The 110,589-nt window shown below is 72.6% G+C and carries 99 protein-coding genes, 1 tRNA gene, 1 other RNA gene, 1 riboswitch and 1 other annotated feature (2 of these 103 running past the window's edge); of the genes, 49 read left to right on the forward strand and 52 right to left on the reverse strand.

What is annotated here, in order from left to right; genetic code table 11:
• The 4 genes from ACLBX8_RS14750 to ACLBX8_RS14765 all read right to left on the reverse strand — a co-directional run.
• Positions 1-104 carry the start of a YbaB/EbfC family nucleoid-associated protein gene (locus ACLBX8_RS14750; RefSeq protein ID WP_020092789.1) on the reverse strand. 220 nt of this gene lie to the left of the window's left edge, so only the first 104 of its 324 coding nucleotides appear in the window; it begins with the start codon at positions 102-104; its stop codon lies off the left edge, out of view.
• Between the two features lie 62 nt (positions 105-166).
• Entirely contained in the window at positions 167-2,092 is a 1,926-nt protein-coding gene (locus tag ACLBX8_RS14755) for a DNA polymerase III subunit gamma/tau (RefSeq protein ID WP_447715424.1), read from the reverse strand.
• A 37-nt stretch (positions 2,093-2,129) separates the two neighbouring features.
• An RNA gene (gene ffs, locus ACLBX8_RS14760) (signal recognition particle sRNA small type) lies at positions 2,130-2,228 on the reverse strand.
• Positions 2,229-2,303: 75 nt separating this feature from the next.
• A complete protein-coding gene (locus ACLBX8_RS14765) occupies positions 2,304-2,564 on the reverse strand; it encodes a PepSY domain-containing protein (protein WP_447715425.1) in 261 nt (86 codons plus the stop codon).
• A gap of 143 nt (positions 2,565-2,707) precedes the next feature.
• Here ACLBX8_RS14765 and ACLBX8_RS14770 point away from each other — a divergent pair, with 143 nt between their 5' ends.
• Positions 2,708-4,246, forward strand: coding sequence for a YifB family Mg chelatase-like AAA ATPase (locus tag ACLBX8_RS14770; RefSeq protein WP_205833805.1), 1,539 nt, complete (start codon positions 2,708-2,710; stop codon positions 4,244-4,246).
• On the forward strand, positions 4,243-6,000 hold the full coding sequence (locus tag ACLBX8_RS14775) for a protein kinase domain-containing protein (protein ID WP_447715426.1): 1,758 nt from the start codon (positions 4,243-4,245) through the stop codon (positions 5,998-6,000). Before ACLBX8_RS14770 ends, ACLBX8_RS14775 begins: the two co-directional genes overlap by 4 nt.
• 15 nt (positions 6,001-6,015) lie before the next feature.
• Here ACLBX8_RS14775 and ACLBX8_RS14780 read toward each other — a convergent pair whose 3' ends face one another.
• The 5 genes from ACLBX8_RS14780 to ACLBX8_RS14800 form a co-directional block, all read right to left on the reverse strand.
• Entirely contained in the window at positions 6,016-6,735 is a 720-nt protein-coding gene (locus tag ACLBX8_RS14780) for a glutathione S-transferase (RefSeq protein ID WP_020094656.1), read from the reverse strand.
• Positions 6,736-6,783: 48 nt separating this feature from the next.
• Positions 6,784-7,233 (reverse strand): hypothetical protein, encoded by a 450-nt coding sequence (locus ACLBX8_RS14785; RefSeq protein ID WP_091680812.1) that lies wholly within the window; start codon positions 7,231-7,233, stop codon positions 6,784-6,786.
• Between the two features lie 135 nt (positions 7,234-7,368).
• The gene (locus tag ACLBX8_RS14790; RefSeq protein WP_447682376.1) at positions 7,369-7,740 is read right to left on the reverse strand and encodes a hypothetical protein; all 372 of its coding nucleotides are present in this window, start codon (positions 7,738-7,740) and stop codon (positions 7,369-7,371) included.
• 43 nt (positions 7,741-7,783) lie between these two features.
• Positions 7,784-9,673 carry a methylmalonyl-CoA mutase family protein gene (locus tag ACLBX8_RS14795; protein WP_447715427.1) on the reverse strand — a complete coding sequence of 630 codons (1,890 nt, stop codon included), beginning with the start codon at positions 9,671-9,673 and terminating at the stop codon, positions 7,784-7,786.
• Between the two features lie 229 nt (positions 9,674-9,902).
• Positions 9,903-10,706: an undecaprenyl-diphosphate phosphatase gene (locus ACLBX8_RS14800; protein WP_020094652.1), complete on the reverse strand. Its 804-nt coding sequence runs from the start codon at positions 10,704-10,706 to the stop codon at positions 9,903-9,905.
• A 253-nt stretch (positions 10,707-10,959) separates the two neighbouring features.
• On the opposite strand from ACLBX8_RS14800, the gene ACLBX8_RS14805 reads away from it, so the two are divergent.
• Genes ACLBX8_RS14805 through ACLBX8_RS14815 form a run of 3 tightly spaced genes read left to right on the forward strand, consistent with a single transcriptional unit; the run spans position 10,960 to position 13,687 of the window.
• On the forward strand, positions 10,960-11,652 hold the full coding sequence (locus ACLBX8_RS14805; protein WP_020094651.1) for a glutathione S-transferase family protein: 693 nt from the start codon (positions 10,960-10,962) through the stop codon (positions 11,650-11,652).
• Between the two features lie 29 nt (positions 11,653-11,681).
• Positions 11,682-12,827 carry a tRNA epoxyqueuosine(34) reductase QueG gene (gene queG / locus ACLBX8_RS14810; protein ID WP_447715452.1) on the forward strand — a complete coding sequence of 382 codons (1,146 nt, stop codon included), beginning with the start codon at positions 11,682-11,684 and terminating at the stop codon, positions 12,825-12,827.
• Positions 12,824-13,687, forward strand: a complete 864-nt coding sequence (locus ACLBX8_RS14815) for an SDR family oxidoreductase (RefSeq protein WP_447715428.1) — start codon at positions 12,824-12,826, stop codon at positions 13,685-13,687. Before queG ends, ACLBX8_RS14815 begins: the two co-directional genes overlap by 4 nt.
• On the opposite strand, the gene ACLBX8_RS14820 is transcribed toward ACLBX8_RS14815, so the two are convergent.
• The 3 genes from ACLBX8_RS14820 to ACLBX8_RS14830 are packed head-to-tail and all read right to left on the reverse strand — an operon-like array spanning position 13,688 to position 15,488.
• Positions 13,688-14,512 carry a metal ABC transporter permease gene (locus ACLBX8_RS14820; protein ID WP_427509875.1) on the reverse strand — a complete coding sequence of 275 codons (825 nt, stop codon included), beginning with the start codon at positions 14,510-14,512 and terminating at the stop codon, positions 13,688-13,690.
• Positions 14,513-14,559: 47 nt separating this feature from the next.
• Positions 14,560-15,357 carry a metal ABC transporter ATP-binding protein gene (locus ACLBX8_RS14825; protein ID WP_447715429.1) on the reverse strand — a complete coding sequence of 266 codons (798 nt, stop codon included), beginning with the start codon at positions 15,355-15,357 and terminating at the stop codon, positions 14,560-14,562.
• Entirely contained in the window at positions 15,354-15,488 is a 135-nt protein-coding gene (locus ACLBX8_RS14830; RefSeq protein WP_020094646.1) for a hypothetical protein, read from the reverse strand. The genes ACLBX8_RS14825 and ACLBX8_RS14830 overlap by 4 nt, the downstream gene beginning before the upstream one ends.
• A 124-nt stretch (positions 15,489-15,612) precedes the next feature.
• Between ACLBX8_RS14830 and ACLBX8_RS14835 the strand changes: the two genes are divergently transcribed.
• Entirely contained in the window at positions 15,613-16,098 is a 486-nt protein-coding gene (locus ACLBX8_RS14835) for a transcriptional repressor (protein ID WP_020094645.1), read from the forward strand.
• Positions 16,099-16,133: 35 nt separating this feature from the next.
• Here the strand turns inward: ACLBX8_RS14835 and ACLBX8_RS14840 are convergent, their stop codons facing one another.
• Both ACLBX8_RS14840 and ACLBX8_RS14845 read right to left on the reverse strand, forming a co-directional pair.
• A complete protein-coding gene (locus ACLBX8_RS14840; RefSeq protein ID WP_447715430.1) occupies positions 16,134-17,639 on the reverse strand; it encodes an undecaprenyl-phosphate glucose phosphotransferase in 1,506 nt (501 codons plus the stop codon).
• A gap of 335 nt (positions 17,640-17,974) precedes the next feature.
• Positions 17,975-18,322, reverse strand: coding sequence for an antibiotic biosynthesis monooxygenase family protein (locus ACLBX8_RS14845; protein WP_042672224.1), 348 nt, complete (start codon positions 18,320-18,322; stop codon positions 17,975-17,977).
• Positions 18,323-18,677: 355 nt separating this feature from the next.
• Between ACLBX8_RS14845 and ACLBX8_RS14850 the strand changes: the two genes are divergently transcribed.
• Positions 18,678-19,115 carry a helix-turn-helix domain-containing protein gene (locus tag ACLBX8_RS14850; protein WP_020094642.1) on the forward strand — a complete coding sequence of 146 codons (438 nt, stop codon included), beginning with the start codon at positions 18,678-18,680 and terminating at the stop codon, positions 19,113-19,115.
• A 60-nt stretch (positions 19,116-19,175) separates the two neighbouring features.
• On the opposite strand, the gene ACLBX8_RS14855 is transcribed toward ACLBX8_RS14850, so the two are convergent.
• Genes ACLBX8_RS14855 through cbiE form a run of 4 tightly spaced genes read right to left on the reverse strand, consistent with a single transcriptional unit; the run spans position 19,176 to position 22,886 of the window.
• The gene (locus tag ACLBX8_RS14855) at positions 19,176-20,495 is read right to left on the reverse strand and encodes a cobyrinate a,c-diamide synthase (protein WP_447715431.1); all 1,320 of its coding nucleotides are present in this window, start codon (positions 20,493-20,495) and stop codon (positions 19,176-19,178) included.
• Positions 20,492-21,268 carry a precorrin-4 C(11)-methyltransferase gene (gene cobM, locus ACLBX8_RS14860; protein ID WP_447715432.1) on the reverse strand — a complete coding sequence of 259 codons (777 nt, stop codon included), beginning with the start codon at positions 21,266-21,268 and terminating at the stop codon, positions 20,492-20,494. Before cobM ends, ACLBX8_RS14855 begins: the two co-directional genes overlap by 4 nt.
• Complete coding sequence (locus tag ACLBX8_RS14865; protein ID WP_447715433.1) at positions 21,265-21,687, reverse strand: cobalamin biosynthesis protein; 423 nt, start codon at positions 21,685-21,687, stop codon at positions 21,265-21,267. Before ACLBX8_RS14865 ends, cobM begins: the two co-directional genes overlap by 4 nt.
• Complete coding sequence (cbiE, locus tag ACLBX8_RS14870) at positions 21,666-22,886, reverse strand: precorrin-6y C5,15-methyltransferase (decarboxylating) subunit CbiE (protein WP_447715434.1); 1,221 nt, start codon at positions 22,884-22,886, stop codon at positions 21,666-21,668. Before cbiE ends, ACLBX8_RS14865 begins: the two co-directional genes overlap by 22 nt.
• Between cbiE and ACLBX8_RS14875 the strand changes: the two genes are divergently transcribed.
• Positions 22,885-23,697, forward strand: a complete 813-nt coding sequence (locus ACLBX8_RS14875; RefSeq protein WP_447715435.1) for a cobalt-precorrin-6A reductase — start codon at positions 22,885-22,887, stop codon at positions 23,695-23,697. The two genes, cbiE and ACLBX8_RS14875, sit on opposite strands and share 2 nt — an antisense overlap.
• Here ACLBX8_RS14875 and cobJ read toward each other — a convergent pair.
• From cobJ to ACLBX8_RS14920, 9 genes are all read right to left on the reverse strand, one after another.
• On the reverse strand, positions 23,664-24,425 hold the full coding sequence (cobJ, locus tag ACLBX8_RS14880) for a precorrin-3B C(17)-methyltransferase (protein WP_020094636.1): 762 nt from the start codon (positions 24,423-24,425) through the stop codon (positions 23,664-23,666). The two genes, ACLBX8_RS14875 and cobJ, sit on opposite strands and share 34 nt — an antisense overlap.
• Positions 24,422-25,201, reverse strand: coding sequence for a precorrin-2 C(20)-methyltransferase (locus ACLBX8_RS14885; RefSeq protein ID WP_012320065.1), 780 nt, complete (start codon positions 25,199-25,201; stop codon positions 24,422-24,424). Before ACLBX8_RS14885 ends, cobJ begins: the two co-directional genes overlap by 4 nt.
• Positions 25,201-25,893, reverse strand: coding sequence for a precorrin-8X methylmutase (locus tag ACLBX8_RS14890; protein ID WP_447698877.1), 693 nt, complete (start codon positions 25,891-25,893; stop codon positions 25,201-25,203). The genes ACLBX8_RS14885 and ACLBX8_RS14890 overlap by 1 nt, the downstream gene beginning before the upstream one ends.
• A complete protein-coding gene (locus ACLBX8_RS14895) occupies positions 25,890-27,149 on the reverse strand; it encodes a precorrin-3B synthase (RefSeq protein WP_447698876.1) in 1,260 nt (419 codons plus the stop codon). Before ACLBX8_RS14895 ends, ACLBX8_RS14890 begins: the two co-directional genes overlap by 4 nt.
• Positions 27,150-27,223: 74 nt before the next feature.
• Positions 27,224-30,553, reverse strand: a complete 3,330-nt coding sequence (gene cobN / locus ACLBX8_RS14900) for a cobaltochelatase subunit CobN (protein ID WP_447715436.1) — start codon at positions 30,551-30,553, stop codon at positions 27,224-27,226.
• 46 nt (positions 30,554-30,599) lie between these two features.
• The gene (gene cobW, locus ACLBX8_RS14905) at positions 30,600-31,634 is read right to left on the reverse strand and encodes a cobalamin biosynthesis protein CobW (protein WP_012320061.1); all 1,035 of its coding nucleotides are present in this window, start codon (positions 31,632-31,634) and stop codon (positions 30,600-30,602) included.
• On the reverse strand, positions 31,631-32,032 hold the full coding sequence (locus ACLBX8_RS14910) for a DUF1636 domain-containing protein (RefSeq protein ID WP_020094630.1): 402 nt from the start codon (positions 32,030-32,032) through the stop codon (positions 31,631-31,633). The genes cobW and ACLBX8_RS14910 overlap by 4 nt, the downstream gene beginning before the upstream one ends.
• A complete protein-coding gene (locus ACLBX8_RS14915) occupies positions 32,025-32,777 on the reverse strand; it encodes a CbtA family protein (RefSeq protein ID WP_447682360.1) in 753 nt (250 codons plus the stop codon). The genes ACLBX8_RS14910 and ACLBX8_RS14915 overlap by 8 nt, the downstream gene beginning before the upstream one ends.
• Positions 32,778-32,793: 16 nt before the next feature.
• Positions 32,794-32,967 (reverse strand): CbtB domain-containing protein, encoded by a 174-nt coding sequence (locus ACLBX8_RS14920; RefSeq protein WP_447715437.1) that lies wholly within the window; start codon positions 32,965-32,967, stop codon positions 32,794-32,796.
• Between the two features lie 35 nt (positions 32,968-33,002).
• Positions 33,003-33,197: riboswitch (cobalamin riboswitch) on the reverse strand.
• A 161-nt stretch (positions 33,198-33,358) separates the two neighbouring features.
• On the opposite strand from ACLBX8_RS14920, the gene ACLBX8_RS14925 reads away from it, so the two are divergent.
• Positions 33,359-34,723, forward strand: a complete 1,365-nt coding sequence (locus tag ACLBX8_RS14925) for a discoidin domain-containing protein (protein WP_447715438.1) — start codon at positions 33,359-33,361, stop codon at positions 34,721-34,723.
• A gap of 22 nt (positions 34,724-34,745) precedes the next feature.
• On the opposite strand, the gene ACLBX8_RS14930 is transcribed toward ACLBX8_RS14925, so the two are convergent.
• From ACLBX8_RS14930 to secG, 4 genes are all read right to left on the reverse strand, one after another.
• Entirely contained in the window at positions 34,746-36,335 is a 1,590-nt protein-coding gene (locus tag ACLBX8_RS14930; protein ID WP_447715439.1) for a S10 family peptidase, read from the reverse strand.
• A 2-nt stretch (positions 36,336-36,337) separates the two neighbouring features.
• Positions 36,338-36,790 (reverse strand): DNA polymerase III subunit chi, encoded by a 453-nt coding sequence (locus ACLBX8_RS14935; protein ID WP_020094625.1) that lies wholly within the window; start codon positions 36,788-36,790, stop codon positions 36,338-36,340.
• Positions 36,791-36,848: 58 nt separating this feature from the next.
• Positions 36,849-38,477 carry a CTP synthase gene (locus ACLBX8_RS14940; RefSeq protein WP_020094624.1) on the reverse strand — a complete coding sequence of 543 codons (1,629 nt, stop codon included), beginning with the start codon at positions 38,475-38,477 and terminating at the stop codon, positions 36,849-36,851.
• Positions 38,478-38,633: 156 nt separating this feature from the next.
• Positions 38,634-39,068 carry a preprotein translocase subunit SecG gene (gene secG, locus ACLBX8_RS14945; RefSeq protein WP_042672232.1) on the reverse strand — a complete coding sequence of 145 codons (435 nt, stop codon included), beginning with the start codon at positions 39,066-39,068 and terminating at the stop codon, positions 38,634-38,636.
• A 305-nt stretch (positions 39,069-39,373) separates the two neighbouring features.
• On the opposite strand from secG, the gene ACLBX8_RS14950 reads away from it, so the two are divergent.
• Entirely contained in the window at positions 39,374-39,832 is a 459-nt protein-coding gene (locus tag ACLBX8_RS14950; protein WP_447698872.1) for a nuclear transport factor 2 family protein, read from the forward strand.
• Positions 39,833-39,887: 55 nt separating this feature from the next.
• On the opposite strand, the gene tpiA is transcribed toward ACLBX8_RS14950, so the two are convergent.
• Positions 39,888-40,649 (reverse strand): triose-phosphate isomerase, encoded by a 762-nt coding sequence (gene tpiA / locus ACLBX8_RS14955; RefSeq protein WP_020094621.1) that lies wholly within the window; start codon positions 40,647-40,649, stop codon positions 39,888-39,890.
• Positions 40,650-40,835: 186 nt separating this feature from the next.
• Here tpiA and ACLBX8_RS14960 point away from each other — a divergent pair, with 186 nt between their 5' ends.
• From ACLBX8_RS14960 to ACLBX8_RS14990, 7 genes are all read left to right on the forward strand, one after another.
• Positions 40,836-42,737 (forward strand): peptidyl-prolyl cis-trans isomerase, encoded by a 1,902-nt coding sequence (locus ACLBX8_RS14960; protein ID WP_447698871.1) that lies wholly within the window; start codon positions 40,836-40,838, stop codon positions 42,735-42,737.
• A gap of 3 nt (positions 42,738-42,740) precedes the next feature.
• Complete coding sequence (trpE, locus tag ACLBX8_RS14965; RefSeq protein ID WP_447698870.1) at positions 42,741-44,261, forward strand: anthranilate synthase component I; 1,521 nt, start codon at positions 42,741-42,743, stop codon at positions 44,259-44,261.
• 94 nt (positions 44,262-44,355) lie between these two features.
• Positions 44,356-44,970: an anthranilate synthase component II gene (locus ACLBX8_RS14970; protein ID WP_042672235.1), complete on the forward strand. Its 615-nt coding sequence runs from the start codon at positions 44,356-44,358 to the stop codon at positions 44,968-44,970.
• Positions 44,971-45,004: 34 nt separating this feature from the next.
• A complete protein-coding gene (gene trpD, locus ACLBX8_RS14975; RefSeq protein WP_447698869.1) occupies positions 45,005-46,042 on the forward strand; it encodes an anthranilate phosphoribosyltransferase in 1,038 nt (345 codons plus the stop codon).
• Positions 46,039-46,926, forward strand: a complete 888-nt coding sequence (trpC, locus tag ACLBX8_RS14980) for an indole-3-glycerol phosphate synthase TrpC (protein WP_447698868.1) — start codon at positions 46,039-46,041, stop codon at positions 46,924-46,926. Before trpD ends, trpC begins: the two co-directional genes overlap by 4 nt.
• 3 nt (positions 46,927-46,929) lie before the next feature.
• Positions 46,930-47,421 (forward strand): cyclic pyranopterin monophosphate synthase MoaC, encoded by a 492-nt coding sequence (moaC, locus tag ACLBX8_RS14985; protein WP_020094615.1) that lies wholly within the window; start codon positions 46,930-46,932, stop codon positions 47,419-47,421.
• Entirely contained in the window at positions 47,418-48,647 is a 1,230-nt protein-coding gene (locus ACLBX8_RS14990) for a molybdopterin molybdotransferase MoeA (protein ID WP_447698867.1), read from the forward strand. Before moaC ends, ACLBX8_RS14990 begins: the two co-directional genes overlap by 4 nt.
• A gap of 3 nt (positions 48,648-48,650) precedes the next feature.
• Here ACLBX8_RS14990 and ACLBX8_RS14995 read toward each other — a convergent pair whose 3' ends face one another.
• Complete coding sequence (locus tag ACLBX8_RS14995) at positions 48,651-50,435, reverse strand: hypothetical protein (protein ID WP_447698866.1); 1,785 nt, start codon at positions 50,433-50,435, stop codon at positions 48,651-48,653.
• A 208-nt stretch (positions 50,436-50,643) separates the two neighbouring features.
• Here ACLBX8_RS14995 and ACLBX8_RS15000 point away from each other — a divergent pair, with 208 nt between their 5' ends.
• The 3 genes from ACLBX8_RS15000 to ACLBX8_RS15010 all read left to right on the forward strand — a co-directional run bounded on the left by ACLBX8_RS15000 (position 50,644) and on the right by ACLBX8_RS15010 (position 54,166).
• Positions 50,644-52,146, forward strand: coding sequence for an NAD(P)/FAD-dependent oxidoreductase (locus ACLBX8_RS15000; protein ID WP_020094612.1), 1,503 nt, complete (start codon positions 50,644-50,646; stop codon positions 52,144-52,146).
• Positions 52,147-52,414: 268 nt separating this feature from the next.
• The gene (locus ACLBX8_RS15005; protein ID WP_447698865.1) at positions 52,415-53,698 is read left to right on the forward strand and encodes a PQQ-dependent sugar dehydrogenase; all 1,284 of its coding nucleotides are present in this window, start codon (positions 52,415-52,417) and stop codon (positions 53,696-53,698) included.
• A 150-nt stretch (positions 53,699-53,848) separates the two neighbouring features.
• Positions 53,849-54,166 (forward strand): c-type cytochrome, encoded by a 318-nt coding sequence (locus ACLBX8_RS15010; RefSeq protein ID WP_091680759.1) that lies wholly within the window; start codon positions 53,849-53,851, stop codon positions 54,164-54,166.
• Positions 54,167-54,273: 107 nt separating this feature from the next.
• Here ACLBX8_RS15010 and lepA read toward each other — a convergent pair whose 3' ends face one another.
• The 3 genes from lepA to ACLBX8_RS15025 all read right to left on the reverse strand — a co-directional run bounded on the left by lepA (position 54,274) and on the right by ACLBX8_RS15025 (position 57,349).
• Positions 54,274-56,076 (reverse strand): translation elongation factor 4, encoded by a 1,803-nt coding sequence (gene lepA, locus ACLBX8_RS15015; protein WP_042669970.1) that lies wholly within the window; start codon positions 56,074-56,076, stop codon positions 54,274-54,276.
• Positions 56,077-56,301: 225 nt separating this feature from the next.
• The gene (locus ACLBX8_RS15020) at positions 56,302-56,502 is read right to left on the reverse strand and encodes a hypothetical protein (RefSeq protein WP_010682254.1); all 201 of its coding nucleotides are present in this window, start codon (positions 56,500-56,502) and stop codon (positions 56,302-56,304) included.
• A gap of 61 nt (positions 56,503-56,563) precedes the next feature.
• On the reverse strand, positions 56,564-57,349 hold the full coding sequence (locus ACLBX8_RS15025; protein WP_447698864.1) for a HugZ family pyridoxamine 5'-phosphate oxidase: 786 nt from the start codon (positions 57,347-57,349) through the stop codon (positions 56,564-56,566).
• Positions 57,350-57,662: 313 nt separating this feature from the next.
• Between ACLBX8_RS15025 and ACLBX8_RS15030 the strand changes: the two genes are divergently transcribed.
• The 4 genes from ACLBX8_RS15030 (at position 57,663) to ACLBX8_RS15045 (ending at position 61,212) form a co-directional block, all read left to right on the forward strand.
• Complete coding sequence (locus tag ACLBX8_RS15030) at positions 57,663-58,373, forward strand: response regulator transcription factor (RefSeq protein ID WP_020094607.1); 711 nt, start codon at positions 57,663-57,665, stop codon at positions 58,371-58,373.
• Positions 58,374-58,441: 68 nt separating this feature from the next.
• The gene (locus tag ACLBX8_RS15035) at positions 58,442-60,196 is read left to right on the forward strand and encodes a stimulus-sensing domain-containing protein (RefSeq protein WP_419149864.1); all 1,755 of its coding nucleotides are present in this window, start codon (positions 58,442-58,444) and stop codon (positions 60,194-60,196) included.
• The gene (locus ACLBX8_RS15040; RefSeq protein WP_447715440.1) at positions 60,196-60,636 is read left to right on the forward strand and encodes an HPr kinase/phosphorylase; all 441 of its coding nucleotides are present in this window, start codon (positions 60,196-60,198) and stop codon (positions 60,634-60,636) included. The genes ACLBX8_RS15035 and ACLBX8_RS15040 overlap by 1 nt, the downstream gene beginning before the upstream one ends.
• A 174-nt stretch (positions 60,637-60,810) precedes the next feature.
• Positions 60,811-61,212 (forward strand): PTS sugar transporter subunit IIA, encoded by a 402-nt coding sequence (locus tag ACLBX8_RS15045; protein ID WP_010682249.1) that lies wholly within the window; start codon positions 60,811-60,813, stop codon positions 61,210-61,212.
• 10 nt (positions 61,213-61,222) lie between these two features.
• On the opposite strand, the gene ACLBX8_RS15050 is transcribed toward ACLBX8_RS15045, so the two are convergent.
• The 7 genes from ACLBX8_RS15050 to ACLBX8_RS15080 form a co-directional block, all read right to left on the reverse strand.
• Positions 61,223-62,110, reverse strand: a complete 888-nt coding sequence (locus tag ACLBX8_RS15050) for an EamA family transporter (RefSeq protein ID WP_020094603.1) — start codon at positions 62,108-62,110, stop codon at positions 61,223-61,225.
• Between the two features lie 161 nt (positions 62,111-62,271).
• The gene (gene hslU, locus ACLBX8_RS15055) at positions 62,272-63,585 is read right to left on the reverse strand and encodes an ATP-dependent protease ATPase subunit HslU (RefSeq protein ID WP_056528150.1); all 1,314 of its coding nucleotides are present in this window, start codon (positions 63,583-63,585) and stop codon (positions 62,272-62,274) included.
• A 100-nt stretch (positions 63,586-63,685) separates the two neighbouring features.
• A complete protein-coding gene (locus ACLBX8_RS15060; protein WP_447698862.1) occupies positions 63,686-65,182 on the reverse strand; it encodes a SulP family inorganic anion transporter in 1,497 nt (498 codons plus the stop codon).
• A 60-nt stretch (positions 65,183-65,242) separates the two neighbouring features.
• Positions 65,243-65,298, reverse strand: a sequence feature (sul1 is cis-regulatory element that is thought to sense ions involved in sulfur or methionine metabolism; They are found in Alphaproteobacteria).
• Between the two features lie 129 nt (positions 65,299-65,427).
• Positions 65,428-67,098, reverse strand: a complete 1,671-nt coding sequence (locus ACLBX8_RS15065) for a methyl-accepting chemotaxis protein (protein ID WP_447715441.1) — start codon at positions 67,096-67,098, stop codon at positions 65,428-65,430.
• A gap of 148 nt (positions 67,099-67,246) precedes the next feature.
• The gene (locus ACLBX8_RS15070) at positions 67,247-68,935 is read right to left on the reverse strand and encodes a methyl-accepting chemotaxis protein (RefSeq protein ID WP_447698860.1); all 1,689 of its coding nucleotides are present in this window, start codon (positions 68,933-68,935) and stop codon (positions 67,247-67,249) included.
• Positions 68,936-69,405: 470 nt separating this feature from the next.
• Positions 69,406-69,933 (reverse strand): ATP-dependent protease subunit HslV, encoded by a 528-nt coding sequence (hslV, locus tag ACLBX8_RS15075; RefSeq protein WP_020094598.1) that lies wholly within the window; start codon positions 69,931-69,933, stop codon positions 69,406-69,408.
• Positions 69,934-70,057: 124 nt separating this feature from the next.
• Positions 70,058-70,867, reverse strand: a complete 810-nt coding sequence (locus ACLBX8_RS15080) for an SGNH/GDSL hydrolase family protein (RefSeq protein WP_447698859.1) — start codon at positions 70,865-70,867, stop codon at positions 70,058-70,060.
• Positions 70,868-71,200: 333 nt separating this feature from the next.
• On the opposite strand from ACLBX8_RS15080, the gene ACLBX8_RS15085 reads away from it, so the two are divergent.
• The 3 genes from ACLBX8_RS15085 to ACLBX8_RS15095 all read left to right on the forward strand — a co-directional run bounded on the left by ACLBX8_RS15085 (position 71,201) and on the right by ACLBX8_RS15095 (position 73,096).
• On the forward strand, positions 71,201-72,427 hold the full coding sequence (locus tag ACLBX8_RS15085; protein ID WP_447698858.1) for an MSMEG_0565 family glycosyltransferase: 1,227 nt from the start codon (positions 71,201-71,203) through the stop codon (positions 72,425-72,427).
• Positions 72,420-72,698, forward strand: coding sequence for an MSMEG_0570 family nitrogen starvation response protein (locus ACLBX8_RS15090; RefSeq protein ID WP_100250829.1), 279 nt, complete (start codon positions 72,420-72,422; stop codon positions 72,696-72,698). Before ACLBX8_RS15085 ends, ACLBX8_RS15090 begins: the two co-directional genes overlap by 8 nt.
• A gap of 98 nt (positions 72,699-72,796) precedes the next feature.
• Positions 72,797-73,096 carry a hypothetical protein gene (locus ACLBX8_RS15095; RefSeq protein WP_447682340.1) on the forward strand — a complete coding sequence of 100 codons (300 nt, stop codon included), beginning with the start codon at positions 72,797-72,799 and terminating at the stop codon, positions 73,094-73,096.
• 85 nt (positions 73,097-73,181) lie between these two features.
• Here ACLBX8_RS15095 and selB read toward each other — a convergent pair whose 3' ends face one another.
• Positions 73,182-75,119 carry a selenocysteine-specific translation elongation factor gene (gene selB, locus ACLBX8_RS15100; protein WP_447698856.1) on the reverse strand — a complete coding sequence of 646 codons (1,938 nt, stop codon included), beginning with the start codon at positions 75,117-75,119 and terminating at the stop codon, positions 73,182-73,184.
• A gap of 375 nt (positions 75,120-75,494) precedes the next feature.
• Between selB and ACLBX8_RS15105 the strand changes: the two genes are divergently transcribed.
• The 10 genes from ACLBX8_RS15105 to ACLBX8_RS15150 all read left to right on the forward strand — a co-directional run bounded on the left by ACLBX8_RS15105 (position 75,495) and on the right by ACLBX8_RS15150 (position 85,776).
• Entirely contained in the window at positions 75,495-77,012 is a 1,518-nt protein-coding gene (locus tag ACLBX8_RS15105) for a CYTH and CHAD domain-containing protein (RefSeq protein ID WP_447698855.1), read from the forward strand.
• A 90-nt stretch (positions 77,013-77,102) separates the two neighbouring features.
• Positions 77,103-78,269, forward strand: a complete 1,167-nt coding sequence (locus tag ACLBX8_RS15110; protein WP_447715442.1) for a carboxylate-amine ligase — start codon at positions 77,103-77,105, stop codon at positions 78,267-78,269.
• Between the two features lie 230 nt (positions 78,270-78,499).
• On the forward strand, positions 78,500-78,961 hold the full coding sequence (locus ACLBX8_RS15115; RefSeq protein WP_447698853.1) for a tellurite resistance TerB family protein: 462 nt from the start codon (positions 78,500-78,502) through the stop codon (positions 78,959-78,961).
• Between the two features lie 117 nt (positions 78,962-79,078).
• A complete protein-coding gene (locus ACLBX8_RS15120; RefSeq protein WP_447698852.1) occupies positions 79,079-80,344 on the forward strand; it encodes an allantoate amidohydrolase in 1,266 nt (421 codons plus the stop codon).
• A gap of 99 nt (positions 80,345-80,443) precedes the next feature.
• On the forward strand, positions 80,444-81,727 hold the full coding sequence (locus ACLBX8_RS15125; protein ID WP_427509838.1) for a beta-ketoacyl-ACP synthase: 1,284 nt from the start codon (positions 80,444-80,446) through the stop codon (positions 81,725-81,727).
• The gene (locus ACLBX8_RS15130; RefSeq protein WP_447698851.1) at positions 81,724-82,491 is read left to right on the forward strand and encodes an SDR family oxidoreductase; all 768 of its coding nucleotides are present in this window, start codon (positions 81,724-81,726) and stop codon (positions 82,489-82,491) included. The genes ACLBX8_RS15125 and ACLBX8_RS15130 overlap by 4 nt, the downstream gene beginning before the upstream one ends.
• Positions 82,492-82,523: 32 nt before the next feature.
• Entirely contained in the window at positions 82,524-82,811 is a 288-nt protein-coding gene (locus tag ACLBX8_RS15135; protein ID WP_026605165.1) for an SH3 domain-containing protein, read from the forward strand.
• An 11-nt stretch (positions 82,812-82,822) separates the two neighbouring features.
• Positions 82,823-83,845 carry a zinc-binding dehydrogenase gene (locus ACLBX8_RS15140; protein ID WP_447698850.1) on the forward strand — a complete coding sequence of 341 codons (1,023 nt, stop codon included), beginning with the start codon at positions 82,823-82,825 and terminating at the stop codon, positions 83,843-83,845.
• Positions 83,846-83,984: 139 nt separating this feature from the next.
• Positions 83,985-85,001 carry a lipid A biosynthesis lauroyl acyltransferase gene (locus tag ACLBX8_RS15145; protein ID WP_447698849.1) on the forward strand — a complete coding sequence of 339 codons (1,017 nt, stop codon included), beginning with the start codon at positions 83,985-83,987 and terminating at the stop codon, positions 84,999-85,001.
• Between the two features lie 7 nt (positions 85,002-85,008).
• Positions 85,009-85,776: a DUF1223 domain-containing protein gene (locus tag ACLBX8_RS15150; protein ID WP_091680723.1), complete on the forward strand. Its 768-nt coding sequence runs from the start codon at positions 85,009-85,011 to the stop codon at positions 85,774-85,776.
• Positions 85,777-85,794: 18 nt separating this feature from the next.
• Here ACLBX8_RS15150 and ACLBX8_RS15155 read toward each other — a convergent pair whose 3' ends face one another.
• Positions 85,795-85,962: a hypothetical protein gene (locus ACLBX8_RS15155; protein ID WP_244526958.1), complete on the reverse strand. Its 168-nt coding sequence runs from the start codon at positions 85,960-85,962 to the stop codon at positions 85,795-85,797.
• A gap of 276 nt (positions 85,963-86,238) precedes the next feature.
• Between ACLBX8_RS15155 and ACLBX8_RS15160 the strand changes: the two genes are divergently transcribed.
• From ACLBX8_RS15160 to ACLBX8_RS15180, 5 genes are all read left to right on the forward strand, one after another.
• Positions 86,239-86,955 carry a DUF1194 domain-containing protein gene (locus ACLBX8_RS15160; protein ID WP_447698848.1) on the forward strand — a complete coding sequence of 239 codons (717 nt, stop codon included), beginning with the start codon at positions 86,239-86,241 and terminating at the stop codon, positions 86,953-86,955.
• Between the two features lie 32 nt (positions 86,956-86,987).
• Complete coding sequence (locus ACLBX8_RS15165; RefSeq protein ID WP_447698847.1) at positions 86,988-88,487, forward strand: M81 family metallopeptidase; 1,500 nt, start codon at positions 86,988-86,990, stop codon at positions 88,485-88,487.
• A gap of 120 nt (positions 88,488-88,607) precedes the next feature.
• Positions 88,608-89,678, forward strand: coding sequence for a malate/lactate/ureidoglycolate dehydrogenase (locus ACLBX8_RS15170; protein WP_447698846.1), 1,071 nt, complete (start codon positions 88,608-88,610; stop codon positions 89,676-89,678).
• Between the two features lie 107 nt (positions 89,679-89,785).
• A complete protein-coding gene (locus ACLBX8_RS15175) occupies positions 89,786-91,096 on the forward strand; it encodes an MFS transporter (RefSeq protein ID WP_447715443.1) in 1,311 nt (436 codons plus the stop codon).
• Positions 91,097-91,142: 46 nt separating this feature from the next.
• Complete coding sequence (locus ACLBX8_RS15180) at positions 91,143-92,666, forward strand: UxaA family hydrolase (protein ID WP_447698844.1); 1,524 nt, start codon at positions 91,143-91,145, stop codon at positions 92,664-92,666.
• Positions 92,667-92,809: 143 nt separating this feature from the next.
• Here the strand turns inward: ACLBX8_RS15180 and ACLBX8_RS15185 are convergent, their stop codons facing one another.
• Positions 92,810-93,856 carry a saccharopine dehydrogenase family protein gene (locus ACLBX8_RS15185; RefSeq protein WP_447715444.1) on the reverse strand — a complete coding sequence of 349 codons (1,047 nt, stop codon included), beginning with the start codon at positions 93,854-93,856 and terminating at the stop codon, positions 92,810-92,812.
• A 141-nt stretch (positions 93,857-93,997) separates the two neighbouring features.
• Between ACLBX8_RS15185 and ACLBX8_RS15190 the strand changes: the two genes are divergently transcribed.
• Together ACLBX8_RS15190 and putA are read left to right on the forward strand one after the other, a co-directional pair.
• Complete coding sequence (locus tag ACLBX8_RS15190) at positions 93,998-94,810, forward strand: hypothetical protein (RefSeq protein ID WP_447698842.1); 813 nt, start codon at positions 93,998-94,000, stop codon at positions 94,808-94,810.
• 101 nt (positions 94,811-94,911) lie between these two features.
• The gene (gene putA, locus ACLBX8_RS15195) at positions 94,912-98,598 is read left to right on the forward strand and encodes a trifunctional transcriptional regulator/proline dehydrogenase/L-glutamate gamma-semialdehyde dehydrogenase (RefSeq protein WP_447698841.1); all 3,687 of its coding nucleotides are present in this window, start codon (positions 94,912-94,914) and stop codon (positions 98,596-98,598) included.
• Positions 98,599-98,614: 16 nt separating this feature from the next.
• Here putA and ACLBX8_RS15200 read toward each other — a convergent pair whose 3' ends face one another.
• The 3 genes from ACLBX8_RS15200 to ACLBX8_RS15210 form a co-directional block, all read right to left on the reverse strand.
• A complete protein-coding gene (locus ACLBX8_RS15200) occupies positions 98,615-100,207 on the reverse strand; it encodes an ABC transporter substrate-binding protein (protein ID WP_447715445.1) in 1,593 nt (530 codons plus the stop codon).
• Positions 100,208-100,356: 149 nt separating this feature from the next.
• Complete coding sequence (locus ACLBX8_RS15205; RefSeq protein ID WP_012320003.1) at positions 100,357-100,650, reverse strand: DUF2218 domain-containing protein; 294 nt, start codon at positions 100,648-100,650, stop codon at positions 100,357-100,359.
• Positions 100,651-100,908: 258 nt separating this feature from the next.
• The gene (locus ACLBX8_RS15210; RefSeq protein ID WP_447715446.1) at positions 100,909-102,354 is read right to left on the reverse strand and encodes an FAD-binding oxidoreductase; all 1,446 of its coding nucleotides are present in this window, start codon (positions 102,352-102,354) and stop codon (positions 100,909-100,911) included.
• Between the two features lie 137 nt (positions 102,355-102,491).
• Here ACLBX8_RS15210 and ACLBX8_RS15215 point away from each other — a divergent pair, with 137 nt between their 5' ends.
• The 3 genes from ACLBX8_RS15215 to ACLBX8_RS15225 all read left to right on the forward strand — a co-directional run bounded on the left by ACLBX8_RS15215 (position 102,492) and on the right by ACLBX8_RS15225 (position 103,847).
• Positions 102,492-103,187 (forward strand): fumarylacetoacetate hydrolase family protein, encoded by a 696-nt coding sequence (locus ACLBX8_RS15215; RefSeq protein ID WP_042670673.1) that lies wholly within the window; start codon positions 102,492-102,494, stop codon positions 103,185-103,187.
• Between the two features lie 13 nt (positions 103,188-103,200).
• Positions 103,201-103,665: an NUDIX domain-containing protein gene (locus ACLBX8_RS15220; protein WP_042670671.1), complete on the forward strand. Its 465-nt coding sequence runs from the start codon at positions 103,201-103,203 to the stop codon at positions 103,663-103,665.
• Positions 103,666-103,772: 107 nt separating this feature from the next.
• Positions 103,773-103,847, forward strand: a tRNA-Gly gene (locus ACLBX8_RS15225).
• A gap of 142 nt (positions 103,848-103,989) precedes the next feature.
• Here ACLBX8_RS15225 and ACLBX8_RS15230 read toward each other — a convergent pair.
• Positions 103,990-104,589 (reverse strand): TetR/AcrR family transcriptional regulator, encoded by a 600-nt coding sequence (locus tag ACLBX8_RS15230; RefSeq protein WP_447715447.1) that lies wholly within the window; start codon positions 104,587-104,589, stop codon positions 103,990-103,992.
• A gap of 88 nt (positions 104,590-104,677) precedes the next feature.
• Here ACLBX8_RS15230 and ACLBX8_RS15235 point away from each other — a divergent pair, with 88 nt between their 5' ends.
• Together ACLBX8_RS15235 and ACLBX8_RS15240 are read left to right on the forward strand one after the other, a co-directional pair.
• Positions 104,678-105,937 carry an efflux RND transporter periplasmic adaptor subunit gene (locus tag ACLBX8_RS15235; RefSeq protein WP_447698836.1) on the forward strand — a complete coding sequence of 420 codons (1,260 nt, stop codon included), beginning with the start codon at positions 104,678-104,680 and terminating at the stop codon, positions 105,935-105,937.
• A 108-nt stretch (positions 105,938-106,045) separates the two neighbouring features.
• Entirely contained in the window at positions 106,046-109,285 is a 3,240-nt protein-coding gene (locus ACLBX8_RS15240; RefSeq protein ID WP_447698835.1) for an efflux RND transporter permease subunit, read from the forward strand.
• Here the strand turns inward: ACLBX8_RS15240 and ACLBX8_RS15245 are convergent.
• Entirely contained in the window at positions 109,259-110,251 is a 993-nt protein-coding gene (locus ACLBX8_RS15245) for a DUF808 domain-containing protein (protein ID WP_447698834.1), read from the reverse strand. The two genes, ACLBX8_RS15240 and ACLBX8_RS15245, sit on opposite strands and share 27 nt — an antisense overlap.
• Before the next feature lie 125 nt (positions 110,252-110,376).
• Positions 110,377-110,589: the final stretch of a response regulator transcription factor gene (locus tag ACLBX8_RS15250; RefSeq protein WP_447698833.1), read on the reverse strand. 456 nt of this gene lie beyond the right edge of the window; only the last 213 of its 669 coding nucleotides appear in the window; its start codon lies beyond the right edge, outside the window; its stop codon occupies positions 110,377-110,379.

Raw genomic sequence — 110,589 nt, forward strand, 5'->3', positions numbered from 1 at the left:
CCGGAGGCGCCGGTCACCTCGATCTCGTCCATCTCGGACTGCAGGTTGGCCATCTTCTCCTGCATGGCCTGAGCCTGCTTCATGATGCCCATCAGGTCGCGCATGCGGCTCTCTTTCCGTTTCCTCGTCTGATCTGGGTATGGCGCGGCCCGGGCGCCACCATGCGTCAGGCGTCGTCGTCCTCGACCTCGCCGACCCGCGCGGCATCGCCTTCCCCGAGGATCTCCTGCTCGGCGGAGGGGAGGGCCTCGGAGATTGTCTCGCGCACGTCGACGATCTCGGCCCCGGGAAAGCGCGTCAGGACCTCGCGCACGAACGGGTCGGCGGCGGCGTTCTCCCGGCGTGTCTCGGTCGCGGCGCGGGCGGCCGCGTCGAGGGTCGGGGCGCCCTCGTCCTTCGACAGGGCCACCACCCAGCGCCGCCCGGTCCAGCGCTCGATGGCGGCGGCGATGTCGTTGGCGAGGCTCGACCGGCCGCCGGCGGCGAGGCGGAACTCGATCCGGCCCTCCTCGAAGCGCACCAGGTGGACGTCGCGCTCCAGCGCGGTCCGCAGCAGGATGTCCCGGTTGGCGTCGGCCAGCGCGATCAGGTCCTCGAACCGCCCGAGACGCGGCGTCGGCGGTGCCGCGGGCGCCGGCCTCGGCGCCAGCGCACCGACGGGCGCGCTTGCGGGCGCGCTGATCGGGACGCTCGCCGGCGCGTTCACCGCGACGGGCGCGGCCAGGGGCGCCGCGACCGGGGCGGGCTCCGGCGCGACCGTGCGGGGTGCCGCGGCGAGCGCCGCGGAACCGCCGCCGCGCAGGTCGGGAATCGGCGGGAGGGGCGGCCGGGCCGACGCGGCCGGAGCCTCGTCCGCGGGCGCGGCGGCGGCCTCGGCCCTGAGCTGGCGCAGGGCCTCGTCGGGTGTGGGCAGGTCGGCCGCGTAGGCGAGGCGCACGATCGCCATCTCGGCGGCCGCGAGGGGCCGGGGCGCCGCCTGGACCTCGGGAATCGCCTTCAGCAGGATCTGCCACGCCCGCGACAGGGCGCGGATCGAGAGCTTCTCGGCGAACGCGGCGCCGCGGACGCGCTCGGTCTCGCTGAGCGTCGGGTCGGCGGCGGCTTCCGGCACCACCTTGAGCCGGGTGACGAGGTGCGTGAAGGCCGCGAGATCCGAGAGCACGACCGACGGGTCCGCGCCGGAATCGTACTGCGCCCGCAGCTCCGCGAAGGCGGCCGGCACCGCGCCGCGCATCACCGCCTCGAACAGGTCGAGGATCCGGGCGCGGTCGGCGAGGCCCAGCATGTCGCGCACGCTCTGCGCCGTGATCGTGCCGGCGCCGTGGGCGATCGCCTGGTCGAGCAGCGAGAGCGCGTCGCGCACCGACCCTTCCGCGGCGCGCACGATGGCGCCCAGAGCCTCGTCCTCGACCGATACGCCCTCGGCCGCGCAGACCTTCGCGAGATGCGCGTGCAAGGTCGGCGCCTCGACCCGGCGCAGGTCGAATCGCTGGCAGCGGGACAGGATCGTCACCGGGACCTTGCGGATCTCCGTGGTGGCGAACACGAATTTCACGTGCGGCGGCGGCTCCTCCAGCGTCTTCAGGAAGGCGTTGAACGCCTTCTCGGAGAGCATGTGGACCTCGTCCACGATGTAGACCTTGTAGCGCGCCGAGACCGGCCCGTAGCGGATGCCGTCGATGATCGCCCGGACGTCGTCGATGCCGGTATGCGAGGCGGCGTCCATCTCCAGCACGTCCATGTGCCGGGATTCCATGATCGCCGCGCAGTGGAGGCCGAGTTCCGGCATCGACACGGTCGGGCCGGTGTCGGGCTGTCCGGCGCGGGCGTAATTGAGGCCGCGCGCCAGGATGCGGGCCGTCGTGGTCTTGCCGACTCCGCGGACGCCGGTGAGCATCCAGGCCTGCGGGATGCGATTGGCCGCGAACCCGTTGGCGAGGGTCCGCACCATCGCGTCCTGGCCGATCAGGTCGCCGAAATTGGTGGGGCGGTACTTGCGCGCGAGCACCCGGTAGGGCGTCGCCGCGGCTGGGGGCGCTGGAAACCCGGGCAGGCCCGGCTCGTCGTCAGGCGTGCCGGTCGTAGCGTCCATGCCGTGTCTGGGTCCGGCTGCCGCGCGCCGTGGAATGAGGTGGGAGGCTGGACGAAGACCCGCTCGGTCTCGTTAGGGCTGCTTCCTTCCGGACCTGACCCGGTTGGCGAGTGAAACGTCCCTCGCCAACCCCCCGCCGGCTATATGGCCGGGCCTCGGCCCGAACGCAAGCGCTGCTGAAGCCGAGTCGAAGCGCAGCCGAAGCGCTGCCTCACTCGGCCTTGCGCTTCACGATGGCCAGGGTCTTCGGATCGAGCTTCAGGTCGAACTGCTTGCCGCTCCCGTCGATCGCGTCGTCGACCTCGATCATGCCGTCGTCGAGCTCGATCTCCTTCCACTTGGTGAAGCCCTCCTGCTTGAGCATGGCCTCGACCTTGGCCTGCTGATCGGGCGGAAGCTTCTCGTCGGCGCGGGCGGCGAGGCCGGTGCCTGCGATCAAGGTCAGGGCGAGAAGGGACGTGGTCAGGCGCATGGCTGTCTCCGATCCGGCAATTGTTTCCGGCTGTGAACAGGCGTGCCGCGGCGGAGTTCCATGGCGACGATCCCCTTGAGCCGCCACCGAATCTGCCGCACATCTTGGCCGTACCGGAACGCGGCGGCGAGGACACTGCACGAATGGTCACCCGCGTCGCCACCGTGGCCTTCGAGGGCATCGAGGCGCGGGCGGTGGACGTGCAGGTCCAGATCGTGCCGGGCTCGGTGGTGTTCACCGTCGTCGGTCTGCCCGACAAGGCGGTGGCGGAATCGCGCGAGCGGGTCCGTGGAGCGCTGATCGCCTCGGGGCTGGCGCTGCCGGCCAAGCGCATCACGGTGAACCTCGCCCCGGCGGATCTTCCCAAGGAAGGCTCGCATTTCGACCTGCCGATCGCGCTGGGCGTCATGGCGGCCATCGGCGCGATCCCGGCGGACGCGCTCGCCGGCTACTGCGTGCTGGGCGAGCTCGCCCTCGATGGCAGCATCACGGCGGTGAGCGGCGTGCTGCCGGCCGCGATGGCTGCGGCCGATCGGGGGCTCGGGCTCATCTGCCCGGCGCCCACCGGGCCGGAGGCGGCCTGGGCCGGGGGCGACCTCGACGTGCTCGCGCCGCGCTCGCTGATCCAGCTCGCCAACCACTTCAAGGGCAGCCAGGTGATGGCGCGGCCGGAGCCCGCCGTCGCCGCGCCGGCCGGGCCGCTGCCGGACCTCGCCGACATCAAGGGGCAGGAGGGCGCCAAGCGCGCCCTGGAGATCGCGGCCGCCGGGGGCCACAACCTGTTGATGAACGGGCCGCCCGGCTCGGGCAAGTCGATGCTGGCGGCGCGTCTTCCCTCGATCCTGCCGCCGCTCACGCCGCGCGAGCTGCTCGACATCTCCATGATCCAGTCGGTGGCGGGCGCGCTGAAGGACGGGGCGCTCTCGAACCGCCGGCCGTTCCGGCAGCCGCACCATTCCGCCTCGATGGCGGCCCTGGTGGGGGGCGGCCTCGGGGCGCGGCCCGGTGAGGTCTCCCTGGCCCATGGCGGCGTGCTGTTCCTGGACGAGCTCCCCGAATTTTCCCCGCAGGTGCTCGACAGCCTGCGCCAGCCGATGGAATCCGGGGCGGTGATGATCGCCCGGGCCAACCACCGAATCACCTACCCGGCGCGGTTCCAGCTGGTCGCGGCGATGAACCCGTGCCGCTGCGGCCACGGTCTCGAACCGGGCTACGCCTGCCGGCGCGGGCCGAACGCGCGCTGCATGGCGCAGTATCAGGCGCGGATCTCCGGCCCGATGCTCGACCGCATCGACCTGCGCGTCGAGGTGGCGGCGGTGACGGCCGCCGACCTGATCCTGCCCGCGCCGGCCGAGGGCTCCCGCGAGGCGGCCGCGCGGGTGTCGGCGGCCCGCGCGCTCCAGGGCGCGCGCTACGCCGCGCGCGGCCTGCCGGAATCCACCACCAACGCGACCTGTCCCGCGACGCTGATCTCGGACGTCGCGAGCCCCGACGCCGACGGGACGGCGCTGATCCGCCAGGCGGCCGAGAGCATGCGCCTCTCCGCCCGCGGCTTCCACCGGACGCTGCGCGTCGCCAGGACCCTGGCCGACCTCGACGGCGAGGCGCAGGTCCGCCGGCTCCACCTCGCCGAGGCGCTGTCGTACCGCGGCCGGGGCGACAGCGCGGCGGCCGCCGCTTGAGCGCCGGACCGCGCGGCCCGGCCGACCTGACGGTCACGATCGGCCAGCACAGCAGCGCCGGCCGCAAGGCCGCCAACCAGGATTTCAACGGCGCGCTGGTTCCCGTCCAGCCGGCGCTGGGCCTGAAGGGGATCGCGGTCGCCCTCGCCGACGGGATCAGCAGCAGCGCGGCGGGCGCGGCGGCGAGCGAGACCGCGGTCAAGAGCTTCCTCAGCGACTACTACGCCACGCCGGACACGTGGTCGGTGAAGACCTCGGCGCAGCGCGTGATCGCGGCCACGAATTCCTGGCTCTACGCCGAGACGCGGCGCGGCGCCGATCCGAACGATGCCGACCGGGGCCACGTCACGACCTTCGACGCCCTCGTGCTGAAATCCCGCGTGGCCCACCTCTTCCACGTGGGCGATGCCCGGATCTCGCGGGTGTCCGGCCGGTCGCTCGAGCAGCTCACCGAGGACCACCGGGTCGTCGTCTCCGCGGCGGAATCGTATCTCGGCCGCGCCCTCGGAGCGCAGGGCCGCGTCGAGATCGACTACCACGCCGTGGGCGTCGAGGCCGGCGACACCTTCGTGCTGACGACGGACGGCATCCACGAGCATGTCCGGCCCCGCGACATGGTCGCGGAGATCGCGCGGGCCGGGACCCTGGACGCGGCCGCGCGGGCGATCGTCGAGATGGCCCTGGCGGCCGGCAGCCCGGACAACCTGACGATCCAGATCGTGCGGGTCGAGACCGTGCCGGAGGGCGAGCCGGCCGACCTCCTCGGCGAGGCCGAGGGGCTGGACCCGGCGCCGCTCCTCGACCCACCCGCGGAGCTCGACGGCTTCCGCCTGCTGCGGATCCTCCACTCCGGTCCCCGGAGCCGCGTCTACCTGGCGGTCGAGGCGGAGACCGGCGCCCAGGTCGCCCTGAAGGTGCTGTCCCTGGACCTGCGGGACGATCCCGCCCAGCGGAAGCGCTTCGTCATGGAGGAGTGGATCGCGCGGCGGATCGACAATCCGCACGTGCTCAGGGCCCATCCCCAGGCTGGCCGCCGCAGCCACCTCTACACGGTGATGCGCTACGTCGAGGGCCAGACCCTGACCCAGTGGATGCGCGACCACGCGGCGCCCGAGCTGGAGGCGGTGCGGGGGCTCGTCGAGCAGCTCGCCCGGGGCGTGCAGGCCTTCCATCGGCGGGAGATGGTCCACCAGGACCTGCGGCCCGACAACGTCCTGATCGACGCGGCCGGCACCGTCCAGATCATCGATTTCGGCGCCACCCAGGTCGCCGGCGTCGTCGAGGGCGACCCGCGGATCGACCCGGCGGAGATCCTGGGCACGGTGCAGTACACGGCGCCGGAGTGCTTCCTCGGCGCCCCGGGGACCGCCCAGTCGGACGTCTTCGCGGTCGGCGTGATGACTTACAAGATGCTCACGGGGCGGCTGCCCTACGGCGACGCGGTGCCCCGGGCCCGGACGCGCGCGGCGCAGCGGCGGCTGCGCTACGCGTCGGCGCTGACCGTGCGCCCGCTGCTGCCGGTCTGGGTCGACGGCGCGCTGCGCAGGGCCGTCCATCCCGATCCGCAGCGGCGCTACGCGACCGTGTCGGCCTTCGTCCACGACCTGCGCCACCCCAACCCGGCTTTCACGGATGGCCGGCGGGCGTCGCTCCTGGAGCGCGACCCGCTGCTGTTCTGGCGCCTGCTGTCGCTGGTGCTCGGGCTCGTCGCGCTGGTGCTCGCGGCGATCCTGATCGCCGGCCCGCGTCGGTGAGCCCCGGCTCGCGCCTCAGGGATCCAGCTCCGGATAGCGGCGGAAGATGCCGTCCTCGTTGAACGGGATCCGGCGCGCGCTGGCGAGGTAGGCGGCGAGCCGCGGGCGCCGCGCCACGGTCTCGTGGAGCCGCGCCACCTGCGGGGTCCTCCGGAGGGCCGCAGCGGTCGCCTTGGGGAAGGCGTAGAGCAGGCCGTCGACGAGCTGGAACAGCGACAGGTCGGCGTAGCAGAGATCAGCGCCGACGAGGCGGCGGCCGCCGTTGGCCGCAAGCACGCGCTCGAAATAGCCGAGATATTTCGGGATGCGCTCGCCCCGGAATTCGGCCGCCCGGCGCAGCGCCTCGGCCTTCTGATCCGCGTAGTACAGGCCGACGCCGACGGGATGGTGGGTGTCGTGCGCCTCGTCGACCGCGTCGGCGACGGTGAGCTGGAGCTGATGGGTCCAGATCCGGTCGCGCTCCGACGGGCCCACGAGCCCGAGGCGCGGTCCGAGATAGAGCAGGATCGCGGCGCTCTGCCCGACGACGACGTCGCCGTCGCGCAGGAAGGGCGGTGCCAGGGGCGGTCGCGGATCGGCGGGGTCGGACAGTCGGTCGAGCATCGGTCCGATGCCGCCGGAATCGTCGTCCTGGCGGGCCACGTCGACGTAGTCGGCGCCGGCCTCCTCGAGGGCGAGGCGGACGAACTCGCCGCGCCCCTGGATCATCGGCCAGTAATGGAGCTCGTAGGGCATCGCCGCCTCCGGGTCGGGGAAGGCGCGGCGACCCCGGACGGTTCCCGCTCAGTTGTTCTCGGCCGGCTCCTCCGCCGAGGCCTTCTCGAGTGGCGGCTCGGCGCTGGCGACGGCCTTGCGGGCGAACATCGGCTGAAGGCGCTCGGCGAGCTGCTGGTCCAGATGCTTGACGTACGCGCCCTTGAAGTAGCGCTCACCGGTCTTCGCGCCGTAGAGGTTGTCGTGGGTCCGGATCATCGCGGCGACCTCCGGGCGGCACAGGAAGCCCGTGATGCCGACGGCCTCGTACCAGCGGCCGGCGCGCGCCTCTGCCGTCGCCTTCGGGTTCGACAGCACCGTCTCGGCGAAGCACGCGGTGGCGGCCTGCCGCAGCGGCGCCAACACCTTCTCGGCCTCCGCCGCGTTCACCTTCGGGGCGGCCGGGTGCCGGTGAGGCCGCGCCTCGGCGGCCGAGACGAGCGCGAGGACGGCGAAGGTGGCGAGGATCGAAGTCTTCATACGGGCGGCCTCGTCGGGTGTCCGAACCGTGTTCAGCTCTCGCTCATGATTGCGTCGGGATCGGGGCTGGCGGTTCGGTCCGGGTGCCCGATTCCGGGCAAGATCCGGGCTGTTTCGCGACGGCCACAGCCGCGCTCAGCCGCGCCGCTCCGCGTTCCAGTGTCCCTGGCAGGCGAGGGCCCCGGTCGAGACCCAGGTTCCGGCACCGAAGCCGTCCGAGCCCAGGCGTCCCCGCACGTCGGCGGTGGCGGCGCCGTTGGAGATCGAGCCGCGGATCGCCCCGTTCCGCGCGACGCCACCCTCGACCACGAAGGCAGTCCCGATGAAGCGCGCCCGCCCGCGCTCGATCCGCACCGGGTAGCGGTAGGCACGGTCGCAGTTCCCCGTCTCGGTGATGATCTCGACGCTCCAGGTGCCGTCGAACCGATCGGGCAGGGCGGCGCGGGGGGCGGACGCGGCGGGCAGCGTGCCGGCGAGGAGCAGGGCGACGGCGATGCGGGGCGTCATGCGGATCCGGAGTGCCGAGAGCTTCGGGGAGATCGGCGCCCCGTCAGCGCGGGGCCTGCGGCGCGGGCGTCCGCATGGCCGCACGGAGTGCCGCGTTGAGGAGGGCGAGAAGGTCGCAGCCGACATGCAGGAAGGCGGCCACGCCCGCCTGCTTCAGCGGCTCGGCCAGGTCCGTCGGCTTCCCGGCGAGGTAGACCGGTCCGGCGCCGGCCCCGGTCAGCGCCTCCGCGGTCGCGACCGCGCGCTCGGCGTAGATCCCGTCGGTGGAGCAGATGCAGGCGAGGCTCGCGCCGGATTCCCGGAACGCCGCCGCCGCCGCCTCGGCATCGGGGAAGCCCTCGTTCGACAGAGCCTCGAGCCCGCCGGCCGCGAAGGCGTTGGCCGCGAAGGTCGCCCGGGCGTTGAAGGCCGCCACCGGGCCGAGATTGGCCAGGAACACGACCGGCCTGCGACCGGTCTTGGCGAGGAAGGCGTCCGAGGCGTCCCGCAGGGCCTCGTAGGGCTCCGCGAGGCGCTGGGACGGCAGCGCGTCGCAGGCGACCGCCGAGCCCGCGCCGAAGTTGGATCCGCGCACCGCCGCCATGGGCGGCACGTCGAGAACCGTGACCGGCTTCTCGGGGAGGTTCGGAAACTCGCTCGCACCGGTGAGCGGTTCGCGGCGGGTCGCCACCGCCTTGGCGCGGGCCTCGCGGGTCAGCTCGATCCGCCGCTGGAGCTTGCCGACGCTGAGCGAGGCGACGATCCCGCCCTCGGCCTCGATCGCCTGGAACGCCGCCCAGCCCGCCTCGGCGAGCTCGGCCGTCAGGGCCTCGAAACCGCCGGCGCCGGCCGCGGGGTCGCTGACCCGCGCGAGGTGCGATTCCTCGATGAGCACGATCTGGCTGTTGCGCGCCACGCGCCGGGCGAAGGCGTCGGGCAGGCCGAGGGCCTGCGTGTACGGCAGGACCGCGACGCTGTCGGCGCCGCCCATGCCGGCCGAGGCCGCCGCCATGCCGGTCCGGAGGATGTTCACGAACGGGTCGCGCTTGGTCATCATCCGCCACGCGGTCTCGGCGTGGAGGCGCAGCGGCTTCGGCTCGAGGCCGCAGGCCTGCTCGACGCGCGCCCAGAGGCGCCGCATCGCGCGGAACTTCGCGACGGTGACGAACTCGTCGGCATCGGCCGCGAGCAGCACGGCGACGCGGTCGCGCGCGCTCGCGAGATCGTGACCGGCCGCTTCCAGGGCGCGCAGGTAGGCGACGGCGGTGGCGAGCACCGCGCCGAGTTCCGCCGCCTCGCCGGCGCCGGCCTCGTGGTAGGGCCGGCCGTCGGCCAGGAAGGCCCGGCCGCGGAAACCCGCAGCCTCCAGCTCGGCCACGACCTCGGCGAGGCGGGGCGCGATGTCGGTCCAGACGGCTCCGAGGCTGCCGGTGGCCGCCAGGACACCGACGGGATCGACCCCCAGATCGACGTCGTAGGTCGAGAGATCCTCGCCGCGGCGCTCCGCCAGCGCCTTGACCAGCTGGGCCACCTCCAGGCCGCGGCCGCCAGCATCGATCCGCAGGGCGATCAGCGGCAGCATCACGCCCTTCAGGGCGGCGTCGAGCTCCTCGACGCTCGCCGCGGTGAGACCGTAGCCGCGGGCGCCCGGCGCACCCGCGACGGCGAGCACGAGGGCATCGGCCCCGCCCTCGAGGTCGGTGAGCGCCTGCGTGTTCGCGGTTCCGAGGTCGGGATGGTCGACCCGCTGGGCGATCCGCCAGGGTCCCGGCTCGCGCACCGGCTGCGCCGCCGGCTCGGCCGGTCCGTAGAGGGGTTCGATCCGCAGTCCGTCGGCCGTCCGCGACACCAGCCGCTTCTCGAAATCGGCGCCCTTCAGGACGCCTTCGACGAGGCCGAGCCAGCGCGCCCGGTCTGCGGGCTCGAAGAGGTCGGCGAGCGGTCTGTCTTCCATCGGTACGTCCCAGGGCGCGGCGTCTTCTGCACCGCTTTCATGCGTTTGCCTCGCACGCCGCTCCGCCGCTGGCAATCGCCCGATGGTTGAGGAAAGCTCAAGCCGCGGATCACCGATTTTTGAGTGATGCGGCGCAGGTGCGGTCAGGGGCACCTGCCGATCCGGATCGCGAGTCCGAGCCGCTGCCGGCGAGCCCGGGCTGACCGAACGGGGCGCGATCCCGCCCGCGTCAGCCGAGGATGATCAGGCCGGCGAAGCCGAGGGCACCGACGATGATCCGCCACCACGCGAACAGCCAGAAACCGTGGCGGGAGACGTAGTCGAGGAGAAACCGCACCACGAACAGCGCCGAGACGAACGAGACGATGAAGCCGATCGCGATCAGCCCGACATCGTTGCTCGAAAGGTATTTGTAGTTGTCGAGCAGGTCCTTGGCGAAGGCGCCCGCCATGGTCGGCATCGCGAGGTAGAACGAGAACTCGGTGGCCGAGCGCTTGTCGGCGCCCATCAGCATGGCGCCCACGATCGTGGCGCCCGAGCGCGAGACGCCGGGTATCATCGCCAGGCACTGGAAGATGCCGATCTTCAGGTCCATCGGCAGCGAGAAGTCGTAGACGTCAGTCTTCTTCACCTCGAGGTCGGTGTCGTCGATGACGAGGAGCACGAGGCCGCCGGCCACCAGGGTCGCGCAGACGATCCACGGGTTGAACAGGTAGGCCTTGATCAGCTTCGAGAAGAGGCCGCCGATGATCGCCGCCGGCAGGAACGCCACCAGGATGCCGAGGACGAAGCGGCGCGCCTTCGGGTCGGACGGCAACGCGGTGGCGATCCCCAGGAGGCGGCGGAAATACACCAGCAGGATCGCCAGGATCGCGCCGAGCTGGATCAGCACCTCGAAGGTGTTGTTGGGCGAGTGGAAGCCGATGAAGTGCCCCACCAGCAGCTGGTGGCCGGTGGAGGAGACCGGGATGAACTCGGTCGCCCCCTCCACCAGGGCGAGCAGCACTGCCTTGCCGATGCTTGCCGGATCCATCGCGACGCCCTGTGCCGCGCGCGCGGAGGCCCCCGTCGGGCCACCGCCTGCCACGCGAAATGGTTGTACCCGAGGCTTCGCCGATCAGGGTTGACGGGCAGTTACCGGGCCGGGCCGCGCGTGTTAAGGGCTCGGCAACGGTCGAGCAATAACGCTCGGTCCGAAGTCCTCTGCGCCGAAGACCCGCGCTTCAGGACCCACGACGAGCGCGGGACCGGCCGCGCTGGCAGACCGAACGTCCCGCACGGCCTCGATGGCAACCCTCTACCATTTCCCCTTCTGCGCGAATTCCCGTTTCATCCGTCTCGTGCTCGCCGAGATGGGCATGGAGCCGACGCTGTTCGAAGAACGGCCCTGGGAGCGGCGCGACGACTTCCTGCTGATCAACCCGGCGGGCGTCACGCCCGTGCTGCTGGAGCAGAACGGCCTCGTGGTTCCCGGCGCCGGCGTCATCGCCGAGTACCTCGACGAGACCCGCGGCCTCGGGCTCTCGGGGCGGCGGATGCTGCCGGAGGACACCGTCGAGCGCGTGGAGGTGCGGCGCCTGCTGGACTGGTTCCTGGTGAAGTTCGAGTCCGAGGTGACCGCCTACCTCGTCAACGAGAAGATCTCGAAGCGCTTCATGTCGGCCAACGAGGGCGGCGGCCCGCCCGACATGAACGCGATCCGCGCGGCGCGGTCCAACGTGCGCTACCACCTCAAATACATCGGCTACCTCATCGCGCGGCGGCGCTGGATCGCCGGCGACAACCTGACCTATGCCGATCTCGCGGCGGCCGCCCATCTCTCCTGCGTCGACTACCTGGGCGACGTGCCCTGGGACGAGGACGAGATGGCGCGGAATTGGTACGCCCGCGTCAAGTCGCGGCCCTCGTTCCGCGCCCTGCTCGCCGACCGGGTGGCCGGGATGGCACCGGCCGCCCACTACGCGGATCTGGATTTCTGAACGCCCGACGGACCTACCACGGCGCCGACCTGCGACGCCTCGTCGAGACCCGGGCCCGGACGCTCGGGTTCTGCGGCTTGCGCGTGACCCGACCCGACCGGCTGCCCGACCTGCCCGGCCGCCTTTCCGCCTGGCTCGCCGAGGGCGCGCAGGGCACCATGGACTGGATGGCGGAGCGGGCCGACCAGCGCGCCAGCCCGGTCGCGCTGTGGCCCGGTCTGCGCAGCATCCTGGTCCTGGCGATGAGCTACCGGCCGGAGCACGATCCCCTCGACCTCGTGGCGCTTCGCGACCGCGGTGCCGTCGCCGCCTACGCGCAGCGGCGGGACTATCACGAGGTTTTGAAGGGCCGCCTGAAAGAATTGGGTGGGTATCTGTCGGCTAAGGGCGACGTGCGGGTGAAGGTCTTCTGCGACACCGCCCCCGTCATGGAGAAGACCCTGGCGGAGGCGGCCGGCCTCGGCTGGCAGGGCAAGCACACGGTGCTGATCTCCCGCGGGCACGGCAACTGGCTGCTCCTCGGCGCGATCTACACGAGCGCGGAATTCGAGCCCGACCCGCCGGAGCCCGACCGTTGCGGCTCGTGCCGCGCCTGCCTGGACGTCTGCCCCACCGACGCGTTCCCGGGGCCTTACCGGCTCGATGCCCGCCGCTGCATCTCGTACCTGACGATCGAGCATGCCGGGCCGATCCCGGCGGCGTTCCGGGCGGCAATCGGCAACCGGGTGTTCGGCTGCGACGATTGCCTGGCCGTCTGCCCCTGGAACAAGTTCGCCCGCACCGCGGCGGAGAGCCGCCTCGCCGCGCGGGCGGACCTGGCGGCCCCGGCGCTCTCGGATCTCGCGGGCCTCGACGACGCGGCGTTCCGCACCTTCTTCGCCGGCACGCCGGTGAAGCGCACCGGGCGCGACCGCTTCCTCCGCAACGTCATGATCGCGATCGGGAATTCCGATGACCCGTCGCTCGCGGAGGCGGCCGTTGCGCGCCTGCGCGACCCGTCTCCACTGGTGCGCGGCATGGCGGTCTGGGCCTGCGGCCGGCTGCTGGCGCCCGAGGCCGTGCGCGCGCTCGGGCGGCAGCACGGCGATTCCGAGACCGACGCCCACGTGCGGGACGAGTGGCGGACCGTCACCGGCTTGACGGAACCGCGGACGGACGAGACATCCGCGGCATGAACCTCTTCGTCTTCGGGCTCGGCTTCACGGGCCGTCACTTCGCTGAGCGGGCGCGGCCGCGTTTCGGGACCGTCCGCGCCACGGTGACCGACCCCGCGGCCGCCGACCGCGTCGCCGCGGAGACGGGCTTCGCCATGCGCGCTTTCGGGCCGGAGGCCGACGATCCCCGGATCGCGGCGGATCTCGCCGACACGGACGTGCTCCTCGTCTCGGCGCCCCCCGGCGAGGCCGGCGACCCGGTATTGGCCCGCTACGCCGACGCCGTCGCGGCGAGCCGGATCCGGTGGATCGGCTACCTGTCCACCATCGGCGTCTACGGCGACCAGGGCGGCGCCTGGATCGACGAGACCACGCCGGCGACCCCGCGCAGCGCCCGGTCCAAGGTGCGCGTCGACGCCGAGGCGGCGTGGCTGGCGCTCGGCGCCGCGACCGGCAAGGCCGTTCAGGTCTTCCGGCTCTCGGGCATCTACGGACCCGGGCGCAACCCGATCGTGAAGCTGCGGGAGGGCCGCTCGCAGCGCATCGTGAAGGCCGGGCAGGTCTTCAACCGCATCCACGTCGACGACATCGCCACGACGCTGCTCGCCTCGATCGACCGGCCGCGGCCGGGGGCGATCTACAACGTCACCGACGACGAGCCGATCGCGCCCCAGACCGTGACCGAGCACGCCGCGGCCCTCACAGGCCTGCCGCTGCCGCCCGAGATCGATTTCGAGACCGCCGACCTGTCGCCGATGGCGCGCAGCTTCTACGGCGAGAACAAGCGCGTCCGGAACCGGCTGATCCGCGACGAACTCGGCGTCGCGCTCGCCTATCCGACCTATCGCGAGGGGCTCGCGGCGCTCAAGGATCAGCCCTGATCAGGCCTCGAGGTGGCGCGGCCGGACGAGGCGGCGGAGCAGGCCGTCGCGCGGGCCGACCATCATCGAGGCGACGTAGAGGGCACCGGCCGCCAGCACGATGGCCGGCCCGCTCGGCACGTCGTACCGGTACGACAGGCTGAGCCCCGACACGCTCGCCAGGGCCGCGATCAGCATCGAGACCGGGATCAGGCCGGCCAGGTCGCGGGCCCAGAACCGGGCCGCCACCGCCGGCAGCAGCATCAGCCCCACCGCCAGCAGCGTGCCGAGGGCCTGGAACCCGCCGACGAGGTTCACCACCACCAGCGCCAGGAAGGCGAGGTGAACCGGGCCGCCGCTGCGGCTCACGCTCCGCAGGAACAGGGGATCGACGCATTCCATCACGAGCGGCCGGTAGATCAGGGCCAGGGCCAGCAGGGTCAGCGTGCTGATGCCGCCGAGCAGCCACAGCGCGTCGTCGTCGAGCGCCAGGACCGAGCCGAACAGGAAGTGCATGAGGTCGATCTGCGAGCCGCGCAGGGAGACCAGCAGCACGCCGGCCGCGAGCGAGATGAGATAGAAGGCGGCGAGGTTCGCGTCCTCCCGGACGACCGTCGCGCGGGTGACGGCGCCGGCCAGGAGGGCGACCGCGAGGCCGGCGACGAGGCCGCCCAGCGTCATCGCCGGCAGCGACAGGCCGGCGACCAGGAAGCCGACCGCGGCGCCGGGCAGGATCGCGTGGCTCATCGCGTCGCTCATCAGGCTCATGCGGCGCAGCGTCAGGAACACGCCGATGGGCGGCGCCGAGACCGACAGGGCGAGGCAGCCCGCCAGGGCCCGGCGCATGAAGCCGAACTCCACGAACGGCGCGAACAGGGATCCGAGCGGATCGGTCACGCGGCGTCCTCGTGGTGGTGATGGTCCGCGCCGCCGTGGTCGTGCGCCGCCGCGACGGCCCGCGGCCCGGCGCAGATCGCCGCGCCCTCGTCCCAGGCCTCGGACAGGTTGCGGGCGCGCGCGAGGTTCTCGGCCGTCAGGACGCGCGCGGTCGGTCCCCAGGCCACGGGCTCCCGGGCGAGCAGCAGCGTCGTCGGGAAATGCGCCCGGACCTGCTGGAGGTCGTGCAGGGCGGCGACGACGGTCCGCCCCTCGGCGTGCCACGTGCGGATGAGCGCCAGGAGATCGTCCACCGTCCGCGCGTCGATGCCGGTGAACGGCTCGTCGAGGAGCACGACCGGGCAGTCCTGCAGGATCAGACGGGCGAACAGGGCGCGCCGGAACTGTCCGCCCGACAGGGTGCCGATCGGCCGCGCGGCGAAACCGTCGAGGCCGACCGCGGCCAGCGCCGCCTCGATCGCCGGGCGCCGCCGGGTGAGGCTGCGCCACGCCCCCGCGCGCCGCCAGAGGCCCATGCCGGCGAGATCCATGACGGTGAGTGGGAAGCTCCGGTCGATCTCGTCGACCTGCGGCATGTAGGCGAGGGCGCCGGCGCGCTCGATGCGCCCGTCCAGGCAGCGGATCTCTCCGGCCATGCCCTTGAGGAGCGTCGACTTGCCGGCCCCGTTCGGGCCGACGAGGGCGAGCAAGTCGCCGGCCCGCACGGACCCGTCGAGGTGGTGGACCGCCGGATGCCGGTCGTAACCGAGGGTGAGACCGACGAGGCGGATCGGATCCGGGCGCGCGCCGCTCATGTCGCCAGCGCCCAGGCGATGGTCAGCCAGACCAGCGCCGAGAGCAGCGCGGCGAGCGCCAGCCGCAGGCCGATCCCGCTCTGGAACAGCGATCGCCGCGCCGCGTGTCTCGGGCTGGGAATGGTCGGCACGGGGTCCTCGTCGCGCGCTCACGCCGGCGCGGGCACCGCGCGGGGCTACTGGTGCGCTGCTGGGCGGCGGTGATACACTGTAACAAACCCGTGGGACAACCTGCGGATCACGTCTGGAGCGATCATGCACCGTCACGAGGGTCACGACGCGTGCCACGCCGGCACCGGTGACATGCTCGCGCGGGCCGAGGCCCTGTGTCGCGAGCGCGGTCTTCAGTTCACGCCCCTGCGCCGGGAGGTGCTCGAGGCCGTAGCCGAGTCCGCCAAGGCTCAGGGCGCCTACGACATCGCCGAGCGGCTGAGCGCGCCGGGCAAGCGCGTGGCCCCGGTCTCGGTCTACCGCGCCCTCGACTTCCTCATGGAGCAGGGTCTGGTCCACCGGATCGCGAGCCGCAACGCCTTCATCCCCTGCGCGCACGGCCACGCCCCAGGGGAGGGGGTCATCTTCCTGATCTGCCGCACCTGCGGCGGCGTCGACGAGGCCTCGTCGGAGGAAGTCGAGGGCAGCCTGGGGCGCACGCTGGAGCGGGCCGGCTTCACCCCGACCCACAGCATCCTGGAGGTCGAGGGCGATTGTGGCGCCTGCCGGGAGCGGAAGCAGGCCCCCTGAGGCGCCACTTCCAGCGGACGGGCGTCTGGTTCCGGTCAGAAGGCGTTCTGGTAGGCGCGGCGCGAGACGACCGTCTGGATCATGATCTGGATGTCGAACCAGATCGACCAGTTGTCGATGTAGTGCAGGTCGCAGGCGACGCGCCGCTCCATGGCGAGGTCGGTCTGCGTCTCGCCGCGGTAGCCGTTGACCTGGGCCCAGCCGGTGATCCCGGGCTTCACGTTGTGCCGGCGGGCGTAGAGGGCGATCCGGCGCTCGAAGCTCCGATCGTGCGCCAAAGCGTGCGGACGGGGGCCGACCAGCGACATCTCTCCGCGCAGGACGTTGATCAGCTGGGGCAGCTCGTCGAGGTTCGTCCGGCGCAGGATCGCGCCGATCCGGGTGATGCGGCTGTCGTTGCGGGTCGCCTGCCGGAAGGCGGCGTTCGGATCCGCCCGCATCGACCGGAACTTGAAGACGCCGAACGGCTGCTGGTTGAAGCCGTAGCGCTTCTGCCGGAAGAAGACCGGGCCGGGGCTGTCGAGCTTGATCGCCACCGCGATCGCGGCGAGCAGCGGCGACAGCGACACGAGGGCGACGGTCGCCACCGTCAGGTCGAGGGCGCGCTTCAGCATGACCTCGCCGACGTTGAGCGGACGGCGGCCGATGTTGATCCCCGAGACGCCGCCGACCCGGGCGACCTGCAGGTCCGGGAACCGGTCGAGGACCGCGCCGGGACGCAGGTGGAGGGCCGAGGGCACCCGCAGGAAGGCGTCGATGCAGCGCTCGACCTCCGCGGTGTCGGCCCAGGGCACCAGCACGAAGACGTCGTCCGGCCGCAGGAAGCGGACGACGGAGACGGCGAGGTCGAGATCCTCCTGCAACTGGTCGTGGCGCGTGGCCGCGTCGGCGCCGGGATCGACCCGCCGCAGGTAGCTCGTCCCAATGATCCGCGAGCCGAGCTGGTCGACCTCCTTGCCGGCGTAGAAGCGCGCAATGTCCTCCTCGTAGCCCACGAGGTGGATCCGGCTGGCGGTGGCCGATCCGGCGCTCAGCCGCTCGCGCACGAGCCGGCGCACCGCGGCCCGCGCCGCGATGAGCACCGGCAGGCCGGCGGCGAAGATCCCGAGCGAGACGAGCCGCGAGTAATCGTTGGTCGTCTTCGTCATGAAGCTGACGACGAGCACGGCGGCCCAGGCGATCAGCCAGAGCGAGGCCACCCGCTGGACGCCCGGCTTCTGCGCCATCACGTTCTCGAGGCTGTACTCCTCGCGCAGGACGTTCGTGGCGACGATCACCAGCGCCAGCAGCGCCGACAGCCGCGAGCCGCGGACGAGACCCGCCCACACCGTGCCGTCCTGCGCGAGGACTTGGTAGGCGCATTCGAGGCCCAGCGTCACCGCCACGATCGCCGCGATGTCGGTGGCGGCGAGAGTCATGGACAGGGCGATGCGTGCCAGCGCACGGCCGCGGCGTGGCAGCAGGGCCGACCACACATTGCGGCGGCGCTCCGCCGAGGTCGGCAGCGCCTGAAACGTCTCCGGAAGCCGATCGTGAAACATCTGACCCGCAACGTCCCGTCTTAGTCGGACTCTGTACCAGTCTGAGACACGAAAGGTTTCAGCGCCGCCTGGTGACGGTCACGGAGCAAGCCGCGGGCCCGGCGGGTTCACGATCGCAGTCGCGGATGAGCGCTGCGACTTAGGGCCTGCTTCCGGAGGAGGCAATACATAGTTAATGCTGAGTGACTGTTCGGCGCAGCCGGCCATCGCGAGGTTTGACGGGGGACCGTTTTCGCCGGAGCTATTTCAATTCACGCGGGTTTCTTTCATCGCGGTTTCAACCGGATCGGCGCCTCGAATGACCCCGGCCGAAGGGCGGCCGGGGTCCGCCGCGTTCAGACGGCGTCCGCGTCCTGGCGCGCATCGGCCGTCCCGCCGACCGTCTGGATCGTCTCGAAACCCTCGAATTGGGGGTGGCCGAGATACAGGGGCTTGGTCGAGGGCACGCGGCCATGCGCCTTGCGGAACTGCTCGGACCGGGTCCAGGCCTCGAAATCGGCACGCGATCGCCAGATCGTGTGCGAGGCGTAGAGCACGTGGTCCTCGTGCTCGGGGCCGCGCAGCAGGTGAAACTCGACGAAGCCCGGCATCTCGCCGAGGTGGCTGTCGCGCCCGAGCCAGACGGCCTCGAAATCCGCCGTCGCGTCCTTAACGACCTTGAAGCGATTCATCGCGATGAACATGCGTGCCTCCTGCGCGGTACCGAACCTACATGCCCCTGTGGTCCTAAGGGGTACCGCCGCGCGGCGACAAGGCGCACCTCGAAATCAGCCCTGACCTCCACGTCGACATTTGAGCAACAATGTTGCAAAGATGTGTGGGCTTAAACTAGAAGATGTAACCTTCGACTTGCGAAGCTTGACAACTTGGTGTCCTACTGCGCCGCGGTTCACCTGTGTCGGGATCAGGGCTATAGCCGGACATCGGCACGGAGTACCGGCAACCTGGCGTGCAGGACATGCGACTAAGGGGCGGACGGTGAAGCGGCGCGACAGCGAGGCGAAGACACCCCGTCCGCAGGAGGATGCAGCCCACGCCATGGACAAGGATTCCTCCGGCCAGACGATGCCGAAGCAGACGACGGACGTCGATCGCCTCGTCGGCATCCGGATCACAGCGCTGCGCAAGGCTCGCGGCATGAGCCAGACCGCGCTGGGCAACGCGGTCGGCGTGACCTTCCAGCAGGTTCAGAAATACGAGAAGGGCCAGAACCGGGTCGGGGCCGGCCGGCTCCGCGAGATCGCGCGCCTCCTCGAGGTTCCGGTCTCCGCGTTCTTCGAGGAGAACGAGCCGCGCGAGAACGCGCAGGAGGACGTGTTCGGCTTCCTCAGCGCCCACGGCGCCATCGAGCTGCTGCGCGCCTACGCCCAGATCGAGGACGAGCAGATGCGCCGCGACGTGCTCGCGCTGGTCCGCAGCGCCGCGCGACTCGCACAGAACCGCGGCGCAACCGCGCCGACGACGGATCCGGCCTGACCGGCGCGCGAAACAGGCTTCACCTCGGGGACCTTCGAAGCGGCTGCGCCGAGCCCGGCGTCACGGCGGATCGGTCGCGATCAGGTGGAAGAAGCTGCCGGTGACGGGTCCGACGCGATGGCCGGCCAGTCCCAGATCGACACCTTCGGCATCCGTCACGCGGGCGAGCGCCGTTTCCTCCGGCGCGATCGGCGAGAGCTCGCTGGCGTAGTGGAATTCGTGGCCGACGAGGCGCGTGCCCGCGGCGCCGAGCAGGCCGGATTCGCAGAGCCGCGCGACGCGATAGCCGAGATGCAGCTTGCGCCGGTGATACGAGGTCGCGACCGGTAGCAGTCCGGCCATGGCATGGGTCGCTCCGTCGGCATCCTGCAACGTCTCGCCCAGGACCATGTAGCCGCCGCACTCCCCGTGGACCGGCCGGGTCCGCGCGAAGCGGCGCAGCCTGTCCAGGAAGCGGGTCGCGCCGGCGATCGGGCCCGCGTGCAGTTCCGGATAGCCGCCCGGCAGCCAGCAGACGTCGCAATCCTCGGGCGGTCCCTCGTCGGCCAAGGGCGAGAATGGCACGAGCTCGGCGCCGGCCATCCGCCACCCGGTCTCAAGATGCGGATAGAGGAAGCTGAACGCCGCGTCCCGGGCGACCGCCACGCGCTGTCCGGGCGGCCGGGGCAGGCGGCCACCGGAGGGCGGTACGGTGCCGCTCGCGCAGGCCGTCACGGCGTCGAGGTCGATGCCCGCCTCCGCGAGGTCGGCGAGCCTGTCGAGGCGCGCGGCGAGATCCGCGGTCTCGCCGGCCTGCACGAGCCCCAGGTGGCGCTCGGGCAGGACGAGCTGCGCGTCGCGCATCAGCGCGCCGAGCACCGGCAGCCCCGCGCGCTCCATGCCGGCTTCGACGAGGCGCCGGTGACGGGCGCTCGCCACCTTGTTGAGGATCACGCCGGCGATCCGGATGCGGGGATCGTAGAGCTTGCAGCCGAGCGCCACGGCGGCCGCCGATTGCGCCGCGCCCGACACGTCCACCACGAGCACCACCGGCCAGCCGTAGCGCGCGGCGATGTCGGCGTTCGCCCCGGTGCGGTTCTCGGCCGCCCGGACGCCGTCGAACAGGCCCATGGACCCCTCGGCGATCAGCAGATCGGCCGCCGCCGCCGTCGCGCCCGCCAGCGCGTCGAGGAGCGGCGGCGCCATGGCGAAACTGTCGAGGTTGAAGCTCGGATGGCCGGTCGCGGCGTGGTGGAAGGCCGGATCGATGTAGTCCGGGCCGCACTTCGCGCCGCGCACCCGCAGGCCGCGCCGAGTGAGGGCGCGCATGAGCGCGAGGGCGACGGTCGTCTTGCCGGAGCTGGAGCGCGGCGCCGCGACGAGGAGGCCGGGGGCGCTCACGACCGCGACCCCACCGTGCCGCCGGGCCGGTAGCGCCGGTCGTAGTCGGGCGCGTAGAGGGCGCTCTCGCGGAACTCCGCGGCGCCCAGCGCCGGTCCGACCAGGATCAGGGCGGTGCGCTCCAGACCGGCCTCCGCGACGAGCCCGGGCAGCGCGGCGAGATCGCCCATGAGCGCCCGCTCGTCCGGCCAGGAGGCTCGGAACACCGCCGCCGCCGGGCAGGACGGGCCGTAGAAGGGGATCAGCTCGGCGGCGACGGCTTCGACGACGTGGATCGACAGGTGAATCGCCAGGGTCGCGCCGGTGGCCGCGTAGGCCGCGAGCGTCTCCCGCTCGGGCATGGCGCTCGCCCGCCCGGAGGTGCGGGTCAGGACGACGGTCTGGGCAACGCCCGGGACCGTCAGCTCCCGACGCAGCAGCGCGGCCGCGGCCGCGAAGGCGGGGACACCCGGCGTCACCGTGTAGGGAATGGCCAGCGCGTCGAGCCGGCGCATCTGCTCGGCCAGGGCGCTCCAGATCGACAGGTCGCCGGAATGCAGGCGCGCCACGTCTTGGCCGGCCGCGTGCGCCGTCCGGATCTCCGCCAGGATGGCGTCGAGGTCGAGGGGCGCCGTGTCGACGATCCGGGCACCGGGCGGGCACCAGCCCAGGATCTCGGGGGCGACGAGCGACCCGGCGTAGAGGCAGACGGGGCAGGCCGCGATGCGGTCGCGCCCGCGCACCGTGATCAGGTCGGCCGCGCCGGGGCCGGCGCCGATGAAGTGGACGGTCATGGTTCCCGTGTCGTGTCGTATCGGACAGCCAGGGCGCAAGTGGCGCCGCCGCTCGCGATCCGGGGTAGGGCGAGGCGGCTCCGGGGCCCGGCGCCGGCGAGGGCCGCCGCCTCGGCCAGCGAGCCGACGCCGCGCAGGCGCTCGATCCGCGCCGAGCGGGTGACGACCTCGGCGTCGCGGGCCTCCAGCGCGGCGGCGGCGATGGGATGCGGTGCCAGGCCGAACCGGGCCGTCGCCGCGCGGATCGCCGGGTCCGACGCCCGGTCGTCCGCCGTGGCCACGGCCGCGAGGCTCGACCGCGCGGCGCCGACCAGGGCGAGGGCGCGCTCGATCAGCCCCGCGATCTCCTCGGCCTCGGTGCCCCGGCGGAACCCGATGCCGGCGACCAGCGCTCCGGTCACGGCTTGGTCCAGGCCCACTGGATCACCGTCATGGCCGGGCGCCAGCCGTGCATTCCCCCGACCGGGCTCGCCCGCTCCACGCCGTAGCGGCGCAGGCTCCCGCCATGCGCCGCGAAGGCCGCGAGCAGCGCGGCCTCGCCCTCGAGGGTCACGGCGTTGGCGACGCAGCGACCGCCGCCCCGCAGCGCCGCCAGCACGGTCGCGAGGACCCCCGGCTCCGAGACGCCGCCGCCGATGAAAACCGCGTCCGGCGCGGGCAGGCTGGCGAGCGCGCCCGGCGCCGTGCCGGCGACGACGGCGAGGTCCGGGGCGCCGAGCGCGACGGCGTTGCGGCGGATCCGCTCGACGCGGTCCGGCCTCCCCTCGATCGCGGTGGCGCGCAGGCTCGCGTGGCGCAGCATCCACTCGATCGCGATCGAGCCGGCGCCCGCACCGACATCCCAGAGATGCTGTCCCGGATGCGGGCGCAGCGCCGACAGGGTCAGGGCCCGGATCTCGGACTTGGTCAGCTGCCCGTCATTCTCGAACAGGTCGTCGTCGAGGCCCGGCGCGAGGGGCAGGGCGCGGCCGGCACCCGCCACCGTGAGCGCCACCGTGTTCAGCGGATCGAAGTCGGCGCCGTCGAACGCGTCGGCGCGGAGCGTGCGGACGCGCTCGCGCGGCCCGCCCATCGCCTCCAGCACCGTCAGCATCGACGCGCCGAAGCCCCGGTCGCGCAGCAGGGCGGCGAGAGCGCCGGGCGTAGTTCCGTCCCACGACAGGACGAGCAGCCGCGCCCCCGGCTGGAGATGCGGGACGATCCGGGTCAGCGCGCGACCGTGGAGCGTGACCAGTGCGCACTCGGCGAGCGGCCAGCCGAGCCGGGCACAGGCGAGGCTGAAGGCCGAAGGCTGCGGGAAGGCGCGGATGTCGCCCGCGGGCACCAGCCGGGCGATCTCGGCGCCGATGCCGTAGTGGAACGGGTCGCCCGTGGCGAGGATGCAGGTCGGCTGGCCGCGCCGCGCCAGGATCTCCGGATAGGCCTCGTGGATCGGGCTCGGCCAGGGCCGCGTCTCCGCGTCGAGCGGCCCGGCGAGGGCGAGGTGGCGCCGGCCGCCATAGACCACTTTAGCGGCGTCGAGCGCGGCGGCGGCGGACGGCGTCAGCCCGGCCCGACCGTCCTCGCCGATCCCGACGATCGACAGCCACGGGGCGCTCGACAGCGAGTCATCGCTCATGGACAAGGCGCCCATGAACACGCCGCCCCCGATCACCGGCACGATGCGGATCCTGATCCTCGGCGGGACCGGCGAGGCGAGCGCCCTGGTGCGATCGCTCGCGGGGCAGGCGGAGCGCGCCGTGACCCTCTCGCTGGCGGGCCGGACGGCGGCGCCGAAGCCCGAGCCGGTCCCGACCCGGATCGGCGGGTTCGGCGGCGCGGAGGGCCTCGCCCACTACCTGGAGGCCGAGGCGATCACCCGCCTGATCGACGCGACCCACCCATTCGCCGCGCGGATCTCGGCCAACGCCGCGCGCGCGGCGGCCCTGACGGGCGTGCCGCTCCTCGCGATCCGCAGGCCGGCCTGGAGCCGGGAGCCCGGCGACGACTGGGTCGAGGTCGACCGGATGGAGGAGGCGGTCGCCGCCCTCGGCCCTGAGCCCCGGCGCGTGTTCCTGACGATCGGCCGGCAGGAGGCCGGGGTCTTCGCGGCGGCGCCGCAGCACAGCTATCTCGCGCGGACGGTCGAGCCGCTGGGCGGGATCCTTCCGGTGCCGCATCTGACCGCCCTGGAGGCGCGCGGACCGTTCGACGCCGCGTCCGAGACGGCCCTGATGCGGGCCAGCCGGATCGAGATCGTGGTCAGCAAGAACGCGGGCGGCGCGGCGACCTACGGCAAGATCGCGGCGGCGCGCGGCCTCGGCATCCCGGTCGTGATGGTGCGGCGGCCGGGCAAGCCCGACGTGACGAGCGTCGCGGACGCCGCGGGCGCGCGCCGCTGGTTGGACGCGGGCGATCACGCCGATCCCTCGACCTTGCGGGCGGTGTAGACGAAGGGCGCCCGGCCCGCGCGCGGGATCAGCCGCGTCGTCGAGGCGCCCAGGATCACCATCGTGGCCATGTCGGCCGGCACCGCGGGCGCCTCGGCGAGGGTCGCGACGCGGATCGCCTCGTCCGGCCGGCTGACGGCGCGGGCGAACATCACCGGCGTCTCGGGCGCGCGGATCCCGGCCGCGATCTCCAGCGCCGCCCCGAGCTGCCAGGGCCGGGCGGTGGAGATCGGGTTGTAGAGCGCCACCACGAAATCCGCGCGCAGCACCGCCTCCAGCCGCGCGGTCACGACCGGCCAGGGTTTCAGGTTGTCCGAGAGCGAGAGCGCGCAGAAGTCGCCGCCGAGCGGTGCCCCGAGCCGGGCCGCGGCGGCGAGCATCGCGGTGATGCCCGGCTCCACCGTGATGGCGAGGTCGCGCCAGCCGGGCTCGCCGTACTCGACCGCCTCGAACACCGCCGCCGCCATGGCGAAGACGCCGGGATCGCCGCCGGAGACGACCGCGACCCTGCGCCCGGAGGCGGCGAGCTGCAGCGCGTGGCGCGCCCGGTCGACCTCCACCCGGTTGTCGCTGGCGTGCCGGACGAGGCCGGGCCGCTCGGGAACGCGGGCCACGTAGGGGAAATAGCCGACGACGTCCTCCGCCGCGTCCAGCGCCCGGCGGGCCGACTCGGTCAGCAGGGCCGCGTCGCCCGGCCCGAGGCCGACGACGGTGAGGCTTCCGCTCACGGTCGGCGGCCCTCTCCGGGCAGGAGCACCATCGAGAAGTAGGGCGCGTCGTCGTCGGCCTTGTCGGCCAGCATCACGACCCGCTCGCCCGCCATCGTGCCGCGCTCCACGTAGACGGCGCGCGCCAGCAGCCCGGCGGCCGACAGGGCGGCCCGCACCTTCGGCAGGTGGCGCCCGAGCTTCATCACCACGGCCGCGTCGGTGCCGCGCAGGCGCTCGGTCAGCGCGTCGAGCGACAGGGTCGCCGGCAGGACGGTGAGGACGTCGTCGCCCCAGGTGATCGGCGTGCCGGCCCGGGTCCAGCAGCCTGACATGCCGGTGACGCCTGGAACCACCTCCACGGGGAAGCGGTCCTTCAGGCGCCGCCACAGGTGCATGAACGAGCCGTAGAAGAACGGGTCGCCCTCCGACAGGATCGCGACGTCCCGCCCGGCGCCCAGGTGATCGGCAAGCTGCCCGGCCGCGTCGTCGTAGAAGCCGGCCAGCGCCGCCACGTAGTCCGGGTGCTCGGGGTGGATCTCGGTCGTGTAGGGATAGGCGAGGGCCATCTCGCGGGCCGGGTCGCGCAGGATCGCGTCCGCGATGGTGCGGGCATTGCCCCGCCGGCCGCGCTTGCAGAAATGCACCAGCACGGGCGCGCGCATCAGGATGCGCTGCGCCTTCACGGTCAGCAGCTCCGGATCGCCCGGGCCCATCCCGACGCCGTAGAGCGTGCCCGTCACCGCGGCCGCGGGGATCTCCTCGGTCGGGCCGTCGAGGCGCTCGAAACCGTCCATCACTCGACCTCGCTGGCGAGCGCGTTGACCGCCGCGGCCGTCATGGCGCTGCCGCCGCGCCGCCCGTGCACGACCACGAACGGCACGCGGCCGTCCCGCGCCAGGGCCTCCTTGGACTCCGCCGCGCCGACGAAGCCCACCGGGATGCCGACCACCGCGGCGGGCGGTGCCACGCCGGCATCGAGCAGCTCCAGGAGGCGGAACAAGGCGGTCGGGGCGTTGCCCACCGCCACGACGCTGCCCGGGAGATGCTCCCGCCACAGCTCCATGGCGGCCGCGGACCGGGTCGTGCCGAGGCTCTGGGCGAGATCCGGCACGCGCGGGTCGCCCAGGGTGCAGATCACCCTGTTGTCGGCGGGCAGGCGGGCCCTGGTGACGCCGTCGGCGACCATGCGGACGTCGCACAGGATCGGCGCGCCGGCCTTCAAGGCCGCGACGCCGGCCTCGGCGAAACCGGGCGCCATCTCCACGTCGGCCGGCAGGTCGGTCATGCCGCAGGCATGGATCATGCGGACGACGACGCGCTCGGCGGCGCCCGACCAGCGCCCGAGATCGGACTCGGCGCGGATCATCGCGAAGGAGCGCGCGTAGATAGCGCCGCCGTCGCGGATGTAGTCGTAGCGGGACGGGGACTCGTGGGCCGCGGCCGGCTCCGATCCTGTCTGGCGCAGGGCGTTCTGGCTCGCGCTCATGCCGGTCTCCTGGTCCTCCCGCATTCTGAAGGGGCTGTCTCCGGCGCGAAGGCGGCGGAGAGCCCGTCGATCTCGGCCCTTCCTAGCCGCTCCAGCACGGCCTCGATAGGGAGATCCATCGCCGGCTCATCGCCGGGCGCACCCCCGATCACCACGCCGTAGAGCCCGTCCCGGCCGACGAGGGTCAGGTCGGCCGGGCCCGGCCGTGCGCAGCCCTTGGCGCAGCCCGAGACGTGCGCGGCGCGGCCCGTGGCCGCCAGGGGGCCGAACGCCCCCGCGAGGCGGGCCGCGTCCGCGAGCGTGGGAGTCGATCCGGAGGCGCAGCCCGGCGCCCCCGTGCAGGCCGCGATCGCGCGCCGCGGATCGTCGGGCACGACGATGAACTCCGCCGTGAGCGCCGCCGTCGCAGCCGCCGCTTCGGCAGCGGCCGGCGCCAGCATCACGAAGCCGCGCGTGGGGGAGAGGCGGATCTCGTCGGAGCCGATCGCCGCTGCCGTTGCCGCGATCCGGTCGAGGGCGTCGGCAGTGCAGCGACCGAAGGGCGCGTCGACGGCGACGCTCCGAAGGTCGTGTCCGCCCGCCGGACGCGCCGGCTCCTGTTCCGGAGCGAAGCCCTGGTACGCCTGCGCCGGTCCGGCGCGGGTATCTCCTGACGGAAGCGCCACGGCCAGTGCCGCCAGTTCGTCGTCCGACAGGTCGCGCATCCGGCGCCGGCCGGTCCGCGCGAAGGCGCCGAGCAGGGCCGCCACGTGGCCCGGCGCCGCGTCCTCCGCGCAGGTCAGGAGCGTCCGCTGGGTCTCACCGTGCGCGATCGTGATCGCGACGCGGCCCGGCTCCTCGGCGGCGACGCAGAGATCCGCCTCCGGCAGCGCCCGGCCGGGGCGGCCCTCGACGGCGACCAGGGTCTTGGCCGGCAACCCCGGGATCGCGAGCCCCGCGGTCTCGATCGCCCGGGCGAGGGCCGGCACGTCGATCGTCTCGTCCGGGTCGTGGCCGGCCAGGGGGCTCGTGAGCGTCAGGCGCTGGGGGCCGCCGTCGGCGCGCACGTCGCCGAGGCCCCGGGCCGCGAGCCAGGTGGCCAGCGGCGCGCGCGTCGCCTCGGAGACGCCGCGAATCTGGAGATTCGCCCGTGCGGTCAGATCTAGGTGCCCGTTCCCGAAGAGCCGCGCGCCCTTCGCCACGGCGCGGGCCTGATCGAGGGTCAGGATCCCGAGCGGCGGGTGGACGCGCGCGAGCAGGCCGTCACCCGTCGGCATGGGACGCGTCAGACCGGGGCACCAGCCCCGGCGGGCAGGCGCTTCGGACAGGACGCGCCGATGCGGGGTGGTGCTCACTCGGCGGCCTCGCGCATCAGGGCGTCGGCCGGGAGGGCGTTGCGTCGGCTGTGCCAGAGGCCGCGGTCCCGGGCCTCGTCGAACCGCTCCAGGATCGCGCGGGCCGCGGCAGGGTTGGCGGCGCGCAGGCGCTCGAACACCTCGGCGTCGGCGATCCAGGCCGCGTAGAGCGCCTCGAAGCCTGCATCCGTCACCGCGTCGCTCGCGGCGGCCAGGACGAAGACCGCGTCGAGCCCCTGGGCGAGTTCCTGCGCCCCCCGGTAACCGTGGCGCAGCTGGGCCGCGATCCAGCGGGGATCGGCGAGGCGCCCGCGGATCAGGCGGGCCGCGTCCTCGCGGGCCGTCCGCGCCTTCGGCCGTTCCGGGACCGACACGTCGAGGCTGTAGAGGGCGGGGCTCGCCCCCTCCAGGGCGGCGGCCGCCGCGAAACCGCCCATCGCGTCGACGGCGGCGTCGCCGTCGAACAGGTCGCGCTCGGCCACGTCGAAGGCGTGGAGATAGGCGTCGGCCGCCGCGACGCGGGCGGCGAAATCGGCGTCGGGCCCGTCGCGGTCGCCGTAGGCGTGGCCGCTCGCGGCCAGGTAGGCGCGGCCGAGGTCGGCGCGGCCGTCCCAGGCGCCGTCGAGGGCCGTGGCGGCGGTGCCGGCGCCGTAGCGGCCGGGCGCGGCCCCGTAGACGCGCACCGACGCGTCGCCCCGCCGGCGCGCCGCCGCGAGGGGATTCTCGTCGTCGGTCTCGTCCCGGTCCGCCACGGCGCGGGCGGCGCGGTCGAGCAGCGCCAGCGTGTCGGGGAAGGTGTCGCGGAACGCGCCGGAGACGCGGACGGTGACGTCGATCCGCGGCCGGTCCAGCATGGCGAGGGGCAGGATCTCGAAGCCGGTGACGCGGGTGCTGGCATGGTCCCAGACCGGCCGCACGCCCATCAGGGCGAGGGCGTGGGCCACGTCCTCGCCGCCGGTGCGCAGGGTCGGCGAGGCCCAGAGATCCATGACGATCCGGGCCGGATAGGCGCCCTCGTCCTGGAGGTAGCGGGTCACCACGGCGGCGGCCGCCTTCTCGCCGAGGAGCGCGGCGGCGCGGCTCGGGATGGCCCGCGGGTCGAGGGTCGCGAGGTTGCGCCCGGTCGGGAGCACGTCGGCCCGCCCACGCGACGGCGAGCCCGAGGGGCCCGGCCGGACGAACCGCCCGTCGAGGGCCGCGAGCAGGCCGGCCCGCTCGGAGTCCGCGCTCGCCGCGACGGCGTCCGCGGCCCGGTCCGGGGCGCGGGCGAAGACGTGCAGGCCGTCGCGGAAGACGGTCTCGCCGAGATCGCAGAGATGCGCGTCGAGTCGCGTCAGCGCCTCGTCCATCGGCGTGTCCGCGCCGATCCCGGCCCCGTCCAGCAGTCCGGCCGCTCCGGCCTCCTCCAGGATGGCACGGGCGATGAGGTCGGCCCGGCGGGGATCGAGCACGCTGGCGGCGGAATACTCCTCCACCAGCTCGCGGAGGCGGGCCGCCTCTGGCGTCAGCGCGTGGACGGCGGTGTCGGGCGTCAGATGCCCGAGCGCGACCCCGCCCAGGCGGCGCTTGAGCGGCGCGGCCTCGCCCGGGTCGTCGACGATGAACGGGTAGATCACGGGCAGCCCGCCGACGCACAGCGCCGGGAAGCAGGCGGGTGACAGGGCCACGGCCTTGCCCGGCAGCCACTCCGCGGTGCCGTGCGTGCCGAGCTGCACCAGGGCGTCGAATTGCTGCCGCAGGCCGAGATGGAAGGCCAGGTAGGCGTGGGTCGGGGCGCGGTCGAGATCGTGGTAGCCGGTCTTGCGATCAGGGTCGCGGCCGCGGTCGGGCTGGAGAAAGACCGCGAGGCCGCCGTCCCGGACCATCCGGAACCGGAACGCGCCGTCGACGCAGGCGGGGTCCGCCTCGGCCTCGCCCCAGCTGCCGGTGACGGCGGCGCGGACGTCCTCGGAGAGCGTGCGCCACCACGTCGCGTAGGCCGCGAGCGGCACCCGGAACGCGGGCGGCCCCTCCGTGAGCGCCGCCATCAGCGCTCCGGCCTCCGGCAGCGCGCCGGCCGCGTAGCCCGCGGCCGCGAGGTCGGCGGCGATCGCGCGGGCGCTCGCGGGCGTGTCGAGGCCGACCGCGAAGCCGGCCCGGCCGCCGCGGGCGGGATAGTCCGACAGGACCAGGGCGACGCGCCGCGCCGCCGGGGGCAGGGAGGCCAGCCGCAGCCATCCCGCGGCCCGGTCGGCCAGCGCGGCGATGCCGGCGTCGTAGGGCACGGCGCGCCGCTCGGCGAAGCCGGCGATCTCGGCGCTCTCCTCCTTGAACGAGATCGGGAAGCCCGAGAGCCGGCCGTCGAATTCCGGAAGCGCGACCTGCATGGCGAGATCGGCCGCGCCGAGACCGCGGGCGGAGGCCTCCCAGGCCGCGCGGGGCGAGCCGACCGTGAAGGCCTGGAGAACCGGGCAGTCGCCGCCGTCGAGCACGAAACCGGTCTCGTCCTCGCGGGCCGAGAAGGCGGTGGCGGCGATCACGAGGTCGGGCCTGCGCGCCCGCACGGCCGCGGCGACCGCGGCAGCGGCGTCCGGCTCCTTCAGGCTCGACACGGCCAGCGGGAGCACGCCGATCCCGCGCGCCCGCAGGGCGGCGGCGAGGGCGACGAACGGGCCAGTGTCGCCTCCGAGCACGGCGGAGCGGTAGATCAGCAGGAGCGCGACGGGCTCCGCCGCGCTGCGCGCTCCGGCGAGCGGGACCGCGGTTGCGGCCGCGGCGAGGGCTGCCTCGAGGGGAAGAACTCCGCAGCCGGGGCACCAGGGAAAGCCGCGCGGGAGCGGCACAGGCGGCTCGACCGGTCCGTCGGCGCCCAGGCGAATCGCCAGGCGCCTAAGCATCCGCCGCAAATTGTCGGGGCCGCCAGCCCGGAAATAGGCGTCGAGCTGCCCGGCGAGGTCGGGATCGGTGCAGAAGGCGGCGAGGCGCGGGTCCGGCCGGTCGTCGCCCGGCAGGACCGCGAGGACGACGCCGTGCGCCCGCGCGGCCTCGGCGCAGCGCTCGATCCCGTAGCGCCAGTAATCGAGGCCGCCCAGGCAGCGGATCACCACGACCTTGGCGCGCGCCACGACGCGCTCGACGTAGATGTCGACCGAGAGCGGGTGCCGCAGCCTGGCGAGCTTCGCGAGCCGCAGGCTCGGCAGGCCGGGCTCCGCGGCGTGGGCCTGCCCGACCGACGCGAGGTCGCTGTCGGTGAAGGACAGCACCACGAGGTCGCCGGGCTCCTGCCCGAGATCCACGGCCGCCTCGCCCTCGTCGAGGGAGACGGCATCGATGCGCACGAGGTGCACCGCGGCGGCCCCTAGAGCGAGTCCGGGCGGGCGTGCGCGACCGGCCTCATCCCGCGAGGGCCGCCGCGACGGCGTCCTTGTCGAAGCCCTTCAGGCCGATCACCACCAGCGTCCCGTCGCGGGCTTCCCCGGCCCGCCAGGGGCGGTCGAAGTGATGGGTCACGCGCCGGCCGACACCCTGCACCACGAGGCGCATCGGCTTGCCCTCGACCTCGGCGAAGCCCTTGATGCGCAGGACGCCGGCGGCCTCGGCCGCCGCCTCGACCCGGGCCGCGAGATCCCCCGCGGTTACCGCCGGGCGTACCGGCAGCGCCACGGTCTCGAAATCGTCGTGGTCATGGTCCTCGCCCTCGCCGTGATGCGAGGGTCGGGCGTCGAGATCGTCCTCGGCGGCCGCGCCGAGGCCGAGCAGCACCCGCGGGTCGATAGCGCCGTTCTCGGTCTCGACCACCTTCACGGCGCGGGGCAGGTGCCCCTCGACCTCGGCGCGGACCCGCGCCCGCGTCGCGGCGTCGATCAGGTCGGCCTTGTTGACGACCACGAGGTCGGCGCAGAGGAGCTGGTCCTCGAATACCTCCTCCAGGGGGTTGTCGTGGTCGACCGACTGGTCGGCGGCGCGCTGGGCCGCGAGGGCCTCCGGGTCCTCCGCGAAGGCGCCCGAGGCCACCGCCGGGCCGTCGACCACCGCGACCACGCCGTCGACGGTCACCCGCGAGCGGATCGCCGGCCACTGGAACGCCTGGACCAGCGGCTTCGGCAGGGCGAGGCCGGAGGTCTCGATCAGGATGTGCTCCGGCGGTTCGGCGCGGCCGAGCAGGGTCTCCAGCGCCGGCACGAAATCGTCCGCGACCGTGCAGCAGATGCAGCCGTTCGGCAGCTCGACGATGGCGTCCTCGGTGCAGCCCTCGACGCCGCAGGCGGCCAGGAAGGACTTGTCGAAGCCGATGTCGCCGAACTCGTTCACCAGGATGGCGAGGCGGCGCCCCTTGGCGTTCTCGACCACGTGGCGGACGAGGGTCGTCTTGCCGGCCCCGAGGAAGCCGGTGACGATGGTGCAGGGGATCTTGTTCACGAGGGTCATTCCGCGGGCTCCAGGGTGCCGGCGGGGACCGGGCGGGGTTCTGGGAAAGGGGGGATGCGGGCGATCACGCCCTTGCGGAACGCCTCCGGACGCTCGCGCCAGGGCACGATGCCGTCCGGGGTCGCCGCGTAGGCCGCGAGACCGCCGAGGATGATCTCGGCCGAGGCGGCCGGATCCATGTCGCCGTAGACGTAGGTCCAGCGGTCGGCCGCGGCGACCGCCACGGTGCAGGGCCGCTTGCAGACCGACAGGCACTCTACCGCCTCGACCCGCAGGTCCGGCGTGGCGCCGCTCCGCGCCCGGAGCGCCTCCAGCAGGCGGGCCCCGGCGCGGGGGCCGTCGGGGTCGTCGTCCGGCCGGCGGCAGGTGGTGCAGACGTAGAGAACGGTCTCAGGCACGGGCCGCTCCCCGATCCGCGCCGCGGGCGAAGGCCTGCCACGCCCAGCCGAGCCCCAGCCCGATCAGGATCCAGAACACGAAGCTGATCGCGAGCGACCGCGCGGCGAATTGCGCGGCGAGCGCGGCCGGAAGTTCGGACGCGGCCTCGGGCGCCTGCGGGGCACCGACGACGTGCGGCGCGATGATCAGGACGAGCCCCCCGAGGATCGTGATCAGCGCGCGGCGGATGGTGATCAGGTAGAGCCCCATCCCGGTCGCCGCGGCGGTCATCACCCACCACGCCTGCCGTGTCGCGAGCGGGGCCGCCGCGCTGCCGGGCAGTTCCGGCGGCAGGCCGAGGCCCGGCGCGAGGGCGACGCTGGCGAAGGCGGCCACCGCGAAGGCGAGGCCGACCTGCGGCGTGGGTTCGCGGCCGCAGGCGAGCATCACCGCGCCGAGCAGCAGCGCGTAGCCGACGCCACCCACGAGGGTCGCGAGCCCGGTGAAGGCCATCCGCGGCAGGCCGGGCGCGGGCTGCCATTCCGGCGCGGCGTCGGGCGCGGCGTGGTCGTGCCCGGCATGGGCCAGCACGATCGGGAACGCCCTGACCGGGAGCGCCTTGGCAGCCCGGTTCGGCGCCTCCTGCTGCTCGTAGCGCTCGGCCGCGACGATCAGCGGCGAGGTCAGCGTGAGTTCGAGGCCCGTCACGATGGCAGCCGCGAAGAAGCCGGCGGCGAGGGCCGCCGACAGGAGCCGGATGATCATCCCTGGTCCGGGGACGTCAGTGGCAGGGGAAGTTCTGGGTGTGCCGGAAATCGTGCGCCGCGTTGTGGAGCGCGATCGCCGGCGAGAAGCCCGCCATGAACAGCAGGCCGAGGCCCAGCACGGCCGCGAGCGCGACGGCGATCGGGCGCTCCGAGGCGCGGGTGCCGGCGGCGAGGGTTTGCGTCGTCATCAGAAGCGTCTCCAGCCGCCCCACCGGCGGCATTGCGGGATCCTGTCGCGACGGCAGGTCTCCTGGCTCGCGGCTCGGCGCGCCCACCGCCTTCCCGGATCGCTCCGGTGGCGCTTGGCGGGCGCTCGCCGCTCACAGTTGCGGGGGCAGCCGCAGAATCGGGGCTTCAAACCCCTCACCGCATTCCCTTTTCACCCCGTCTCCGGGGCACCGTCGCCCGGCCGTTGTAGACGCATGACCGCCGGGACACAACGGAGCGGCGCCGGATCGCGGCCGTTTCCCGCGCCCGCCCCGCGATCGGGGCGGGCTTGACGGCCGCGCCCCGGAGCGGGCACCGCCGCACCCGATACCCGCCCGGCCCCGGCGCGGGCGCTGAACTCCCGGAGACCCGATGGCCCCGACAGACGATCCGACCCCGGTCCTCGTCGATCTCGCGGCCGGCCGTGAGCCGCGGATCGTCTCCGATGCGGGCACGGGAACGACGTGGCTCGAGGTCGACCTCGGCGGCCGCTTCCCGATCCATTCCGTCGCCCTGCGGCCGGGGGAGGGGGCGGTTCCCGCGGAGCCCGGCGACGTCGCGGTGGCGGTCTCGCAGGACGGCGTGACGTGGGCCGAGCCGGACCTCGCCGGCTGGACCGCGACCCCGGACGCCCTCATCGCCGCGATCGTCCCCGACGAGCGGGCCTGGGCGCGCGCGGTCCGGATCGCCGCGCCCGAACCGGCCCGGATCGCCGGCATCGGCATCCGCGCCGACGAGGCCGCGGTCGACCTGATCGCGCTGCGGGCGATGCTCGGCCTCGACGTGATGCTCCTGAACGAGACGCCCGGCGCCAACGTCTACGTCACCTACGCGCTCCAGTCGGCGCCCGACCGCGCCAGCCACGCCCTGGTCGGCCTGTCGCTGTTCGAGAACGGCGCCTTCGGCAACTGCCTCGTCCAGTACATCATCGCGGTGACGATCGCGAAGGCGCTCAACCTGAAATACATCAAAGTGCCCAAGGTCGACCGCAGCAAGGTGATCTTCCTGACCGAGCGGCTGACCTGCGACGGGATCACCTTCATCCCGCCGGACGAGCCGCTGCCGTCGGACGGGTACTTCCTGTCGGGCCTGTATTTCGACCCGACGCAGTTCGAGCGCGTGACCGCGCTGCGGGGGCCGACGGATTCGCGCGCGATCGTGCAGAGCGTGATCCGGCCGCTGTTCAACGGCCTGCCGAAGAGCTTCCCGGTGAAGCCCGACGACCAGCTCCTGATCCACATCCGGTCGGGCGACATCTTCAGCACCTGGGTCGATCCGCACTATCCGCAGCCGCCCTTCGCGTTCTACCGGATGGTCATCGACCGGCTCCTGGCCGAGGGTCGGATCCGCTCGGTCAAGCTCGTCTTCGAGAACAGACTGAATCCGGTCATCGCCGAGGTGGAGGCGTACGCCGAGCGGCGCGGATTGCCCGTGGAGATCCAGAGCGAGTCGCTGATCTCCGACGTCGCGGCGCTCGTGAACGGCCGCTACCTCGTCTTCGGGCTGGGGACCTTCGGGCCGGGGATCTGCCACCTCTCGGATCACGTCGAGCAGGTCTTCTACTTCGCGTCGAACTGGCCGCAGGGCTTCCAGTCGATCCCCACCATCGGGAAGGTGGTCGAGGTCCGCGATCTCGAGGGCCGCTACATGAAGGTCGGCGAGTGGCAGAACACCGACGCGCAGCGCCGGACGATGGTGGATTACCCGGCCGAGGCCCTCGCCTTCGACGACGCGTGACCGGCGCGGCGGGCCGGAGGCGCTACGGCGCGGTCCTGAGATGCTCGGCGGGGGCTCCGGCCGGACGGGTCGAGCCGGCGTCGCGCACCTTCAGGGCGTCCGTGTACATCCGCTCCACGTCCGTCCGGAAGGCGGCGCGCGAATCCGGACGCGTGTAGAACATGTGCCCGCCCGGATAGACCGCGAGGCTCAGGCGGCCGGCGGCGTAGGCGGGGACCTGCGCCAGCAGGAGCTTCGAGGCGAAGTAGGGCGTCACCAAGTCGGTGAAGCCGTGCGCCACGAGGACGCGCAGGTGCCCGTCGAGCGCCAGATCGCCCTTCAGGTTCGACAGGACCTCCGGGGCCTGCCGGCCCGAGCCCCAGCTCCAGCCGCGATTGACCGCGTTGTTCAGGAGCTCGTAACGCATGTTGGTCACCGGCCATTTCAGCGTCCGCGCGTAGAGGTCGAGCATCGCGCTCGTCAGCGGTGCCTGGAGGGCGGTGAGCTGGGGATCCTCGAAGCTCGACTGGGCGGCGTCCGGGTTCGGGTCCCAGCCGGTGATGCCGGTGTCGTAGGCGCTGGTCACGCGCCCCTCGGCGCGGTCGATCTCGCGCTGGACGCTCCGGGTCGAGAGGCGCGCCGCCTGGGCACGCACCAGGGCGGGGTCGAGACCGACGAGGGGCGCGACCTTCTCGGTCATCCGGGCGACGGCGGCCGTGTCGCTCGGCCCCTTGAGCAGGTCGCTCAGGTACGGGCCCGAGGCGTAGGCCTCCGCGTCGCCGAGCAGGGTCGGCGTCGGCACCGTGCCGGCCCGCTCGAGCGCGCCCGCCGCCAGCGAGGGCAGCTTCAGCACGTAGCCCCAGGGGTTGGCCCGCGGCGTCTCCAGCCACGCGAAATCGAGCACCGGCGAGAGCAGCACCATGCCGGACAGGCCGACGCCGATCTCCTCCTGGAGCTTCTCGGCGATCAGCGGGCCGCGGAAGCCGCCGTAGCTCTCGCCGACGAAGAATTTCGGGCTCGCCATGCGGTCGTTGACGCGCAGGTAGCGCGCGATGGTCGCCGCCAGAGTCGAGGCGTCGGAATCGATCGACCAGTAGGCCTTGCCGTTCCCGTCCGCGGCCCGGCTGTACCCGGTCCCCACGGGATCGAGGAAGATGAGGTCGGTGAAGCCGAGCCACGTCCCGTCGTTGGGCGTCAGCGTCACCGGCTGCGACGGGCTGATGCTGTCGCCGCCGACCGGCAGCCGCCAGGGCCCGATCGCCCCGATATTGAGATAGGCCGAGGCGGCGCCCGGGCCGCCATTGACCGCGAAAGTGACGGGACGCTCCCGGCCGGCCTGCGGCGCCATCGTGTAGGCGACGTAGGCGATCTCGGCCTGCAGCTTGCCCGCCTCGTCGACGAGGGGCAGGCTGCCGGCGGTGGCGGTGAAGTCGAGGGTCCGGCCGTCCGGCAGCGTCACGCTCTGCTTGGTCGTCGAATCGGGCGGCAGGCGGCGCCCCTCCGGGCCGCGCTGCGCCGGTTTGCTCTCCGCGGGATGGCCGTGCGGCGCGTCCTGGGCGAGGGCCACTGTGGGCGCTGCGAGGGCCAGGGCGAGGGCGAGCGCGGCGCGCCCGAGACGTGCGTGGGGGGCCATTATCAAGCCTTCTTGTTCCAGCGTCCGGACTCGTCCTGCTGCCAGTAGGCCACCGCGTGGCCGGCGTCCTTGGCCTGCTTCCACTGCTCGCGGGCGCGCAGCAGCGCGTCCTGGTCAGTCCCGTCGAACAGGATGCAGATCCGCTCGTACTGCCCGGCGTCGGGCGGCAGGTCGGCGCCCTCCACCAGGAAGCGGATCGAGGCGGTGTTGGGATTCACGTCCCGGAGCGTGAGCACCACCGGCTGGCTCGCGGCGTCGGGCTCGCGGTCGGTGCCGTGCGGCAGGAAGCTCTCGTCGGAATAAGTCCAGAGGTGGTCATCGAGCGCCTGCAGGCGCTCCTCGCTCGCCGCCTGGATCGCGGCCTGCCAGCCGCGGTCCAGCGAGCGCTCGACGAGGTTCGGCAGCACCTTCTCCAGGGGCTGCCGCTGCATGTGGTAGAAGAGGATCTCGGTCACGGCACCGAGGATATAGGGCCGCGGGCCGCCGCGCGAGCAGCGGCGCGCCGCCGCGGCCTCAGACCAGGCGGCTCTGCTCGATCGCGGCGCCGACGAAGCCCTTGAACAGCGGGTGCGGCTCGAACGGACGCGACTTCAGCTCCGGGTGGAACTGCACGCCGATGAACCATGGGTGCCCGACATGCTCCACCGTCTCGGGCAACAGGCCGTCGGGAGACACGCCCGAGAAGCGCAGGCCCTTGGCCTCCAGCCGCTCGCGATAGGCCATGTTGACCTCGTAGCGGTGGCGGTGGCGCTCCGAGATCTGATCGGACCCGTAAATCTGGGCGATCTTGGACTCGGGGTCGAGCTTCGCCTCGTAGGCGCCGAGCCGCATCGTGCCGCCGAGATCGCCGGCCGCCGCGCGCCGCTCCAGCTCGTTGCCGCGCAGCCACTCGGTGAGCAGGCCGACCACCGGCTCGGCGGTGTCGCCGAACTCCGTGGAGTTGGCCTCCGGCATCCCGGCCAGCGAGCGGGCCGCCTCGATCACCGCCATCTGCATGCCGAAGCAGATGCCGAGATAGGGGATGCGCTTCTCGCGGGCGTAGCGGGCCGCGCGGATCTTGCCCTCGGCCCCGCGCTGGCCGAAGCCGCCCGGCACGAGGATCCCGTTGAGGCCTTCGAGGAAGGGCGCCGGATCCTCGCGCTCGAACACCTCGGCCTCGATCCACTCGAGATTGACCTTCACCCGGTGGCTGATGCCCCCGTGTGTCAGCGCCTCGGTCAGCGACTTGTAGGCGTCCTTCAGCCCCGTGTACTTACCCACGATGGCGATCGAGACCTCGCCCTCGGGATTGCGCACGCGCTCGGCGATGGTCTGCCAGCGGCCGAGATCCGGCTCCTCGCCGTGCTCCAGGCCGAAATGGCCGAGCACCTCCCGGTCGAGGCCCGCGGTCCGATAGGAGAGCGGCACCTCGTAGATCGAGGCCACGTCGAGGGCCTCGATGACCGCGGTCTGGCGGACGTTGCAGAACAGCGCGAGCTTGCGCCGCTCGTCCATCGGGATCGGCCGGTCGCACCGGCAGAGCAGGATGTCGGGCTGGATGCCGATGGAGCGCAGCTCCTTCACGGAGTGCTGGGTCGGCTTGGTCTTCAGCTCGCCGGCGGACGGGATGTAGGGCAGCAGCGTCAGGTGGACGTAGCAGCAGGTGCCCCGCGGCAGCTCCTGCCCGAGCTGCCGGATCGCCTCGAAGAACGGCAGGCCCTCGATGTCGCCGACCGTGCCGCCGATCTCCACCAGCACGAAGTCGAAGCTGTCGTTGCCGTCGAGGACGAAGTCCTTGATCGCGTTGGTGACGTGCGGGATCACCTGGATCGTGGCGCCGAGGTAGTCGCCGCGGCGCTCCTTGGCGATGATGTCCTGGTAGATCCGGCCCGTCGTGATGTTGTCGGCCCGGCTCGCCGGAACGCCGGTGAAGCGCTCGTAATGCCCGAGGTCGAGGTCGGTCTCGGCGCCGTCGTCGGTGACGAACACCTCGCCGTGCTGCGTCGGGCTCATCGTGCCCGGATCGACGTTCAGGTAGGGGTCGAGCTTGCGCATCCGGACCCGGTAGCCGCGGGCCTGGAGGACCGCCGCCAGGGCCGCCGAGGCGAGGCCCTTGCCGAGGGAGGAGACCACGCCGCCGGTGATGAAAACGTACCGCGTCATGGGCCTCGGTCCATAAAGAAGCTGCTGGCATTTGCCAAACGACGGAGGCCCCGGCCCGCGCATGGGCTGGGGATCGCGGAACGCATGGCGTGGACCGGCCGAGCGCCGGTCCGTCGGGACAAGGGTCGGACGCTGCGCCGCTCGCGGCGCGCGCCGTCAGCGCGACTGCGGCGCGTCCGGAACCGCCGGCTGGGCGGGGGCCGGCTGCGCGGGAGCCGGCTGGGCCGGGGCGTTCGCGGGCGCCCGGTCCTGCTGCTGGCGCAGCGTGTCGAGCAGGTTGTCGGCACCGGTCGGCTGCTTGGCGGGCTGGCCGGAGGTCTGCGGCGCGCCGGTGTCGAGGATCGACTTCGGCGCCGCCGAGCGGTGCGACAGGATCGCGAGGGTCAGGCTGGTGGCGAAGAACAGGGCCGCCAGGATCGCGGTGGCCCGCGTCAGGGCGTTGGCCTGGCCGCGGCCGGTCATGAACCCGCCGACGCCGCCACCGCCGCCACCGCCGCCGAGCCCGAGTCCGCCCTCGGAGCGCTGGAGCAGCACGACGCCGATCAGCGCGAGCACGATGATGAGGTGGACGACGATCAGGACGGTCTGCATCGGTGTTCCGGGATCTTCTTCAGCGCCGCGCGCCGGCAGCGGGCACCGGAAGACGAACGCACGAGGGCCGGGGCCCGCGATCGTCCACGAACCGCCCCGACGCACGGGCGTGCGGCGGGGGCTTCGGGGGACGCTTCGGGCGGACCGGCCGGAATTCGGCGACGGCATACACCACCGGTCGCCCGCCGCCAACCTGACGCGCGCGGCCGACTGTCCGCTCCGACCCTCGCCTTCGTCGGCGCACCGTGCTCTCTGCCGGGGCAGGGCGGCCGACCGAACGCGCCGCCCGGTCCGGGAGGCAAGCCATGTCCGTGTCACGCCGTGCGGCGCTCGCAGCCGCCATCGCCGCACCCGTCCTGATCCGCCCGGGCTCCGGCTCCGCGGCCGGAACCGATCCCTCCACCCGGGGCGCCGCGGTCGAGCAGGCGGTCGACGCCCTCACCGAGGCTCTCCTCGCCGCCGACGGTCCGGCCCTCGACGCCCTGACCCTCGACGGGCTGAGCTACGGCCATTCCAGCGGTCAGGTGCAGGACAAGGCGGCCTTCATCGAGACGCTGACCAGCAAGCGCTCGACCTTCCCGAGCATCACCCTGTCGGACCGCTCCGTCTCGGTGGTCGGCGACGACGCCATCGCGCGCCACGTTTTCACCGGCGAGGTGGTCTCGGGCGGCAAGACGTCGCCGGTCCATATCGGCGTGATGCAGGTCTGGCACAGCGACGGCGGCCGCTGGCGGCTGCTCGCCCGGCAGGCCTTCAAGATCTGACGGTCGCGCGGCGCGTCTGTCGCGCCGCGCCCAGCCAGGCTTCGCGGGCCCGCGCTCAGGCGTAGGCGGCGCAGATCCCCAGGAAGTCTTCCGCCACGAGGCTCGCGCCGCCCACGAGCGCGCCGTCGACATTGTCCACCGACAGGAGTTCCTTGGCGTTCCCGGGCTTCACCGAGCCGCCGTAGAGGATGCGGATCTTCTGCGCCTCGTCGCCGACGAGCTTGTCGAGCATCTCCCGCAGGGAGGCGTGGACCTCGGCGATGTCGCGCGGCGTCGGCGTCCGCCCGGAGCCGATCGCCCAGACCGGCTCGTAGGCGATCACCGTGTCGGCCGCCGTCGCGCCCTTCGGCAGGCCGATGGCGAGCTGGGCGCGGACGATGTCGAGGGCGCGGCCCTGCTCGCGCTCCTCGATGGTCTCGCCGACGCAGACGATGCCGCACAGGCCGGCGCGGCGGGCGCCCAGCGCCTTGGCGTGGACCCCGTCGTCGGTCTCGTGATGGTAGGCCCGGCGCTCGGAATGGCCGACGATCACGTACTTGGCGCCGAGATCGGCGAGCATCTCGGCCGAGATCGAGCCCGTGAAGGCGCCGCTCGGCCGGGCGTGCAGGTTCTGGCCGCCGATCGCGATCGGCGATCCGGCCGCCGCCGCCACGCAGGATCCGATCAGCGTCGCAGGCGGGCAGATCAGCACGTCGATGCGCGACGCGAGGTCCGGCGAGAGCCCGTCGCGAATCGCCTCGACAACCTGGATGGATGCCCGGGTCCCGTTCATCTTCCAGTTGCCGGCGACAAGCGGCTTGCGCCCAGACTGCGTCATTCCTGCCCTCGCTCCGCCGCGGCTTTCTCGAAGTCGCCGGGGCCTACCAGAGCCAGCTTGAGCGTGCAAACGGCCGGGACCGCCCGAGCCTTTGCCTGTGGACGCGAATGGTCTATCGCGGTCGGCTCTCAGGGACAGCGCCGGCCCGGTGACGGGGCGGCTGCCGAAGGTACTCGATCACAGACCATGCTTCAGGGCATCCGCAACGCCAGCCAGCACTGGCTCGGCAAGATCGTCTTGACGATCATCTTCACGCTGCTGATCGCCGGTGTCGGCATCTTCGGGGTGGAGGAGTTCTTCCGCGGCGGCGCGAGCAACAAGGTGGCCACGGTCGGCAGCACGCCGATCACGGCCGAGCAGGTGCGCCAAGCCTACCAGAACCAGCTGCAGCGCTATCAGACCCAGCTGAAGCGTCCGCTGACGCCCGACCAGGCGCGGATGCTCGGCCTGGACCGGCAGGTGATGTCCCAGCTGATCACCGAGGCCGCCCTCGATCAGAAGACCCACGATCTCGGCCTCACGGTGCCGGATTCCTCAGTGATCAAGGCGATCCACGAGGAGAAGAGCTTCCAGAACCAGCAGGGTCAGTTCGAGCCGCAGCTCTTCTACCAGACCCTGCAGCGCGCCGGCCTCAACGAGGCCCTGTTCGTGCGCGAGCAGCGCTCGGTGATCGCCCGCCTCCAGCTGGCCGAGGCGGTGTCGTCGGATCTGCACGTGCCGCTCGCCATGCGGGAGGCCGTCCATCGCTACACCACCGAGCGCCGCGCGGCCGCCTACCTGATGCTGACGCCCTCGGTGGCCGGCCAGATCCCCGAGCCGACGGACGACGAGCTGAAGACCTGGTACGAGGCCAACAAGTCCGGTTTCCGGGCGCCGGAGTTCCGGGCGGCCAACCTCCTCGTGGTCGAGCCCGAGGCGATGGCGAAGCCCGACGCGATCACCGAGGCCGACGCCCGCGCCGCCTACGCGCTGAACAAGGACCGCTACGGCACGCCCGAGAAGCGCACGATCCAGCAGATCGTGTTCCCCGACGCGGCCGCCGCCGAGGCGGCCCGCAAGGCGATCACGGACGGCTCCAAGACCTTCGACGCGGTGGCGGCCGAACGCGGCACCGACGAGAAGGACCTGACCCTCGGCACGCTGGCCAAGAGCGAGCTGTTCGACAAGGCCGTCGCCGACGCCGCCTTCGCGCTGCCCGAGGGCGGCGTGAGCCAGCCGGTCCAGGGCCGGTTCGGCACCGTGCTGCTGCGCGTGACCAAGATCGAGGCCGGGACGGTGAAGCCGTTCGAGGCGGTGGACGGCGAGATCCGCAAGGCCCTCGCCCTGGCCCGCGCCCGCGACGCCATGGAGACCACCCGCGACGCGATCGAGGACCAGCGGGCCGGCGCCAAGCCGCTGGCCGACATCGCGGCCGAGCGTGGCCTCAAGGTCGTCGCCGTGAAGGCGGTGGACGTGAACGGCAAGGGACCGGACGGGCAGCGGATCACCGACATCCCGGACCCGGAGACCACCCTGCCGGCCCTGTTCCGCGCCGAGATCGGCGGCGACAACGAGCCCCTGCGGACCAAAACCGGCGGCTACGTCTGGTACGACGTCACGGGGATCGACGCCGCCCACGACAAGCCCCTCGACGAGGTCATGGACGGCGTGAAGGCCGGCTGGACCGCGACCGAGATCGCCAAGCGCCTCCAGGCCAAGGGCCGCGAGCTCGTCGAGAAGATCAACAAGGGCGAGACCATGGAGGCCGCCGCCCAGGAGGTCGGCGTCAACGTGCAGGAGGCGCAGGATCTCGCCCGCAACCAGGCCAAGGACATGCTCACGGCCGACGTCGTGAACCTGATCTTCGCGACACCGGTGGGCAAGGCCGGCACGGCGGCTGCCGGCGATTCGCGGGCGGTCTTCAAGGTCACGGCGGCCACGGTGCCGGCCTTCGTGGCCGACAGCCCGAGCGACAAGCAGATCACGCAGAGCTTCCAGGCGGCGCTCGCCGACGACGTGCTGTCCGAGTACATCAGCGAGGTCCAGAAGAACGCCGGCGTGAAGGTCGATCCGGCCGCCCTGCGGCGCGCCATCGGCGGCGAGTACTGAGGCATGGCCGACGCGCCCGATTACGCGGCCTTCGCGGCGCGCTACGAGGCCGGGCAGCCGAGCCTCGTGGCGGTGAGCCTCGTCGCCGATCTCGAGACGCCGGTGGCGGCGTTCCTCAAGCTGCGCGCCGGCCATGCCGGGCCGGCCTTCCTGCTCGAATCGGTCGAGGGCGGCGCCGTCCGCGGCCGGTACTCGATGATCGGCCTCGATCCGGACCTGATCTGGCGCTGCCGGGCGGGCGCGCCCGCGATCGCGCGCGGGGCCGATCTCACGCGGTTCGAGCCGGATTCGCGGGCGCCGCTGGCGAGCCTGCGGGCCCTGATCGCCGAGAGCGCCATCGGCGAGTCGGACGGCCAGGACCTGCCGCCGATGGCCGCCGGCCTGTTCGGTTACCTCGGCTACGACATGGTCCGCGCCATGGAGCGGCTGCCGGAGCCGAACCCGGATCCGCTGGGCGTGCCGGACGCGATCCTGGTGCGCCCCCGGGTGATGGTGGTGTTCGATTCGATCCGCGACGTCATCACGGTCGTCTCGCCGATCCGGCCCGCCCCCGGCACCGCGGCCCGGGCCGCCTACGAGGACGCGCTGCAGCGCGTCGACCGGGTCGCCGCCGCTCTGGAAGGGTCACTGCCGATCGAGGCGCGGGTGGACCTGTCGGCGGTCGCCCCGCCCGAGCCGGTCTCGAACACGCCGCCGGACGATTTCTTCGCCATGGTGGCGCGCGCCAAGGAGTACATCGTCGCGGGCGACGTCTTCCAGGTGGTGCTGTCCCAGCGGTTCTCGGCGCCGTTCACGCTGCCGGCCTTCAGCCTGTACCGCTCGCTCCGGCGGACCAACCCGGCGCCGTTCCTCTGCTACCTCGATTTCGAGGGCTTCCAGATCGTCTGCTCCTCGCCGGAGATCCTGGTGCGGGTGCGCGACGGCGTGGTCACGGTCCGCCCGATCGCGGGCACGCGCCGCCGCGGCGCGACCCCGGCCGAGGATACCGCCCTCGCCGAGGAGCTGCTCGCCGACCCGAAGGAGCGGGCCGAGCACCTGATGCTGCTCGACCTCGGCCGCAACGACGCCGGCCGGGTCTCGCGGATCGGCAGCGTCCGCGTGACCGACTCGTTCTTCATCGAGCGCTACAGCCAGGTCATGCACATCGTGTCGAACGTCGAGGGCGACCTCGACCCGCGCCACGATCCCCTGGACGCCCTGGCGGCGGGATTCCCGGCCGGCACGGTCTCGGGCGCCCCGAAGGTGCGGGCCATGGAGATCATCGACGAGCTGGAGCGCGAGAAGCGCGGGCCGTACGCGGGCTGCATCGGCTATTTCGGCGCGCGGGGCGAGATGGATACCTGCATCGTCCTGCGCACCGCGGTGGTGAAGGACGGGACCATGCACGTCCAGGCGGGGGCCGGGATCGTCTACGATTCCGATCCCGCCTCCGAGCAGCAGGAATGCGTCAACAAGGCCAAGGCACTGTTCCGGGCCGCCGAGGAGGCGGTGCGCTTCGCCGCGCAGGCCAAGCGCGGGCAGTAGGGCGGACGCGCGGCTGCGCCGCCGTCCGACGCCGACGGTTGACCGCGCGGGTGCGAGCGGTCACATCGCCTGCATGCCCGAGCGTGCCGCCGCGATGCCCAACGTCCTCGTCATCGACAACTACGATTCCTTCACGTGGAATCTCGTGCATCTGATCGGGCCGCTCTGCGGCGCGGTCGAGGTCGCGCGCAACGACGCGCTCACGATCGCCGACATCCGCGCCAAGGCGCCCGACGCGATCGTGCTGTCGCCCGGGCCGTGCACGCCCACGGAGGCGGGGATCTGCCTCGACGTGGTCCGCGACCTGTCCGAGGAGATCCCGATCTTCGGCGTGTGCCTCGGCCTCCAGGCGATCGGCCAGGCCTTCGGCGGCGACGTCGTGCGCGCGCCGCTGCCGCTCCACGGCAAGGTCTCGACCATCCGGCACGGCGCGCGCGGCCTGTTCCGCGGCCTGAACGACAGTTTCGAGGCGACGCGCTACCACTCCCTGGTGGTCGACCGCGCGACCTGCCCGACGGCCCTGAGGGTCACCGCCGAGGCCGACGGCCTGATCATGGGCCTGGAGCACGCCGACCGGCCGCTCCACGGCGTCCAATTCCATCCCGAGAGCATCCGGTCGCAGCACGGCACGGAGATCGTGAAGAACTTCCTCGATCTCGCCGCCGCCTGGAACACGGCGCGTGACAGGACGCGTGCCGACGTGCATTGACGCCGGGGGCCGGGGCGGCCCTCCGTAAGAACCCATGGACAGCTTCAGACCCCATCTCGCGAAGGTCGCCGGGGGCCTCGCCCTCGACCGCGCCGAGGCCCGCGCCGCCTTCGACGACCTGCTGTCGGGCGAGGTCACGCCGGTCCAGGCCGGCGCCTTCCTGACCGCCCTCAAGGTGCGCGGCGAGACCGTCGAGGAGATCGTCGGCGCCGCCGAGGCCATGCGGGCGCGCATGACCCGCGTCGCGGCGCCCGCGAACGCCGTCGACGTCGTCGGCACCGGCGGCGACCATTCCGGCAGCGTCAACGTCTCGACCCTGGCGGCGATCGTCGTGGCCGCCTGCGGCGTGCCGGTGGCCAAGCACGGGAACCGGGCGGCGACCTCGCGCTCCGGCGCCGCCGACGTGCTCGCGGCCCTGGGCGTGCGGCTCGGGCTCGATCCCGCCGCGCAGGCCCGCTGCCTCGCCGAGGCGGGCCTCTGCTTCCTGTTCGCGCAGGCCCACCACCCGGCGATGCGCCACGTGGCGGCGGTCCGGTCCGAACTGCCCGTGCGGACGATCTTCAACCTGCTGGGGCCGCTGAGCAACCCGGCCGGCGTCGGCTACCAGCTCTTCGGCGTCGCCCAGGAGGCCCTCGCGGAGCCGCTGACGCGGGTCCTGGCCGAGCTCGGCAGCCGCCGGGTCTGGACCGTCCACGGGTCCGACGGGCTCGACGAGATCACCGTCACCGGTTCGACGCGGGTGGTCGCCCTCGACGAGGGGCGGCTGTCCCACTTCACCATCGACCCGCGCGACTTCGGTCTGGCGCTGCGCGCGCCCGAGGAGCTGCGCGGCGGCGACCCGGCCGACAACGCGCGGTCCCTCGAGGCCGTCCTGGCGGGGGCGCGGAACGCCTACCGGGACATCGCGGTCCTCAACGCGGGGGCGGCGCTCGTCGTCGCGGGGGCCGCGCAGGCCCTGGCGGACGGCGTCGCGCAGGCGCAGGATGCCGTCGATTCCGGGGCCGCCCGGGCGACGCTCGCCCGCCTCGTCCGGGCCTCGAACGACCACTCCAACGGGCAGGAGGGCCGATGAGCTCGCTGACGCACGAGGCGACCCCGGAGACCGGCGCCGGGACGCCGACCGAGCGGCCGAACGTCCTCGCCCGCATCGAGGCCTACAAGCGCCGCGAGATCGCCGAGGCGAAGCTGCGCGTGCCGCTCGCCAAGCTGGAGCGGAAGGTCGCGCAGGCGGAGCCGGTGCGCGGCTTCGCGGCGGCGATCCGGAGCCACCTCGCCGCGGACCGCCCGGCGCTCATCGCCGAGGTGAAGAAGGCCTCGCCCTCGAAGGGCCTGATCCGCGCCGATTTCGACCCGGCAAGCCTCGCCGCCGCCTACGAGGCCGGCGGCGCCACCTGCCTGTCGGTGCTGACCGACGAGCCCTCGTTCCAGGGGCGGCCGGAGTACCTGACGGCGGCGCGCGCGGCCTGCGGGCTGCCCGTCCTGCGCAAGGATTTCCTGTTCGAGCCCTATCAGGTCTACGAGGCCCGGGCCTGGGGCGCCGACTGCATCCTCGTCATCATGGCCTGCCTCGACGACGACGAGGCCGTCGCCCTGGTCGAGACGGCACACCTCCTCGGGATGGACGTCCTGGTCGAGGTGCACGACGAGGCCGAGCTGGCGCGGGCCATCCCCCTCGGCACAGCGCTGATCGGCATCAACAACCGCAACCTCAAGACCTTCGAGGTCTCGTTCGAGACCGCGATCCGGCTGGCGCCGGGGATCCCGGCGGACCGGATCGCCGTGGCCGAGAGCGGGATCGGCGACCACGCGGACGTGGTCCGGCTGCGCGACAACGGCCTCGGCGTGGTGCTGGTCGGCGAGAGCCTGATGCGGCAGCCGGACGTCGCGGAGGCGGCCCGCGCCCTGCTGTTCGGCGCCGCGGAGGCCAAGGGCGGCAAGCCGCGGAAGAAGGCGTAAGGCATGCGGCCGGGCTCGACGCTGACCCATCTCGACACCAGCGGCGCGGCCAACATGGTCGACGTCACCGACAAGCCCGCCACCGACCGGACGGCCCGGGCGGAAGGCCAGATCGTGATGAAGCCCGAGACCCTGGCCCTGATCCGCGAGGGCGACGCCAAGAAGGGCGACGTGATCGGCACGGCCCGGCTCGCCGGCATCATGGCGGCCAAGCGCACCCACGAGCTGATCCCGCTCTGCCACCCGCTGCTGCTGTCGAAGGTGCGGGTCGAGTGCGAGCCCGACGACGCGCTCCCGGGCCTGCGCATCGCCGCCGAGGTCCGGGTCCAGGGCCCGACCGGCGTCGAGATGGAGGCGCTGACCGCCGTCTCGGTGGCGTGTCTCACGGTCTACGACATGGTGAAGGCGGTCGATCGCGGCATGCGGATCGAGGGGATCCGGCTGACCGCCAAGGACGGGGGCCGCTCGGGCACCTACCGGGCCCCGGCGGAATGAGCGGCTTGATCCCGGTCGCCGAGGCGCTGGCGCGGGTGCTCGCGAGCGTCGCCGCGCCGGTCGAGCCGGAGACCGTCCCGCTGGCGCAGGCCTGCGGCCGGACGCTCGCCGCGGACGTCGTCGCCTCACGGACCCAGCCGCCGTTCCCGGCCTCCGCCATGGACGGCTACGCCGTGCGCGGCGCCGACGCCGGGGAGGTCGGGGCGATCCTGCGGCTGATCGGCGCCAGCGCGGCCGGTCACGGCTTCTCCGGCCGCATCGGCCCGGGCGAGGCGGTCCGGATCTTCACCGGGGCGCCGGTGCCGGAGGGCGCGGACGCGATCCTGATCCAGGAGAACGCCGCCGCCGAGGCGGGCGCGGTGCGCGTCCTGGAGCCCGTGGAGCCGGCGCGGTTCATCCGCCGGGCCGGCCTCGACTTCACCGCCGGCGAGACCCTGATCCCGGCCGGCATGAGCCTCGATGCGCGGCGGCTGGCGCTCGCCGCGGCGGCCGGTCATCCGCGCCTCCCGGTCCGCCGCCGACCGCGCGTCGCGATCCTCGCCACCGGTGACGAGCTGGTGGAGGCGGGCGCGACGCCCGGCTGGGACCAGATCGTCGCCTCCAACAGCCTCGCGCTCGGTGCCCTCGCCGCCGAGGCGGGCGCCGACATCGTCGATCTCGGCATCGCGGGGGACGACCACGACGCCCTGGCGGACGCGTTCCGTCGCGCCCGCGCGGCGCGGGCCGACCTGCTGATCACCCTCGGCGGCGCCTCCGTCGGCGACCACGATCTGGTTCAGGCCGCGCTCGCCAAGGAGGGGTTGGAGCTCGGCTTCTGGCGGGTCGCCCTCCGGCCGGGCAAGCCGCTGATGCACGGCCGCCTCGGCGACATGCTGGTCATCGGCCTGCCGGGCAACCCGGTCTCGTCCATCGTGTGCGGGCTCCTGTTCGTGGTGCCGGCCATCCGCGCGTTCCAGGGTGATCCGCGGGCCGGTGCCGACCGGAGCGAGCCGGCGACGCTCGGCCGCGACATGCCGGAGAATGACGGCCGGGCCGACTACATGCGCGCGAGCCTCGCCCTCGAGCCCGACCGTCTGCCGGTCGCGACTGCCGAGCGGCGTCAGGACTCGTCGATGCTCGCCGTCCTCGGACGGTCCGAAGCCCTGCTGATCCGCGCCCCGCACGCGCCGGCCGCGCGCGCCGGCGATCCCTGCCGGATCATCCGCCTCGATCGGCGCCTGCTCTGATCGTCAGGGCGCGACGCGCCAGACCTTGAGGGGACCGGGCACGTCCAGCGGCACGAGGCGCGCGCTCCGGGCCGCGCCCGCGGCGAGCCGCGTGGCGAACGCCGTCTCCGCCTGAAGGTTCTCGGCCGGCCGGGCCGGGCAGGCGACGATGTAGCGGACGTCGAACGCCGTCAGCACCCGGTCGAGGTCGGCCTCGGTGCCGCCCAGCCCCTCGATCGCCGCCGTGAGGCCGGGAATGGCCCGGTGATAGGGCGCGGCGATGATGCTGTGCGGGGTGCGGAGGAGGATCGACGGCCCCATGAAGATCGGGGCGAGCACGGTGCCTTCCGACAGGTGCGCCAGGGGGCGGACCGCGGCGTCGCCGAGGCAGGCATTGGTCTCGGCCGCGTCGGGCGCGTTGCGCAGGCCGGGCGCGAGGGTCTCCGCCAGGAGCGCCGGGATCATCCAGAGGCTGCTGACCATCGCGGCGCCGAGGAGCGCGACGGGCCAGCGCCGCGCCCCGGCCGGCAGGGCTGCCCGTGCCAGCGCGCGGTCGAGGACTACGCCCGCCACCAGCGGCACGAAGCCGGAGACGATGTAGAGTCCGCGGAACTGCGCGACGCCGAGGATCAGCCCCGGCCACAGGAACAGCGCGACCACCGACCAGGCCCGGCGTTCGGGGCCGCGCCACACCATCCCGGCGGCCGTGAGACTCGCGAGGATCACGACCGGGTAGAAGACCAGCGCCTCCCACTGGCCGCGGGCCACGAACTTCGCCAGCGGCGCCATCTCGTTGACCGTGAGCAGCCAGTGGATCCGCACCAGCGGCGGCATGTCGGGGAACGGGCCGCCGAGGCAGGACGGGAAGGCGGCGGCGAACCCGGCCAGCAGAACGCTGCCCGCGAGGCCGGCCAGGGCGAGGCGCGCCGGGACCGTCGCGAGGCGCTCGCCCGCGGCGGCGGCGATCGCGGCGAGGGTGAGGCCGCCCAGGGTGAGCCAGAGCCAGGGTGGCGAGAGCGCGTCGCAGTGGGAGACACCCCAGAGCGAGGGGGCCGTCTGGATGGCGAACAGCGCGGGGGCGGCGAGGCCTAGACCCAGGCCGAAGCCCGCGAGCGACGCCAGCGCGGGCTGTCCGCGCAGGCACCAGTCGCCCGTGAGGAAGAGGGCCGCCAGCGCGACGAAGGGCAAGCCCTCGAGCCCGATCGCCAGCGACACGGCCGCCAGGATCCCGCCGATCAGGCCGGGTCGCAGGCCGCCGCGGATCATGCAGAAGGCGAGACCGAGGATCGAGAGAATCTGCAGATTGTGGTGGTCCACCCGCCCCGCCTGGAACTGGATCGTCACACCGAAGGTCTGCGTGGCCGCGATCAGGGCCAGGACCGCGGCACGGCTGCCGAAGCTGTGTCGGACACCGCGATACAGGAGCCAGGCGTAGAGCCCGAAGAGCAGCACGGGCCAGAGTGCCGCCGTCAGGCCCTCGGCGAGCGCGGGGCCCGTCAGGGGCGTGAGCGCCAGGATCAGGCCGGCGATCGGCGCGTCGACGAGGCGCGACCAGTGGCTCGGCACGCCGCCCGGGGGCAGGAATCGGTACTGGACGTTATCGTACCAGCCCTGGCCGGCCACCAGGTCGCGCACTTCCACGAGGCGCATCGCGTCGTCGGTATCCGGGACGCGCAGGTGCTGGACGGTTTCCCAAACCGCGTGGGGCGCGTTCATCGTCGCGATGCAGAGGGCGGCGAGGATCCACAGCAGCGTGCGGGCCTCGATCCGCCCGCGCGGTCGGGAGAGGGGTAGCGCCGGAGCCGGCATGGTTGGTGGATCACCCGGGCGGGCGGTCGATGCCCTCGCCGGCATGCTCGCGCGGTTCCGCTTAACGCGCGGTCAAAGGGCACCGGACGCGCGGTCCGGACGTCGAGCCGGCCCCGCGGCGCCAGCGATTCCTTAACCACGACCGGGCATCCTGGCGACCGGTCGGCGTCCTGCGCGTCGCGCGCCGCACCAATCGCCGGAGCATGGGATGAGCCACCACACCGAGACGCTGGTGATCGGCGCCGGGCCCGCGGGTCTGACTGCCGCCTACCTGCTGTCGAAGAAGGGCCGCTCCGTCACCGTTCTGGAGCGGGATCCGGCGCAGGTCGGCGGGATCTCGCGCACTGTCTCGCACAACGGCTACCTGTTCGACATCGGCGGCCACCGGTTCTTCTCGAAGTCCCAGGCCGTGGTCGATCTCTGGGACGAGATCCTCCCAGACGACTTCATCGAGCGCCCGCGCCTGTCGCGGATCTACTATCGCGGGCGCTACTACGCCTACCCGCTGAAGGCCTTCGAGGCTCTGCGCAACCTCGGGATCCTCACCAGCGCGGCCTGCGTCGCCTCCTACCTCTACGCCCGCCTGCGGCCGGTGGCGGAGCCCAAGACCTTCCATGCCTGGGTCCGCAACCAGTTCGGCGAGCGCCTGTTCTCGATCTTCTTCAAGACCTACACCGAGAAGGTGTGGGGTATGTCGTGCGACGCGATCTCGGCCGACTGGGCGGCGCAGCGCATCAAGGGGCTCGACCTCGGCGCGGCGATCCGCGACGGCATCAAGCGGTCGCTGGGCCTGCGCAAGGCGCCGAAGGCCGGCGGCCCCGTCATCAAGACTCTGATCGAGTCGTTCCGCTATCCCCGCCGCGGCCCCGGTATGATGTGGGAGGCGGCAGCCGCCAAGATCCGCGCCCAGGGCGGGCAGCTGAAGCTCGACCGCGGCGTCGACTCCCTCAGCTACGATGCCGGCACCGGCATCTGGACGGTGGCGGCCCGCCGCTCGGACGGCAGCCGCGAGACCTTCACGGCCCGCAACGTCGTCTCGTCCGCGCCGGTCCGCGAGCTCGTCGACGCCATCCGCCCGCGGCCGCTCAGCACCTTCAACGCCCGGGCGCTGAAGTACCGCGACTTCCTGACGGTGGCGCTCATCGCCAAGTCGGACAAGAACTTCCCGGACAACTGGATCTACATCCACGACCCGTCGGTGAAGGTCGGTCGGGTGCAGAATTTCCGCTCCTGGTCGCCCGAGATGGTGCCGGACGCGGACCACACCTGCCTGGGTCTGGAGTATTTCTGCTTCGAGGGCGACGGCCTCTGGAACGCCGACGATTCGGAGCTGGTGGAACTCGCCAAGCGCGAGATCGGTCAGATCGGCCTGATCGACCCGGCAGACGTCGTCGATGCCTGCGTGGTCCGCCAGCCGAAGGCCTACCCGGTCTACGACGAGGAGTATGCCGGCCACGTCGTCACCGTGCGGCGGGAGCTGGAGCGGGATTTCCCGAGCCTGCACCTCGTGGGCCGCAACGGCATGCACAAGTACAACAATCAGGACCACGCGATGATGACCGCGATGCTGACCGTGGAGAACATCCTCTGCGGCCGGCGCCGGCACGACGTCTGGCGGGTGAACGAGGACGCCGAGTACACCGAGTCCGGGGTGTCGGGGGCCGACGTCGCCCTGGGCAGCGAGCGCCTCGTCCCGCGCAAGGTCGCCTGAGGCCAGTTCCAATCGGCCTCCCGTCTTTGCGAGCGAAGCGAAGCAATCCAGGGCGGCGCTGAGCGCCTAGAAGTCGCGCTGCCCCGGGTCGCTTCGCTTCGCTCGCGATGACGGCGTGTGCGACCCCACTGAGGTGACGATCGGAAACCCCGCGGTCGGCGACAGGGCCCGGGCCGCGTCACCGGCGCGGCTTGCCGGTCTCTGCGGCGCCCCTATCGTTCTCTCCCGGTAATGCCCTGGTCCAAGGGCCGCCGGGAGGATTCTATCGATGCGATCTCTGCTTCTCGCCGCGCTCTTCGCGGGCGTGGCCATGCCGGCGGCGGTGCTCCCCGCCCTGGCGCAGGGTGCGGCCCCTGCCGAGACCAAGGCCAAGACCGACGACCTCGAGAAGCTCCAGGGCTTCCACAGCACGGACACGCAGGCCGCCGCCGAGATCCCGCAGACCGGCCGCCGCGCCGACGCGATCCGTAAGAACCTGTCGAAGGTCAAGCTGCCGGACGGCTTCAAGATCGACCTGTACGCGGTGGTGCCGGATGCCCGCGCCATCGCGGTCGGTCCCAACGCCGGTGTGCTGTTCGTCGGCACGCGCAAGAGCAAGATCTACACGGTCACCGACCGCGACAAGGACCGGGTTGCCGACGAGGTCCGTCCCTTCGCGCCGGGCATCACGTTCAAGATCCCGAACGGCGTCTGCTTCTCGAAGGACGGCGTGCTCACCGTGGTCGAGCAGAACCGCGTCCTGGCCTTCCCGGCCGCCGAGTTCTTCTACGAGAACCCGGACGTCGCCGCCGGCGTGCTGGTCAAGCAGGGACAGCTGATCCCGGCCTCCGAGGAGAGCTTCAACCACACGGCCCGCGTCTGCCGGGTCGGGCCGGACGGCAAGACCTACATCGCGCTCGGCCAGCCCTACAACGTGCCGCCCGCCGAGAAGGCGGACCTCTACAAGAAGACCGGCATCGGCGGCATCATCCGCATCGACGCCGACGGCAAGAACCGCGAGGTCTACGCGACCGGCATCCGCAACTCGGTCGGGATGGATTTCAATACCGACAAGTCGCTGTGGTTCACCGACAACCAGGTCGACGGCATGGGCGACGACAAGCCGCCGGGCGAACTGAACCGCTCCACCAAGGCGGGCGAGAATTTCGGCTTCCCGTGGTTCGGTGGCGGCTCGGTCCGCACGGTCGAGTACAAGGACCAGGCCCCGCCGGCCGACGCCGTCGCCCCGCAGGCCGAGCTGCCGCCGCACGCGGCCGATCTCGGCATGACCTTCTACAACGGCAAGCAGTTCCCGGCCGCCTACAAGGGCGGGATCTTCATCGCCGAGCACGGCTCGTGGAACCGCACTGAGCCGGTGGGCGCCCGGGTGATGTTCGCCAAGCTCGGGGCCGACGGCAAGGTCGAGTCGGTCAAGCCGTTCGCGGAAGGGTGGCTCACCGGCGACGGCGAGTATCTCGGCCGCCCGGTGGACGTCGCGGTGATGCTCGACGGCTCGCTGCTGGTCTCGGACGATTCCGCCGGGGCGATCTACCGGATCTCCTACGAGAAGTAGTCTCTTGTCACCTGGCGCCTCTCCGCTCGTGAGGCGCCAGGTCGCGGAAAGCCGCAACGCGCCCTCTCTGACGTGCAGGAGAGGGCGCGCGCCTCCCGTTCCGACGCGAGCGGGCAAGTCTTCACTGATCTCAGAGTTCGAGCCCGCCCGATGATCCGCCCGCTTCTCGTCCTCGCCGCCACCCTCGTCCCGCTCTCGGCGCAGGCCGGCGACGCGGCCGCAGGCAAGAAGCGCGCGACCGCCTGCCAGACCTGCCACGGCATGGACGGGCTCTCGAAGCTGCCGGAGGCGCCGAACCTCGCCGGGCAGGTCGAGCCCTACCTCGTGAAGGCGCTCACCGAGTACCGCGACGGCAAGCGGCAGAACGAGATCATGAACGTCGTGGCGAAGGAACTGTCGGACGCCGACATCGCCAATCTGGCGGCGTACTACGCGGGCATCCAGATCGACGTGCTGCCGCCGGGGTAAGCGGCACCACCGTCATTGCGAGCGGAGCGAAGCAATCCAGGGCGGCGGGCCATTGACGAGCGTCGCGCACCTGGTTTGCTTCGCTCCGCTCGCAATGACGCGGAGGATCAATCGTCCATCTTCAGTGCGGCGATGAACGCCTCCTGGGGGATCTCGACGCGCCCGAACTGGCGCATCTTCTTCTTGCCTTCCTTCTGCTTGTCGAGAAGCTTGCGCTTGCGCGAGATGTCGCCGCCGTAGCACTTGGCGGTGACGTCCTTCGACAGCGCCCGGATGGTCTCGCGGGCGATGATCTTGCCGCCGATCGCCGCCTGGACGGGGATCTGGAACAGGTGGCGGGGGATCAGGTCCTTCAGCTTCTCGCACATGGCCCGGCCGCGCGACTCGGCGCGGGTGCGGTGGACCAGCATCGAGAGGGCGTCCACCGGCTCGGCATTCACCAGGATCGACATCTTCACGAGGTCGCCCTCGCGGTAATCCGACACGTGGTAGTCGAACGAGGCGTAGCCCTTCGAGATCGACTTCAGCCGGTCGTAGAAGTCGAACACGACCTCGTTCAGCGGCAGGTCGTAGACCACCATGGCGCGCTTGCCGACGTAGTTGAGGTCGATCTGCACGCCGCGGCGGTCCTGGCAGAGCTTCAGCACGCCGCCGAGATACTCGTCGGGCGTCAGGATCGTGGCGCGGATCCACGGCTCCTCGATCGTCTCGATCTTCATGATGTCCGGCATGTCGGCCGGGTTGTGGAGCTCCTTGGTCTCGCCGTCGCGCATCTTCAGGTGGTAGACCACCGAGGGCGCCGTGGAGATCAGGTCGAGGTTGAACTCGCGCTCCAGCCGCTCCTGGATGATCTCCAGGTGCAGGAGCCCGAGGAAGCCGCAGCGGAACCCGAAGCCCAGCGCCGCCGACGTCTCCATCTCGTAGGAGAACGAGGCGTCGTTGAGCCGGAGCTTGCCCATGGCGGAGCGCAGGTTCTCGAACTCGGCCGCGTCTACCGGGAACAGGCCGCAGAACACCACCGCCTGGACCTCCTTGAAGCCCGGCAGCATCTCGGTGGTCTGGCGCTTGTCCTCGGTGATCGTGTCGCCGACGCGGGTGTCGGCCACCTCCTTGATCGAACCGGTGAAGAAGCCGACCTCGCCCGGGCCCAGCGCGTCGATGTCGGCCATCTTCGGCCGGAACACACCGATCCGGTCGACGCCGTAGACGGCGTCGGCGCCCATCATGCGGATGGTCATGCCCTTCTTGAGTGTGCCGTCGATGATCCGCACCAGCACGACGACGCCGAGATAGGCGTCGTACCAGCTGTCCACGAGCAGCGCCTTCAGGGGCGCGTCGCTCCTGCCCTTCGGCGGCGGCAGGCGGGTGACGATCGCCTCCAGCACCGCCTCGATGTTGAGGCCGGTCTTGGCCGAGATCGGCACGGCATCGGAGGCGTCGAGGCCGATCACCTCCTCGATCTGCTCCTTGACCCGGTCCGGCTCGGCGGCGGGCAGGTCGACCTTGTTGAGGACCGGGACGATCTCGTGGTTGGCGTCGAGCGCCTGGTAGACGTTGGCGAGCGTCTGCGCCTCGACGCCCTGCGAGGCGTCGACCACCAGGAGCGAGCCCTCGCAGGCGGCGAGCGAGCGCGAGACCTCGTAGGCGAAGTCCACGTGGCCGGGCGTGTCCATCAGGTTCAGGACGTAGTCCTTGCCGTCCTGGGCCTTGTACTCCAGGCGCACGGTCTGCGCCTTGATGGTGATGCCGCGCTCCTTCTCGATGTCCATCGAGTCGAGCATCTGCTCGCTCATGTCGCGGAGCGCGACCGTGCCGGTGGCCTGGATCAGCCGGTCGGCCAAGGTCGATTTGCCGTGGTCGATATGCGCGACGATCGAGAAGTTGCGGATGGTGTCGATCGGGGCTGTCATCGGCATTCCGTTCGGGCGCGCGCCGGCGCGCACCGTCTGACGTCGGGACGTGTTCGGATGGAGCGGCTCCCGCGCGAGATAGCAGCGCGGCGGGAAGGCGCCAAGCGCGGCCTGAGCGCCCGGGGGGAGAGCGGGCCCGGTCGGTGATCGCACGCAAGCGAACGGGGGCCGGAACGAGCCGGCCCCCGGGTCACGATCGTGTCTGGCGCCGAGGAGCGATCCGGCTCAGCGACCGCGGTCGCGGATCAGTCGCTCGATCTCGGCCTCGCCGTGGGAGCGCGCCTTGGCCTCGGTCGGATGCTTCCGGTCCGAGCGCTGGTGCAGCTTGCCGTGCTTGCGGATGCTCCACTGGAACAGGGAGCCGCTCTCGCCGACCGGCTCCACGTCGAGGCTGAAGGGGTAGGTATCTGTCTGGGTATCGCTCATGGGGCCGATATGGGGCGGTCAGCGACCTTTCGCCATGCCTGATCGCCAAGTCCTTGCGCGTTTACGCGTCCGCACCGGTCGCGCGCGCCCGCGCGGCCATGGCAACGAGGCTTTTGCGCAGCGCACCCATGTCGGTGACGCGCTCCGGATAGGGGACGCGCACCGTTCGGTCGGCCGCCATCAGGTCCATGCCCTCGGGGTCGAGGCCGGTGAGTCGCCAGGGCAGGTCGGCCGCGCCGCCGGCGCCGGCAGCGTAGAGCGCCAGCGCGTCGGCGTGGTCGGCGTTCATGTGCTCGACGGCGCCCCGCTCGCCCGCCACGATCGCCTGCGCGTCCGAGAGGTCGAGGAGGAGCTGGTCGCGGGTCAGGGTCGCGGCCTTGGCGAAGCCGCCATTGAGATGGCCGGCCTCCGGCGCCAGGGCGAAGAAGCCGAAATCCGGGAAATCGGCGTAGAGCTTGGCCTTCGGGTGCCGGGCCAGGAACCGCTCCCGGGCCCGCGCCTCGGCGGTCTGCAGAGCGCGTCCGACCACGGTCAGGCGGGGATGGGCGAGCGGGTCGCCCTTGCCGCCCTGCGAGAACAGCAGCGAGCAGCGCGGGTCGGCCAGCAGGTTGCGGGTGTGGGCCGACAGCCGCGACAGCAGCATCAGCGGCGTGCCGTCCGCATCGGTGGCGATGGTGACGAGGGAGGCGAAGGGCGTGCCGTCCGGCTCCAGGGTCGCGAGCGCCCCGGACCGGACGCTGCGCAGGAGCGTGCGCGCCAGGCCGATCGCGTCGAACGGCGCCGCCTCGGCCGGCAACGGACGGGCCGGTCCGCCCGCGCCCTGACCCGTGTCGATCGTCTCGCCCATGCGCGGTTCCTCCCCTCCGGACAGTCGCCCGGTTCCGCCGCCACGTTAGCGGCGCAGCGTCGGCGGCGCGAGGCACCGCGACCGCGTCAGATGGGCCGCGGAAGGACCGGTGCGCGCCCGTGTTACGGCCAAGCTATGACCGCCGCTCGCTTTTTCCGATCGGCCGTACTAAAGCACCTGTCCCTTTGCGTGTGCCGGGCTGCGCCCAAACTGCCCGGTTCGCGTTTTTGTCTGCCCCCTCGGGGCCGGGACGTGGCGCGGCCTGTGCGAAGAGCCGGGACCGCGCCTGAGCCCGTTCAGTCAGGGACCGCGCATGCCGACCATCGCCCTCGTCGACGACGACCGGAACATCCTAACCTCTGTGTCGATCGCGCTGGAGACCGAAGGCTACCGCATCCAGACCTACACGGACGGGGCCTCTGCGCTGGACGGTCTGCGCCACTCCCCGCCCGATCTCGCGATCTTCGACATCAAGATGCCGCGCATGGACGGGATGGAGCTTCTCCGACGCCTGCGGCAGAAATCTGACCTTCCCGTGATCTTTCTGACGTCGAAGGACGAGGAGATCGACGAGCTGTTCGGCCTCAAAATGGGCGCGGACGACTTCATCCATAAGCCGTTCTCGCAGCGCCTGCTGGTGGAGCGGGTGAAGGCGGTGCTCCGGCGCTTCGCCAAGGAGGCCCCCGGCAGCACGCCGCGCGGCGAGGCCGAGGTCGCGGCCCGGTCGCTCGAGCGCGGCGCGCTGATGATGGATCCCGAGCGGCACACCTGCACGTGGAAGGGCGAGCCGGTGACGCTGACGGTCACGGAGTTCCTGATCCTCCAGGCGCTCGCCCAGCGCCCCGGCGTCGTGAAGAGCCGCAACGCGCTCATGGACGCGGCCTACGACGACCAAGTCTACGTCGATGACCGGACCATCGACAGCCACATCAAGCGGTTGCGGAAGAAGTTCAAGGTCACCGACCAGAGCTTCGACATGATCGAGACGCTCTACGGCGTCGGCTACCGCTTCAAGGAGGCGTGATCTCCAGGATCAGCCCCGTGGCCGCACGTACCCAGACCCAGACCGAGGATGCCCCGCCCCGCGCCTCCCTGGCCCAGACCCTGTCCCGACCGCTCGGCTGGCCCCGCGCCGTGTGGGAGGCGGTCGGCCAGCGCGCCTCGTCGAGCCTGACGCGCCGCATTGTCGTCCTCAACCTCGTCGGGCTGATCGCGCTCCTCGTCGGGTTCCTCTACCTCAACCAGTTCCGCCAGGGCCTGATCCAGGCCCGGATCCAGAGCCTCGCCATCCAGGGCGAGATCATCGCGGGGGCGATCGCCGCCTCGGCCTCGGTGGACACCGACACGATCCGCATCGATCCCGACAAGCTGCTCCAGCAGCAAGCCGGCGAGGCGGCGGAGGAGGAATCGCAGCCGCTCGCCTTCTCGCTGAACCCCGAGAAGGTGGCGCCGCTGCTGTCGCGCCTCGTGACGCCGACGGGCAACCGCGCCCGGGTCTACGACCAGGAGGGCGGCCTCCTGTTCGACACCCGCACCCTGTTCAAGCGCGGCGATGCCAGCCGGCCCGACCCGCTCGAGCCGAAGCCCCACAAGCCCGGCATCCTCGAATCCGCCTTCGAGGCGGTCCAGTCCAAGCTCGGCGGCCTGTTCCGCAGCCGGTCCGAGACCACCGAGGAGACGGGGCCGGTGAACGGGCACTCGCTCCGGGAGGTCCAGGCGGCGCTCGGCGGCAATCGCGGCAGCCTCGTGCGCCGGAACAAGCTCGGTGAGACCACCGTCTCGGTGGCGGTGCCGATCCACCGGGCGGGCTCGGTCCGCGGCGCCCTCCTGATCTCGACTCAGGGTGACGCCATCGACCGGGTCATCGCTTCGGAGCGGTTCGGTCTGCTGCAGGTCTTCCTCGTCGCCTCGGCGGTGATGGTGGTGCTCTCGTTCCTGCTGGCGGGTGCGATCGCGGGACCGGTCCGCCGCCTCGCGGAGGCCGCCGAGAAGGTCCGCATGGGTATCAAGACCCGTGAGGAGATCCCGGACTTCACCGAACGCACGGACGAGATCGGCCACCTGTCGGGCGCCCTGCGCGACATGACTCAGGCCCTGTACCGGCGGATCGACGCTATCGAGAGTTTTGCGGCGGATGTCAGCCACGAGTTGAAGAACCCGCTGACCTCGCTCCGCAGCGCGGTCGAGACACTGCCGCTCGCCAAGACCGACGAGTCCCGTGGCCGGCTGATGGCGATCATCCAGCACGACGTGAAGCGCCTCGACCGTCTGATCAGCGACATCGCCGACGCCTCGCGCCTCGACGCGGAGCTCGCCCGCGCCGAGGCCCGGCGCGTCGATCTCCGGCGGCTGCTCACCACCGTCGTGTCGGTCGCCAACGAGCGCCGGCGCCCGAAGGATTGCCTGATCCAGCTCGACGTCGAGGCGACGGGCTCGGAGCAGGACGCGCCGTTCACGATCATCGGCCACGACAGCCGGCTCGGGCAGGTGGTCAACAACCTCCTCGACAACGCCCGCTCGTTCTCGCCGACCGACGCGAAGGTCCGGGTCGTGCTGCGCCGCGTGCGCGGCGAGGTCGAGATGATCTGCGAGGACGAGGGACCTGGCATCCCGGAGCACGCCCTGGAGCGGATCTTCGAGCGCTTCTACACCGACCGGCCGGAGCAGGGTTTCGGCCAGAACTCCGGCCTCGGCCTGTCGATCTCCCGCCAGATCGTCCAGGCCCATCGCGGCACGATCCGCGCCGAGAACCGGCCCGGCGCCCCCGACGAGGACGGCGAGCCGACGGTGCGCGGCGCCCGCTTCATCGTGCGCCTGCCGGCGGCGCCGCGGCAGCTCCACGCCTGATGGTCACCCTGCACGGCGCCTGCGTCGCGCTGTGCGGGGCCGGGATCCTGATTCGCGGTCCCTCGGGTGCGGGCAAGTCTAGCCTCGCGCTCCTGCTCGCAGCCGCGCCGGACGGGTCCTTCGTGGCGGACGACCGGGTCGTCTGCACGATTCGCGACGGGCGAATCACGGCCGGTCCCCATCCCGCGCTCGCCGGATGTGTCGAGGTCCGCGGCCAGGGGATCCTGTCGGCGGCCGATCTCGGCCTGGCGGTGCGGCCGGAGGCGGTGCTGCATCTCGCCGTCGACCTGGTGGAGACGGCACCGCGCCTGCCCGAGCCGCCGGAACCTGCCGACATCCTCGGCCTCGCCGTTCCGCGCCTCGTCCTCGATCAGGGTGCGCGGGCGGCCGGCCTCGCACCGCTCCTGGTTCGTGCGGCGCTGCGAAAGCCGCGGCCGTGACTTCGCAGCCGCACAGGCGCCTCGATTCGCCCAAGACTGGTATCCCCCATGGCGCACACGCGGCGGCCGTGGCATGATCGCACCAATGTCCGGGCAAAAAAGTCGCGATCGCCTTGTGGGGGGCTGTGCGATGCACAACATGGCGGCACACACAGGACGTTGGAACACGTGTCGATGATTGGCATGGTGCTCGTCACCCACGGACTCCTGGCGACCGAGTTCAAGGCCGCGCTGGAGCACGTGGTCGGTCCACAGGATCAGATCGAAACGATCACGATCGGGCCGGAGGACGATATGGAGCTGCGACGCCGGGACATCATGTCCGCGGTCTGTCGCGTGAATACCGGGGACGGTGTGGTGGTGCTGACCGACATGTTCGGTGGCACGCCGTCGAACCTCGCGCTGTCCTGCATGAACGGCGGATCGGTGGAGGTCGTGGCGGGGATCAACCTGCCGATGCTGATCAAGCTGGCCAGCGTCCGCGACGAGGAGAAGCTCGGCGACGCTGTGCTGCACGCGCAGGAAGCCGGCCGCAAATACATCAACGTCGCTTCGCGCGTCCTGGCGGGCAAGTAGTTCTCCGGGATCACGCTTCCAGGACGGCCGCCGGCGGAGCCGCGCGCCGCGCGCTCACGGTGATTCCCACCGATGCCGCGATCACCAGCGCGATCGCCAGCCATTGGACGGCGCTGATTCGCTCTCCCAGCAGGACCAGACCCGCGCAGGCCGCCACGGCGGGCTCCAGGCTCATCAGAACGCCGAAGCTCTTCCGGTCCAGGCGGCGCAGGGCGACCATCTCCAGCGAGTAGGGCAGGGCGCTCGACAGCAGCGCCACCGCGAAGCCGGCGATGAGGAGTCCGGGCGCGAGCAGGGCCGGTCCGGCCTCCGCCACGCCGAACGGCGCCACGACGAGGGCCGCCGTCAGCATGCCCAGGGACACGGCCTGGCCGCCGTCGATCCGCCCCGCGCGCTGTCCGAACAGGATGTAGAGCGCCCAGCACAGGGCCGCGCCGAGATCGAGGGCGACTCCGACCGGGTCGAGGCCGTCCGCGCCGGCGATCGGCAGCAGCAGCGCGAGCCCCGCCACCGCCACGCCAATCCACAGGAAATCCGAGCGGCGGCGCGACGCGATCAGCGCGACCGCCAGCGGCCCGACGAACTCGATGGCCACGGCCGGTCCGAGCGGCAGCCGTGCCAGCGCGAGGTAGAACAGGAGGTTCATCAGCCCGAGGGCCGTCCCGTAGAGGGCGATCCAGCCGGCCTCGCGTGCCGGGAGGCTGCGCCGCCAGGGCCGCCAGACGGCGATCAGGATCAGCGCCGAGAAGCCGACCCGGAGGGCCGAGGTCCCCGCCGCGCCGAGCGCCGGGAACAGGCTCTTGGCGAAGGTCGCGCCGCACTGGAGCGACACCATGCCGGTGACCAGCGCCGCCACGGACAGCACCGTATCGCCGAGGCCGAACCTGTTGCGTGACACGGGGGCGACATTCCTGAGGACCGGGATCCGGCGCGGGCATAGCAGATGCCGGGGCCGCCGCGGCCCACGCTCGGCCTCATGGCACACGCCATCCTCGCGCACGGCTCGCCGTCCCGGGCCAGCGGGGCGTCCGCCGGCCCGGCGTGATCCGTGACCGGCCCTTACAGGATGAAGCGGCTCAGATCCGCGTTCGAGGCCAGATCCTGCACCCGGTCGCGCACGTAGGCCGCGTCGATCGGCACCGTCTCGCCGGACCGATCGGTGGCGGTGAAGGAGATCTCGTCGATCACCCGCTCCAGCACCGTCTGGAGCCGGCGCGCGCCGATATTCTCCACCGAGGAGTTCACCTCCACGGCGACCCGCGCGAGGGCGTCCACAGCGTCGTCGGAGAAGGTGAGGGTGACGCCCTCCGTCTCCATCAGCGCGACCGTCTGCTTGAGAAGGCTCGCCTCGGTGGCGGTCAGGATCTGCTTGAAATCGTCCACCGTCAGCGGCTGCAATTCCACCCGGATCGGCAGGCGGCCCTGCAGTTCGGGGAGGAGGTCCGCCGGCTTCGAGACGTGGAAGGCGCCCGAGGCGATGAACAGCACGTGGTCGGTCTTCACCGGCCCGTGCTTGGTCGCGACGGTCGTCCCCTCGATCAGCGGCAGCAGGTCGCGCTGCACGCCCTCGCGCGAGACGTCGCCGGACGAGCGGCCCTCGCGGGCGCAGATCTTGTCGATCTCGTCGAGGAAGACGATGCCGTTGTTCTCGACCTCGCGGATCGCCTCGCGGACGAGCGCCTCGTCGTCGACCAGCTTGTCGGATTCCTCGGCCATCAGCGGCGCGTAGGCGTCCCGCACCAGCACACGGCGCGGCTTGCCGCGCTGGCCGCCGAGCGCCTTGCCGAGCATGTCGCCGATATTGATCGCGCCCATCGAGGCGCCCGGAACGCCGGGAATCTCGAACATCGGCATGCCTGCGGGCGCGCCGGAGGTCAGTTCCAGCTCCACTTCCTTGTCGTCGAGCTCGCTGTTGCGGAGCTTGCGCCGGAAGCTGTCGCGGGTAGCCTGGCTCGCCGTCGGGCCGACCAGCGCGTCGAGGATACGGTTCTCGGCGGCCGCCTCGGCCTTGGCCTTGACGCCCTCGCGCTTCACCTGCCGCGTCAGGCCGATCGCCACCTCGACGAGGTCGCGGACGATCTGCTCGACGTCGCGCCCGACGTACCCGACCTCGGTGAACTTGGTGGCCTCGACCTTCAGGAACGGCGCGTTGGCGAGCCGGGCGAGGCGGCGCGCGATCTCGGTCTTGCCGCAGCCGGTCGGCCCGATCATCAGGATGTTCTTGGGCGCGACCTCCTCGCGGAGCGGACCGGTCAGCTGCTGGCGCCGCCAGCGGTTGCGCAGCGCGATCGCCACGGCGCGCTTGGCGTCGTGTTGCCCGACGATGAACCGATCGAGTTCGGACACGATCTCGCGGGGAGAGAACGTCGTCACCGCTTTGCCATCCCTGTTCCCGGCCCGAAAACGGCCCCGCGCCGGGAATGGGGTCGCGCGCGGCCCCGCGCAAGGGGCCACGCGTCGGCCGGTCGCCGCCTCAGTGCGCCGCCGGGACCGCCGCGGCGTCGCCCTTGTCGTGCCGGCCGAACCGCTCCACCAGGGTCGCGCTGGCCTCGTTGAGGCCGATGACCGTGACGTCGCGGCCCCGGGCGCGGGCCTTGAGGACCACCCGGTCGAGGGCCGCGATGGCCGAGATGTCCCAGAAATGCGCCGCGTGGACGTCGATCACGAGGCGCTCGACCGGCTCCAGCACGTTGATCGCGTCCGAGAAGGTGCCGGCCGAGGCGAAGAACACCTGCCCGGCGACGGTGTAGGTCCGGGTGCCGCCGTCGGCCGAGAGGGCGGACGTGATCCGGTTGAGCCGGGCGACCTTGCCGGCGAAGAACACGCCGGACAGCAGCACGCCGACCAGCACGCCGATCGCGAGATCCTTGGTGGCGACCACGACCAGGACGGTCGCCAGCATCACCGCCGAGGAGGGCAGCGGGTTGGTGCGCAGCCGCAGCAGCGAGCGCCACGAGAAGGTGTTGATCGAGACCATGATCATCACGGCCGTCAGCGCCGCCACCGGCACGACGGCCAGCAGGTCCTGCAGCGCCACGAGGAGCACCAGCAGGAACGCGCCGGCCACGAGCGTCGAGAGGCGCCCGCGGGCACCCGACGAGACGTTGATCACCGACTGGCCGATCATCGCGCAGCCGCCCATGCCGCCGAACAGGGCCGAGGTCATGTTGGCCACGCCCTGGCCCATGCACTCGCGATTCTTGTCGCTGCCCGTGTCGGTCATGTCGTCGACGATCTGCGCCGTGAGCAGGCTCTCCAGCAGGCCGACCGCGGCGAGCGTCGCCGCGTAGGGCAGGAGGATCCGCAGGGTCTCGAGGGTGAGGGGCACGTCCGGCAGGGCGAAGCTCGGCAGCGTCGAGGGTAGGGCGCCGAGATGGGCGACCGTGCGCACGTCGAGGTGGAAGATCGCGGTGATCGCCGTCAGGACGGCGATGGCCACGAGCGGCGACGGGATTGCGCGGGTGATCCGCGGGAATCCGTAGATGATCGCCAGACCGAGGGCGATCAGCCCGTAGGTCGCCGGCGTGACGCCGGTGAGCTCGGGCAACTGCGCCAGGAAGATCAGGATCGCCAGCGCGTTGACGAAACCGGTCATCACAGATTGCGAGACGAACCGCATCAGCCGGCCCAGCCTGAGCAACCCGGCCAGGATCTGGATGACGCCCATCAGGATCGTGGCGGCGAAGAGGTACTGGACGCCGTGCTCGCGCACGAGGTCGACCATCACCACCGCGGTGGCGGCGGTGGCGGCCGAGACCATGGCCGGGCGACCGCCGGCGAAGGCGATGGTGCAGGCGATGACGACCGAGGCGTAGAGGCCGACCTTCGGGTCGACCCCGGCGATGACCGAGAAGCCGATGGCCTCTGGGATCAGCGCGAGGGCGACGACGATCCCCGACAGGGTGTCGCCGCGCAGGTTGGAGGTCCACGACCGGAGATATCCGGCGTTCCGGGCTGCGTGTGTTGACATCGATGAATCCGCACGAGCGGCGTGCCCGCGTCGCTGGCGGGTCAGAGCGCGTCTCGAATGCGTGGTCCGGCGGATCGGCGGCCGGAAGAGCCACCCGGGCTTTCACCGGGTCCTTGCGAATGCGCCGACCCTAGGGGCGCGCGCGCTGCAATGCAACAACCTGGCGGGAAACGCTCGGCGACGCTTCCGTCATCGCGGGTCCGGCTCCGCGATTCCGAAATGACGGGCGCGTCGGTCCGGCCGCCTCAGGCCGCGCGGACCTGGGTCACGAAGCCCGCGACCTCGCCGCCGAGCCCGTTCGAGCGGCGCGCGATGTCGGCGGCGGCGTCGAGGACTTCCGCGGCGCTGGCGCCCGTCTCGCGGGCCGCGCCCAGGACCAGCGCCATCGTGTCCGTGACGGCGCGGGTGCCGCTGGCGGCCTCGGAGACGCTGCGGGCGATCTCCTGGGTCGCCAGATGCTGCTCCTCGACGGCGGCGGCCACGCCGAGGGCGATCCCGTGGACCTGCTCGATCGTGCCGCCGATCTCCTCGATCGCCGCGACGGCGTCGTGGGTCGCGGTCCGCATCGCGGCGATCTGTCCGGCGATCTCCTCGGTGGCCTTGGCGGTCTGCGTCGCGAGATCCTTCACCTCGGTGGCGACGACCGCGAAGCCGCGCCCGGCCTCGCCGGCCCGCGCCGCCTCGATCGTGGCGTTGAGCGCCAGCAGGTTGGTCTGCCCGGCGATGGTGGAGATGAGGGAGACGACCTGCCCGATCCCGTCGGCGCTGCGGGCGAGGGCCTGGACGCTCGCCCGGGTCCGCCGCGTCGCCTCGACGGCGCTCTCGGCGGCCGTCGAGGTCTGGGTTACCTGGACGCCGATCTCGCTGGCGGTGGCGGCGAGTTCCTCGGTGGCGGCGGCGACGGCCTCGACGTTGTGGGCCGTCGTCTCGGCGGCGCGGGTGACCGCCTGCGACTGTGTGCCGGCGTGCTCGGCGTTGCCCGCCATGGTCGCGGCGGCACGCTCCAGCCCGGCGGCGGCCCCGGCGAGGTGCTCGACGAGTCCGCCGATGCTGCCCTGGAACCGCTCGGCGAGCCCGGCCATCTCGGCGCGCTTGCGCGTCGCCGTGTCGGCCTCCAGCCGCTGATGTTCGTGCCGCAGGCCCTCGGCCTCCCGCATCGTGTCGCTGAAGACCTGCATGCTCGTCCAGATCGCGCCGATCTCGTCGCGTCCCGGCTTGATGGCGGGCAGGGTGTGGTCGCCGCGCGAGAGGCGCTGGATCGCGTCCGAGACCGCCCGCAGCGGCCGGGCGATCTGCCGCTGACCGATGAGCAGGCCGAGGGCGCAGCAGATCACGGTGCCGATCAGGGCAAGGCCGAGCAGGAGGAGGGTGCGCGTCTCGAACAGGGCCTGGGTGTCGGCCTTGATCGCCGCCATCTCGCCCCGGCCCTGCTTCACCAGGGCGTCGATGCTGGCCTGGAAGGCCTTGCGGTTTGCCCGGTTGGCGTCGTTGAACCCGAGCTCCGCGGCCGCCTTGGGGCCGGTCGTGTCGCCCGCGTCCGCGAGGGCGCTGCGGAGGGCGCGGAACGCGTCGGCGTTGCGCACCATCGTCTCGAAGAGCGGCCGCTCGGCCTCGGTCACCCGCGGTGCCCAGTCGGCCCGCAGCGCGTCCATCTCGGCGAGACCCCTGCGGATCCCGGCGGTGTACTTCGCCGCTTCCGCGCGGTCGGCGGAGGCGTAGACGCCGCGCGAGTCCATGGTGACTTCGGCGGCGAGGCGGTTGAAGTTCGCGGCGTCGAGCGCCCGGATCGACGCGCTCTCGACGCTCGTCAGCGAGCGCTCGAAGCTCTTCAGCGTCGCGACGCTGACCCCTGCCACGACCAGCGTCGTCAGGCTGCAGGCGCCGACGAAGCTCAGGAGTTTTCCGCCGATTTTCATTGCTATCCGACCGTCGAGGCGCGATTGGCGTCAAAATGCCGGTTATTCGTCAAGACGTCGTAAACTGAGCTGATCCGGAATTATTTGTCTCGCCTCTGAGCAGGGTCCTGATGAGGAAGGGGCGCGGCGGGCGCCGCGCCCGACCCGATCAGGCCGCCCGGACGGTGTCGAGGAAGCGGCTGACCTCCGCAGTCAGGTGCTCGGATTGCCGGGACAGCTCCGAGGCCGCGTCGAGGACCTGGCCGGCGGCGACGCCGGTCTCCTCGGCAGCGCCGGCGACGCCGGAGATGTTGCTCGTGACCTCGCCGGCGCCGACGGCCGCCTGCGAGACGTTGCGGACGATCTCCTGGGTCGCCGCACCCTGCTCCTCGACCGCGGCGGCGATCGAGGTGGCGACGCCGCTGATCTCGCGGATCCGGTCGGTGATGCCGGCGATCGACGTCACCGCCTGCCCGGTCGAGGCCTGGATCTGCGCGATCTGGCCGGAGATCTCGTGCGTCGCCTTGGCAGTCTGCTCGGCCAGGGCCTTCACCTCGGAGGCGACGACCGCGAAGCCCTTGCCGGCGGCCCCGGCGCGGGCCGCCTCGATGGTGGCGTTGAGGGCCAGCAGGTTGGTCTGGCCGGCGATGTTGGAGATCAACCCGACCACGTCGCCGATCCGCGACACGGAATTGCTCAGTTCCTGGACGAGCGCGCCGGTCTGATCGGCGTCGGAGACGGCCCGCTGCGCCAGATGCGCCGAGCCGTCCACCTGCCGGCCGATCTCCTGCACCGAGGAGCCGAGCTCCTCGGCCGCGGCCGCGACGGTGTTGACGTTGGAGGCGGCCTCCTCGGCGGCCGCCGCGACCGTGTTCGACTGGCTCGAGGTCTGGGTCGCCGTCGCCGACATGGTCCGGGCGGTCGCCTGCAGCTCGGTGGCCGAGGACGAGACCATGCCGACGATGCCGCCGACCGCGCGATCGAAGCTGTCGGCGAGTTCGATCATGGTCCGGCGCCGCTCGGCCGCGGCGGCCGCGTCGGCGATCCGCTTCATCTCGGCCTCCTCGGCGGCCTTCTTGGCGACCATCGCCTTGATCCCGTCCACGGCGCGCCCGACCGCGCCGATCTCGTCGCCGCGGGCGGCCTCCTTGATCTCGGCCTCGATCTCGCCGCGGGCCATGCGCTGCAGCACGGCCACGAGGCGGCCGAGGGGGCGGGTCAGCATGGCGAAGACGAGGAAGGCCAGCAGCCCCGCGATGACGACGCTGGCGACGCTGCCGAGCAGGCTCGCGAGGTAGGCGGCGCCGAAGGAGCGCGCCTGCTCGTCGCTTCGGGCGGCGAGGAGGTCGCGCTCCGCTTTCTCGGCCTCGCCGATCTTGGCGCGCAGGGCGTCCATGGACGCCTTGCCGGCGCCGCTCGCCTCGATCTGCCGGGCCTTGTCGAGATTGCCGGCCTCGACGAGGGCGATCTCCTTGGCGGCGATGTCGCTCGACCACGTCTCCGCCGAGCCGCGCACGGCCTCCAGGCGCGCCTGTTGGGCGGCGTTGTCGGCGGTGAGCGACTTGGCGCTTTCCAGGGACACCTTGAAGGACTTCTGGCCGGCGCGGAGCGGCTCCAGGAATTTCGGATCGCCCGCGATCAGGTAACCGCGCAGGCCGGTCTCCTGATTGACCATCGCCTGCGTGAGGCCGTCGAGGGCGGAGATGACCTGATACGAGTGCTCCGTGAGGTGATTGACGCGCTCGATCGAAGACAGGTGACTGTATCCGATGGCGCTGATCCCCACCGTGACCGCCGCCAGGCTGCCGAATGCGGCAGTCAGCTTCGTTACGATCCGGACATCGTTGATCGAGCGCATAGTCAGTCCCCAGGGCCCCATTCTGGAATTCGGATTTGGTTCCCTGGCGGTTGTGATAAATTATACGCTGTAAATTTTGTCTTACAGCGGGCTGTATCGCCCGGATGAATCCGGTTTAACGACGGTTGAGGATCTGCTGCCAGCAATCAAACGTTAGTGATCGTCTCGCGCACTGCTGTCGTCGGTGACTACAACCTGAGATAAGAGGCGCCGGGCCGGATTTTGTAGCGACGCGGCGATCCGGGCGCGGTTTCGAGGAAGCTCTTCAGGACGCGAAGACCGGCGCCGGAGCGTATTCGCGCGCGGTGCGGTTCGCGCGGAAGCTGTGATGACCCGCGTTCAGCCGGGCAGACCCCGCGCCGATGCGCGAGCGCCCGCGACGGGATCCGGGTGACGCGGGCACACCGTGTGCGATCGAGCGCGCAGCGACGGCGGCGGAGCCGGCGAACCCGGCTGCGCCCGGCCGGGTCTCAGGTATCCAGCGCTTCGATGACGAGGTTTCCGTTGGTGTAGACGCAGATCTCGGCGGCGATCGTCATGGCCCGCCGCACGATCGCCTCGGCGTCGAGGTCGCCGTCCTCCAGCGCGCGGGCGGCCGCCAGAGCGTAGTTGCCGCCAGACCCGATGGCCATGACGCCGCTCTCCGGCTCCAGCACGTCGCCCGAGCCCGACAGGAGCAGGCTGACCTCGCGGTCGGCGACGAGCATCATCGCCTCGAGCCGGCGAAGGTAGCGGTCCGTCCGCCAATCTTTCGTGAGTTCCACGCAGGCCCGGGTCAGCTGACCGGGATACTGCTCCAGCTTGGCTTCGAGGCGCTCGAACAGCGTGAACGCGTCCGCGGTGGCGCCGGCGAAGCCGCCGATCACCGCGCCCTTGGCGAGGCGCCGGACCTTGCGGGCGTTCCCCTTCACGATGGTCTGGCCGAGGCTGACCTGACCGTCGCCGCCGATGACGACGCGGCCGCCCTTGCGGACCATCAGGATCGTGGTCGCGTGCATCTGGGGGACGGCGCCCCGGTCGTCGTACCTGAATGCGTCCTGGCTCAAGATTCGGCTCCGCTCTCGATCGCGCCGAGATGGGGAGCTTCGCCGGCCGAGTCCAGCCGGTGCCGGGATCGCGCGCCTACTCGGCGACCGCCTCGGGGCTGCGCACCGGGCCGGCATCCTGCAGGATCGACTGCGCGGCGGCCTCGGCCAGGAGCGCGTAGCCGCGGTCGGCCATGTGCAGGCCGTCGGCGGCGAAGAGCTGCTTGGTCGTCAGCTTACCCTCGCGCACCCAGCCGTGCATCAGGTCGGCCCGGCGGATCACCGGCACGTCGAGCTCGTCGCCGATGCTGCGCACCGCGTCGCGGAAGCGCGAGGCGCCCGGCGTGGATTCGAGCTTCGGGCACCATTGCGGCTCCATCAGCACCACGTCGATGCCGGCCTCCCGGATCCGGCGGATCGCCGACACGGTGGCCTCGCGGAAATGGTCGAGCGACACGCCGCGCAGCGGGTCGTTGCTGCCCGTCTGCCAGATGACGAGCTGGGGCTCGGCCGCGATCACGTCGCGGTCGAGGCGCGCCAGCATGTCGTCGACGTGCTCGCCGCCGATGCCGCGGTTGATGACCGCCACGTCCATCCCGTGCAGCTTCTTGCGTAGGTCGATCTGCAGGCGGGCCGGGTAGGCGTTGGCCGGGGTCGACGCGCCCACGCCCTCCGTTGAGGACGACCCGAAGGCCACGATCTTGAGCGGGGCGCCGATGGCGATCTGGCGGGCGACGTGGGGCAGGTCCGGGCTGTCGCCCAGGTCGAAGCCCAGCATGTCCAGGGATTCGGGCAGCAGGTCCGCGTAGGCGAGGACCGCCGTCGGAAGGACCAAGAGGGCGCCCAACAAGCCCAGGCGGCGCAGCATCCTGCGGGCGGGGAAGACAGGTTTCAGCGTCTTGGACACGGGACCGACGGCTCCGGCTCTCGTGAGCGGTAGATACAATCTGACACAGGGCCCTGAAAAGAGCGGTTCCGGGCAGAGTTTGAAAACGCACTGAATTCGTAACGCAAAATTAGGCATGAGTGGGGAGGCGCGCCCTTGCCCGAGGATTCCCGGCAACATCGGTGCGGCGGGTCGACCCCAGCGACGTTGGCGTCGCGGCACCCGCACGCCCGACGCCGAGTCGGCACGAACCATGCAGAACACGCTCCGACGCGTCTCCGACAGGGCGGCGGAGCGCGCGGTCGGGGCCGCGGCGCGTCCCCCGACCGGCCGCGGGGCTCCGTGAGCCGTCCCATGGTCGACCGCTTGCGCATCGCGATCCTCACGCACTCGACCGACCCGCGCGGCGGCGTGGTCCACGCTCTGGCTCTCGGGGAGGCCCTGGGCAGGCTCGGCCACGAGGCGGTGGTCCACGCGCCCGACCCGACCGGCGGCGGCTTCTTCCGCGCGGCGCAGTGTCCGGTGATCTCGGTCGCGGCCAAGCCGGTCGCGGGACCGGCCGCCGCCTTGGTCGGCGCCCGGATCGCCGACTACCTCGCGCACTTTTCGACGCCCGCCGCCTGCGACTTCGACGTCTTCCACGCCCAGTGCCGGATCAGCGGCAACGCGCTCGCCACCCTGACCCGGCGCCGCCTCATCCCGGGCTTCGTGCGCACGGTCCACCGGATCGACACGTTCACGGATCCGCGGCTCGCGCAGTGGGAGGAGCGGGCGATCCTCGATGCCGGGCGCCTGCTCTGCGTCAGCCGGACCTGGGCGGCGACGCTGGCGGCCGAGTACGGCGCCCGGGCCGACGTGGTCGGCACGGGCGTCGAAGGGGCGGCCTTCACGCCCGATCCCGGGCCGGAGGACGACGCGCTCCGCCGCCGCCTCGGCCTCGGCGGCGGCCCTGTCTTCCTCAGCGTCGGCGGCTTCGAGGCGCGCAGGAACACGCTGGCGATCATCGAGGCCTTCGCGGCCCTGCGCCGGACCTGCCCCGACGCGCAGCTCGTCGTGGCCGGCGGCGCGCCGCCTCTTGATCAGGCCGGCTACGAGGCCCGGTGCTGCGCCACGCTCGAGCGCGAGGGGCTCGAGGTCGGGCCCGGCCGGCCGGTGATCCGAACCGGCACCTTGGCGCAGGCGGACATGCCGGGCCTCTACCGGCTGGCCGACACCCTGGTCTCTCCCTCGCTCGCGGAGAGCTACGGCCTGTGCGTTCTGGAGGCGATGGCCTGCGGAACGCCGGTGATCGTGTCGGGCCGGCCGCCCTTCACCGAGTACATCGCCCCCGGCGAAGCCCTGTCGGTGAACCCGGACGACACCGACGCCATCGCGTCGGCCATGCGGGCGAGCCTGGAGCCGAGCCGGCGGGCGCGGCTGCGCAATGCCGGCCGAGAGGTCGCCCGGGCGCATGTCTGGGACGCCTGCGCGGCGCGCCACCTGCCGACCTACGCGGAACTCGCACCCGGGGACGCGCCGTTGATGGCCGCGGCCACGGGGGCTGCGGCCTGGAACACGCTGCGGGTCCCGCGCGATGCCTGAGATGCGCTTCCATATCCGGTGGCCCGACGGGACCCGCGAGGCCTGCTACTCGCCGTCGCTGGTGATCAAGGACCACCTCGCGGTCGGACAGGACTACCCGCTCGACGAGTTCGTCGTCCTGACCCGGCTGGCCCTGGGCATCGCCAGCGAGCGCGTCCGCGCCCGCTACGGGTTCCCGTGCGGCCGCGCGCAGGCGCAGCTCGCCCGGATCGAGGAGGGCGCCCGCCGGCAGGAGCCCGGGACGGTCCACGTCGAGGCCTTCGAGGACTGATAAGGGCCCGCGGGATCGCCGTGCGGCGAGGCGACGCGGCGCGGACCGGCGGCGCTCCGGGTTGTCCGCAGGACCCACGGCGCGCGGAGGCCCAGGCGATGATGACCCGGATTGCGGCAGTGCTGGTGCTGGCCGCGTCACCCGCGGCGGCGCAGACGCGGCCGTCCACCACGGCGATGACCTGCGAGCAGACGATCCGCCTCATCCAGGCCCGCGGAGCGCTCGTCCTCGGGACCGGCGGCATGACCTACGATCGGTTCGTCCGTGACCGCTCGTTCTGCGAGCCCACCGAGATCGCGCGGCGCGCCTTTCGGCCGACCCGCGACAACCCGAACTGCCTGATCGGGTACACCTGCTACGAGCCCGGACGCGGCGACTGGTTGGGTGTGGACGACTAGCACCGTTCCCGATCGCGCTGCCGCGTTTCTCGAGCGTGGAAGAGGGGGGTGAAGTGCGGGACGCCGGCGCAGCGAGCGCGCCGCGTCAGCCGGCGTCCGGGACCGCCCGACCGGGTTCGAGGGCGACGATCACCCGACGATCCCCGGCCCGGCGGGTGAAGCCCGTGGCGTCGAGGTGCTCCAGCAGCGGGATCGAGAACTTGCGCGAGATTCCCAGGGTCGCGCCGGCCTCGCGGGCCAGGAATCCGGTCTCCGCCGTCCGCGCCGTCGGGAAGGCGTCGATCAGGCGGCTCTTGGCGGTGGCCACCGCTTCCCGGTGGAACAGCACGGCGCGGCGCTGCACCCGGTCGACGGCGCGGATCACCGTGCCGGCTCCCACGAGGTAGGTCAGTGCCTCGCGGCGGCGCACGTCCCGGCCGATGGCCTCGGCCTCGTCGGGCGGGCTGAGGCCGGCGCGGCGGAAGACCTGCTCCAGCCGGCGGGCGGCCTCGCTCTCGTTCCGCGCGGGGTCGAACTCGGCCCGCCGCCACAGGGCGCCCGCCTGGGCGACGCCGCCGGCGGCCGCGAGGTCGCGCAGGACCGCGCCGGTCACCGCCTCGGGCAGCGCCAGGGCGCGGGACAGGCGCTCCAGGGCGATGCCGTGCTCCATCGGATAGTCGCGGTGATGGTGTGCCAGGGCGGCCAGCGTGCCGGTGCGCAGCGCCTCGAAGGCCGCGGCCCCGACGAAGCGGTCGCCGATCGCGCGGGCGCCGTCTTCGGAGAGCGCCTGCCGGGCGCGGTCCGGCGCGATACCGGCGATCCGGGCGAGTTCGTTGAGCGGTGCCCCGGCCGCGCCGAGCTGCCCGAGGCGGACCGTGATCGCCTCGGCGGGACCGCCCGCCGCAAGGGCGGCGAGGTCGGCCATGACCCGGGGATCGTGGCGCCGGCGGCGGCGGCTCGCCGGGTCGAGGAGCCGGCCGCCCGCCACCGTGACGGAGGGCGAATCGAGCCGCAGCACGAAGGGCTCCCGCGCCGGCACCGCCACCGGCTCGCCGAGGTGGAGCTGCGCCTGGGTACTGGCGCCCGGCTCCAGGGCGTCGCGGTCGAGCAGCCGCAGCCGCGCCTCGACCTCGGTGGTGCCGAAGAGCAGGCGGCAGGCCGTGCCGCCCGCCAGGGGGTCCGGCAGGCTCGCCGCCGCGGTGATCGCCACGTCGAGCCACGGGCTCAGCGCGAGCAGGCCCGGCAGCGACAGCGCCTGCCCGCGGGCGATCTGGTCGAGGTCGATGCCGCGCAGGGCGACCGCCGTGCGGCGCCCCGGCTCGGCGCGCTCGACCGCGCGCCCGTGGATCTGCAGGCCGCGCACCGTGGCGGTGCGACCGCCGGGAGCGATCTCGACGGTCTCGCCGACCGCGAGCGGCCCGCGTCGCAGCGTCCCGGTCACGACGGTGCCGAAGCCCGGCCGGGAGAAGACCCGGTCGACCGGAAGGTAGGCGAAGCCGTCGTCGCGGACCGGTTTCGTCTCCGCCACCAGCGCCGAGAGGGCGGCGGCGAGCTCCGGCAGGCCGTCGCCCGTCACGGTCGAGGTGGCGATGACCGGGCCGGCCTCGATCCCGGCCCGGGCGGCCGCTGCGGCGATCTCGGCGGCGCGCGCGGCCACGGTCTCGGGCGTCGCGAGGTCCGCCTTGGTCAGCGCCAGGACACCGCGGCGCACGCCGATGAGGGCGGCGATCTCGAGATGCTCCACCGTCTGCGGCTTGATTCCCTCGTGGGCGTCGACCGCCAGAAGAACGGCCCGCATGCCGGTGGCGCCGGAGATCATGGCGCGGACGAACCGCTCGTGGCCCGGCAGGTCGACGAGGTCGATCTCGCCCTGCGCGGCGGTCAGCAGCGCGAAGCCCGGCACGATGGACACGCCGCGGGCGCGCTCTTCCTTGAGCCGGTCGGTCTCGACGCCGGTGAGCGCGCGGACGAGCGCCGTCTTGCCGTGATCGACGTGCCCGATCACGCCGACGAGGAGTGTCTTCAAAGCAGCCACCGACCGCATCTTCTCCGCGGTGCCGCCGTCCACAAGGGGCGCACCGCTCGCTCGAAGGGGAATCCGCCGCGCCGGCGCGTCGCGGCGCCGTGTGCGCCTCCGGGCGGTCGGGGCCGGGGCTGCGAGGCAGATGGATTGTGGACAATTTGTCTTGCCACGCCGTGCCGTTTTGGGAAAGCGCGATTTTAACGCAGCGCAGCATCCATCCGCCGCGGGCGACCGGTCTCGTCCCAGCTTGACGACGGCGGCGCCGCCGCCTTTGCTGCCGCGGGTGCGTCGGACGGTCACGCCCCGATGCCGGTTCCGCGAGATGCGACGCAGGATGCGATGCAACCGGAGCCCATCCCTGGCTCGTTAGCCGGGGCAGGCGACGAAGAGGAGCGTATGAGCGACACCGATAGCCACGCCGCGGCGGAGCCCCGCGAGGTCGAGCTGAAGCTTGACTGCGCCGGGCCGGATCTGACGGCGCTCGCGTCCCATCCCCGGTTGAAGGACGCGTCGGCGACCGAGCCCGAATCCCTGGTGACGACCTACTACGACACGCCCGATCGCGCGCTCCGGAAGAACGGCCTGACCCTGCGCGTCCGCGCCAAGGGCGACCGCCATATCCAGACCGTGAAGGCCGGGAGCGGCGGCGTCGGCCTGTTCGACCGGGCCGAGTGGGAGAGCGAGATCGCCGGGCAGGCGCCGGAGCCCGCGGCCTGGGCCGACACGGCCGCCGGGCCGGTCCTGCGCGAGGCCGATGCGCCGCTGGAGCGGCTGTTCGCCACCGTGGTGCAGCGCCGGGAGGTCCCGGTCGCGCAGGGCGAGTCCCGCGTGCTCGTGACCCTCGACGAGGGCCGTGTCGAGACCGACTCGGGCGTCGCGCCGCTCTGCGAGGTCGAGCTGGAACTCCAGTCCGGCGATCCGGCCGACCTGTTCGCGCTGGCGCGGGAGCTGGCCGAGACCGTGCCGCTGCGCCTCGGCGTGAAAGCCAAGAGCGCGGTCGGCTACGCGCTCCTCGACGGGATCGAGCCCGGCGTCGTGAAGGCCGAGGCGGTGGAACTGCCCGAGGGCGCGAGCGCCGGGGAGGTCTTCCGCCGGGTGGCGCGCGCCTGCCTGCGCCACATGCGTCTCAACGAGACCGCCTTCCTGGAAGGCGGCCGCCCGCCCGAGGCGCTCCACCAGATCCGCGTCTCCCTGCGCCGCCTGCGCTCGGCGCTGTCGCTGTTCGGGCCCATGCTGGAGAGCGATCCCCGGGCGGCCGGCTTCAACGACGAGATCAAGCGCGTCACCGAGCCCTTCGGCCACGCCCGCAACCTCGACGTGTTCCTGAGCGACACGCTGCCGGATCTCGCGGAACAGCGCCCCGACGAGCCCGGCCTGGACGCCCTGCGCGCGCGCGCCGAGGCGGAGCGCGCCACCGCGTACGACGCGGTCTCGGAGACCCTCGAGAGCCCGCAATGGCGCGCGCTCGTCATCGACTTCGCCGGCTGGGTCGAGGCGGGCTCCTGGGCCGCCGGCCCCGACGCGGCCGTCGACGGGCGCCACTTCGCCGCGCAGGTGCTCGACAAGGCGCGCGCGCGCCTCAAGAAGCGCGGGCGCGGCCTCCGGCACCTCGATCCGCACACGCGGCACCGGGCGCGGATCGCCGCCAAGAAGCTCCGCTACGGCGCGGAGTTCTTCGCCGGTCTCTACCGGAAGAAGAAGGCGGTCCGCCGGCAGGAGAAGTTCGGCGCCGCGCTCTCCGACCTGCAGGACCACCTCGGCGCGCTCAACGACCTGGAGACGGCCCGGTCGATGACCGAGAGCCTGTCGGGACCGCCGATGCCGGGTCCCGACGATCCGGGGGCACAGAAATTGCTCGACGCGGCCGCGGACGCACGGTCCGAGCTCCTCGACGTCAAGCCCTTCTGGCGCTGAGGCTTCTCGCGCCGCCGGCCCGGTCGGAACCCGGTCGGTGCGGCGGCGTTCGCCGGACGCGGATCGGCCCGTCCGGGGCAGGGAGCGCGGATGGCCCACGCCTACAGGTTCGGCATCGAGGAGGAGTTCTTCCTGGCCGATGCGCGCACGCGCGGCACGCCGCGGGCCGGCCTCCGGGCCTTCCACGCCGCCGTGCGGGCCCGCCTCGACGACGCCGAGCGCGAGCAGCTCCAGTGCCAGGTTGAGGTGGCCTCGCCGCCGACCGCCGATCTCGCCGAGGCGCGGGGGCATCTCGCGGATCTGCGCGGCAGCCTCGCGGAGATCGGCGCCGAGCGCGGCATCCTGACCTTCGCCGCGGGCACGCATCCGACCGCCCGGTGGCGCGACCAGCGCCCCACCGACAAGGCCCGTTACCACGGGATCATGGCCGACCTTCGGATGCTCGGCCGCCGCAACCTCGTCTGCGGCCTTCACGTCCACGTGGAGGTCCCGGACCCCGAGGCGCGGATCGGGCTGATCAACCGGCTGCTGCCCTACCTGCCGGTGCTGCTCGCGCTCTCCACCGGCTCGCCGTTCTGGCAGGGGCAGCTGACCGGCCTCGCCGGCTACCGGATGCGCGCCTACGCCGAGCTGCCGCGCACGGGCGTGCCCGAGCTATTCGCCGATGCCGACGACTACGCCCGCTACGTCGACGTGATGACCCGCTCGGGCGCCATCGCGGATGCCAGCTATCTCTGGTGGCACGTGCGCGCGTCGCTGAAGTACCCGACCCTGGAACTGCGGGTCGCCGACAGCTGCACGCGCCTCGACGACGCGCTGTGCATCGCCGCGCTGTTCCGCTGCCTCGTGCGCCGGGTGGTCCGGGACAAGCGGCTCAATGCCGGCCTGACCGCCGCCTCCCGCGGCTTCGTCATGGAGAATCTCTGGCGGGCCGAGTGCGACGGCGTGCGCGCGACGCTCATCGACGAGGCGCAGGTCCGGACGGTGCCGGTCTCCGCGCTGGTCGAGACCCTCCTCGCCGACATCGCCGAGGATGCCGAGGCGCTGGGCTGCGCCGCCGCCTGCGGGCACGCGGCGCGGATCGTGGCGGAGGGGACCAGCGCCGACCGGCAGATGGGCGTGTTCGCGGCGGCGCGCCGGTCGGGCGCGCGGGAGCGCGCGGCGCTGTCGGCGGTGGTCGATCATCTCGCGGCGGAGACCGCCGCCGGCTCGAGGTCCGGGCCTGGGGGGCACCCGAACATCGCTCCGGCGGCGTGACGACGGGCGCGGAACCGGCTGAGGGGGGATCGTCGAGGCCGCGTTCCGTCGGCCGCGCTCGAGGACGCGGTCGGCCGTATGAGTCGCATGGCCATGTTGCCGAAGGATGTCTGGCCGCCGGTACCGCGCGCCTTTATGGCCGGTCGCGCGGCGACGGGTTCCCTCCGTGCCGTCCTCTGCTATCCCTCGCGTTCCAGCAGCCACCCCGACTCCGCGGCCGACCCTCCGGAATGAGCCTCCTGCGCGACCTCTTCGGCCATGTCGGCCGTACCGTGACGGCCTATGCCGGCGACAAGGCCTTGATGCTCGCGGCGGTCTCGGCCGCCGCCAACGTCATCGTGGCCGACGGCGAGGTCGCGGGCCCCGAATTCGACGCCGCCCTGCACGGCCTGAAGGCCGACCCGGTCCTGATGAAGGGCTACGACGCGCTGATGCTGGAGACGGAGCTCTACGAGGGCATCGCCCGGGCCCGCACCCGCCTCGGCCGGGCCGAGAACCTGCGCCACGTCGCGGCGGTCGCCGAGCGGCCCGCGACCCAGCGCGAGAACGTCTTCCTGATCGCCGCGGACGTCGCCGACCAGGACGGGATCAGCAACATCGAGGCGGGCGCCCTCGGCGAGATCGCCGTCGCCCTCCGGGTCGACGCGATCGCGCTCCTGCGCGCCAACCCGGTGCGGCGCCCGCTGGCCTGACCGGCCCGGTTGGCACCGCGGTTGCTCTCGGGTGCGCCTGGTGGGAGCGCTGCCAAGTCGGCCGCACCCGCCTATAACGTCAGCGTCGCACGGCGACCCGCCGTGAAAGGAACCGGCATGGCCGAGATGAGCCTCAGCAAGACCCACAACCTGCGCGCCAACAGTGCGCGCCTCTGGGCGACGATCCTGGAGACCGCGGAATTCGGCGGCACGCCGGCCGGCGGCATCAACCGCCTGACGCTCTCGGCCGAGGACGGCCGGGTCCGCGACTGGTTCCGGGAGGCCTGCGAGGCGGCCGGGCTCACCGTGTCGGTCGACGCGCTCGGCACGCAGTACGCCCTGCGGCCGGGCCGCGACATGGGCCGCAAGGCGATCGCCTTCGGCTCGCACCTCGACACCCAGCCGACCGGCGGCAAGTTCGATGGGGTCCTCGGCGTGCTGGCGGGGCTCGAGGTGATGCGCAGCCTGAACGATGCCGGCATCGAGACCGAGGCGCCGCTCCTCGTGGTCAACTGGACCAACGAGGAGGGCTCGCGCTTCGCCCCCGCCATGATGGCCTCGGCGGCCTACGCGGGCGACTTCACCACGGACGAGATCCTGGGGAAGCGCGACGCCGCCGGCACTACGGTGGCGGAGGCCCTCGACGCGATCGGCTACCGCGGGGTGGAGGCCGTCGGCACGCGGGAGATCGGCGCCTTCGTCGAACTGCACATCGAGCAGGGGCCGATCCTGGAGGCCGAGGGCAAGACCATCGGCGTGGTCGAGGGCGGCCAGGGCATCATGTGGTTCGACGGCGTGATCACCGGCTTCGAGAGCCACGCCGGGACGACGCCGATGCCGCGCCGCCGCGACGCGCTGCTCGCCCTCTCGGAATTCGCCCTGGCCGCCGAGCGGATCGCGCTGGGCCACGCGCCCACCGCGGTGGCGACGATCGGCGAGGCCGCGATCCTGGCGCCCTCCCGCAACGTCGTGCCGGGCCGGGTCGCCTTCACGGTGGACGTGCGCGATCCGCGCTCCGAGACCCTCGACGCGATGGAGGCGGCGCTCGGCGAGGCGGCCACCGAGATAGCGGCGCGGCGCCATCTGGAGATCGCGCTGACCCGGATCTGGCGGAAGGAGCCGGTGCCGTTCGACCCCGCGATCGTGGCGGCGATCGATGCGTCCGCCGAGAGCCTGGGGCATCCGCGCCGCCGGATCATCTCGGGCGCCGGCCACGACGCCTGCAACCTCGCCGCGAAGGTCCCGGCGGCGATGATCTTCGTGCCGTGCAAGGACGGGGTCAGCCACAACGAGTCGGAATCCGCCACGCAGGCCGACTGCGCCGCCGGCGCCGACGTCCTGCTGCAGACGGTGCTCCGCCTCGCCAACGCGCCGCGCGCCTGAGGCTTCCCGCCGGGACGGCGCCCGTCGTCCCGGCGCCGGGCGCGCCGCACCGCCCGCGCGGAGGTGTACCGCGGCGGAAAATCCCGTAAGGACCGCTCCATGAGCGCGCGATCCTACCGCGACGCCAGGGGCCGGCCGCTCGTCGCGGTCACCGGCATCGGCGTCGTCTCCTCCCTCGGTCAGGGACAGGCCGACACGTGGGCGGCCATGACCGAGGGCCGGTCGGGCATCCACGCGATCGCGCGGTTCCCGACCGACACGCTGCGAACCCGCATCGCCGGGACGGTGGACTTCCTCGACACCGATCCGCTCGTCGCGCCGCTCCTGTCCGAGCGCTTCGCCGCCGTCGCCGCCGAGGAGGCGGTGGCGCAGGCCGGGATCGGCGCCAGGGGCGATTTCCCGGGCGCCCTGTTCATCGCGGTCCCGCCGGTCGAGATGGAGTGGCCGCAGCGGCAGGCCCTGGCCGAGGCCGCGGGCGGCGACGGTCCGGTCGACTACGCCGGCCTCCTGCGGGCGGCGGCGACGCGCCGCTTCGATCCCTGGCACGACCTGTTCATCTTCGGCACGGTCGCCGACCGCATCGCCGACCGCTTCGGCACGAAGGGCTCGCCGATCTCGCTCTCGACCGCCTGCTCGTCGGGGGCCACGGCGATCCAGCTCGGCGTCGAGGCGATCCGGCGCGGCGAGACCGCCGCGGCGCTCTGCATCGGCACGGACGGCTCGGTGAACCCGGAATCGCTGATCCGCTTCTCGCTGCTGTCGGCGCTCTCGACCCGCAACGACGACCCCGCGACCGCCTCGAAGCCGTTCTCGAAGGACCGGGACGGGTTCGTCATGGGCGAGGGCGCAGCCGCCCTGGTGCTCGAGGACGCCGAGGCCGCCGTCGCGCGCGGCGCCGCGATCCTCGGCTACGTCCTCGGCTGCGGCGAGAAGGGCGACGGCTTCCACCGCACCCGGTCCAGCCCCGACGGCGCGCCGATCATCGCGGCGATCCGGGCGAGCCTGGACGATGCCGGTGTGGCGGCCGAGGCGATCGACACGGTGAACGCGCACGGCACCTCGACGCCGGAGAACGACAAGATGGAGGCCCTGGGCCTCGCGGCCGTGTTCGGCGACCGCGCGGCCGCCCTGCCGGTCACCTCCAACAAGTCGATGATCGGCCACACCCTCACGGCGGCCGGCGCCATCGAGGCGGCGGTCTCGCTGCTGACCATCCGCCACGGCCGCATCCCGCCGACCATCAACCACCGTGTGCCGGACCCGACCATCGCCCTCGACATCGTGGAGACCGCCCGCGACCTGCCGGTGCGGACTGTGCTGTCGAACTCGTTCGGCTTCGGCGGCCAGAACACCTGCCTAGTCCTCGGCGCGGAGCCCGCGTGAGCGCCGCCGCCACCCCGCGCCGGGTCCTCGTGACCGGCGGCGCGTCCGGCATCGGCGCCGCGATCGTCCGCGCGCTGGCGGGATCCGGCCTCGGCGTCGACTTCACCTACCGCGCCTCGGCCGAGGCCGCGCAGGCGCTGCTGGCCGAGCTGCGGACGACCTACCCGGACCGGTCTTTCGCGGCCCATCCCGTCGACCTCGCCGACCGGGCCGCGCTGGACACCTTCTGCGAGACCGCCGAGGCCGCCGGCTATTACGGCCTCGTCCACAATGCCGGCCAGTCCTGCGACGCCCTCGCGGCGATGCTCGATCAGGAGCGCGCCGAGGCCGCCATGCAGGTCAACTTCTTCTCGCTGACGCGCCTCGCCAAGGCGCTGGTGCGGGAGATGACCCGGGCGCGCGCGGGCCGGATCGTGGCGATCGGCTCGGTCGCCGCCCTGCGGGCCAATGCCGGCAACGCCGCCTACGCGGCGACCAAGGGCGCGCTCATCGCCTATTGCCGCACCCTGGCGATCGAGACGGCCAAGCGCGGCGTGACCGTCAACGTCATCGCCCCGGGCTTCGTCGACACCGCCATGATGGAGCGCTACGCCGCCTACCGCGACGGGATGGAGCGCCAGATTCCCGCCGGCCGCTTCGGGCGGCCCGAGGATGTCGCGGCGCTTGCGGCCTTCCTGATGGGCGAGGGGGCATCCTACATCACCGGGACCGTGCTGCCCGTCGATGGCGGCCTGACCGCCATGATGGGTGTCCACCGGACCTGACGGTGGCGCCACCGAACCGGACGATTCTGCCGATGCGCGCCAGCCTCGCCCTCACCGCCGCCCTCTGCGGCGCGGCTCTCCTGGCCCCGGGCGACGCCCGGGCGGAGCCGCAGGTCTACCGCATCTCCGGCCTGCCGCCGGGCGAGCCGCTCAGCATCCGCGCCGAGCCGGACCCGTCCGCCGAGCAGATCGGCGAGATCCGCAGCCGCGCCCTGGTCTTCGGCTGCACCAACGACACGCCGAGCCGCACCACGTGGTGCCGGGTGAAGGCCGGACGCGCCCTCGGATGGGCGCGGCGGCGCTACCTGGCGCCGGAGTGACGAGAGACACGATGCGAGCCCTCCAGCTGTTCGGTGACCGCGACCTGCGCCTCACCGAGATCGAGCCGCCGCCCGCGCCTGGCGCTGACGAAGTCCGGATCCGCATCCGCGCGGTCGGCCTCAACTTCATCGACGTCTGGGGCTTCCGCGGCATGGCCTTCGCCAAGCGGAAGATGCCGCTGATCGTCGGCGCGGAGGCGGCCGGGACCGTCGAGTCGGTCGGGGCGGGCGTCACCGGCCTCGTCGCGGGCGACCGGGTCGTGCCGTACGGCGCCATGACCTGCGGCAAGTGCAAGGCCTGCCGCGAGGGGCGCGACAACCTCTGCGAGGACGTGTCCGGCGTGATGGGCTTCCATCTCGACGGCTTCGCCCGGGAGCTGGTGACCATGCCGGCCCGCCTCGCCGTGAAGGTGCCGGACGGCGTCAGCGACACCGACGCCGCCTGCGCGGGCATCGCCTTCGGCACGGTCCAGCACATGCTGTTCGACAATGCGCGCCTGGAGCCCGGCGAGAGCGTGCTGGTCCATGCCGGCGGCTCCGGGATCGGGACCGCGGCGATCCGCATGGCCAAGGCGATCGGCTGCACCGTCTACACGACGGTCGGCGACGACGAGAAGGGCCGCAAGGCCGCCGAGCTCGGCGCCGACCACGTCATCAACTACCGCACCGAGCGTTTCGAGGGCGAGGTTCGCCGGCTCACGAAGCGCAAGGGCGTCGACGTGGTGTTCGAGCATGTCGGCGCCGATACCTGGAACGGCTCCCTGCTCTGCCTGAAGCGCGGCGGCCGACTCGTGACCTGCGGATCGACCTCGGGCGTCTCGGCGACCATGAACCTGATGCAGCTGTTCCAGCAGCAGTACCGCATCACCGGCTCGTTCGGCTGCTCGCTCGCGAATATCGGGCAGGCCCTCGCCAAGATGGAAGCGGGCATTCGACCGGTGGTGGATACCGTGTACCCGCTGGCGGATTTCGCGCAGGGTCTGGAGCGCCTCGAATCGCGCCGGGTGTTCGGCAAGATCCTCGTCAGCCTGTAGCGCCGGCAGCGGCGCACCCGCCCGGCGCCGCACCGTCACCGGGTGCGGTGATCCGCATTTCGCGCTGCGGGAGACTTGTCGTAAACGTCGCTGTACGGGTGCGCTGGGGGGCCGCCCGGACCGTATCCTGGAATCGACTGTGCTGCGTCTCGCCCTCCTGCTCAAACGGTCGTACCCGCGCCTCGCGGGCTTCGCGATGATCCCGGTGATCCGCGCCCTGGTGCTGCTGGCCCGGATCCTCGGGCCGGTCCGGTCCACGGCACTCGGCGCCGCGCTCCTGCGAACCCTCGGACCGCTCCTGCCGGCGCACCGCACGGCGATGGCGAACCTCCGGGCGGCCTTCCCCGAAATGTCGGAGGCGGAGCGGAAGCGGATCGCCCTGGAGGCCTGGGACAATCTCGGCCGGACGGGGGCCGAGTACGCCCATCTCGACAGCCTGTTCGATTACGATCCCGCCGCCACCGGCGACTTGCGGACGGAGGTCGCCGGGATCGAGCACTTCTACGCCCTGCGGGACGACGGCCGGCCCGGTCTGATCTTCTCGGCGCATCTGGCTAACTGGGAATTGCCGGCGATCTGCGCGGCCCGTTTCGGCCTGGACGCCACCGCGGTGTTCCGGCCGCCGAACAACCCCGCCGCCGCGCGCCTCGTCCAGGAGGTCCGCCGCCGGACGATGGGCGGGCTCGCCGCCTCCACGCCGGGCGCCGTCTTCGCCATGCGCGACGTGGTCGAGACCGGCGGCCACCTGGGTCAACTGATCGACCAGCACTTCACCCGCGGCGTCGTGGTGGAGTTCCTCGGCCGGCCGTGCCTCGCCAACCCCCTCTTGGCCAAGCTCGCCCGCCACTACGACTGCCCGGTGCACGGCGTGCGCGTCGTGCGCCTGCCGGAGGGCCGCTTCCGCCTCGAGCTGACGCCGCCCCTGGACCTGCCCAGAGCGGCCGACGGGACCATCGACGTCGCCGGCGCCATGCAGGCGATGACGGCCGTGGTCGAGGGCTGGGTGCGGGAGAATCCCGGCCAGTGGCTGTGGATGCATCGCCGCTGGCGGCCCGACATGCTGCCCAAGCCGAGAGTGGCGCCGGCGCCACTTCAACCGACAGTAGAGTTCTCTCAAGCCAACGTGATTTCACCTTCGGCCTCGCAGACGGTCTGATGGATCGATGACGCCCCGGCACCGCGCCCCGACCCGCGACCGCCGCGCGCTGCGCGCCGCGCTGCTTGCCTGCGCGACGCTGGCCGCGATGCCGGCGCGGGCCGAGCCCGTCCGCGCCGTGGTCGAGCTCTTCACCAGCCAGGGCTGCGGTGCCTGCCGCTCCGCCGACCCTGTGCTGCGCGACCTCGCCCACAAGCCCGGCGTCATCGCCCTGACCCTGCCGGTGACCTACTGGGACTATCTCGGCTGGAAGGACACGCTCGCGCTGCGGCCGCTGACCGAGCGCCAGCGCGCCTACGCGCGGGGCCGCGGGGCCCGACAGGTGTTCACGCCCCAGGTCGTGGTCGACGGCAACGGCTTCGCCGTCGGGTCCGACCGGCCGGCCCTGGAGCGCCTGATCCGCGATGCCTGCCAGCACGGCGGGCTGCCGGTGCCGGTGCGCGGCGAGACCAACGGCGACCGGATCCTGGTGGAGGTCGGCGCGGCCCCGGAGGCCAAGACCGAGATCCGCGGCGACGTCTGGCTGGTGCCCGTGCTCCGCAGCCGCGCCATCGCGATCCAGTCCGGGGAGAACGGCGGCCGGACGGCGACCTACGTCAATGTCGTCCGCGGCATGCAGCGGCTCGGTACCTGGACGGGCCAGCCGACCCGCTTCGAGGTGCCCGACACCCAGGCCCGCGTCGCCGACGCGGACAGCTGGGTCGTCCTGCTCCAGGGGGCGGCCGACGGCAAGCCGGGCCGCATCTTCGGGGCCGCCAAGGGACCGGGGCTCTAGGCGCGGGGTCGCGCGCTGCTACTCCAGCGAGATTGGGTCGATCTGCCGGCGGCCCTCGCGCCGGTGGCGCGCCCGGGACGCGTCGGCGAGCGACGACAGGCGAGCGTCGAGGCGCTCGGACAGGCGGCCCACCAGCCCGATCAGCCCGTCGATCATCCGGCTGACGCCTGCGACCGTCCCGGTCACGGCTCCGACGATCCCGTTCTCGATGACACGACCGATTCGGCGAACACGCTGCATGACGACTGTCTCTGTGTGGGCGGCGCCGGCGGCGCCCCGATCCGCGGCAGGTAGGGCGGCCGCCCCGGCCCGTGATGCGGCCGAAAGCGGCGCGGGTCCGCGCCGCGGGAGCGGAACCTTCGCGCGGCGCGGCCGGAGCGCGCGAACCGGCGGGTCGGCAGGCTCGTTGCATGGGTGAGCCGCCCGCCGTCCCGCGCGGGCGCCCCAGATCGAGGGTCGGCCATGCGGCGACGCCCGTTCCTGTCCGGGATGTTCGCCGCCCTGTCGGTGGTCGGCCGTCCCGCCCGCGCGGCGGATGCGAGCGTCGACCTCCTCCTCGTCCTCGCGGTGGACGTGTCGCTCAGCATCAGCGAGGCCCGGTTCGACCTCGAGCGCCGCGGCTACGCCGAGGCCTTCGGCGACCCGCGCGTGCTGCGCGCCATCGGCGACGGCCCGACCGGGCGCATCGGCGTCGCCCTGTTCGACTGGGCCGGACCCGGCGAGCAGCAGGTGGCGGTCGACTGGATGGTGATCGCCTCGGCGCAGGACGCGGCCGCCTTCGCGGCGCGCCTCCGCGCGGTGCCGCGGCCGTTCTACGGACGCACCGCAATCGGCTCGGCGATCGGTTTCGCCGCCGACCTTCTGGCCCGCGCGCCGTTCCGCGCCGAGCGCCGGGTGATCGACATCTCCGGCGACGGCACCGGCAATGCCGGGCGGCCCATCGCCGAGGCCCGGGACGCCGCCGTCGCGGCCGGCATCACGGTCAACGGCATCGTCATCCTCACCGAACCGGAGGGGATGCCGGCCTTCCTGAAAGAGCATACCAATCCGGCGGGCGGCCTGGCCGCGTATTACCGGAGCGTCGTGATCGGCGGGGAGGGCGCCTTCGTGATGACCGCCGAGAGCTTCGCGGCCTTCGGCCGCTCGCTCATCGCGAAGCTCGTGCGCGAGATCTCCTGACCGTCACCCGGATCCCAGAGGACCGACCATCGATGCGCCTTGCCGTCCTCCAGTTCACGCACGAGACCGTCACGTTCCTCCCGAACGACACGACCCGGGACGACTTCGTCTATCCCGGCTCGCCGGCCGCCGGGGCCGCGCTGCTCGCCACCGATCCCAAGGGCTACATGGGCGGCTTCGTGCAGGTGGCGCGGGAGTACGACGCCGTCGAGTTGGTCGGGATCACCTCGCCGCTCTGGCCGCGCACCGGCACCGCCTCGGGCTGGATCACCGCCGACGCCTACGCGCATTTCCTCGGGCAGATGGTGGCGGAGCTGCGGGCCCAGGGCCCGTTCGACGGGGTCTACCTCGCCCTGCACGGCGCGATGGCGGTTCGCGGCGTCCCCAGGCCGGAGGCCGACATCGCCCGCCAGGTGCGCGCCGCGGTGGGCGAGGGGGCGATCCTGGTCGGGACCTTCGACCTGCACGGCAACGAGGACGCCGCCTTCCTCGACCACGCCGACATGGCTTTCGCGGTGAAGTACTTCCCGCACTACGACGGCCACCTGCAGGGGCAGCGGGCCGCCCGGATGCTGGTGCGCGCCGTGCGCGGCGACTTCCGGCCGGCGCACCGGACCCTCAAGGTGCCGATCCTCTCGCCGACCGTCGTGCAGTGGACCGGCGCCGCACCGTGGTCCGACCTCGTGCAGCGGGCCCTCGTCTGGGAGGCGCGCGAGCCGGACGTGTACGTCAACGTCTTCTTCGGCTTCCCGTGGGGCGACGCCCCGGACGGCGGGATGACCGTGCAGGCGATCACCGACGACGACCCGGCCCTCGCCGAGCGGGTGACGCGGGACGTCGCGGATTTCGCGTGGCGGCAGCGGCGCGCGCTGCTCGAGACGACGCGGATCCACACGATCGCCGACGGCGTGCGCCTCGCCCGGGCGGCGGTGGCGGAGGGCGCCGCCCCGGTGGTCCTCGCCGACCACAGCGACCGGTCGGGCCGGGCGACCTGGCTGCTGCGCGAGATCCTGCGGCAGGGCCTCGCCCGCACCCTGGTCGCCACGGTGGCGTCGCCCGACATCGCGGCGGGGTCCCTCGCGGCCGGCGACCCGTTCGACGCGCCGGTCGGCGGTGGCGGCGACCCGTCCGCAGGCGACCCGGTGCGCATCACCGGGACCGTGCTGCGCGTCGTCGCCGCGCCGGAGCCCGGCGTCGCCGGCAGCGGCGGCGGCGGCACCTGGATCTGCGTCGCGTTCGGGGCCGGCAATGTCCTGGTGCTGAGCCCGCAGCTCGCGCAGATCGTCGAGCCCGACGAGGTGTGGCGGCTCGGCCTGGACCCGGCGGATTTCGACGTCGTGGCGATCAAGTCGCGGGTGCATTTCCGGCGCGGCTTCGACGACAGCGGCTACGCCCGCACGATCCTGCTGGTGGAGCCGCCGGAGCCGTTCCTCGGCACGGTGCGCCTCGATCACCTCGCCTACGCGCAGATGCGGGCCGCCGACTTCTTCCCGTACGGCGACCCGCCCGGGCCCGTCCCGTCCGACCCGTGACCGGTCCGGCGGGGACGACAGGTGGCGGCCGCCGTCACCCGCCGGTGCTCGCCCCGCACGTGCGAGGGCGCTAGGTTCATCCCGCACGCGCTCGATGAGGCGCGGCGAGGGAGAGACGGGATGCGGATTCCGGCCGACAGGCTGACCGCCTACGTGCGGGACATCTTCGTGCGCGAGGGCTGCGCCGAGCCGGAGGCCGAGCGCATCGGCCGCTTCCTCGTTGCGGCGAACCTCACCGGCCACGACAGCCACGGCGTGGTCCGCGTCACCCGCTACGTCGAGTGGCTGCGCGCCGGCGAGGTCGAGGCCGGCCGCACGCCCGAGATCGTGACCGACGCGCCGAACTTCGCCCTCGTCGACGCCCATTACGGGTTCGGGCAGACGGCCGGCCCCGTCGCCGTCGATCTCGGGATCGCCAAGGCGCGGGCGAACGGCGTCGCGATCATCGCCCTGCGGCATGCCGGGCATATCGGCCGGATCGGCGAGTGGGCCGAGCGGGCGGCGGCGGCGGGGCTCGTCTCGGTCCATTTCGTCAACGTGGCGGGGAGCCTCCTCGTGGCGCCGTTCGGCTCCGTGGAGCGCCGCTTCTCGACGGCGCCCTTCGCGGCCGGCTTCCCGGTTCCAGGAGGCGACCCGATCATCCTCGACTTCGCCACGTCGCTGGTCGCCGAGGGCAAGGTGCTCGTCGCCTCGAGGGGCGGCAAGCCGCTGCCCGAGGGCGCGCTGATCGAGCCCGACGGCCGCCTCAGCGCCGACCCGGCGACCCTGTTCGGCCCGCTGGAGGGCGTCGAGCGCGACAACCAGCGCGGGGCGGGTGCGATCCGGGCCTTCGGCGAGCACAAGGGCTCCGGCCTCGCGCTGATGTGCGAGCTATTGGCCGGCGCGCTCACCGGCTCGGGCACGGCCGGTCCCGGGCAGCGGCGGATCTGCAACGGCATGCTGTCGATCTACGTCACGCCGTCGGCCCTCGGCACCGAGGACGCCCTCGCCGCCGAGACGCGGGCCTATCTCGAGTTCTTCAAGAGCGCCAAGCCGATGCCGGGTGCCGAGGTCCTGCTGCCCGGCGAGCCGGAGCGGCGGATGCGCGCCGAGCGCCTCGCCGAGGGCGTGCCGCTGCCCGAACCCGTCTGGGAGACCCTGCTCGCCGCCGGCCGGCCGCACGGCCTCGACGGCAAGGCCTATCGCACCTGAGCCGGGAACGACCCGGCACGACACCACGCTCGGCGGCGACCCCCGGCCTCAACGGGGGCGCCGCACGGACCGGGGACGCCATACCCGGAAGACGGGAGGAGCCCACGATGCCTCGGTTGCGCTGGCTTATGATCGGCCTCTGCATGGCCGCCAACGCCATCAACTACATCGACCGCGCCAACCTCGCGGTCGCCGCGCCCTCCATGACCAAGGAACTCGGGCTCGACGCCACCGACATGGGCCTGATCCTGTCGGGCTTCTTCTGGACCTACGCGATCATGCAGCTGCCCTTCGGCTACGTGGCCGACCGGGTCGGCGCGCGGCTCTCTCTCGTGGTCGCGGTGGTCTGGTGGTCGGCCTGCACGGCGCTGACCGCGGTCGGACGGGGGTTCCTGTCCCTGCTCGGCCTGCGCATGCTGCTCGGCATCGGTGAGGCCGGGGCCTACCCGTCCTTCGCCAAGGTCGCGGCCTCGTGGTTCCCGCGCAGCGAGCGCAGCTTCGCCAGCAGCATCTTCGACAGCGGCTCCCGGGTGGGCTCGGCTTTGGCGATCCCGCTGGTCTCCTGGGTCATCGCGACGCTGGGCTGGCGAGAGTCCTTCGTCGTCACCGGCGTGCTGGGATTCGTCTGGGCGGTGTTCTGGATGTGGCTCTACCGCGAGCCCGAGAACCACCCGAAGGTGTCGCCGGAGGAGCTCGCCCGGCTCCGGGCCACGCAGGAGCGGCCGAGGACCGTCGATGCGGCGGACGCCCAGAACCAGGTGCCGTGGCTGTCGCTGTTCCGCTACCGCACGGTCTGGGGCATGATGGCCGGGTTCTTCTGCCTGAACTTCGTGATCTACTTCTTCATCACGTGGTTCCCGACCTACCTGGTCAAGGCGCGGGGCTTCTCGCTGGCGGAACTCGGCACGCTCGGCAGTCTGCCGGCCCTGGCGTCGATCCCCGCGGGCTGGCTCGGCGGCTTCGCGTCGGACGCGCTCTACCGCCGCGGCTGGAGCCTCACCGCGGCCCGCAAGACTTGCCTCGTCGGCGGCATGCTGATGTCGTCGGTGATCACCCTGTCGATCATCGCCCCGAACATCTACGTGGCGCTGCTGTGCTTCGCGATCGCCTACGGCAGCCTCGCCTTCACGGCGGCCTCGATCTGGGCGCTGCCCGGCGACGTGGCGCCGACCCCGGCCCACGTGGCCTCGATCGGCGGCATCCAGAACTTCGCGTCGAACGTCGCCGGGATCGTGACGACGACCTTCACGGGCGTCATGCTGACGGTCACCCAGGGCTCGTTCGTGATCCCCCTGATCGTGGCCGGCGGGTTCTGCCTGCTGGGCGCCTTCATCTACCTGTTCGTGGTCGGCGAGATCGCGCCGCTGCCGGTCCGCGACGCCCGCGCCCCGGCCCTGCGCCCCGAAGCGGCGCGGTGACGGCGCGGTGACGGCGACTGGCGCGACGGCATCCGAGGAGAGACCGATGTCCACGTATCCCGTGATTACCCTCCGCCCCGCTGACGGCGTGGCCGTGGCCCGCGGCGCCATCGAGCCGGGAACGCCGGTCGCCGACGGCGTCGCGGCGGCGGAGCGGATCCCGGCCGGCCACAAGGTCGCGGTCCGGGCCCACCGGAGCGGCGAGCCGGTAACCAAGTACGGGCAGATCATCGGCTTCGCCAAGGAGGACATCGCGGCCGGCCGCCACGTCCACGTCCACAATCTCGGGATGGGCGAGTTCGCCCGGGACTACGCGTTCGGGGTCGATGCGAGGCCGACCCGGCTGGTGACGCCGCCCGCGACCTTCCAGGGCATCCGCCGCCCCGACGGGCGCGTGGCGACGCGCAACTACGTCGGCATCCTCACCTCGGTGAATTGCAGCGCGCACGTCGCCGACCTGATCGCCGACGCGTTCCGGCGGCACCCGATCCTCGGCCTCGACCCGCTCGCCCCCTATCCCAACGTCGACGGTGTCGTGGCGCTGACCCACAAGACCGGCTGCGGCATGGCGATGGGCGAGCCGCTCCGGCTCCTGCGGCGGACGCTCGCGGGCTACGCGCGGCACGTCAACTTCTCCCACATCGTCATGATCGGGCTCGGCTGCGAGGTGAACCAGATCGGCGCCTTCCTGGAGGAGCAGGGGCTCGGCGGCCGGATCCGCAGCATGAACATCCAGAGCCTCGGCGGCACCCGGAAGACCGTCGAGGCCGGGATCGAGTTCGTGACCGGCATCCTGGCCGAGGCGAACGTGGTCCACCGCGAGCCGGTGCCGGCGAGCGAGCTGATCGTCGCCCTGCAGTGCGGCGGCTCGGACGGGTATTCCGGCGTGTCAGCCAACCCGGCGCTGGGGATCGCCAGCGACCTCGTGGTGCGGAACGGCGGCACGGTGATCCTGTCGGAGACCACCGAGACCTACGGCGCCGAGCACCTGTTCACCCGCCGCGCTATCAGCCCGGAGGTCGGCCAGAAGCTCGTCGACCTGATGCACTGGTGGGAGGAGTACACCCGCAAGGAGGGCTCGGAGATCGACGCCAACCCGTCGCCGGGCAACAAGGCCGGCGGCCTGACCACGATCTTGGAGAAGTCCCTCGGCGCCATGGCGAAGGCCGGCAGCACCAACTTGGTCGACGTGCTGCGCTACGCCGACCCCGTCACCGCCAAGGGCTTCGTCTTCATGGACACGCCCGGCTACGACCCGGTCTCGGCGACCGGGCAGGTCGCGGGCGGCGCGAACCTCGTCTGCTTCACCACCGGCCGTGGCTCAGTGTTCGGCTGCAAGCCGTCGCCCTCGATCAAGATCGCCACCAACTCGGCCATGTACCGGCGGCTCGAGGAGGACATGGACGTCAATTGCGGCACGATCCTCGACGGCGCGGAGAGCGTGGAGCAGGCCGGCCACCGGATCTTCGACCTCATCCTGCGGGTCGCCGGCGGCGAGCGGACGAAGAGCGAGCAGTTCGATTTCGGCGCGTCGGAATTCGCGCCCTGGCAGATCGGCGCGACCGTGTGAGGCAGCGGGGCGCGCGCTCCGCCGTCATCGCGAGCGCAGTGCGGCGATCCGGGGAGGCGGAACTTCGGTGAGTGTGACGCAGCCCTGGATTGCTTCGCTGCGCTCGCAGAGACGGCCATTCCGACCGCCGTGCAGGCCTCGTCTCAGAGGTCGGTCCGGACCACGTGCGGGAAGCTCAGGATGAAGTCGGGGCCGAAGGCCGTGACCGGCGTGTGGAAGCCGGGCGCGACGGTGCCGGCGGCGACGCGGCGGGCCGCCTCCAAGGCGGTCCAGACGGTGAGCGTGTAGCCCTCAGGCGTCTCCATCCGGCTCGCCGCGCGGCGGCCGGCGCCGTCCCAGGCCTCCGCCAGGAAGGTGCTGCGGGCCTTCGCGCGCGCGGCGGCCGAGGGGCCCTCCGGCAGCCGGTCGATGCCGCGGTTGATCAGGCGCTGGGCGGTGCCGCCCGCGATGATCCGCCGGATGCCGGCGGGCAGTCCGGCGGCCGCCGCCATGGCGGGGAAGGCCTCGAAGTAGACGTCGATGTTCGGGACGCCGGTCGAGTACCACGCGCTCGACACGTCGCCCCAGCCGAGCCCGACGGTCCGGCGCGGTCCTGTTCCGAAATCCGCGGTGGCGCGCGGCGGGCTCGGCAACTCGACGATGCGCCCGTCCCGGCGCACCCGCGTGCCCCAGGCGATGCCCTCCACCATGGTGCGGGCCGTGCCGCGGCTGAAGCCGCCGAACCCGCCGATGGAGATGCGCAGATGCGTCGCGCCGGGAACGCGGCCGGCCACGTGGGCGGCGAGGCAGTCGCTCGGCACCACGTCGAAGCCCGCCGCCGGCAGGAGGACGATGCCGGCCGCCTTCGCCTCGGCATCCTTGGCCGCGAGGGCCTCCAGCACGGCGATCTCGCCGGTGATGTCGACGTAGTGCGCGCCGGCCGCGAGGCAGGCCTCGGCCATCGGCAACGCCGTCCGCGAGAACGGGCCGGCCGCGTGGATCACCGCCGCCACGCCAACGAGGGCGGACCGCAGGCCCGCGGCATCGTCGAGCCGCGCGGCCCGCATCTCGAGGTTCAGCCGGGCCGCCAGCGGCCGCAGCTTCTCGGGATCGCGCCCTGCCAGGATCGGGCGCAACCCCTGCCCGACGGCGTGCGCGGCCAGGAGCTGCCCGGTATAGCCGGTGGCGCCGTAGATCAGGATCGCGGTCATCCCGGCGTTCTGACACCGCTTCCGCCGGTGTCAAAGCGCGCGCCGCGTCGCCGTCCCGGATGCTAGGGCTGCGCCGATCCAATCGTCCCGTGGCGGGGATCTGACACCCTCCGTCCCCGCCCGAACAGGAGCCGAGGCACGATGTACGAGCGTAACCTCCCGCCGCGCGCGCGCCGCGCCAGCCGCAGGATCGGCTGCCTTGGCGCCGTCCTCCTGGGCCTGGCCGCGCCCGCCCAGGCCGGTGACGGGCCGGTGGTCCTGAAGGCGCCGTCCGACGCGAGCCCCGGCATCGCCGCCATGCCGCAGATCGCCGCGCCGGCCGACGAGGCCGAGCGTCGGATCAACGCGGCGCTGAAGCGCCTCGACGCGCGGGCCCTCAAGGCCGAGCAGGCGTGCAAGGATCAGGGCGGGAAGAACAGCTCCTGGGAGCGCACCGTCCAGGCCCCGATGCGCGGCCCGCGCTTCCTGAGCTTCGCCATCTTCGACAGCGGGTTCTGCGGCGGCGCGCACCCGAACAGCGGCACGATGTCGATCGTCTACGATCTCACCACCGGCGCCCCGGTCGACTGGACGACCCTGCTGCCCCCCTCGCTGACCGGGAAGCTCGCCCTGGCGGAGGGCCCGGGCGGGACCAAGATGGTGACGCTCGCGTCGAAGAGGCTGCACGCCCTCTACCTCGCGGGCTATCGTCCGAAGACGGGCGATCCGAAGGCGGACGACGCCGACAAGGAGTGCCGCGAGGCCGTCGCCGAGACCTATGACGGGCAGCCGCCGGCCATGATGGCGTGGCTCGACGCCAAGGCCGGCGGCCTCGCGGTGCAGTTCGACCTCGCGCACGTCGTCCAGGCCTGTGCCGACCCGGTGGTGATTCCCGTGGCGACGCTGCGCCGGGAGGGCGCGCAGCCGCTCCTGGCCGTCGCGCTGGAATCCGCCCACGCGCAGGCCGCGAAGTGACGCGATCGGCCACAGCGTGGCGGCCTCGACGCGGGCCCCCGACGGTGTAGCGTGAGTCCGCGACGGCGCGATGCCAGCGCGCCGTGTCCGAGGGGCGGCCCATGTCCGGATCCGGCGTTGTCGACGAGGCGGCCACGGCGGCGAGCGAGCCTTTCGGCGCGTTCGCGGCCGGCCTGGCGGACCTGTCGCCCCTGCGGCGGGCGGTGGTCGCGGCCTGCCGGCGGCCCGAGCGGGACTGCGTGCTCCCGCTCCTCGAAGAAGCGCGCCTGCCGCCCGAAGCGGCTCGGCGCGTCGCCGAGGACGCGCGGCGCCTCGTCGAGTCCCTGCGGCGCCAGGGCATCCGCGGCGGCGTCGAGGGGCTGATCCACGAGTACGCGCTGTCCAGCCAGGAGGGCGTGGCGCTGATGTGCCTCGCCGAGGCGCTGCTGCGCATCCCCGACGCGGCGACGCGGGACGCGCTGATCCGCGACAAGATCGCGGGCGGCGACTGGGCCGCCCATCTCGGGCACAGCCCGTCGCCCTTCGTCAACGCGGCGACCTGGGGCCTGCTCGTGACCGGCAAGCTGGCGGCGACCCGGGACGAAACCGGCCTGTCGGCCGCGCTCACCCGGCTGATCGCCCGCGGCGGCGAGCCCGTGATCCGGACCGGCGTCGATCTCGCCATGCGGATGATGGGCGAGCAGTTCGTGGCGGGGCGGACCATCGCCGAGGCCCTGCGGCACGCGGCGCGGCTCGAGGCGAAGGGCTTCACCTACTCGTACGACATGCTCGGCGAGGCCGCCGTGACCGCCGAGGACGCCGAGCGCTACCGGCGCGCCTACGCGGACGCGATCGCGGCGATCGGCGCGGCCTCGGCCGGGCGCGGCGTGCTCCGCGGCCCCGGAATCTCGATCAAGCTCTCGGCGCTCCATCCCCGCTACGCCCGCGCGCAGCGCGACCGGGTCCTGGCCGAACTCTATCCCCGCGTGCGGGACCTCGCCCGCCTCGCGCGGGGGCACGGCATCGGCCTCAACGTCGACGCCGAGGAGGCCGACCGCCTCGACCTGTCGCTCGACATCCTGGAGCGTCTCGCCGCCGACCCGGATCTCGCCGGCTGGGACGGGCTCGGCTTCGTGGTCCAGGCCTACGGCAAGCGCTGCCCCTTCGTCATCGACGTGCTGATCGACCTCGCGCGGCGGTGCCGTCGGCGGCTGATGGTGCGCCTCGTGAAGGGCGCCTACTGGGACAGCGAGATCAAGCGGGCGCAGGTCGACGGCCTCGCTGACTTCCCCGTCTTCACCCGGAAGGTCCACACCGACGTCTCGTACATCGCCTGCGCGCGCCGGCTGCTCGCGGCGCCCGACGCGGTCTTCCCGCAATTCGCCACCCACAACGCCCAGACCCTCGCGAGCATCGTCGCGATGGCCGGCCCGGATTTCCGGCTCGGTCAGTACGAGTTCCAGTGCCTGCACGGCATGGGCGAGCCGCTCTACGAGGCCGTGATGGCCGATCCCGTCCTCCAGCGGCCCTGCCGCATCTACGCGCCCGTGGGCACGCACGAGACCCTGCTCGCCTACCTGGTGCGGCGCCTCCTGGAGAACGGGGCCAACACGTCCTTCGTCAACCGGGTCGCCGACGCGGCCGTGCCGGTGGCGGACCTGATCGCCGACCCCGTCGCCGCCGTCGAGGCCGCGCCGGATCCCGGCGCGCCGCACCCGCGGATCGCGGCCCCCCGGGCGCTCTACGGCCCGGCCCGCGCCAACGCGGCCGGGCTCGACCTCGCCGACGAGGCGGAACTCGCCCGGCTGTCGGACGGGTTGGCGGCGAGCGGCCGCACCGCGTGGCGGGCGGCACCCTCGGGCGCGGACGACGCGGCGGCCGACGAACCCGTCCACAATCCCGCCGACCGCCGGGACGTCGTCGGATTCTACCAGGCGGCGACGGTGGAGGCCGTGGCGGTCGCCGTGGCGCGCGCGCAGGCGGGCGCGGCCGGCTGGGCGGCGACGCCGGCGACCGCGCGCGCCGCCTGCCTGCGGCGGGCCGCCGACGCCCTCGAGGCGCAGATGCCGCCGCTGATCGGCCTCGTCGTACGGGAGGCGGGCAAGACCTGCGCGAGCGCCGTCGCGGAGATCCGCGAGGCGGTCGACTTCCTCCGCTACGCCGCCGCCGAGGCCGAGCGGACCCTCGGGGACGCGCACGCGCCGCTCGGTCCGGTCGCCTGCATCGCGCCGTGGAATTTCCCGCTGGCGATCTTCGTCGGTCAGGTCGCGGCCGCCCTGGCGGCGGGCAACACGGTCCTGGCGAAACCTGCCGAGGAGACCCCACTGATCGCGGCCGCTGCCGTCCGCGTGCTGCACGCGGCGGGGATTCCCGCCGAGGCGCTGCACCTCCTGCCGGGCGACGGCCGGGTCGGCGCCGCCCTGGTCGAAGATCCGCGCGTGCAGGGCGTGATGTTCACCGGATCGACGGCGGTGGCCAAGGGCATCCAGCGGGCTCTGGCGGAGCGGCTGAACCGTTTCGGCGAGCCGGTGCCGTTCGTGGCCGAGACCGGCGGCCAGAACGCCCTCGTGGTCGATTCCTCCGCGCTCGCCGAGCAGGTGGTGGCCGATGTCATCGCCTCGGCCTTCGATTCCGCCGGGCAGCGCTGCTCGGCGCTCCGCATCCTGTGCCTGCAGGAGGAGATCGCCGACCGGACGCTGCACATGCTGAAGGGCGCCCTGCGGGAGCTGCGGGTGGGCGACCCGCGGCGCCTCGCCGTCGATGTCGGGCCGGTCATCACCGCCGAGGCCGCCGACCGGATCGTCGGACACGTGGCGCGGATGCGCGCGCGGGGCTTCCCGGTGGAGCAGTTCCCCCTGCCGCCCGAGGCCGGAGCCGGGACCTTCGTGCCGCCGACCCTGATCGAGATCGGGGCCGTCGCCGATGTCGAGCAGGAGGTGTTCGGTCCCGTGATGCACGTGCTGCGCTACCGCCGCGACGGCCTCGACGCGCTCCTCGCGGCGATCGACGCGACCGGCTACGGGCTCACCTTCGGGCTGCACAGCCGCATCGACGAGACCATCGACCGGGTCCTCGACCGCGTGCGGGCCGGCAACCGCTACGTCAATCGCAACATCATCGGCGCGGTGGTCGGCGTGCAGCCCTTCGGCGGCTCCGGGCTGTCGGGGACGGGCCCGAAGGCCGGCGGCCCGCTGGCCCTCGGCCGCCTGCTGCGACGCGCGCCCGCCGCCGCCCGCGACGGGCTGGCCGCCGACGATTCGGCACTCCGTCCCTACACGGCGTGGCTGCGCTCGCGGCACCGCCACGACCTCGCGGACAGGCTCGAAGCCGTCCGCTATCCCGGCCGCGCCGCGATCGCGCTGGCCGGTCCCGTGGGTGAGAGCAACCTGTACGCGCTGCGTCCCCGTAGGCGCGTCGCGGCCGTCGCGGCCACCGAGACGGCGCTCCTGCTCCAGCTCGGCGCGATCCTCGGCACGGGCAACGCGGCCGTCGTCATCGGGCCGGACGGGCGCGATCCGGTCCTGGACAGTCTGCCGGAAGCGTGCGCGGCGCGGGTTGCCCGGGCGCCGGACCTCGACCGCGCGGGCGCGATCGCCGGAATCCTGTTCGCGGGCGACGCCGACGACCTGCTGGCCCTGAACAGGGCCGTCGCGGCCCGCGAGGGCGCGATCCTGCCGATCCAGGCCCGCTGCCCGGAGGCGCTGGCGGCCGGCGATCTCTACGACCCGGCCGGCCTGGTGGAGGAGGTCACCACCACGATCAACACCGCGGCGGCCGGCGGCAATGCCAGCCTGATGAGCGTCGGGTGAGCTCGCATCTGCCCGGTCAGGCCGACCGGCGCAGGTTCCAGAACAGCGGCAGCCCGGTCAGCATGCCTTCGAGGTCGCGCCGGTAGGCGGTCGGCTGGAAATACTGGCCGCAGGGCAGGTAGGCGCCGACCTCCAGTGCCCGCGCCTGGATCCGCGCCGCCAGCGCCTTCTGGGCGTCGAGGTCCGGCGCGTCGAACCACGCGCCGCGCAGCTCCTCCAGGGGCGCGTCGGTCAGCCAGCTCGGCACGCCGGCCCGGCCGTTCCCGCGGGCGGCCAGATGGTAGGCCGGCGAGAGGTGGTCGAGCCCGCCGGAGAAGATGCCGAACATCGACCAGCCACCCTGGTCCAGGGGCTTGGCGTTCAGGATCCGCTGGTTGACCGTCCCCCAGTCGGTGGCGACGACGTCGAGGTTCATCCCGATCTTGCGGCAGGCATCGGCCATCACCTCGCAGATCGCGTTGATCCGCGGCACGTCGGTCCCGGAGAGCAGCACGACGCGCTCGCCCTTGTAGCCCGCCGCCGCCAGCGCCCGCTTCGCGGCGGCGAGGTCGCGGGGTGCGGTCAGCGCCTCCATGCCGGCCGAGGACGCCATCGGCCCGCCGGCCGTGAAGATGCCGACGGGCCCGCGCCGGATCGCCGGATCGCTGCCGGCGACGGCGTCCATCATCTCGGTCTGGTCGACGGCCGCGAGCAGCGCCCGGCTGATCGCGGGATCGTCGAAGGGCGGCAGGGTGTGGTTGAGGCGGATCTGGCCGATCAGCCCGGCGGTCTCCACCAGATCCACCCGCACGGCGGGCTGGCGGTTCAGGTCCGGCACGAGATCGACGAGGGGCTGCTCCCACCAGTCGATCTCGCCCGAGCGCAGGGCGCCGGCCGCGGTCGCGCCGTCGGGGATCGTGCGCCACTCGACGCGGTCGAAATGCGCGATCCGCGGCCCCGCCGTGAAGCTCGGCGTGCCGTCGGGGCGCGGTCGATACGCCTCGAACCGGCGGTAGACGTTGAGCGAGCCCGGGACCCGCTCCTCGGGGACGAAGCGGAACGGGCCGCTGCCGACGATCTCCGGCACCGGCTGCGTCGCGGGCGTCGCGCTCAGGCGCTCCGGCATGATCACCGGGACGTAGGAGGTCGGCTTGGCCAGGGCGTCCGGCAGGAGCGGGAAGGGCCGCTTCAGGCGGAACTGGACCACCGTGTCGGAGGGCGCCGAGAGCTCGTCCACCGTCGCGAACAGGGCCCCACCGTAGGCATCGCGCTGCGCCCAGCGCTTCAGGCTCGCCACCACGTCGCGGCCGAGGACGGGCGTCCCGTCGTGGAAGCGCAGGCCGTCCCGCAGGGTCAGGCGCCACGTGAGGCCGTCGGACGCGACCTCGTGGCCCGCCACCATCTGCGGCTGAGCGCGGTAGGCGGTGTCGAGGCTGTAGAGCGTGTCGAACACCATCAGCGCGTGGGTGCGCGTGACGTAATTGGTTGTGATGATCGGGTCGAGGAGCGCGAGGTCCGCGTAGGGGACGAACCGCAGGGTCGTCGCGGAGGCCGCCCGGACCAGGGCCGGCCGGGCGAGAGCCCCGGCCATCAGGGCTCCGGCGCCGGTCAGCAGGGTGCGTCGCTTCATGAATCGATCCCGGTCACGGCGGCGTCCGATCTGGCCGCAAGCCGGGTTCGCGTGCAAGTGGTGCGCCACTGCCGCGCTTCGATCGGGATCTCAGAACCCGCCCGGGCCGGGAGCCGGACGGGTCGCCCGTGATCGCGCTGCGCGGGCCCTCAGGCGGCGCGCGACCAGCGGATGTCGCCGAGACTCTCGCGGAAGGCGAAGCGGGCGAGATGGTCGGCCACGACGTTCTCCAGCCGGGTGAGGTTGACCGGGTCGGAGCTGTCGATGCGCATCACCAGCGCGTCAGGCTCGGCATCGAAGGTGCAGACGCGGTCCTCGCCGAAGGGCACGGTGCCGTGAACGGGGGTCGCCTCGACCTTGAACTTGTGGCTCCAGTGCCGGCAGAGCTGCTGCAGGTAGCGGCTCGCCTCGGTGGTCTGCACGCGGGCCTGGGAGGTGGGCATTCCGTCGGTCTCCAGATGGATGTGAAAACAGGCTGTCGGTGACGGTTCGTCGTTCGATCTCGCACGTGCGAGATAGGGAGGCCTCAGAGCAATTGCCATGCCTGGCGCCGACGGATCCGTCTCCGCCGTCTGTACTGAGCGTGTGTCCGAAGCGTTAGCAGCGGCTTAACGCGACGGGCCGCCCCGGCGGTTCGCGGCGCGGCGTGGCTGTCCTGCACCCGTCTCCGCGCCGAATTATGGCGCGATGCACAAATTCGCTCAGGCCGGCGGCGGGCCGCGATCGGTCGGGACGAGCACCTTGCCGGGGTTGAGCAGGTCGTCCGGATCGAGCGCGGCCTTCAGGCGCCGCATGAGGTCGAGCCCGACCGGGTCGCCGTAGCGCGCGAGTTCCTCGCGCTTGATGAGGCCGACGCCGTGCTCGGCCGCGATGGAGCCGCCCAGGGCGTGCACGTGGTCGTGAACGATCCGGTTGAACCGGCCCCACGCGGACAGGAACGCCGCGGGCTCCATGCCGGGCGGCTGTGACAGGTTGAAATGGATGTTGCCGTCGCCGAAATGGCCGAAGCCGCAGGGCCTCAGGCCCGGCATCTCGGCGAGGCAGGCCGCCCCCGCCCGCTCCAGGAACTCGGGCAGGCGGGAGAGCGGCACCGACACGTCGTGCTTGATCGAGGCGCCCTCGCGGGTCTGCGCTTCGGGAACGCCCTCGCGCAGGCGCCAGAGCGCGGCGTTCTGGGCCCCGCTGGTCGCGATGGTGGCGTCGGCGATCAGCCCGTCCTCCAGGGCCTGCCCGAGGGCCGATTCCAGTTCGGCCCCCGTGTCGGCGTCCGGGCGCGCGGACGCGACCTCGATCAGCGCGTAGGCGCCGTGCGCGCCGTCCAGCGGCCGCACCGTCCCCGGGACGTGGCGCAGCACGATCTCCAGGGCGAAGGGTGGCAGGTACTCGAACGCCGTCAGGTCGCGGTCCATCCGCGTCCGCAGGAAGACGAACAGGTCTAGAGCCGCCTTCGCCGAGTCGAGGCCGACGAAGGCGACGCTCGTCGAGCGCGGCCGCGGGAACAGCTTCAGCACCGCCGCCGTGACGATGCCAAGCGTGCCCTCCGAGCCGATGAAGAGCTGCTTCAGGTCGTAGCCGGCATTGTCCTTGCGCAGGGCCCTCAGCCCGTTCCAGACGCGCCCGTCGGCGAGCACGACCTCGAGCCCGAGGACGAGGTCGCGGGCGTTGCCGTAGGCGAGGACCGCGATCCCGCCGGCATTGGTGCTGACGCCACCGCCGATCCGGGCGGAGCCGCGCGACGCGTAGGAGAGCGGGAACAGCATGCCGGCGGCCTCGGCCGCCTCCTGCACCTCCTGCAGGATCATCCCGGCCTCGACCGTGATGGTAGCGTCCACCGGGTCGACCGCGCGCAGGCGGTTCATGCGTTCCAGGGACAGGACGACGCCGCCCTGCGGCACGCCGGCGCCGGTGAGGCCGGTATTGCCCCCGAGCGGCACGACGGCGATCCCGGCCAGCGTGCAGGCGCGGACCGCGAAGGCGACCTCCTCGGTGCTCCCCGGCCGCAGCACGGCCAGGGCCGACCCGGTGAACAGGCGGCGGCTCTCCGTCAGGTAGGGCGCGAGGGCGTCGGGATCCGTCAGCACGTGCCGCGCGCCGAGCCCGTCCCGGAGCGCGGTCAGCAGGGTGTCGAGGGCGGCTGTCGGCGTCATCGCGCGGATTCTGTAGGCCGGAGCAGGCCGGACGCAAGCGCCGGTATGGCGCGCGCCGATGCGGACCTTACAACGATGATGTAGGGCCCGGGCGTCGTCGCGCCGGTCCACCCGGACGATCCACCGCAGAGGCAGAGATGCTCTCCGTCATCCAGAACCCGCCCCGCATCGCGCTCCCCATCGTCGGCAGCAGCGACTTCTATCCCGTCCGCCGCGTCTACTGCGTCGGGCGCAACTACGCCGCCCACGCCCGCGAGATGGGCGCGGACCCGGACCGCGAGCCGCCGTTCTTCTTCATGAAGCCCGCCGACGCCCTGCAGATCGTCGGGCCGGAGCCGACGGCCCACGCCTACCCGCCGAAGACCGCCAACTACCATTTCGAGGTGGAGATGGTCGCGGCCCTCGCGAGCGGCGGCAGCGACATCCCGGCCGAGACCGCCCTGGAGCACGTCTACGGCTACGCCATCGGCCTCGACATGACCCGGCGCGACGTCCAGGACGAGGCCAAGAAGATGTCGCGGCCCTGGGACACCGCCAAGGCGGCCGACGGGTCGGGGCCGATCGGCGCGCTCCACCCGGTCTCCGCCATCGGCCACCCGGCGAAGGGCGCCATCACCCTGTCGGTCGACGGCGAGGTCCGCCAGAAGGGCGACCTCGGCGACATGATCTGGTCCGTCGCCGAGCAGATCGCCTACCTGTCGGGCTACTTCGCCCTGCAGCCCGGCGACCTGATCTTCACCGGCACGCCCTCCGGCGTCGGCCCGGTCCAGCGCGGCCAGCGCATGGTCGCGGCGATCGACGGTCTCGGCGCCATCACCCTCGACGTCGTCTGAGCCGCGCGGCCGCATGCTCCTCGATCGGCCGCTGCTGCGGCGCCTGTTCCACCTCGGGGCGCTCGCGTCCCGGGGCATGACCCTCGGCGTGCGCGGCGTCGCCCTCGACGGGGCCGGGCGCGTCGCCCTGGTGCGCCACACCTACGTGAGCGGCTGGCACCTCCCCGGCGGCGGCGTCGAGCGCGGCGAGACCGCGCGCGACGCGATCGTGCGGGAGTTCCGCGAGGAGGCGGAGATCGTCGCCGAGGGAGAGCCGCGCCTGCACGGCCTCTATCGGAACGTGGTCGCCGCGCCCCGCGACCACGTCGCCCTGTTCGTCCTGCCGGCCTTCACGGTCCTGCGCCCGAAGGCTCCGGACCGGGAGGTCGCGGAGTGCGCGTTCTTCCCGATGGACGCGCTCCCCGAGGGGACCACGCGCGGGACCCGCGCCCGGCTCCGGGAGATCCGCGACGGCCTCCCGCCGGAGCCCAACTGGTAAATCGTGACGGTTCGCGAAAAGGGCGCTTGCGTCGCCCGGCGGAATGGTGTTTAGAGAGCCGCGCCGGGGGCCGCCGGCACGAAAGTCCGGGCGGCGCGGCACAGTGAGCGGGTGTAGCTCAGGGGTAGAGCACAACCTTGCCAAGGTTGGGGTCGAGGGTTCGAATCCCTTCGCCCGCTCCAGTTTTCCCAACCATACGAACGACGTACAAGGCCGCAGCTCTGCGGCCTTTGTCGTTTCTGGACCTCGGCGAACCGCCGGTCGCGGAGAGGCGAACGGCGTCCGGGTGGACCGAGGCGCGGGATCGCGCCCGGTCAGCCCGGCTCAGGCGTCCTGTTCCTTCGCGAAGGCCCGCAGCGAGACCCGGGCGACCTCCCGCAGCGCCTCCCGGTCGGCGCCCGAGGAGGCCAGCACGCCCATGCCGGAGGCGACGGTGGACAGGAATCGCGCCAGCGCGACCGGGTCGGAATCCGCCGGCAGGTCACCGTCCTGTCGGGCCTGGATGAAGCGCTCGCGGAGTTCCATCTCGCCCTGCGCCCGCCGGGACGCCAGCTCGAACGGGATGTTCTCCGAGCCCGCGCCGCAGGCGAGACCGCCCTGAACGAGGAGGCAGCCGGGCGGGTTCGCCGGATCCGTGTGGCTCTCGGCGATGCTGCTCAGGAAGCGCTCGGCCACGTCGCGCGCGGTCACACCCGCCAGGACGAAGCGCATGTGCTCCGAGCGCCGCTGCGCGTACCGGTCGAGGGCGGCCTTGAGCAGCCCCTCCTTGCTGCCGAAGGCCGCGTAGAGACTCGGCGGCTTGATGCCCATCGCCTTCGTGAGCATCGCGAGGCTCGCGCCGTCGTAGCCGTGGCGCCAGAACACCTCCATCGCCTCGTCGAGGGCCTTGTCCGTGTCGAAGGACCGGGGGCGCCCCATCACCATTGCCTGCGGACTCCAACTTTTATATCGAGTGGTAGATAAGTCACTTGACGCCCCGCGTCCATGCCGACATGTGTAGCGACCTATACAGATGTTGGAGTCGCTCGTGGAACCTCAGCGTCATCTCCCGCGCAATCCTCTCCGTGCCCGGCGCCTCGCGGCCGGAAGCCTCGCGGTCGCCCTTCTCGCAGGCGTCTCCTACACCTTCATACCCGGCGCCCTGGTCCGGGGAACCGTGGCCGTCGCCGCGACGCCGCCGACCGAGGTGGCGATGCCGGCCTCGGTCGCGACCGTCGAGCCGCGCGACGTCATCCTCTGGGACGAGTTCTCGGGTCGTCTGGAGGCCGTCGACCGCATCGACGTCCGTGCCCGGGTGGGCGGCGCGATCCTGGCCACGCATTTCGCGGAAGGCGAGGTGGTCAAGGCCGGCGACCTGCTGGTGACCATCGATCCCGCGCCCTACGCGGCCGAGGTCCAGCGGTTGGAAGCCCAGGTCGCGGGCGCCGAGGCGCGGGTCGGCATGACGGCGAGCGACCTCGAGCGCGGGCAGAAGCTGTCGGACCAGCGCATCGTCACGGCGCGCGACCTCGACGTCCGCGCCAACGCGTTCAAGGAGGCCAAGGCGAGCCTCGACGCGGCGAAGGCGGCCCTGGAGGCGGCGCGCCTGAACCTCGGCTACACGCAGGTCCGGACGGCCGTCGGCGGCCGCGTCGGCCGCCGCGAGATCACGCCGGGCAACCTCGTGGCCACGGGCGCCGGGGCCGCCGTGCTGACCACGCTCGTCTCGGTCGATCCGGTCTACGCCAGCTTCGATGCCGACGAGGGCGTGGTCCTGAAGGCGCTGGCCTCGGTCGCCGAGCCGGGCGGCCGGCGCGGCAAGCTCGACCGCATCCCCGTGGAGATGGCGACCGCCGACGGCGCCCGCGCGGCCGGGCATCTCCAGTTCATCGACAACAAGGTCGACGCGCGCAGCGGCACGGTCCGGGTGCGCGCGACCTTCTCCAACGGCGACGGCCGCCTGATCCCGGGCCAGTTCGCCCGGATGCGCCTTGGCCAGGCCGCGCCGGAACGTCTCGTCCTCGTCGACGAGCGGGCCGTCGGCACCGATCAGGACAAGAAGTTCGTGCTCCTCGTGGGGTCGGACAACCGGGCCGAGTTCCGGGCCGTCACCCTCGGCCGGGCAGTCGACGGTCTGCGCGTCGTGACTTCCGGCCTGTCGGGCGGCGAGCGCATCGTGGTCAACGGCCTGCAGCGCGTCCGTCCCGGGACCCTCCTGCGCCCCGAACCGGTGGCGATGGGCGCGCGCCCGCAGGACGCCGCCCCCGGGCCGCGCAAGCTCGCCCAGCGCTGACGGCCGGCGCGCCGCGCCCGTCCGCCCGATCCAAATCCCCGACGCCTTCGAGACGGCGGCCGCACGCGGCCGCCCGGACGCCCCTGCCTCACGCCCTCGGAGGGCGGCATGAATCTCTCCAAGTTCTTCATCGACCGCCCGATCTTCGCGGGCGTGCTCTCGATGCTCATCTTCATCGGCGGTCTGCTGTCGCTCTTCGCGATGCCGATCTCCGAGTACCCGGACGTGGTGCCGCCCTCCGTCGTCGTCCGCGCGACCTTCCCGGGCGCCAACCCCAAGGTCATCGTCGAGACCGTGGCGACGCCGATCGAGGAGCAGATCAACGGCGTCGAGGGCATGCTCTACATGTCGAGCCAGGCCACGACGGACGGCATCATGACGCTGACCGTCACCTTCCGGCTGGGCACCGACCCCGACAAGGCGCAGCAGCTCGTCCAGAATCGCGTCTCGCAGGCCGAGCCGCGGCTACCGGCGGTGGTGCGCCAGCTCGGCATCGTCACGGTGAAGAGCTCCCCCGACCTCACCATGGTCGTGCATCTCGTCTCGCCCAACGGGCGCTACGACATGACCTACCTGCGCAACTACGCGGTGCTGAACATCAAGGACCGCCTGGCGCGGCTCGACGGCGTCGGCCAGGTCCAGCTCTTCGGCTCCGGCGACTACGCGATGCGGATCTGGCTCGACCCGCAGAAGGTGGCCGAGCACGGCCTGTCCGCGGGCGACGTCGTGCGCGAGATCCAGGCCCAGAACGTCGAGGCCGCGGCCGGCGTGATCGGCGCGTCGCCGGCCGTTCCGGGACTCGACCTGCAGCTCTCGCTCAACGCCGAGGGGCGCCTGAGCAGCGAGGAGCAGTTCGGCGACATCGTGGTCAAGACCGGCGCCGACGGGGCGATCACGCGCCTGCGCGACGTCGCGCGCATCGAGCTCGGCGCTTCCGACTACGCCCTGCGCTCGCTCCTCGACAACAAGTCGGCGGTGGCGATCCCGATCTCGCAGTCGCCCGGCTCGAACGCGATCCAGATCTCCGACGAGGTCCGCCGCACCATGGCGGAGATCAAGCGGACCATGCCGGAGGGCGTCGACTACCAGATCGTCTACGACCCGACGCAGTTCGTGCGCGCCTCCATCGAGGCGGTCATCCACACGCTGCTGGAGGCGATCGCCCTCGTCGTGCTCGTGGTGATCCTGTTCCTGCAGACGTGGCGGGCCTCGATCATCCCGCTGCTCGCCGTGCCGGTCTCGATCGTCGGCACCTTCGCGGTGATGCACGTCTTCGGATTCTCGATCAACGCGCTGAGCCTGTTCGGCCTCGTGCTGGCCATCGGCATCGTCGTCGACGACGCGATCGTGGTCGTCGAGAACGTCGAGCGCAACATCGAGAGCGGCCTGTCCCCGCGCGACGCCAGCTACCAGGCCATGCGCGAGGTCTCGGGCCCGATCATCGCCATCGCCCTCGTGCTGGTCGCGGTCTTCGTGCCCCTGGCCTTCATCAGCGGCCTGACGGGCCAGTTCTACAAGCAGTTCGCCCTGACCATCGCGATCTCGACGGTGATCTCGGCGATCAACTCGCTGACCCTCTCGCCGGCCCTCTCGGCGCTGCTGCTGAAGGATCACCACGCGCCGAAGGATCGTCTCACCCGCATCCTCGACCGGCTGCTCGGCTGGTTCTTCCGCCGCTTCAACCGCGCCTTCGGGCGGGCCTCGAACGGCTACGGTCGCGGCGTCGGCTTCGCGGTATCGCGCAAGGCCGCGATGATGACCCTCTACGTCCTGCTCGTCGGGCTGACCGTCGGCCTGTTCCGCCAGATTCCGGGCGGCTTCGTGCCGGGCCAGGACAAGCAGTACCTCGTGGGCTTCGCGCAGCTGCCCGACGGCGCGACCCTCGACCGGACGGAGGAGGTCATCCGCCGCATGAGCGAGATCGCCCTCAAGGAGCCCGGCGTCGAGAGCGCCGTCGCCTTTCCGGGCCTCTCGATCAACGGCTTCACCAACAGCTCCAACTCAGGGATCGTGTTCTCGACGCTCAAGCCGTTCGACGAGCGCAGGGACCCGTCCCTCAACGGGGCGGCGATCGCGCAGTCGCTGAACAAGAAGTACGCCGCGATCCCGGAGGCCTTCATCGCGATGTTCCCGCCGCCGCCGGTGAACGGGCTGGGGACGATCGGCGGCTTCAAGCTGCAGATCGAGGATCGGGCCGGCCTCGGCTACGAGGCGCTGAACGACGCCACGAAGGCGTTCATGGCGAAGGCCGCCCAGGCGCCGGAACTCGTCGGGCTGTTCTCGAGCTTCCAGATGAACGTGCCGCAGCTCTTCGCGGACATCGACCGGACGAAGGCCCGTCAGCTCAACATCCCGGTGACGGACGTCTTCGACACGCTGCAGATCTATCTCGGCTCGCTCTACGTCAACGACTTCAACAAGTTCGGCCGCACCTACTCGGTGCGCGTCCAGGCCGACGCCCCGTTCCGGGCGCGATCGGACGATGTCGGTCTGCTGAAGGTCCGGGCCGGTTCCGGCGAGATGGTCCCGCTCTCCGCCCTGCTGCGCGTCCGCCAGACCGCCGGACCGGAGCGGGCCATGCGCTACAACGGCTTCCTGTCGGCCGACATCAACGCCGGCGCGGCGCCCGGCTACTCGTCGGGTCAGGCCCAGGCGGCGGCCACGCGGATCGCGGCGGAGACGCTGCCGCGGGGCTTCGCCTTCGAGTGGACGGACCTGACGTACCAGGAATTCATCGCGGGCAATTCCGGGATCTGGGTCTTTCCCCTCGCGCTGCTCCTAGTCTTCCTCGTGCTCGCCGCGCAGTACGAGAGCCTCGCCCTGCCGCTGGCGATCCTGCTGATCGTGCCGATGGGGCTGCTCGCCGCGATGTTCGGCGTGTGGCTGTCGGCCGGCGACAACAACGTCTTCACGCAGATCGGGCTGATCGTGCTCGTCGGGCTCTCGGCCAAGAACGCCATCCTGATCGTCGAATTCGCCCGTGAGCTCGAATTCGCCGGTCGGAGCCCGCTCCAGGCGGCGATCGAGGCGAGCCGCCTCCGGCTGCGGCCGATCCTGATGACGTCGATGGCCTTCATCATGGGCGTGCTGCCGCTGGTGACAGCCACCGGCGCCGGATCGGAGATGCGCCGCGCGATGGGCGTCGCGGTGTTCTCGGGCATGATCGGCGTGACCGCCTTCGGCCTGTTCCTGACCCCGGTCTTCTACGTGCTGCTGCGTCGCCTGAGCGGCAACAGGCCCCTGAAGCATCACGGCGCCGCCGCGCCGGTCCCGGCGCCAGTCGCTGTGCCCGGCTCCGCGCCGGCCGATCACGGGATCCCGTCAGCCGCGCCGCTGCCACAGGCCTGACAGGGCGCGCCACGCCGGCGCCAGCACGACGTTCGTCAGCGGGATCAGCGCCCCGCCGACGACCAGCCCGATGAGGCCCGACACGGTCGCGGTGACGAGCCACTCGACGAGGCCCGCGGCGAACGGCACGCGCGCCGCCGCGGCCTCCGCCATCGCGTGGGCGGCGTGCGCCGGGGCCGAGAACCCGTAGGTCTCGAGACCGTGCATCAGGATCCCGCCGCCGACCCAGATCATCGCCGCCGTCCCGATGACGGCCAGGATCTTGAGCAGGATCGGCATTCCCCTGACGACGCCGCGGCCGAGCCCGCGGATCAGGCTTCCGAGCGGCGGGCCCGCGGTGCTGCGGGCGAGGGCCAGACCGGCATCGTCGGCCTTCACGATCAGCGCGACCACGCCGTAGACGCCCGCGGTGATGCCGATTGCGACGATGGCCAGCACCGCCGCCCGCATCCAGAAGCTGCCCTCCGGCAGCGCCGCCAGCGTGATGGCCATGATCTCGGCCGACAGGATGAAGTCCGTCTTGATGGCGCTCGCCACGCGCCGGTCTTCCCGGGCCTGATCGCCGCCGGCGCCACCCTCCTGGTCCGCCTCGTCGCCGTGGCCGTGCTGGGCGAACACGGCTTCGTAGACCTTCTCGGCGCCCTCGAAGCACAGGTACGCGCCGCCCAGCATGAGGAGCGGCGTGATCGCCCAGGGGGCGAAGGCGCTCAGCGCCAGGGCACCCGGCAGCAGGAAGAGGATCTTGTTGCGCAGCGATCCGAGGGCGATCCTGCCGACGATCGGCAATTCGCGCTCCGCGGCGAAGCCGACGACGTAGCGCGGCGTCACGGCCGCGTCGTCGATGACGACGCCGGCGGCCTTGGTGCCGGCGCGCGCCGCCTGGCCGGCCACGTCGTCGAGCGAGGCCGCCGCGGCCCTCACCATGAAGGCGACATCGTCCAACAGGGCGATCAATCCGACGCTCACCCGTCCCCCCTCGTCCCTGACCGGTCCGCCAGACAGACGATCCGCGGCAGGATTTGATCCCTGACCGGCGAAAAATCGGCGGACCCGGCCGTCGCCCGGGACTGGCTGCCCCCGCTCGCTCGCGCCTAGCGCAGCGCCAGGGCGTCGAGCCAGCCGTGCGCGGCGGCGTAGCGGATGATCTCCGCGCGCGTGCGCAGGCCCAGCTTCTCGGCGGCCCGCGCCTTGTAGGTCTCGATGGACTTCACGCTGAGATCGAAGCGCCGCGCGATCTCCTTGTTGCTGAAGCCCTGCGCGATCAGCCGGAGCACGTCGGTCTCGCGCGGGCTCAGCGCTTCGGC

This window comes from Methylobacterium sp. D48H (assembly GCF_053345715.1).

Excerpts from the sequence above, each read along its gene's own strand:
- ACLBX8_RS14970 (WP_042672235.1), top strand. The coding sequence starts at position 44,356 with ATGCCCAACGTCCTCGTCATCGACAACTACGATTCCTTCACGTGGAAT.
- ACLBX8_RS14920 (WP_447715437.1), bottom strand. The coding sequence starts at position 32,967 with ATGACGACGCAAACCCTCGCCGCCGGCACCCGCGCCTCGGAGCGCCCG.
- ACLBX8_RS14770 (WP_205833805.1), top strand. The coding sequence starts at position 2,708 with ATGGTCACCCGCGTCGCCACCGTGGCCTTCGAGGGCATCGAGGCGCGG.
- ACLBX8_RS14875 (WP_447715435.1), top strand. The coding sequence starts at position 22,885 with ATGGACAAGGCGCCCATGAACACGCCGCCCCCGATCACCGGCACGATG.
- trpC (WP_447698868.1), top strand. The coding sequence starts at position 46,039 with ATGAGCTCGCTGACGCACGAGGCGACCCCGGAGACCGGCGCCGGGACG.
- ACLBX8_RS14950 (WP_447698872.1), top strand. The coding sequence starts at position 39,374 with ATGTCCGTGTCACGCCGTGCGGCGCTCGCAGCCGCCATCGCCGCACCC.
- ACLBX8_RS14815 (WP_447715428.1), top strand. The coding sequence starts at position 12,824 with ATGAACCTCTTCGTCTTCGGGCTCGGCTTCACGGGCCGTCACTTCGCT.
- ACLBX8_RS15095 (WP_447682340.1), top strand. The coding sequence starts at position 72,797 with ATGATGACCCGGATTGCGGCAGTGCTGGTGCTGGCCGCGTCACCCGCG.
- ACLBX8_RS15180 (WP_447698844.1), top strand. The coding sequence starts at position 91,143 with ATGTCCACGTATCCCGTGATTACCCTCCGCCCCGCTGACGGCGTGGCC.
- ACLBX8_RS14885 (WP_012320065.1), bottom strand. The coding sequence starts at position 25,201 with ATGGACGGTTTCGAGCGCCTCGACGGCCCGACCGAGGAGATCCCCGCG.
- ACLBX8_RS14780 (WP_020094656.1), bottom strand. The coding sequence starts at position 6,735 with ATGCCCTACGAGCTCCATTACTGGCCGATGATCCAGGGGCGCGGCGAG.
- ACLBX8_RS14890 (WP_447698877.1), bottom strand. The coding sequence starts at position 25,893 with ATGAGCGCGAGCCAGAACGCCCTGCGCCAGACAGGATCGGAGCCGGCC.
- ACLBX8_RS14835 (WP_020094645.1), top strand. The coding sequence starts at position 15,613 with ATGCACCGTCACGAGGGTCACGACGCGTGCCACGCCGGCACCGGTGAC.
- ACLBX8_RS15030 (WP_020094607.1), top strand. The coding sequence starts at position 57,663 with ATGCCGACCATCGCCCTCGTCGACGACGACCGGAACATCCTAACCTCT.
- ACLBX8_RS15160 (WP_447698848.1), top strand. The coding sequence starts at position 86,239 with ATGCGGCGACGCCCGTTCCTGTCCGGGATGTTCGCCGCCCTGTCGGTG.
- ACLBX8_RS14930 (WP_447715439.1), bottom strand. The coding sequence starts at position 36,335 with ATGGCCCCCCACGCACGTCTCGGGCGCGCCGCGCTCGCCCTCGCCCTG.
- ACLBX8_RS14790 (WP_447682376.1), bottom strand. The coding sequence starts at position 7,740 with ATGACGCCCCGCATCGCCGTCGCCCTGCTCCTCGCCGGCACGCTGCCC.
- ACLBX8_RS15105 (WP_447698855.1), top strand. The coding sequence starts at position 75,495 with ATGAGCGACACCGATAGCCACGCCGCGGCGGAGCCCCGCGAGGTCGAG.
- ACLBX8_RS14840 (WP_447715430.1), bottom strand. The coding sequence starts at position 17,639 with ATGTTTCACGATCGGCTTCCGGAGACGTTTCAGGCGCTGCCGACCTCG.
- ACLBX8_RS15090 (WP_100250829.1), top strand. The coding sequence starts at position 72,420 with ATGCCTGAGATGCGCTTCCATATCCGGTGGCCCGACGGGACCCGCGAG.
- ACLBX8_RS15210 (WP_447715446.1), bottom strand. The coding sequence starts at position 102,354 with ATGACGCCGACAGCCGCCCTCGACACCCTGCTGACCGCGCTCCGGGAC.
- ACLBX8_RS14820 (WP_427509875.1), bottom strand. The coding sequence starts at position 14,512 with ATGCGCCGGGCCCTGGCGGGCTGCCTCGCCCTGTCGGTCTCGGCGCCG.
- ACLBX8_RS14765 (WP_447715425.1), bottom strand. The coding sequence starts at position 2,564 with ATGCGCCTGACCACGTCCCTTCTCGCCCTGACCTTGATCGCAGGCACC.
- ACLBX8_RS14895 (WP_447698876.1), bottom strand. The coding sequence starts at position 27,149 with ATGCCGACGGGTGACGGCCTGCTCGCGCGCGTCCACCCGCCGCTCGGG.
- ACLBX8_RS14850 (WP_020094642.1), top strand. The coding sequence starts at position 18,678 with ATGGACAAGGATTCCTCCGGCCAGACGATGCCGAAGCAGACGACGGAC.
- ACLBX8_RS15230 (WP_447715447.1), bottom strand. The coding sequence starts at position 104,589 with ATGGTGATGGGGCGCCCCCGGTCCTTCGACACGGACAAGGCCCTCGAC.
- hslV (WP_020094598.1), bottom strand. The coding sequence starts at position 69,933 with ATGCACGCGACCACGATCCTGATGGTCCGCAAGGGCGGCCGCGTCGTC.
- ACLBX8_RS15185 (WP_447715444.1), bottom strand. The coding sequence starts at position 93,856 with ATGACCGCGATCCTGATCTACGGCGCCACCGGCTATACCGGGCAGCTC.
- moaC (WP_020094615.1), top strand. The coding sequence starts at position 46,930 with ATGCGGCCGGGCTCGACGCTGACCCATCTCGACACCAGCGGCGCGGCC.
- ACLBX8_RS15060 (WP_447698862.1), bottom strand. The coding sequence starts at position 65,182 with ATGTCAACACACGCAGCCCGGAACGCCGGATATCTCCGGTCGTGGACC.
- ACLBX8_RS15005 (WP_447698865.1), top strand. The coding sequence starts at position 52,415 with ATGCGATCTCTGCTTCTCGCCGCGCTCTTCGCGGGCGTGGCCATGCCG.
- ACLBX8_RS14915 (WP_447682360.1), bottom strand. The coding sequence starts at position 32,777 with ATGATCATCCGGCTCCTGTCGGCGGCCCTCGCCGCCGGCTTCTTCGCG.
- cobW (WP_012320061.1), bottom strand. The coding sequence starts at position 31,634 with ATGACCCTCGTGAACAAGATCCCCTGCACCATCGTCACCGGCTTCCTC.
- ACLBX8_RS14990 (WP_447698867.1), top strand. The coding sequence starts at position 47,418 with ATGAGCGGCTTGATCCCGGTCGCCGAGGCGCTGGCGCGGGTGCTCGCG.
- ACLBX8_RS15110 (WP_447715442.1), top strand. The coding sequence starts at position 77,103 with ATGGCCCACGCCTACAGGTTCGGCATCGAGGAGGAGTTCTTCCTGGCC.
- ACLBX8_RS15085 (WP_447698858.1), top strand. The coding sequence starts at position 71,201 with ATGGTCGACCGCTTGCGCATCGCGATCCTCACGCACTCGACCGACCCG.
- ACLBX8_RS14785 (WP_091680812.1), bottom strand. The coding sequence starts at position 7,233 with ATGAAGACTTCGATCCTCGCCACCTTCGCCGTCCTCGCGCTCGTCTCG.
- ACLBX8_RS14805 (WP_020094651.1), top strand. The coding sequence starts at position 10,960 with ATGGCAACCCTCTACCATTTCCCCTTCTGCGCGAATTCCCGTTTCATC.
- ACLBX8_RS14940 (WP_020094624.1), bottom strand. The coding sequence starts at position 38,477 with ATGACGCGGTACGTTTTCATCACCGGCGGCGTGGTCTCCTCCCTCGGC.
- ACLBX8_RS15175 (WP_447715443.1), top strand. The coding sequence starts at position 89,786 with ATGCCTCGGTTGCGCTGGCTTATGATCGGCCTCTGCATGGCCGCCAAC.
- trpE (WP_447698870.1), top strand. The coding sequence starts at position 42,741 with ATGGCCGACGCGCCCGATTACGCGGCCTTCGCGGCGCGCTACGAGGCC.
- ACLBX8_RS14755 (WP_447715424.1), bottom strand. The coding sequence starts at position 2,092 with ATGGACGCTACGACCGGCACGCCTGACGACGAGCCGGGCCTGCCCGGG.
- ACLBX8_RS15000 (WP_020094612.1), top strand. The coding sequence starts at position 50,644 with ATGAGCCACCACACCGAGACGCTGGTGATCGGCGCCGGGCCCGCGGGT.
- ACLBX8_RS14795 (WP_447715427.1), bottom strand. The coding sequence starts at position 9,673 with ATGGAAGACAGACCGCTCGCCGACCTCTTCGAGCCCGCAGACCGGGCG.
- ACLBX8_RS15200 (WP_447715445.1), bottom strand. The coding sequence starts at position 100,207 with ATGAAGCGACGCACCCTGCTGACCGGCGCCGGAGCCCTGATGGCCGGG.
- ACLBX8_RS15045 (WP_010682249.1), top strand. The coding sequence starts at position 60,811 with ATGATTGGCATGGTGCTCGTCACCCACGGACTCCTGGCGACCGAGTTC.
- lepA (WP_042669970.1), bottom strand. The coding sequence starts at position 56,076 with ATGACAGCCCCGATCGACACCATCCGCAACTTCTCGATCGTCGCGCAT.
- ACLBX8_RS14845 (WP_042672224.1), bottom strand. The coding sequence starts at position 18,322 with ATGTTCATCGCGATGAATCGCTTCAAGGTCGTTAAGGACGCGACGGCG.
- ACLBX8_RS15010 (WP_091680759.1), top strand. The coding sequence starts at position 53,849 with ATGATCCGCCCGCTTCTCGTCCTCGCCGCCACCCTCGTCCCGCTCTCG.
- ACLBX8_RS15190 (WP_447698842.1), top strand. The coding sequence starts at position 93,998 with ATGTACGAGCGTAACCTCCCGCCGCGCGCGCGCCGCGCCAGCCGCAGG.
- ACLBX8_RS15215 (WP_042670673.1), top strand. The coding sequence starts at position 102,492 with ATGCTCTCCGTCATCCAGAACCCGCCCCGCATCGCGCTCCCCATCGTC.
- ACLBX8_RS15065 (WP_447715441.1), bottom strand. The coding sequence starts at position 67,098 with ATGAAAATCGGCGGAAAACTCCTGAGCTTCGTCGGCGCCTGCAGCCTG.
- ACLBX8_RS14825 (WP_447715429.1), bottom strand. The coding sequence starts at position 15,357 with ATGAGCGGCGCGCGCCCGGATCCGATCCGCCTCGTCGGTCTCACCCTC.
- secG (WP_042672232.1), bottom strand. The coding sequence starts at position 39,068 with ATGCAGACCGTCCTGATCGTCGTCCACCTCATCATCGTGCTCGCGCTG.
- ACLBX8_RS15235 (WP_447698836.1), top strand. The coding sequence starts at position 104,678 with ATGTTGGAGTCGCTCGTGGAACCTCAGCGTCATCTCCCGCGCAATCCT.
- ACLBX8_RS14995 (WP_447698866.1), bottom strand. The coding sequence starts at position 50,435 with ATGCCGGCTCCGGCGCTACCCCTCTCCCGACCGCGCGGGCGGATCGAG.
- ACLBX8_RS14800 (WP_020094652.1), bottom strand. The coding sequence starts at position 10,706 with ATGGATCCGGCAAGCATCGGCAAGGCAGTGCTGCTCGCCCTGGTGGAG.
- ACLBX8_RS15205 (WP_012320003.1), bottom strand. The coding sequence starts at position 100,650 with ATGCCCACCTCCCAGGCCCGCGTGCAGACCACCGAGGCGAGCCGCTAC.
- cbiE (WP_447715434.1), bottom strand. The coding sequence starts at position 22,886 with ATGAGCGATGACTCGCTGTCGAGCGCCCCGTGGCTGTCGATCGTCGGG.
- putA (WP_447698841.1), top strand. The coding sequence starts at position 94,912 with ATGTCCGGATCCGGCGTTGTCGACGAGGCGGCCACGGCGGCGAGCGAG.
- ACLBX8_RS15220 (WP_042670671.1), top strand. The coding sequence starts at position 103,201 with ATGCTCCTCGATCGGCCGCTGCTGCGGCGCCTGTTCCACCTCGGGGCG.
- cobM (WP_447715432.1), bottom strand. The coding sequence starts at position 21,268 with ATGACCGTCCACTTCATCGGCGCCGGCCCCGGCGCGGCCGACCTGATC.
- ACLBX8_RS15115 (WP_447698853.1), top strand. The coding sequence starts at position 78,500 with ATGAGCCTCCTGCGCGACCTCTTCGGCCATGTCGGCCGTACCGTGACG.
- ACLBX8_RS15150 (WP_091680723.1), top strand. The coding sequence starts at position 85,009 with ATGACGCCCCGGCACCGCGCCCCGACCCGCGACCGCCGCGCGCTGCGC.
- ACLBX8_RS15040 (WP_447715440.1), top strand. The coding sequence starts at position 60,196 with ATGGTCACCCTGCACGGCGCCTGCGTCGCGCTGTGCGGGGCCGGGATC.
- ACLBX8_RS15070 (WP_447698860.1), bottom strand. The coding sequence starts at position 68,935 with ATGCGCTCGATCAACGATGTCCGGATCGTAACGAAGCTGACTGCCGCA.
- ACLBX8_RS15120 (WP_447698852.1), top strand. The coding sequence starts at position 79,079 with ATGGCCGAGATGAGCCTCAGCAAGACCCACAACCTGCGCGCCAACAGT.
- ACLBX8_RS15170 (WP_447698846.1), top strand. The coding sequence starts at position 88,608 with ATGCGGATTCCGGCCGACAGGCTGACCGCCTACGTGCGGGACATCTTC.
- ACLBX8_RS15140 (WP_447698850.1), top strand. The coding sequence starts at position 82,823 with ATGCGAGCCCTCCAGCTGTTCGGTGACCGCGACCTGCGCCTCACCGAG.
- ACLBX8_RS15240 (WP_447698835.1), top strand. The coding sequence starts at position 106,046 with ATGAATCTCTCCAAGTTCTTCATCGACCGCCCGATCTTCGCGGGCGTG.
- selB (WP_447698856.1), bottom strand. The coding sequence starts at position 75,119 with ATGCGGTCGGTGGCTGCTTTGAAGACACTCCTCGTCGGCGTGATCGGG.
- ACLBX8_RS15125 (WP_427509838.1), top strand. The coding sequence starts at position 80,444 with ATGAGCGCGCGATCCTACCGCGACGCCAGGGGCCGGCCGCTCGTCGCG.
- ACLBX8_RS15025 (WP_447698864.1), bottom strand. The coding sequence starts at position 57,349 with ATGGGCGAGACGATCGACACGGGTCAGGGCGCGGGCGGACCGGCCCGT.
- ACLBX8_RS14925 (WP_447715438.1), top strand. The coding sequence starts at position 33,359 with ATGGCCCCGACAGACGATCCGACCCCGGTCCTCGTCGATCTCGCGGCC.
- ACLBX8_RS14960 (WP_447698871.1), top strand. The coding sequence starts at position 40,836 with ATGCTTCAGGGCATCCGCAACGCCAGCCAGCACTGGCTCGGCAAGATC.
- ACLBX8_RS15135 (WP_026605165.1), top strand. The coding sequence starts at position 82,524 with ATGCGCGCCAGCCTCGCCCTCACCGCCGCCCTCTGCGGCGCGGCTCTC.
- tpiA (WP_020094621.1), bottom strand. The coding sequence starts at position 40,649 with ATGACGCAGTCTGGGCGCAAGCCGCTTGTCGCCGGCAACTGGAAGATG.
- ACLBX8_RS15165 (WP_447698847.1), top strand. The coding sequence starts at position 86,988 with ATGCGCCTTGCCGTCCTCCAGTTCACGCACGAGACCGTCACGTTCCTC.
- trpD (WP_447698869.1), top strand. The coding sequence starts at position 45,005 with ATGGACAGCTTCAGACCCCATCTCGCGAAGGTCGCCGGGGGCCTCGCC.
- ACLBX8_RS15020 (WP_010682254.1), bottom strand. The coding sequence starts at position 56,502 with ATGAGCGATACCCAGACAGATACCTACCCCTTCAGCCTCGACGTGGAG.